Raw genomic sequence first — 115,343 nt, 5'->3', positions numbered from 1 at the left:
TCGCCCCGTCCGCGGCCCCGGACATGGGGAACGCCCTTGCCGCGGAAGCGGAACGACCGGCCGGTCTGCGTGCCCCGCGGGAGGGTGAGGGTCTCCGCGCCATCGAGGGTCTCGTACGACAGCTCGGCGCCGAGTGCCGCTTGCGTGAACGGCACGTGCAACTCCTCGTAGAGGTCGTCGCCCTCGCGCTGGAAGCGCTCGTGGGGCCGCACCCGCACGTGCACATAGAGGTCGCCGTGGCCGCCGCCGCGGGGGCCGACCGCACCCAGACCACCGAGCCGCAGCGTGGAGCCGGTGTCGACACCGGGCGGGATGTCAACCGTGTAGGTCTTGTCCTGGATCAGGCGACCTTCGCCCCGGCACTCCGGGCAAGGGCTCTCGATCGTCTGGCCAGCACCACCGCAGCGCGGGCACGGACCGGACGTGACCATCTGGCCGAGGATCGACTGGCGGACTCGCCGCACTTGGCCGCTGCCCTGACAGTCGGGGCAGGTCTCGGCGTGGGTGCCCGGGGCAGCGCCCGTGGCCTCGCACGCATCGCATGGCGCCGCAGTCCGCACGGTGACCGGAGCCTCGGTTCCGAACACGGCCTGCTCGAAGTCGATCTCGACGGCCTGCTCGATGTCGGCACCGGCCTGGGGCCCGGCCCGGCCGCCAGCGAAGCCGTCGCCACCGCCGAAGAACGCGTCGAAGATGTCGCTGAAGCCCCCGAACCCGAACGGCTCGCCCGCCGCCCCTGCACCGGCCCGGACGCCTTCGTGGCCGAACGTGTCGTAGCGCTGCCGGCGGGTCGGGTCCGAGAGCACCTCGTAGGCCTCGCCGAGCTCCTTGAAGCGCGCCTCGGCTTCGTCGTCACCTGGGTTTGCGTCGGGATGCAGCTCGCGGGCCCGCTGGCGGTACGCCTTCTTGATCTCCTCCGCCGATGCGTCGCGGCGCACGCCGAGGATCTCGTAGTAATCGGTCGGCACGGTCAACTTTCCGAGAGTCGATGGCTCAGCCGCCGGCTCACGAGGGCGACCGCGGCGAGGGCCTGGGGGTAGTTCATACGGGTGGGGCCGAGCACGCCGATCGAACCGGCCGGCTCGCCGTCGACCTCGTACGGAGCGACGACGAGCGAGCAGTCGGCGAGCGGTGCCATGCCGGTCTCGCTCCCGATCGCGACGCTCAACCCGCGGTCGAGCACGTCGCGCAACAAGGTGACGACCACGAGTTGCTGTTCGAGGATGCCGAGCACCCGCCGCACGGTCTCGACTGCATCGAAGGCCGCCGCCATACGGGCCGCGCCGCCGACGAACACGCTGTCGGAGTCGGCGCCCGGCTCGGCGACCATGGCCTCGAGGCAACAGCGGACGAGGTGGTCGACGTCCGGGTCCCCGGAGGGAACGACCGGCGGCAGGTCGCCCACGTTCCGCTCGGCGAGATGCGCCGCGAGGTGCACCTGCACACGGGCCAGCACCGCCTCGCTGATCGGCCCGTCGAACGCGATCGTGTGCTTGTCGATCTGGCCATTGGACAGCACCAGCACCAACACACCGACGTCGTCGGTGAGCGACACGAGCTGCACGGCCCGCACGCGGGCCGTCTCGTGGGTGGGCCCGACCACGACCGCTGCGTACTGGGTGAGGTCGGACAGCAGCCGCGACGTGTCGACCAGCATCTGCTCGAGCTCGCCGTGGCGGGTGTCGAAGAACTGACGGACCTGCATCGCGGCGAGGCGGTCGAGACGGGTCGGTCCACCGAGGTGGTCGACGAAGAAGCGGTAGCCCTTCTCGGTGGGCACCCGGCCGGCGCTGGTGTGGGGCTGGTGGAGGAAGCCCTCCTGCTCCAGCACCGTCATGTCGTTGCGGACGGTGGCCGACGACACCTTCACGCCGGGCGCGCGGGTCACGTGCCCGGACCCGACCGGCTGTGCGGTCTCGATGTACTCCTCGACCACCGCACGCAGGATGGCCGCTTTGCGTTCGTCGAGCATCGGTGCCCTCGTCGGCTGCGGACCCACGATCCCCACCGTGGGTTGGCACTCGATACTACCGAGTGCCAGGCGGAACGCCCGGCCTGGTCGGGGCCGAGCGGGCCGCGGTCACTCGTCGAGCTTCAAAGCCGAGATGAAGGCCTCCTGCGGCACTTCGACCCGCCCGATGGCCTTCATGCGCTTCTTGCCCTCTTTTTGGCGTTCGAGCAGTTTGCGCTTGCGGGTGATGTCGCCGCCGTAGCACTTGGACAGGACGTCTTTGCGCTTGGCCTTCACCGTCTGGCGGGAGATGATCCGCCCCCCGATCGCGGCTTGGATCGGCACGTCGAACATCTGGCGCGGGATCAGCTCACGCAGCTTCTCGGTCATGCGGCGGCCGTAGTCATCGGCCTTCTCGCGATGGACGATGGTCGAGAACGCGTCGACCGGCTCGCCGTTCAACAGCACGTCGACCTTGACGAGGTTCGACGCGGCATAGCCCGATGGCTCGTAGTCGAGGCTCGCGTAACCCTGGCTGCGCGACTTGAGCTGGTCGAAGAAGTCGGTCACCACCTCGGCCAACGGGAGCCGGTACACCAGCTCCATCCGTTCAGGCGACAGGTACTCGAGCTTTTGCAGCTCGCCGCGCCGAGCCTGGCACAGCTCCATGATCGTCCCCGTGTAGTCGGACGGCGTGAGCAGCGTGGCGTTCAGCCAGGGCTCCTCGATCTGTTCCACTTCCGCGGCTGGCGGCATGGCAGAGGGATTGTCGACCTCGACTTTGGAACCGTCGGTCTTGTGCACCACGTACTCGACCGATGGGGCGGTGGCGATCAGCGAGAGGTCGAACTCGCGCTCCAGGCGCTCGCGCACGATCTCCATGTGCAACAGGCCGAGGAACCCGCACCGGAAACCGAAGCCCAGCGCCCCGGAGGTCTCGGGCTCGTACGTGAAGCTCGAGTCGTTCAACCGCAGCTTCTCGAGGGCCTCGCGCAGGTCGCTGAACTCGTCGCCGTCGATCGGATACAGGCCGCAGAACACCATCGGCTTGGGGTCCTGGTAGCCCTCCAGCACCTCGCTGGCAGGCCGGGCTGCCTCGGTGACCGTCTCACCCGACCGGGCTTCGCCCACGTCCTTGATGCCCGCGATCAGGTAACCGGTCTCGCCAGGGCCGAGCTCGGCCACCGGTGTCGGCGCCGGGTTCCTCACCCCCACCTCGTCGGCCTCATGGCTGGTACCCGCCTGCATGAACCGGAGCCGCGCGCGGGTTCGCAACACGCCCTGCTTGACCCGCACCGACGACACGACGCCGCGGTACTGGTCGAAGTGCGAGTCGAAGATGAGCGCTTGGAGCGGCGCCGTCACGTCACCCACGGGAGGTGGGATCCGGTCGATGATCGCGTCGAGCAGCTCCGCCACGCCTTCGCCGGTCTTGGCGGAGATCCGCAAGATTTCCTCGGCCGGCAGGCCCAGGACCTGCTCGATCTCCTGGGCGCACCGATCGGGCTCCGCGGCCGGGAGGTCGACCTTGTTGAGGCAGGCGACGATCTCGAGGTCGTGCTCGAGCGCGAGATAGCAGTTGGCGAGCGTCTGGGCCTCGATGCCCTGCGACGCGTCAACCAGCAAGATCGCGCCCTCGCAGGCCGCCAACGACCGCGACACCTCGTAGCCGAAGTCGACGTGGCCGGGTGTGTCGATCAAGTTGAAGACGTGGCCCTTCCAGTCGAGCCGCACGGACTGGAGCTTGATCGTGATGCCGCGCTCGCGCTCCAGCTCCATCGTGTCGAGGTACTGGGCACGCATGTCGCGGGCATCCACGGCGCCACACAGCTCCAGCATGCGGTCCGACAACGTGGTCTTGCCGTGGTCGATGTGCGCCACGATGCAGAAGTCACGAAGCTTGTCGAGATCGTTCACAGGTCAGCTGCTTCAACGGTCGGCGCGGTTCGCGCGGCCAGCCGACGGTTCGGCCGGAGGTTCGATCGTAGTGCCGCCCACCCCGGCCCCGACTCCCCGGGCCTCACCCCTCGGTTGTGCCGGTGAGCACCTCGGCCGCTAACGTGATCCGGCTGTCCCGACCACCTACTTGTGAGCGACCGTGGCCAACATCCGTAGCCAGATCAAGCGAAACCGCCAGAACGAGGCCCGCCAGGCCCGCAACAAGGCCGTGCGCTCCGAGGTCAAGACCCGCACCAAGCGGGCGGTCGCTGCTGCCGACGAAGGCGCGGCCCAGGCCGCCGAGGCGCTGCGCCTGGCCGTCAAGCGCATCGACAAGGCCGCAGCCAAGGGCGTCATCCACAAGAACCAGGCCGCACGCCGCAAGAGCCGCCTGATGAAGCGGGTCAACACCGACTGACGCCGCCGAGGGCGCGGCCGTCCGAACGAACGGCGCCGCGCTCGAGTTCAGTTCGCTGTGGCGCCCGCCGCGGAATCCGCCGCCTCGAGTTCTGCGCGCTCGCGTGCTTGGGCCGCCCGCAACCGGTCGACCATCCCCCGCGACACCCAGTTGCGGCCGTCTTCGTCGGCCCACACCAGCATCGGCGGCAACACGACCAGCGCGGCCAGCAACGCCACGGCGACGTTCATGCCGACGACGATGCCGAACCCTCGCAACACGGGCATGGTCGATGTCGCCATCACCAACACGCCGGCGATCGCCGTCATGGCAGACACGAGGAAGGCCCGGCCGGTGCGAGCGGCCGTCACGTCGATGGCTGCCTTCGGCGCCAGCCCTCGTGCGCGCTCCTCCACGAACCGCAACAGGATCAGCGACGTGAACTCGGTGCACACGGCCACCACGAGCGGGCCGCCGACTGCCGTCATCGGGCTGAGCTTCAAGCTCAGCCCGAACGCGACGAGCGACGCGGTGCCGACCGCGATCAGTACCGGCACCAGCGACAGCAGTGACCGCACGATCGATCGCATCCGGACCGCGAGGAAGATGCCGACGAACGCGATCGACAGGTACGTCAACAGGATGCGGTTCGACTCGAGGTTTTCGAGCAGGCCGACGCCGACCACGGCCAGGCCAGAAGGCCGGGCTTCTGTCGCCGACGGCACCGCCAGCCTGGGGTCGTAGGGATGGCTCTTGGACAACGAGCGCACCTCGTCGACCGCACCTTTCACACGCTTGAGGTTCGGGGTCGAGGTGCGGAAGACGACATTGAGCGTGGCGAGATCGCTCGACACGAGCTGCCGCCGGAATTCCGGGGGCGTGACGCCATAGGCTGCCAGGACCGACGCGGCCTTCGGTGCCACATGCGAGGCGCCCGGGATGTCGTTGATGACGTCGGACACCACTTCGACGATCGAGTTCGCAGTGGCGAGCGTCTGGTCACGCGCCCCTGGGCCGTTGCGCTGGAGCTGGCTGGTGGTGAGATCGTCGATGTACTTCACGGTGGCGTCATTGAACGCCGACCCGCGGTCCACGTGCACGAACACGCCCATCTCGTTGCTGGAGCCCGTGCCGTCCTGCAAGGCGTGGATGTCCTTCACCACCTGTGAATGGGGGTTGACCCACTCGATCGGGTCGGTCTGCAGCACCAACCGGCCCTCCACGAGAATCCCACCGAAGAAGAGGAGCACGCTCACCACCGCGAACGGGATGGCGGCGCGGGCCGGCAGCTCGCCGAGCCAGACCACGATGCGTGACAGCCACTTGCCGCCGTACTCGTCGCGCTTGGTGGGCGACCGGTACTCGCGCATCCCCAGCGTCGCGAGCGGCATGACGATGCTGCACAGGCAGATCATGGCGATGCCGACGGCGAGCAAGAAGCCGAACTGGCGGATCATCGGCACTTTGGCGAACGTGAGCGCCGCGAACGCGAACACCGCGTCGAACGTGACCACCAGCAGCGCCGGGCACAAGTTCCGTGCGGTCTCCTGCACCGGTGTGCGATGCCGGGCGACCAGGACTTCCTCCTCGACGCGCGCGTGCATCTGGATCGCGTAGTCGATCCCGACACCCATCAAGGTGGGCAGACCGGCGATGGTGGCCAGCGTGAGCGGGATGTGCAGGTAGCCGGCGAGACCGAACGCCCACACGAGACCGACGAGGATCACGGCGAGGGGCAGCAGTCGCCATCGCACCCGGAACGCCACCAGCAACAGCACGACCATGATCGCCGCGGCCAGCGCGCCGAGCGTGAGCATGCCGCCCTTCAAGTAGTCGTTCAGGCTCTTCAGCAGCGACGGCGCGCCGGTCACCGTGGTCTCGACGCCTTGGAAATGCGCGTCGTGCACCGCCGCGGTCACGAACCGGACCGACTCGGATTGCTGGTCGATGGACTGATTCCCGTGCAAGCGCACGATCAGCAGCGCGTGGCTGCGATTCGGATAGAACGTGCGCTGCGCCAGCCGGACCTGGCCCTGGTTGTTGAACAACAAGAACTGCGCCCACGCCCGGTTGGTCAGCGGCGCGTGGAGGGTGGCCGGTGTCCAGGTCGACGCAGCCGGCAGGCGAGCCACCGTCTCTTGCGTGTCGGCGGCCCGGGCGGCCTGGCCTTTCGGGCTCGGGTCGGCGCTCTGCGCAGCCAGCAGGGCTGAACCCACCACCGACGTCGACACCGAGCCGAGATCGGGCGGGTGGTAGCCGTTGGTGGCGGCGGGCCCGCCGATGAGGGCGTTGGAGTACTCGAGGACTCTCGAGGGCGTGATGACGGTGAAGACGAGCCGCTTGCCGTCGGCAGAGGTCTGCAGGTGTTGTTCGAGGGAGTCGAACTTCGCGAGGTTCTCGGCCGTGAGCAACTCGCTCACGTCGTGGCCTTTCGGCATCGTGAACATGACTGCGACCGCTTGGCCGCCGAACAGGTCTTCGTAGCGGACGTCGTCCTTGTAGGCCTGATCGGACTTGTTCAAGTAGCTGTCGGTGCCGGTCTTGAAATGGAGTTGGGTGACGCCGAGACCCAACAGCAGCGTGACCAGCAACCCGCCGAGCGACACCAGCCCGGCGCGGCGACCCGACTGGTAGCCGAGCCAGGCCCAGAACTTCCGCACGGCAGCACCTCGGGGTCGGAGACGGGTCGCGGAGCCTATCGCCTCGCCGGCGAGCGCCTGGAGAGGCGCGCGAGCCGGGCGATGAGCACTTCGAGGACGAGCTCCGGGGGCCAGGCCTGCGCGCCGCGGAGGTCGAGATCTGCATCGGCCAGCAGCCCGATCGCGCGGGCCACGCCACCGTGCCCGAGCTGTTGCGTCTGGGCGAGCGCCTTCTTGGCGGGGAAGCTGGAGCCCTTCATCCCCAGCACGTCGGCGGCTTCCCGCTCGGTGCGGACGTCAGCACCGTCGAGGCGGAGCATGCGGCCGTAGTGGCCCTGCAGCGTGGCCATCAGTTGGAGTGAGTGGCGGTCCCCGGCGCCCAACATGCGGTGCAGCTTGTCGAGAGCCGTGGCGACGTCGCCCCGGTCGATGGCATCGGTCAGCTCCCATGGCGGTACCGCGCCTGCCTGGCCGAGGAGCGGTTCCACGTCGTCGACGCCGAGGTGTGCGCCCTCGCCGTGGACGGCGGCCAGCCGTTGCAGGAGGCCCGCCAGCTCGGACACGTCGTCGCCGAGCTGCTCGACCACGCGGGACTTGGCACGCGAGTCGAGCTCCACCGGCGCGCCCGCCAACTGCTCGTCGATCCAGTCGCTGCGGGCACGGCCGGCCGGTGCGTCGGTGGCGGTGACCGTGCCGCCCGCCGCCTTGAGCGCGTCGGCCAGGCGCTTGGGCACGGTCGCGAGCTGGGCTTGGTCGGGCCCCTTCTCCCAGACCAGCACGACGACCGAGGAGTCCAGCGGTGACTCCAGGTAGGCGACCAGCGGGGCGACGTCGTCGGCCTTCGAGAAGCGCGCCGCGTTGCGAGCCACGATCACCCGCCGCGCGGTCAGCAACGGCGGTGTGTTCGCCGCATCGACGACTTCGCCGAGCAGGTAGTCGGAGCCGGCAAGCTCCGTGACCGCCAGCGAACGATCGTCGCCGCCCACGAGCTCGTCGACGAGCGCGGTCACCGCAGCGGCCAACAAGACGGGGTCGGCGCCCCGCAGCACGTGGAGGGGCGGGGCGCTCAACGCGCGGCGCGGATGGCGTCGATCACCGCAGCCACCCGCCGCGCGGACCGCTCGGTGACCGGTTCCGCCACCACGAGCTCGGCCGCGCCCAACGCGGCCGCAGCCGCGACCTCGGGGACCGACCGCAATGCGTGTGGGCCGTCGCCCTCGGTCACTCCGGTCATGGCGGTGACGCTACACGGGCAGGTGCGACCCGGACCTCGAGGCGTGGAACCGCCTGCGTCGCGATCACGACGAGGCCACCGACCTGCCACCGATCACCGGCGGTCGCGCCGGTCGCGCCGCGGATCTCGTTGTCGCGAGGGGCCAGGACCGCTCCGATCGCCCACCGCGTTCGGAGCAGGGCGATGGTGCCAGCAGGACCGAGGCCGCCGGTGGGCGCGACCACGAGGTCGATCCGCCGGACACCGAGCCGATGCAGCGCATCGAACAGGTCGAGCGGGCGTGCGCCAGAGGTGAGGACCAGGACGGTCGCGCCAACTCGCCACACTTCGCCTCCGGCGATCCGCGACCGGGCCGGAGGGTGCGCGGTTCCCCACCACGGCACGGCGACGGCCACCAGCGCCAGCGCCGCCGCCACCGACCGAGCGGCGCCTCGCACACGCGTCCCCGCCCGACGCGCGACCGCCACGAGGACCGCTGCACCCGCGGCGAGTGCCACCTCGATCCGCCCGAAGTCGCCGAGCGGGAGCGCGGCGCACCAGCGAGCAATGACCGCGATCCACCCGACGAGCAGGCGGGTCGGGAACTGGAGCACCCCCGCGACCGGCCCACCGAGCAGCTGGGCCAGCAGGCCCGCCGGCAACCCCCAGACGAGGACGGCAGCCGCGGCAGGAGCGGCCAACACGTTCGCGGGTAGCGCCGCCACCGGCAGCCCACCGAACACGGACACCGCCAGCGGGGCCACCCCGATCTGTGCGGCCACCGTGGTGGCGGCGGCCAGCACCAGCGGGCGCGGGCCCGGCAGCACGTCGGCCAACGGTGGTCCGAGAAGGCAGATGCCGGCGGTGGCACCCACCGAGAGGCCGAATCCGACCTGGTGGACGAGGAACGGGTCGAGGAGCACCAGCCCTGCGACCGACAGCGCCAACAACCGCAGCGTGCTCGCACTCGTGCCCCGCGCCATCGCGACCGCGCCCAGGCCGGCCATCGCCACGGCCCGCAGCACCGACGGCTCGAAGCGGGTGAGGACGGCGAACGAGGACACCACTGCCCACACCGCGAGCCAGCGGTGCCGCAGGCCGACGCGCCGCAGCAACGGTCCGAGCAACGTCAGCAGGAACGCCACGTTCTCGCCCGAGACGACGAGCAGGTGGCCGAGGCCGGAGGCCCGCATGTCGGCGGCGACCTCGACCGGCTGCCCTCGGGCATCGCCGAGGAGGAACCCGCGATACAACGCCCGATCCCGCCCGGGCAGCCAGTCCGCCGCTCGTCCAACCGCGCGGTGGACCATGTTGGCGAGTCGCCACGGCAGCGCGGTCGAGCGCACACCGACCACCCGGTCGACCGACATCCGCCCCACCACGTGGCGGGCGTGCAGGTATGCGGAGGGCTTGGTCAGGGGCCGGATCCGACCCTCGACCATCAACCGGTCGCCAGCGAGATGACCCCGGACCGAGCCAGCGGCTGGGCCGCTCGCGGTGAGCGACAGGTGACGGCGACCTGCGCGGACCTCGACCTGGGCGCCGCCGGCCACGTCGATCGGATCGCCGACCAACGTGACCGTGCCGCGGTAGGCGGCCGGTGCGGGTGGTCGCATGCCGGCGACGGCACGGGCGCCGAGCGACGAGGCGAGGAACGCGGCCGCCAGCACCAAGAGCCACGGGCGGCGAAGCGCGAACGCGGCCCCGACACCGGCTGCGGACACGGCCAGTGGGAAGGGATGAGACCACCACGCGCCGACCGCCACCGCCGATGCCAACGCCACCGCCCCGAGATCCGACAGCGCGGCCCGCTCGACCACGCCGGGCAACCCGACTGGTGGCGGGCTCGGTGCACCGCCACCAGGCCGTTGCGCTCGGGTCCTAACATCGTCGGGTGCCATCATCGGGCCTCGAAGATCTCGATCGGGCCGTGCAGGCTCGGCGCCAGGCTCGCCGCCGCGGCGCCCGCGGCTCGGCGACGGCCGCTCCCCCGCCACCGTCGGTACCTGCACGCCCAGGCGCCCGCGTCACCCGCACGCCCTCCCCGGAAGCCCCGGCGGCGGGCGCGACCGGCCTCCGCCCTCAGGCCGCGCCGCGTATCGCGGGCCGCCGCCTGCCCCGCATCGAACCCAGTCAGATGCGCGTGTTCGGCGCGCCCCTCGCGCTCGCACCCGCGGCGTGCCTTGCGCTCATCGGGCTGCTGGTCTGGTCGGCGGCGCCAGCCGGCCACGCCGGGGCAACCCAAGATGCGGCGGCGTATCTGCTCGCCCTGTTCGCGCTTCCCACGCTGCTGTTGACCGGCTTGCCGTTCTACGGCGGCTCGGGTCGGGTGCTGCTCGCCGTGGTGACCAGCGCGATCGCCTGGCTCGCGCTGGGCGGCTGGGCCACTCGCCGCGCCCGCCGCGCGGCCGCACCGTCGTGGCGCGGTTACGCCGCCGAACTCGCCCCGATGGTGGCCGGCGTGTGGGCGGGGGTGATCGTGGGGCTGCTCGCGATGGTGTTGATCCTCAGCAGTTGAGCCACCCTCGGCTCGGCTGGCGAGCCGGGAACCTGCGCTCACCCGACCGTCACCAACGGTTGTAGCTGGGCGTACTTGGCGTCCCCGATGCCTCGGACGTCTTGTAGCTCGTCCACAGACCGGAACCCGCCGTGCTGGTCGCGGTACGCGATGATCGCCTGCGCCGTCGCAGGCCCCACGCCCGGCAGTTCCTCGAGGTCCTTCTCCGACGCTTGGTTCAAGTCGACTGGACCGCTGCTGGCCGACCCGTTGCCGCCCCCGCCCCCACTGCCGTCGCCGTCGGCCACCGGTGGTTCGGTCAGCTCGCCCCTGCGGGGCACCCATACCCGCTCGCCGTCGCGCAGCGGAGCCGCCAAGTTCAGGCGGTCGAGATCGGCGTCGGCGGTCGGACCGCCGGCGGCGGCCAAGGCGTCGGCCACGCGCGTTCCGTTGCCGAGGCGCCGCAAGCCGGGCAGGCGCACCGCGCCGGCGACGTGGACCACGACGCCGCCCTGCGGCACGGACGTGTTGCCCGCGGGAGCGACCGCCGCGGCGGAGCTGCCCGCAACCGAGGTCGACGCCCGCGGGAGCTGGGCCTCGACCGGAGCGGCGGGCGGCGCCGCCAGCATCCGCCATCCGACGACGGCTGCGACCACGAGGACCAGCCCCCCGATGGCCCACCGACCCCACCGCGCGGAACCGAGTGACGGCCAACGGACCTGGGACCAGCGGGCATCGGCAAGTCGCTCGAACACCGTGCGCAACGGCGGCGGGCGGCGTAGGTCGAGATCGTCGAGCACCTCATGCTCGGGGCGAGCGGGTGCAGGGGAGGTCGGCTGCTCCATGTCCCCTCCTCGGGGCGCGCGAAAGACGGCAAGAGGAGGGGAATCAGGTCATACGTTAGTGCGCCGGCCACCCGAACGGGCCGCGGCCACGAACGTGGTCAGGCCGGCAACGGTCAGAAGAGTTGCGAGGTGAGGCGCTTGCGCCAGACCGCGGTGCGCTCGTCGGCCGGACCCATCAACTCGAGGAGATCGACGAACTTCTGTCGGGCGTCATCGTCGGACCTCACCTGGGCCAGCAACGACTCGAGCTGCTGCTCGACGTCGGAAGGGATGTCGGCGATGCCCGCCCGGGCGAGCGCCGCCACGCGGCGGGTCTCGGAGTTCTCCGGGATCCGACCCAACAGCTCGAGCGCCTCCTCCGAGCGCCGCTCCTTCACGAGCAGCTCGGCGAGCCGCACGATGGCCTCTTCATGACCCGGATCGAGCTCGAGCACGTGACGCAACGACGACAGGTCGCCCGCCTCGAGCAACGCCTGGATCTCCGACTCGCTGGCCGTCGGCAGCAACCGCTCGACGAACTCGCGCACGGCCGGTTCGGGCTGCGCGCCGAGGAAGCCGTCGATCACCTTGCCGTCGCGGATCGCGTACACGGCCGGGATGCTCTGAACCTGGAACTGCTGGGAGATGCCCGGCGATTCGTCGACGTTGACCTTGACGAGGGCGACCTTGCCGCCAGTGGCCGCCACGACCGACTCGAGAATGGGGCCGAGCTGGCGGCACGGCCCGCACCACGGCGCCCACAGGTCGACCACGACCGGGGTGGTCATCGACCGCTGCAACACCTCCGCTTGGAAGGTGGCGTCGGTGACATCGATGGCGACGGTGTCCGTTGGCGTGTCCACGATCGTCAACGGTAGCGAGCAACCCGCCGAACGCCATGCCCTGCGACGAGGTGCCCGCTCTCGGGTCCGCTCTCGCCGGGCGGGGGCGGTAGGTTCCCGCCGATGAGCAACGAGCCGCACGAACCCTCCGATCCCGACGGCGTTCACGTCGACCGCGTCACCGCGTGGTTCGAGCAGCACGCGCAAGGGGTCGAGCCGCCGCTGACCTTCGATCTCGTCGCCGGCGGTCGCTCCAACATGACCTACAAGGTCACCGACGCGGCCGACCACGCCTGGGTGTTGCGGCGGCCGCCCCTCGGTCACGTCTTGGCCACCGCCCACGACATGGGCCGTGAGCACCGGATCATCTCGGCGCTCGGCCCGACCGACGTGCCGGTCCCGCCGGTGGTCGGGCTCTGCACCGACGAATCGGTCAACGACGCGCCGTTCTATGTGATGGAGTTCGTCGACGGCCTGGTGATCCGCAACCGTGCCGAGGCCGACGTGCTCACGGTCGCGGCGCGGGCTGCGGCAAGCCAGTCCATTGTCGAGGTCATGGCCCGCATCCACGCAGTCGACACCGACGCGGTGGGCCTCGGCGACCTCGGCCGCAAGGAGGCGTACATCGAGCGCCAACTCAAGCGCTGGCACTCCCAGTTCGAAGCATCGGCGGTGGCCGACCTGGAGCTCATCCACGATCTGCACGCTCGACTGTCGACCGACATCCCCACGCAGCAGGTGGCCGCGATCGTCCACGGCGACTACCGACTCGACAACTGCATGGTCGACACCTCCGGCCAGGTGATCGCGGTGCTCGACTGGGAGATCTGCACCCTCGGCGACCCGCTGGCCGACGTCGGGCTGTTGATGGTCTATTGGTCGGAGCAGGGCGACGCCTTCGCACCGTTGATGGACAGCGCCACGTCGACCGAAGGCTTCTGGTCCCGCCAGCAGATGCTCGACCGCTACGCGGAGGTGTCGAGCCTCGATCTCCGCCGCATCGACTACTACGTGGCGTTCGGCTACTGGAAGCTCGCGTGCATCCTCGCCGGCGTGTACACGAGGTGGGCAGGTGGCGCGATGGGCTCCGCCGGCGAAGGCGCCAGCCGCGACATCGAGGGGTTCAAGGGGCAGGTGCGGCTCCTGGCGGAAGCCTCGGCGAGCGCCCTCGACAAGAGTCGATGACCTCCCCGCGCCCGCTCCCCCTACCCTGGGGGGTGTTGTGAACCCGTTGTACGAACTGCACGACCGACCCGGTCTCGTGGAGCCACCGCTGCTGTTGGTGCTCGACGGTTGGATCGACGCGGGTGGTGCGGCGGCCGGCGCGCTGGCGACGGTGCTCAACGGGCTCGACACCCGCAGCATCGCCACCTTCGATACCGATGCACTGCTCGACTACCGGGCGCGGCGACCGACGCTCGAGCTGGTGGAGGGCGTCGCGCACGACTTGTCGTGGCAGCGGCTGGAGCTACGCCACGGGCTCGACCTCGATGGCCGCGACTTCCTGCTCCTGGTGGGCGCCGAGCCCGACCACGCCTGGAAGGCCTTCTGCGATCAGATGACCGACCTGGCGCTCGACCTCGACACCCGCATGGTGCTCGGCCTCGGCGCGTACCCGGCCCCTGCGCCGCACACCCGGCCGGTCGGATTGTCGTGCACCGCTTCGACACCGGGCCTCGTCGGCGCGTACCACTTCTTGCGCTACACGGTCGACGTCCCCGGGGGCGCGCAAGCGGCGGTCGAGCGGGCCTGCGCCGACGCCGGCATCCCCTCATGCGGGCTTTGGGCGCAAGTCCCCCACTACGTCGCGGGCATGCCGTACCCCGCCGCCAGCCTCGAGTTGATCGACGCGGTCCAGGCGGTGGCCGGCCTGCACCTCCCCAAAGGCGATCTCGCCCAGCAGTCGACTGAAGCCCGCGAGCGCATCGACGGGCTCGTCTCGGGCAACCCCCAGCACGAGGCCATGGTGCGGGCGCTCGAGCAGCAAGCCGAGCAGGCCGCCGCCGAAGGCAGCGACGGGACCCCGCTCAACCCGTCGGGCGGGCTGCCGTCCGGCGACGAGCTCGCGGCCGAGTTCGAGCGCTTCTTGCGTGAGCAGGGCGATTCCTGACCTCCCGACCTACTTGACCGACCGGTCAACTATGGTGCCGTCATGCGCGTAGACGGTGGTGTGGACCCAACGTTCGGTAAGGCCGGCCCGTCGGCCAAAGTGGCGGAAGAGCGTGGCTACGACGGCGTGTTCTCCGCCGAGACCAGCCACGACCCCTTCCTGTTGCTGATGGACGCGATCCGCGCCACCAGCACGATCGAGCTCGGCACCGGGATCGCTGTGGCCTTCTCCCGCAACCCGATGTCGATGGCCGTGTTGGCCAACGACCTCCAGCGCGAATCGCAGGGCCGCTTCATCCTCGGCCTCGGCTCGCAGGTGAAGGCCCACATCACCAAGCGCTTCTCGATGCCGTGGAGCCACCCGGCCGAGCGCATGCGCGAGTACATCCTCGCCATGCGAGCGATCTGGGACTGTTGGAACAACGACGTGAAGCTCGACTTCCGCGGCGACTTCTACACGCACACCCTGATGACGCCGTTCTTCAACCCGGGTCCCAATGAGTACGGACCCCCCAAGGTCTTCCTCGCCGGTGTCGGACAGCTCATGACCGAGGTGGCCGGAGAAGTGGCCGACGGCTTCTTGGCCCATGGCTTCACGACCGACTCGTACTTCAAGGCCGAGACCCTCCCGGCGCTGGAGCGAGGCCTCGCCAAGGCCGGCAGGCCGCTCGCCGACCTGGAGATCTCGATCCCCGCCTTCGTGGTCACCGGCACGACCGAAGAGGAGATGGCTGCCGCAGCTGTCGGCGTGCGGCGCCAGATCGCGTTCTACGGCTCGACGCCCAACTACCGACCCGTGCTGGAACACCACGGCTGGGGCGAGCTCCAGACCGAGCTCAACACCCTGTCGAAGAAGGGCGAGTGGGAGAAGATGGGCGAGCTGATCGACGACGACATCCTCCACGCCTTCGCCGTGGTGGCCGAGCCCGAGCAGCTCGCCGCGGGCATCGCGGAGCGCTACGCGGGCCTCGTCACCCGACTCAGCTTCTACGCGCCGTACAAGTCGGATCCCGAACGTTGGGCGGCCGTCACCAAGCAGCTCAAGGAGATCTGAGCAGCCACACCGGCGGCGTCGCCGCGACGGCTGCGGCTGGCCGCGGCCCTCGCTACGCGTGCACGAGCTCGAGCTCGCCGGCGAGCCAGCGGGTGCGGCACAGCGAGCGCTGCACCTTGCCGGAGCTGGTCTTCGGCAACGTGCCCGCACTCACCAGCACGACGTCCTTGGCCGACAGGCCGGCGGTGGCGCGCACTCGGGCGCTGATCGCCCGGCGGACCTCACGGGCGTCGGCCGCGTCGTCGAGCTTCACTTCGGCAACGACCACGATGTGCTGGCTGCCGCGGCCGCTGTCGGTGCCGAAAGCGATCACGTTGCCGGCGCGGACGGCCGGCACCTCACCTACCGCCCGCTCGATGTCCTGCGGGAACACGTTGCGGCCGCCCACGATGATCACGTCCTTGATGCGGCCGCAGATCACCAGCTCACCGTCGACGAGGTACGCGAGGTCGCCGGTTCGCATCCAGCCGTCGTGGAAGAGCTCGACGGTGGCGTCGGGTCGCTTGTAGTAGCCACTGGTCACCGAGGAGCCGCGGATCTCGAGCTCGCCCACCTCGCGCTCGCCGAGCGCCTGGCCGGATTCGGGATCGACGATGCGCATCTGGAGGCCCGGCACGGGCTGGCCGAGGCGTGCGAGCGGTCGAGCGGTCGGCGCAGCGGCTGCCACGGGCGCGGCGTAGCGCTCGGTCTCCAACACCCGCCCGTCGACGATGTCGACCCGCAGCCCACTCAGCGGCTCGGGGAACGCGCCGCCGATGCCGAGCTCTGCCATGCCGTAGGCCGGGAACACGCTGCCGGGCCGCAGACCGTGCCGCTCCCCCGCTGCCACCAGCGCGGCGACGTTGTCCGGATCGACCGGCTCTGCGCCGTTCAGGGCGATTCGAACGCAGGAGAGGTCGAGCGGTTCCATCCTGTTGAGCGCCCGGGCCGCGAGCACCCAGGAGAAGTTCGGCCCCGCCGTGACGGTGCCTCGATACGTGGCCAGCCACTCCATCCAGCGCCCCGGCGCAGCGGTGAAGTCCTGGGGTGCAGCGAGCACCAGCGGCGTGCCGGTGGTCATCGGGACGGTCAGCAGACCGACGAGACCCATGTCGTGGTAGAGGGGCAGCCAGGACACCAGCACGTCGTGGTCGGTGAGCTCGCCCGCCTGCACGATCGCGTCGAGGTTGGCGCACAAGGTGCGGTCGTGGATCATCACACCTTTCGGATCCGACGTGGAACCGCTGGTGAACTGCAGGATCACGAGACGCTCAGGGTCGTCGGCCACTGTCCGGTACGACGCTGCGTCGCCGCCGACCTCGTCGAGCCGCACCATCGGCGGGTCGCCTTCGACCGGTTCCACGAACGGCAGCAGCTGGTGGTCGATCAACAGCAGGTCGGTGTCGGCGCCCCGCATCCGGGCCCGGGTCTGGGCCACGAACTCCTCGATCGAAGCCATGCGCATCGGCAGCGGCAAGACGATCAACGTGGCGCCGGCCAGCCAGACGGCCTGGATGGCGGTGACCAGCTCCCGGCTGGTCGGCCCCAGGATCGCGACGTGGTCGTCGGGACGGATCCCGCGCGCTTGGAGCCCCGCCGCCGCAGCCTTGGCCTCCTCGTGCAGCTCCGCCCACGGCACCCGCTCCTCGGCACCCCCGGTCAACAAGACGATGTCGGCCGGACGGGTGGCGGCGTGGCGCAGGCGCGCGAGAAGAGAGGTCACGAGCGGTTCGACCGCTCGTCGGTCGAGCGTGTTACGGCCATGCGACGATTTTGACGAACTTTTCGTCCCTCCGCTGGCATGGTCGCGGTCAGATTCCGGCTTCGGGGCGTTCACGGCCGCCAAGTACCGTGAACCGCCATGGCCGAGCAGACGACTTCGTCCTCCAGCACACGCGACGACCATCCCGCACACCGCTACTCGGCCACGCTCGCCGCCACGATCGAGGCCAAGTGGCAGGACCGGTGGGAGGAGCGGGGCACGTTCGAGGCACCAAACCCTTCGGGCCTGCTCAGCGAGGGGATCGACCAGGTCCACGGCGCCGACAAGCTGTTCGTGCTCGACATGTTCCCGTACCCGTCCGGTGTCGGGCTCCACGTCGGGCACCCACTCGGCTACATCGGCACCGACGTGTACGCCCGCTACCAGCGCATGTGCGGCCGGAACGTGTTGCACGCGATGGGCTACGACGCGTTCGGGCTGCCGGCCGAGCAGTATGCCGTCCAGACCGGGACCCACCCGCGCGTCACCACCGAGCAGAACGTCGCCAACATGCGTCGCCAGATGCGGAGCCTCGGCCTGGGCCACGACCCCCGCCGGTCCGTGTTGACCACCGACCCCTCGTACTACCGGTGGACACAATGGATCTTCCTGCAGATCTTCAACAGCTGGTACGACACGGATGCCCACCGAGCGCGCCCGATCACCGAGCTGATCGCCGAGCTCGACGCGGGGAGCCGCCAACCGGGCCCCGGCACGAGCGCCGGGAACCGCCCGTGGGCCGAGCTCGACGAGAGCGAACGGCGTGCGGTCGTCAACGAGCACCGCTTGGCGTACTTGCACGAAGCGCCCGTCAACTGGTGCCCGGGTCTCGGCACGGTGCTCGCCAACGAGGAAGTCACCGCTGACGGGCGTTCCGAGCGCGGCAACTATCCCGTGTACCGGCGGCCGATGAAACAGTGGATGCTGCGGATCACGGCGTACGCCGACCGCCTGGTCGACGACCTCGACCTGCTCGACTGGAGCGAGTCGATCAAGCTGATGCAGCGCAACTGGATCGGTCGATCGACCGGCGCCCAGGTCGCCTTCCCCGTCGAGGTCGGGCCCCCGATCGAGGTCTTCACCACTCGACCCGACACGCTGTTCGGCGCCACGTACATGGTGCTCGCGCCCGAGCATTCTGCCATCGACTCGCTGATCGCCGCGGCCTGGGCCGACGACGTGGACCCACGCTGGACCGGCGGCGCTGCCGACCCGGCCGCCGCGGTGCGCGCCTATCAGGAGCAGACCAGCCGCCGGTCCGACCTCGACCGCCAGACCGAAGGGCGGGACAAGACCGGCGTGTTCACCGGGTCTCACGCCACCAACCCGGTCACGGGACAGCCGGTGCCGGTGTTCGTCGCCGACTACGTGCTGATGGGTTACGGCACCGGAGCCATCATGGCGGTGCCCGCCCACGACCAGCGCGACTTCGAGTTCGCCCAGGCGTTCGGCCTGCCCGTGGTCGAGGTGGTCACGCCGAGCAAGGCCTGGGTCGACCAGCACGGGATCGCGGCCGGCACCCCGGCCGGCCAGTGGCCCGAAGCGTTCGTCGGCGACGGCGTGGCAGTCAACTCCCACAACGACGACGTGTCGATCGACGGCCTGCGCGTCGAGGAAGCGAAAGCCCAGATCACCTCGTGGCTGGAGTCGGCGGGCATCGGCCACGGCACCGTGCAGTACAAGCTGCGCGACTGGCTGTTCAGCCGCCAGCGCTACTGGGGCGAGCCGTTCCCCATCGTGTACGGCGACGACGGTCTGCCGCAGGCGGTACCCGAAGCGGAGCTACCGGTGCTGCTGCCGGAGATCGACGACTTCAGCCCCCGCACGTCGGATCGGGAGGACTCCGAACCCGAGCCACCGTTGGGCCGCGTCGAAGGGTGGGCCACCGTGACGCTCGACTTGGGCGACGGGCCACGCCCGTACCGCCGCGAGCTGAACACGATGCCGCAGTGGGCCGGTTCGTGCTGGTACGAGCTGCGCTACCTCGACCCCACCAACGAGCAGGCGTTCGTCGACGCCGACGTCGAGCGCTACTGGATGGGCCCGCAGTCCGAAGGCGACTGCGGCGGGGTGGACCTGTACGTCGGTGGGGCCGAGCACGCCGTGCTCCACCTGCTCTACGCACGCTTCTGGCACAAGGTCCTCTTCGACCTCGGCCACGTGTCGTCGTGCGAGCCGTTCCGGCGCCTCTACAACCAGGGAATGGTGCAGGCGTGGGCGTTCACCGACGAGCGCGGCGTCTACGTCGAGGCGTCGGAGGTCACCGGGGCCGACGGCACCTGGACCCACGACGGCAAGCCGGTCACCCGCGAGTACGGGAAGATGGGCAAGTCGCTGAAGAACGCCGTCACGCCCGACGAGATGTTCGAACGGTACGGCGCCGACACACTCCGGCTGTACGAGATGTTCACCGGACCGCTCGACCAGAGCAGGCCATGGGACACGACGGCCGTCGTCGGCATGTACCGCCAGCTGCAGCGCATCTGGCGTCTGCTGGTCGACGAGGACACCGGCGAAGTCCACGTCTCCGACGACGAACCGGACGTCGAGACACAGCGGATCGTGCACCGCACGATCGCGGCGGTGCGCGACGGCATGGAGACCCTGCGGTTCAACACGTCGATCGCCCGCATCACCGAGCTGACCAACCATCTCACCGCCCGCGATCAGGGCGGACCGGTGGCGCGGGGCGCGGCGGAGCCGCTGGTGCTGTTGCTGGCTCCCCTGGCGCCACACATCGCCGAGGAACTGTGGGAACGGCTCGGCCACCCGGACTCGCTGGCGCGCACGCCGTTCCCCGTGGCCGACGCGGCGCTGCTGGTCGACGACACGATCGAGTTGCCCGTGCAAGTGAACGGCAAGGTGCGGGGGCACATCGAGGTGGCCACCGACGCCGACGAGCAGGCGCTCGAAGCGGCAGCTCGCGCCGACGCGAAAGTGGCCGCCGCGCTCGATGGCGCCACCGTGCGCAAGGTCATCGTCGTGCCCGGTCGGATGGTCAACTTCGTGGTCGGCTGACCGCCCGCGCAGGCGTCGCGTCGTTTCCGGACGCCAGCCCCGCGCTGCTACGATGACGTCTCCATCTCGGGGCTATAGCTCAGTTGGTAGAGCGCTTCCATGGCATGGAAGAGGTCAGGAGTTCGATTCTCCTTAGCTCCACAGCACCCCGTCGCCGGCGCCGGATCGCGGGTCACCCATCGGGCGGGCAGGCGGGCGCACCCAGGGCGCGAAGCGCTCGCTCCACGTCGACCGCGCCGCTCACCGCGACTTGCGGCATCGGGCCGAGTTCGGCGACGAGTTGGGTGAAACCGAGCAGCTCGGAGTGCATGACGCCGACATCGAGGCCGTCCATCTGAATCGCAGGGTCGTAAAGGAACTGCGGGGCCGCGATCACACCGACGGTCGGCAGCAAGTGCCGTTCGAACGGCGTTCCCTCGCCACCGAACGAGCAGTGGAGGGGGACGGTCGCGCCCGGTGCGTCGGAGCCTTGGAGCACGATCGTGCGGTTCATGCCGTACTTGCGGACCACTTGGTCGACGGCGCCCACGAGGTTGACGCTCGGCGTCACACCGATGAACTGCACCGAGCGCCGACCCGTGTCCTTCAGCTCGGCACCCGGCCCACCGTCGGTGCGGGGAACGGGCTCGAAGTCACGCGCCCCGAGGTGCTCGAGTACCACCACCGACGACACCGTGCCCTGGTCGTACTCCCGATCGAGTTGCTGGGCGAGCTGCTCGGCACCGCCGTCACGATCGGCCGGGTTGGCGACCCGCTGGTAGAAGTGCGCTGTTGAGAACGCGAACTGGATGGTGCGGGGACGGCACGCCATAGGGAGGGCGGCGAAGTAGCGGGCCATGGCGATCATGGCGATCGGGCCGTTGTCCTCGACCGCGTTGGTGCCGTCGGTGTGGCTGTCGACCACGATGCGCTGCGCGCTCCTGCCCGGCAGGACCGCCTCGATCGACGGGGTCGTGGCATCGTCGAACGACGCGACGTCGGAGATCTCGGCGGTCGCCGGCTTCCCGGACGCGATGGCGTCCCGCAGCTGCTTGCCCTGGTCCGAGCCGACGAAGACGCCCGGCACGCCCCACGCCTCACCCTCGTACGGCTCGTAGTGGCCGATGATCTGGCGCAGCGGACGGTCCTTCACAAAGATGATCCCGACGGCGCCGGCGGTCGCCGCCGCGCGCAGGTCGGTGACGCGCGGCGAGTAGTTGATGAAGTCGCCGTAGAAGTTCTGGGTCGGATCGATCGTGTGGCCCGGGTCGTAGGTCTCCCAGCTGACGATCGGCAACAGGAAGTCGTAGTTGGGCACGCTGCCGGCCGGTGCCGGACGCACGACGATCCGGCCCGACGCGTTGGCGTGGCTGATCGGTTGGCTGTCGTCGAGGTAGACGAGCGGGGCCGCGACCCCATCAGAGCCCGTGGGCTTCGAGTACGGGATCGCATCCGCGATCGGCACGCGCTGGTGCTGGCCGCCCACGTCGAGGGTGAGCGCGGCTGACTGCGAGGTCCAGCGGTGGATGCGGTAGTCGAGGTCGTGCACCCGCAAGCCGGGGATCGTGCGGAGCTGCTGGCGGATCCAGGCGATGTAGCGATCGTGCGCCGCGCTGCCCGTGGGTCGGGCGCCCAGCGAGGCCAGGAACTCCTCGCTGTGGCGAAGCTCGGCCACCGTGGGCAGCGCAGCGGGGTCCGGAACAACCGGGCAGCCGGCCGCCCGCACGGCCGCGGGCGTGGCCGACCGAGACCTGCGAGGCGCCGCTGCGGGTACCGTCACCGACACGAGCGCGACCAGCGCGACGGCGAGACGCCTCACGACGCAGCCGCAGCAGCGATTGGATGCCTCCCCCAGGCCACGGGCGATGTCTAGCGCGTGCCACCGGCGCGCGGGGAGCCCGACGAGTGGCCCCCGGCGCCATGCAAGAAGTCCTCGAAGCTGAACAGGCGACACGACTGCGTGCCGGTGCCGAGCAGACGACCGTCGCGCGACCACAGCCGCACGTGGCCATGGCCATAGCCACCGACCGCCTGTTCAGCATCGAGCTCGAGGAGCACCCAATCGGTGTCGATCGGCTCCCCCACCCGCAAGGAATTGTCGAGGCTGGTGCCCGCGCCTTCCACCCCACCAGCGCGACACACCGCGATCGGCACCATGTCGGCGAGGAACCCGAGCACGGCAGGTGTCATCGTCGTGCCGGCGAACTCGCCGGTGAGCCTCGCCCACAACGCCATGTGGCCCGGGCGATCAGCCGATGTGTCCATGATGTGGGCCTCGCGGTGCTCGCTGACGAGGTGGTGGCCGACGGCCGGTGGTGTGCCAAACACCGCCGCGTGCTCGCCGGCATCGTCCCGCCGGGCCGGCCCGCCCCACGGGCGCGACTCCTCCGGCGGCGCCACTCTCGGCATGGTCTGCCCTCTGGCCTCGATGCCGTCCGGCTGCGGTGTTGCCGTCGCACCCACCGCGCTGAACACGATCCGGCCGCCGGTCGTGGCGGTCACCTGTACCTGGTCGACGGATCGACCCGATGCCACCACCGACGCGTCGACGCGGATGCGCTCGTTCATCGCTGCGGCACCCACGAGCTGGGTGCACGACCACAGCGCCACCCGACCGGTCACCGCTTCGGACGCCGCCAGCGCGGCGGCGAGGGCGGCACCCCCGTAGAAGCGCCCGTCGGTGCGGCACAAGTGCGGGACGACCTCGAACGACAGGACCGCGGGGTCGTCGCCATCAGCCACGAGGCCGAGCAGGCGGCGATCGAGCGGACGCAGTTGGTCGACGAGTGCGGGAGCGCCTTGGGCCATGGATCCATCCTCGCAGCCCGGTGGCTGGCTCCCGCTACGCCCGGACGTGGAGCGGGTCGGCGGCACGCCGCCACGCGGCGCGCCGCGACGGTGCCGGCCCGTGTACCGTCCGCCATGCGTGAGGTCTGGCGAACCACGCACGGCCGGCGCAGGAAGGACACACCCATGGAACACCGCCGCCTCGGGACCACCGGCCTCCACGTCAGCTCGCTCTGCCTCGGCGCCATGATGTTCGGCGCGTGGGGCAACCCCGACCACGACGACTCGCTGCGGATCATCGACCAGGCGATCGACGCGGGCGTCAACTTCATCGACACCGCCGACGTGTACTCGGCCGGCGAGTCGGAAGAGATCGTCGGCAAGGCGATCGCGGGGCGCCGCGACGACCTCGTGATCGCGACGAAGGTCCACTTCCCGGCGAGCGCCAACCCCCTGCACGCCGGCAACTCGCGGCGCTGGATCATCCAGGAGTGCGAGAACAGCCTGCGGCGGCTCGGCACCGACTACATCGACCTGTACCAGATCCACCGCCCCGATCCCTCTACCGACGTCGACGAGACGTTGGGCGCGCTCTCCGACCTCGTTCACCAGGGAAAGGTCCGCTACCTGGGCTCGTCGACGTTCCCGCCCTCGGCCATCGTCGAGGCCCAGTGGACTGCGGAGCGACGGCACCGTGAGCGCTTCGTCTGCGAGCAGCCGCCGTACTCGATCCTCGTGCGCGGCATCGAGGCCGATGTCCTGCCGACGTGCGCGCGCTACGGCATGGGCGTCATCCCTTGGAGCCCGCTCGCCGGCGGCTGGCTGTCGGGCAAGTGGCGCAAGGGCGCGAGCGAGCTGACGAGTCGGCGGGCGCAGCGCCTACCGGGCCGTTACGACCTCTCGCTCCCTGCCAACCAGGCGAAGCTCGAGGCGGCCGACGCGCTGGCCACGCTCGCCGAGGAGTCGGGTATGACGCTCATCCACCTCGCGCTCGCGTTCGTTCTCCAGCATCCCGCGGTCACCGCCGCGATCATCGGGCCGCGCACCGCGGAGCACCTCGAGAGCCAGCTCGGCGCCGCCGACGTGACGCTCACCGCCGACATCCTCGACCGCATCGACGAGATCGTCCCGCCGGGCACCACGTTCAGCTGGGACGACGCCGGCTACCTGCCGCCGTCGCTTGCGTTCGCCGGCGCTCGCCGGCGCACCGCTCGCTGATGGCGCGGCTCCGCGCGCTGTCGCGCGACGTCACGGGTCGGGTCGCGATCATCACCGGTGCTGCGTCGGGCATGGGCCGTGCCACCGCCGAGCTGTTCGCCGACGAGGGCATGGCCGTGGCGGTGACCGACACGGCGGACCCCACCCCCGTCGTCGACGCGATCGTCGCCGCCGGTGGCACCGCGGCGGGCTGGCAACTCGACGTCAGTGACCCTGAAGCAATCGAGTCCGTGGTCGCGGAAGTGATCGGCCGCTTCGGGAAGCTCGACATCTTGGTGAACAACGCCGGCATCTCCGTGCCGGCGCCCATCGACCACGAGGGATGGGACGACGCATGGGATCGCACGATCGCGGTGAACCTCACCGGTGAAGCCCGCATGATCCGCGCCTGCCTGCCCCACCTCCGCGAGTCCGATGCCGGCCGCATCGTCAACATCGCGAGCACCGAAGGGCTCGGCGCGACCGCGTATCTGTCGCCTTACACCGCCGCGAAGCACGGCGTCGTCGGGCTCACCCGGAGCCTGGCGATGGAGCTCGGGCCGGCGGGCATCACCGTCAACTGCATCTGCCCCGGCCCGATCCGCACCGCCATGACCGCACCGATCCCCGACGAGGCGAAGGAGAAGTTCGCCCGCCGCCGCGTGCCCATGCGGCGCTACGGCGATCCGGAGGAAGTCGCGCAGATGACGTTGTCGCTGTGCCTGCCCGCAGCTTCGTACTGCCACGGCGCGATCATCCCGGTCGACGGCGGGCTGACGGTGCAGAACACCTGATCGCGGACGCCCGGCACGACCCGGCGGCCGTGTGCCGCAGGCACGGCGCCGAACGGGGTCAGCGGGTGGGGTCGAGCAGGACCTTCAGCACCCCGTCGCGACGCTGATCGAACAACTCGTAGGCGGCCGCCGCTTCGCTCAACCCCATGTGGTGGGTGAAGACCGATTCGGGGTGGAGGCGGCCCGTGGCCACCAGCGGGATCAACGCCTCCCACGTCGAGGGGATCGACGCCAGCGTCACCCGCACCGTGAGGCTGCGCATCAGCGCGATCGGCATAGGGATCGGGAGGGCGAAGTTCATGTTGGCCCCGATGATCGAGACGGTGCCGCCGGGCGCCGCACACCAGATCGCATCGGCGATGGTGGCGTCGGCGCCCACGGCCTCGATCACCGACGACGCGCCACGTCCGCCCGTGAGCTGCGCCACCTGGGCGATGGTGTCGCCGTTGGTCACGTCGACCGGTTCGGCGCCGAGCGCGGCGGCCCGCTCCAGGCGGTCCGGCACCCGGTCGATGGCCAGGATGCGGGCGGGCCCGTGGAGCTGCGCGCACTGAAGGGCAAAAACCCCCACCGGCCCCAAGCCGATGACGGCCACCGTCGAGCCCGGCGTGATGTCGGCCCGCAAGGCGCCCAGGTAGCCCGTCGGCAAGATGTCGGTGAGCAGCACCGACTGCTCGACCGAGATGCCGTCGGGGATCGGCAGCGCGAACGCGTCGGCGGCAGGGACGGCGGCGAACTCCGCCTGGCCCCCGTCGAGGTCGGTGCTCGTGCCGAAGATCCGGGGCGCGACCGCGCAGCGCACCGGGTCGCGACCCAGGCAGGCCGGGCAGCGCCCGCACCCCACCACGCCCGACACCAGCACCCTGTCGCCGGTCCGCAACCGGTACACCTCCGGCCCGGACTCCACCACCGTCCCGACGAACTCATGCCCGAGATGGACGTGCGCGCCGCCCATCGCGCCGTGGTAGAGGTGCAGGTCGGAGCCGCAGATGGCGGTGTGCTCGACTTGCACGATCACGCCGTCGGGTCCGGGCAGCACCGGATCCGGCACCTGCTCCACGTCGACCTGTCGCTCACCGGTCAGCACCACTGCACGCATGGGCGCAGTTCAGCAGATGAAGCGCCGCAATGGCTCCCTTCCCAACCCGTTCGTCACTCCGGGTCGTCAGGCGCGGACGAGCTTGTCGGTGAGCAGCCGCACCATGTCCGGCAGCGTGCCGCTCGCGGGGAACAACGGGTCGGCGATCCCCTGTTGGCGGGCGGCTTCGGCGCAGACCGAGCCCACGCACGCGGCGACCATGCCGGACGTGAAGCCGTAACGGAGCCGCTCGGCCTCCCCGAGCTCGCCGGCCAGCGCGAACAAGTTGTCGACCGCCGGCACGCTGGTGAAGGTCACGGCGTCGAGCTCGCCCGTGCATCCCTGGCGCACCAACTCATAGGCAGTGTCACGATCCGCTGGCAGCTCCCACCGGTACACCTCGAGCTCGACCACGGTCGCGCCCCGTGCCCGCAGCCAGTCGACCAGCGGCGCGTCCGTGGCGCCGCTGCGCTGGACGACGACACGGCGACCCTCGAGCGACCGGTCCGCCAGCACGGCGCGCAGCGACCCCAACCGACCGTCGGGAGAGGTGACGGACACCAACCCGGTCCGTCGCCGCAACGCCGATGCGGCCTTCGCCCCACGCGCCAGCGCGCCGGCGCCTTGGAGCGCGTCTCGGACCTGATCGGCGAGACCCCACTCCTGCGCCGCCTCGAACCAGGACGTGACGCCCACTCCCGTGTCCACGACCACGACGTCGGGCGGATCGCGGACGATGGATTCGGTGGCGGCGCGCAGCTCCGGTGCCTGGGTCAGCGAGCGGCTCGCCAGCGTGGGCCCTTCGACGACGGTGGCGCCTCGCGCCTCGAGCAGGCGCCGCTGCGTGTCGCGCCGGCGGTCCGCGGTGACGCCGACGCGCCGGCCGGCGAGCGGGCCGCTCATCGGCTCGGTTCCGCCGCGCCACGCCGCTCGTGGGAAGCACTGGCCATGTCGGCTCGTCCGCTCAGGTACCCGCGGCCCAGTCGAGCGTGGGCACATCGCGCCACAGTCGCTCCAGGTCGTAGTAGCGCCGGGCTTCCTCGAGGAACACGTGCACGACGAAGTCGCCGTAGTCCATCAGCACCCAGCGCAGGTCGTCGAGCCCTTCGACCCGCAGCGGGCGAGGACCACCTGCTCCCGCGACCTGCTGCTCGATCTCCTCGGCCAGCGTGCGCACCAGACGGTCGTTCGGCGCGGAGGTGATCACGAACCAGCCGGTGATCGACAGCACGTCGCCGACGTCGAGCACCACGATGTCCGCGCCCTTCTTCGCGTCGGCCGCGCGCGCGGCAACGCCGACCCAGTCACGGACCTCGTCGTGTTCGTGGATCGGCGTGGGCGGGCTCATGAGTTGCTTCCGGTGTCGCTGGTGAGGGCAGCCGGGGGCCGGTCGAGCAGATCGTGGCCGAGCACGATCGTGACCTCACCCGGGTCCGAGACGGTGTCGTCGATGACCAGCTTGCCAGCGCCGAGCGCCGCTCGGAGCACCTTGACCCTGTCGAGGAGCGACCGGTCGCCGTAACGGATCTCGGTGATCTCGAGCCCGCTGTTCGGTGAGGTGCCCTCGAGGCCCACCTGACCACCGCCGATCACGAGGCGCTGGACGATCGAACGCGGGATCCCACCGCTGTCGACACCGTTCAACAGCCGCACCATCAGGCGGTCGTCGGTCGACGCCTGCGGGAACGGCACCACGAGTGCCAGCCGCCGGCCCGCGGCCTGGCTGTCGACGCGGTACACGCGGGTCGATCCGCCGTCCAGGGGGTTCGGCGGGCTCATCTCGGCCTTCACCGGGAACGGCGCGAAGTCGACCGTGCCGCGGGCGAAGGCCGACAGGTAGCGACCGAGGCCGGCATCGGGCTCACCTGCGATCACCGCGTCACCCCGTTGGCGGACCAAGTCCGCCCATGCAGCCCAGAACGCTTGCTGGCGGGCGGCGACGTCTCCCGGCGCAGCGCTGCCTTCATCGAGGTAGGCCAGCGCCCGTGTCGCATCGAGCTGCGAGACGCCTTGGGGGAACGACACGCCGCCGGCGCTGAACGCCGCGGGGCTGGAGACGGCCAGGTTGCCCACCGGCTCGAAGTACTGCTGCATCGCCGCGGGATCGAGGACGATCGTGTCGCTGAAGGTGAGCCCTAGGATCTGGCTCGCCGACCGGACGAAGGCCGCCATGCCCTGTCGCACGAACGCAGTGCGCAGTCGGTCGATGCCATACGCCTGGCGCGGTACCAGCGTGTCGAGCGGCACGAACGTGACCGACCCGCCCGTCGTGCCGTGGTCGAGGGTGAACAGCGCCACGGAGGTCGGCGTCCCGCCCGCGTCGGTGGTCACGACCAGGGCGGTGGCGGTGTACGGCACGAGGTGGTCGCCGCCTCCGAGCAGACCCGAGCTGTTCGATCGCGTCACACCCGTGCGACTGTGCTGCACCCACTGCCAGCCGATCCAGGTGAGCGCGGGCACCGCAACGGTGAGCACCAGCACGGCGGCGGCGAACGCGGCAGCCCGCATCCCGAACCGCGACCGACGACGCGGCTTCGGCCACGCCGCGACAGCCGATTCGGCGACGTCGTCGCCAGTGGGCTCGGGGGCCTCGGCCGGTTCGTCGTCTTCGCCGGAAGAGCCGGCGGACCCGGCGCCGGAAGGGCCGGCGGACCCGGCGCCGACCACCGGGACGAAGTCAAAGGCAGGGATTCCCTCCTCCTCGGCGACCGTGCCGCCCGGGAACGTCTCCGGTTCGGCCACGTCATCGACCCACTCGGCCTCGTCGATCCATTCCTCGTCGCGCCAGGCGTCGGCTGTCCACGACGCGTCGACAGGGGCCGCTTCCCCGCCGTGCTCGGCGGTGTCTGGCGAGGGCCAGGCGATGGGCGCCGGAGCGGGGCTTTCCGCCGCCGTCGGCTCGGGCCGTTCCCGGCTGTCCACCCCCCGGGGCGTGACCCGGACCCGGAGGTGGGCCCGTGAGGAGGCCGACCCGACAGCGCCTGCGGCCACATCGTCGACCGAACCCGCTCCTCCCTCGGCTGGCGCCGACCCCGGCGGACGCCGACCGCGGGCGACCAACCGTCCTGACACCCGTCGGGGAGGTGGTTCGCCGTCAGGAGCCATCGGAACGACGATAGAGGCCGAGGCTGGCAATCGAAGCGATGACCGAGGGGGTGAGCAGGTAGTCGAGCGGGCGGCCGTCGCGCACCCGGGCTCGCAGGTCGGTGCTCGACACCTCGAGGCGAGGCACTTCGACCCTCGTCCATCGAAAGCCGTCCGGAAGCGACCGGGTGGGCGGTTCGCCCGGACGGTCGACGACCACCACCGACGACAACTCCGCCACTCGCTCGGCGCGCTCCCACGTGTGCAGCCCCGCGGCGGCATCGCTGCCGAGTATCACGAACAGCTCCCGCTCGGGGTCCTCGCGGTGCAGGGCTTCGAGCGTGTCGGCCGTGTAGGAGTCACCGCCCCGGTCGATCTCGATAGGTGACGCTTCGAGGCCGGCGACGTCACCGACGGCTGCCTCCACCATGGCGAGGCGAGCAGGTCCCGGCGTGATCTCGCGGGTCCCCGTCTTCTGCCAGGGCTCGTTGGCCACGACGAGCAGGACACGTTGGAGTTGCAGCTCGTGACGGACGTTGACGGCCGTCACCAAATGGCCCACGTGGGGCGGGTCGAACGTCCCCCCGAAGATCCCGAGGCGTTCCCCGGGTCGCGTCACTCGGTGCGGTAGACGCCGGTGGTCACCCCGACGTCGGCATAGGTCCAGTCGGTGCGCTTGAGCTCCCAGTGCTCGTCGATGTCGGCCACGCCACCCACGACGTCTTTCAGCTTGGGCACCGGGATGCCGCGGATCGCGACGTGTTGGGTGTCGACCGCGTCGAGGAAGTCCTGCGGGAAAGTTCGCAGCAGGCTCGAGATCACGATCTGCTCCTGTTGCGGCAAGAAGCACCGGTTGGAGTCCGTGACCCGCAGCAGCCGGCTGCCGATGGAGTCGATCGTGCGCATGCTTCCCTTGCCGTCGATGATCGACTCGATCATCTCGGTGATCGCCATCGTGCCGGTCTTGCAGGCGTTGCACTGACCGCACGACTCGACCGACAAGAAGCGGGAGCACAAGTGGGCCAGCTCCACCGCGCTGGTGGTGTCGTCGTAGATCATGAACCCGCACGATCCGATGCCCGAGCCAGCGGCACGGAACGAGTCGAACCCGAGCGGCACGTCGAGGAACTCCTCGGTCATCACCGGGTTCGAGATCCCCGACAACATCGCCTTGAAGTTGCGGCCGTTGGCCATGCCGCCGCACGGCCCGTCGAGCAGCTCGCGCAGGGTGGAGCCCATGTCGACTTCCTCGACGATCTGGCGGGTGGTGTCGCCCACGATCGTGATCACTGCATGGCCGGGCGTGTCGTCGGTGCCCATCGAACGGAACCAGTCGGCGCCTTCGCGCAGGATGTGGCAGGCCGTGGAGTACGTCTCGATGTTGTTGACGAGCGTCGGGCTCGCCAGCCCGGATCCAGCCGCCGGGAGCGAGTACACGTCGTCGGACAGGGCCTCGACGAGCTCCTCGGGTGGCAGCGCCGACCAGTCGAAGGTGGGCGTCGTGGCGAAGATGCCCTGGATGTACGGCGGCACGAGGCGCGGCGTGGGCGCCTCGCCCATGACGGCCTGGAGCAGGGCGGTTTCTTCGCCGAAGAGGTAGGCGTCGGGACCGGGCACGAGCTGCAGCCGCACCTCGCCCGCCAGACCGGCTGCCTCCATGTCCTGCAACGCCTGGAGCAACAGCTCCGTGTGCTCGGTGTAGCGGGCCTTCATTCCGATGAAGCCGGCCCGGGCGCCGAGCGCGAACGCTGCGATCGCCATGCCCTCGATCAGCTGATAGGGGTTGGCACGCAGCAGGGTCCGGTCCTTGAAGGTGCCCGGCTCTCCCTCCGAGCCGTTGCAGACGATGTAGCACTGGTCACCGTGCGCCGCCTCGCGCAACGAGCGCCACTTGATGCCGGTGGGGAACCCGGCCCCACCCCGGCCCCGGAGCTTGGCGTCGAGGATCTCCGAGATGGTGGCATCGGGACCGAGCTCATACGCTCTGGCCAGGCCTTTTCCGCCGCCGCGGGCCACCCAGTCGGTGACCGACGTCACCGGCGTTTCAGGAAGCAAATAGGGCTCGATCACGGTTGCACCCTAGCGATCCGGTAAGTCCCGCACGAAGCACGGCAGGTGTGCCGAGGCGGGAATGGTTCGAGACACGTCGCGGTTTGAGGGAGTGCAATGAGTGACTCAGTCGGCCAGTACCTCAACGAGATCGGCCTCGTGCCGCTGCTCACCGCTCAAGAGGAGCGCGAGCTCGCACAGGTGATCGAGGCCGGGCACGAAGCCCGTGAGAAGCTGGCATCGGGGGAGACGTCGGTGGAGCTGCGCCGCGCCGATCGGGCGGCGGCCAAGGCCAAAGACCGCTTCATCCGGTCGAATCTCCGCCTGGTGGTCAGCATCGCCCGCCGGTACCCGCTCCCGCCGGGCATGGAGCTGCTCGACCTCATCCAGGAGGGCAACATCGGCCTCGAGCACGCGGTCGACAAGTTCGACTGGCGCAAGGGCTTCAAGTTCTCGACGTACGCCACGTTCTGGATCCGCCAAGCGATCGGGCGTGCCCTCGACCAGAAGGCCAGCTTGGTGCGGCTCCCGGGCGACCGGTCGGCGGCGCTCCGCGCGGCCCTCCGTCAGGTCGCCGGCGACGGCGACGAGCTCGACGCCGAGAACGCGTGGCTGCACCGCCTGTCCACCCCCACCTCGCTCGACCGCACCATCGGTGACGACGACAGCAACGAGCTGGTCGACGTGATCGCCGACACGGCCGACGGTCCCGAAGCGCTCGTGATGGCCGCCGAGGAGACGCAGATGGTCACCGACCTGCTCGACGTCCTCGACGCCCGCGCCCGCTATGCAGTGGAGCAGCGCTTCGGCATCAACGACGGTCGCAAACGCAGCTACCGCGAGGTCGGTGAGGAGCTGGGCGTCACCGCCGAAGCGGCGCGACGCCTGGTCAAGCGTGCGGTCGGTACCGTGCGTTCCAAGGCCGCCGCGAACCCGGCCGCCTGACACCCCGTCGTCTTCCTCGTCCCCGGCGGCAGGCAACCTCTGGAATTGACTTTGCGCGTGCAGGCGGCGAGCGGTCAGGCTTTTCGGATGAGGAGCGCGGCGCGATGACCGAGACCTGGGAACCCGGGTCGTGGCGCCGTTACCCCGTGGCCCAGCAACCCGATTGGCCTGACGGCGTCGCGTTCGAGGGCGCCGTCAAGCACCTCAGCTCGCTGCCGCCGCTGGTCTTCGCTGGAGAGGCCCGCGGTCTCACCGAGCAACTCGCCGAGGTGGCCGAAGGTCGGGCCTTCCTCCTCCAAGCCGGCGACTGCGCGGAGTCGTTCGAGTCGTTCACCGCGAACTCGATCCGCGACAAGCTCAAGGTCATCTTGCAGATGGCCGTCGTGCTCACGTACTCCTCCGGCGTACCGGTGCTGAAGGTCGGCCGCATCGCGGGGCAGTTCGCCAAGCCTCGCTCGAGCACCACCGAGGTCGTCGACGGCGTCGAGCTCCCTTCGTTTCGGGGCCACATCGTCAACGACGTGGCCTTCACCGCGGCCGCTCGCACGCCCGACCCCGACCGGCTCGTCCAGGCGTACCACCAGTCGGCCGCCACGCTGAACTTGCTGCGCGCGTTCACCAAGGGTGGTTTCGCCGATCTCAACCGCGTCCATCAGTGGAACTTGGAGTTCATCGCGTCGAGCCCCGAGGGCCGCCACTACGACCAGGTGGCGGCGGAGATCGACCGGGCCCTGCGCTTCATGCGGGCGTGCGGGGTCAACACGGCCACGCAGCCCATGCTCCACGAGGTCGACTTCTACACGAGCCACGAGGCACTGATCCTCGGCTACGAGGAAGCGCTCACCCGCCGCGACTCGCTCACCGACGACTGGTACGACTGCTCGGCGCACATGTTGTGGGTCGGCGAGCGGACCCGACAGATCGACGGCGCGCACGTCGAGTTCCTGGCGGGCGTCGGCAATCCGATCGGCTGCAAGATCGGTCCGTCCACCACCCCGGCTGAAGTGCTCGCGCTGTGCGAACGTCTCAACCCCGACCGGGTGCCGGGCCGTCTGACGCTGATCACCCGGATGGGCGCCGCCACGGTCGCCAACGCGCTCCCGCCGCTCCTCGAGGCCGTGCGCGACGCGGGCCACCCGGTGGTCTGGGCGTGCGACCCGATGCACGGGAACACGTTCTCGACCGCTGACGGTCGCAAGACCCGGCGCTTCGACGACATCTTGGCCGAGGTCACGGGGTTCTTCGCCGCCCACGCCGAGGTCGGCACGTGGCCCGGCGGCCTCCACGTCGAGCTGACCGGCGAGGACGTCACCGAGTGCCTCGGCGGAGGCGACGACCTCACCGAGGCCAACCTGGACCACCGCTACGAAACGGTGTGTGACCCGCGGCTGAACGGCCGCCAGGGCCTCGACCTGGCCTTCCGGGTCGGCAACCTCTTGCGCTGAGCCCTCCGCGCAGGGCGCCCGAGCAGCACCTCCGCGCAACACCTGGCGGACCCTCCCGCGTGACAAATGTTGACTTGCGCGCTCAGGATTCATTGACGACAATGTCGATCGGATAAGTCGACTATTCGTTCGGCCGCGACGGCGGTCGACACCCGAGAGGCCTGCTCCATGTTGTTGGAACGCGACACGATCGATCCGGCCATCGCCGCCGACATCGCGAAGTTCGAGACCCTGCTCGATCAGTACCTCGCCGGGGACCTCGACGAGGACCAGTTCCGGATCTTCCGCCTGAACAACGGGATCTACGGCCAGCGCCAGAAGGGCCACAACCAGATGGTCCGGCTGAAGTTCCCGTACGGGAACGCCAGCGCCGAACAACTCGACATGCTCGGCCACATCGCCGAGGAGTACTCGCGGGGCTGGGGTCACTTCACCACCCGCCAGAACGTCCAGTTCCACTTCGTGCAGCTCGAGCGGGTGCCCGCACTGCTCCGCGAGGCCGCTCGCGTCGGGCTCACCAGCCGAGAGGCGTGCGGCGACACCGTCCGCAACGTGCAGGGCTGCCACTTGGCCGGTGCCTGCCCCAACGAGGTGCTCGACATCTCGGCGTGGGCCGAGGCCACGTTCCAGTACTTCCTGCACAACCCGATCTGCCAACGCATGCCGCGCAAGTTCAAGATCAACTTCTCAGGCTGCGACACCGACTGCGGCCAGGCCATGTTCAACGACGTGGGCGTGGTCGCCACCAACCACACCCACCCAGATGGCACGGTCGAGGCCGGGTTCCGTGTCTTCGTGGCAGGTGGTCTCGGCGCCAACCCGTTCCCGGCCCTCGCGCTCGAGGACTTCACGCCACGCGACCAGCTCCTGCCCACCATCGAAGCCGTCGTCCGCACCTTCGACCACTACGGCAACCGCGACAACAAGCTCCGCGCCCGCATGAAGTGGCTCGTCAAGACCATGGGCTGGGAGGAGCTGCAGCAGCGGATCCTCAAGGAGCGCAAGCTGCTCATCGCCTCGTCGACCTGGCCCGGCGGGGTCCCGGAGATCGTCGAGAAGTACGGCGACACCCCCGCCGGCGGATCCAGCCAGATCGAGGTCACGCCCATGGGGCAGGGCACGCCGGTCACCATCACAGCCCGCGACCCCCGCCAGCGGTGGGACGAGGCCAACGTGGTGCGTGGTCGGGCCAACGGCACCGTGTCCGCCTACGCCTGGTCGCGCCTCGGCGACGTGACCGCCGACCAGTTCCGCGGTCTCGCTGCGATCCAACGTGACTTCGCCGCCGAAGCCCGCATCACGAACCGCCAGAACCTCGTGTACCGCGGCCTCAGCGAAGGCCAGCTCCCGGACCTGTACGAGCGACTCGAAGCCATCGGCATGGCCGAACCCGGCGCCGAGCTCGCGCGCGACGTGGTCGCCTGCCCCGGCGCCGACACCTGCAACCTGGCCGAGACCCAGTCCCGCGGGCTCGCCGACGCGATCGGCGTGGCCCTCGAGGCTGCCGGCCTCGGCGAAGTCGGCGGGGTGCGCACCAACATCTCGGGCTGCACGAACTCGTGCGGCCAGCACCACACCGCCGACATCGGCTTCCACGGCGCCGAGCGTCGGGCCCACGGCCGCAGCGCCCCGGGCTACCAGCTGCTCCTCGGCGGCTACGTCGGCCAGACCAAGGCCGAGTTCGGCAAGCGCACCATGCGGCTCCCGGCCAAAGCGGCACCCGAGGCGGCCGTGCGCATCATCGGTCGCTTCGCCGGCGAGCGTGTGGCCGGTCAGACGTTTGCCGAGTGGCTGGCGAGCGTCGGCGGCCCGGAGGCCGTCAAAGAGGAGCTCGCCGACCTGGCCGAGTTCCCGACCCCCGATGAGAACCCCGACTTCTACGTCGATTACGCCGAGACGGGTCCCTATGTGCGCGAGGTCGGTGAAGGCGAGTGCGCCGGCGCGTGAGCCCGAGGGAGCCCAGGACATGGCGATGACCGAAACCCACCTCGACTTCGATCTGAACGACCGCGACCTCGCCGAGCTGAACAACGAGTTCGACCTGCTGCCCGCCTCGAAGATCGTCCAGTGGGCCGTCGACCGTTTCAGCCCTCATCTGTGTCTGTCTGCGTCGATGACCGACGCGGTGCTGATCGACTTGGCCACCCGGATCGATCCCGCGATCGAGGTCGTCTTCATCGACACCGGCTACCACTTCCCCGAGACGCTCGAGACGGTCGAGCTCGTGCGGCGCCGCTACGGGCTGAACTTGAAGATGATGACTGTCGCCCGCCACGACGAGCCGCTGTGGGAGAAGGACCCCGAGGGGTGCTGCTCGGCCGTCAAGGTGGGCCAGCTCGACCGTGCACTCGCCGGCAAGCTCGCCTGGTTGAGCGGCCTGCGGCGGATCGAGGCTCCCAGCCGGGCCTCGGCGCCGATCATCGCCCGCGACATCCGGGGCCTCGTCAAGATCAACCCGCTTGCCAACTGGTCAGACGACGACGTCGCGGGCTACATCGCCGAGCACGACGTGCCGGTCAACCCGCTCGTGCACCAGGGCTACCCGTCCATCGGCTGCCAGCCGTGCACGACCCCCGTGGCCCCCGGCGAAGACCCCCGGGCGGGTCGCTGGCGGGGCCAGGACAAGACGGAGTGCGGCCTGCACCTGGCATGACCGAGGTACTTCACACAGGCCGAGGTACTTCACACAGGCCTTCGTGCCGCACCAAGGCCGAGGTGCCTCACCAAGGCCGAGGTGTGAGCAGTTGACCACCTCCAGGGTGGTCAACTGCTCACAGCAGGAATGGGTTGGGTGAGTCAATGCGGTGACGACCTGGGGGTCGACCGGACGGTCTAGGGTCGAGGCGACCTCGTCGTCGACACCGCGGGCCGAAGTACATGAGCCGACGCATCCCGCACCGCCCTGGGGCCGTGGCCGTGGTGAGCGCCCTGCTGGTCCTCGTCGTGCTCGGCGGGTGCAGCAGCAGCTCGGGCGGAAACGCGAACGGGTCGACGTCGACCACGCCCGCGACCGCGACGGCACCCGGCGGCCAGCTCGTCCCAGGGTCCGCCTGGCGCCACATCGCTCCGGCGCAGGCTGGACTCGACGGCGCCGTCCTCGACGACATCGCCCGCACTGCGCAAGTCGGCAAGTCCCACTGCCTGGTGGTCGAGCGCGACGGAGCGATCGCCGGCGAATGGCAGTTCGCCGGCACGACCGCCACCCAGACCCAGGACATCTTCTCGGCCACCAAGTCGATCACCAGCCTGCTCGTCGGCATCGCACAAGACGAGGGCGACCTGCACATCGACGACTCCGCGTCGAAGTGGATCCCCGAGTGGCGCGGCACCGCGGCGACCCAAGTCACCGTCCGCGACCTCCTGAGCAACGACTCGGGTCGCGAATGGAGCCCCATCATCGACTATGTCCGGCTCATCCGGTCGAGCGACCGTACGGCGTTCGCGATCGGTCTGCCCCAGCAACACCCGCCGGGGCAGGTGTGGGCGTACAACAACTCCGCCATCCAGACCTTGCAACAGGTCCTGCAAGGCGCGACCGGTGAGGACGTGTCGACCTTCGCCGAGCAACGCTTGTTCCGTCCGCTCGGCATGGCGCACACCCGGATGACCACCGACCGCGCCGGCAACACGCAGACCTTCGAGGGCGTGCAGTCCAACTGCGAGGACTTGGCCCGGCTCGGGCTGATGGTGCAGCGCGACGGCAAGTGGGGCAGCCGCCAGATCGTGTCGTCGTCGTGGGTGGCCGAGTCGACCGGGAAGCCATCGACACCCCTCAACGCCGCGTACGGCTATCTGTGGTGGCTGAACCGCAAGGGGGTGCTCGCCGGGCCGCTGTCGGCGACGAACCTGGCTGCGGCGGCCAACCCGACCACCGCCCGCGGCCAGCTCGTGCCGGGTGCGCCCGACGACCTGTACTGGGCACTCGGCCTCGGCAACCAGCTCGTGCAAGTCGACCCGGGATCCCGGACCGTGGTGGTGCGGCTCGGCACTGCCGAAGCGCAGCCGAAACCTCCGACGTTCGGCCCGAGCGAGGCCAGCCAGGTCGTCACCCGCGCCGTGCGCCACTGACGCGGCCCGAGCGCCCCGCCCGGGGCGAGGTCCGACCAGGACGCAGGGACGATCAGGCGAGGTGGTCGACGAACGCTTCGAGCTGGCGCAGGTTGCGGCACTCGAACGTGCCGTCGCAGAAGTTGGCGTACTCCCCCACGATCGAGTCGCCCGTGTCCCAGTAGCTGCGAGGCTCGGGGTTCAGCCAGTAGACGTGGCGAGCCTTGTGCTGGATCTCCTTGACGACCCAGGACTGGCTCGCGTGGTAATTGTTCCGGGCGTCGCCGAGGAACAAGACCGTGGTCTTGGGGCTGACTTCCTTGCCCCACCGCTCCCAGAACGCCTCAAAGGCATGGCCGTAGTCGGAGTGGCCGTCGACCCACACGACGTCGGCTTCCGTGTTGACCCGGTGGACCGCCTCGGTGACGTCCTCGACGCCTTCGAAGAAGCTCGTGACCTCATCGATCCCGTCGATGAACACGAAGGAGCGGACCTTCGAGAACTGGCCGGAGATGGCGTACACCAACATCAGCGTGAAGCGGGCGAATGCGGCGACGGACCCGGAGATGTCGGCGACGACGAAGATCTCGGGTTTCGAGGGGCGCGGGTAGCGGAACTGCGGATCTGCGGGCACGCCGCCGTAGCTGAGCGAGTGACGGACCGTCGAGCGGAAGTCGAGCGGGCCTTTGCGACCGTGCCGCCGTTTGCGGGCCAGGCGCACAGCGAGACGCCGGGTGAGCGGGCCGAGCGCGCGGCGGAGGTTGCCCATCTCCTCGCGGCTGGCGTGCATGAAGTCGACGTCCTCGGGCAGCGGCTTGCGCAACGTGCGCGCCATCGCCTCCACACCCCGGTCTGCCACCAGCCGCCGGCGGATCTCGGCTTCGATCTCCTTCTTCAAGGCTTCGATCCGCGACTTGTACTCGTCGGCCTCGAGGCGGTCCTCGAGCGCGCTCAGCGGCGTGCCCGCGTCGTCGGCCTGGCGACGGGTCTGGTCCATCAGCTTGTCGAGCACGTTGTCGAGATCGAGGTTCCGCAGCGTGCGGTACAGGTAGTACGTGCCGCCCACGGGACGGCCCGGCTCCATGCCGGCGAAGCGCTTCACCGCTTGGCGAGCGATCGCCCGCATGAGCGCGTCGTCGCCCCTCATCAACGCCTGATAGAGCAGCTCGGCGAGTTGCTCGGGCGTCAGCGCGTCGCCGCCGCCCTGACCTTGGAAGCCCGACGAGCCCTGGTCGCCCTCGCCTTGGCCCTCCATGTCGTCGAGCAGCTCGTCGAGCGCGTGCGCTTCGTCGAGGTCGCCCACGCCCCAGGCCTTGCCCCGCAACGAGAAGTACACCTCGAACACGGTCTCGAAAGCGCGCCAGTGCGCGTTGTTCTTCACCAGGGTGGCGGCGAGGGCGTACTTGAACGCCGAACGGTCCTCGATCGGGATGTGCTTGACGGCCTCCATCGCGTCGAGGTTCTCGGTGAGGCTGACCGGCAGCCCGGCCTCGCGCAGCTCGCCGATGAACCCGGCGAGGAGGTCGAGAATCGGCTCGCCCACGGCGACCGCCGCCGTTGCGTGGTCGACGGTCACGCCATCGGCGGACGCGCCGTCGCCCGGCGTTTGCTGGTCGGTCACTTGGGCCCGGGGGCGAACGCCTTGGCGCCTTGCGCATCCTGCGCGAACTCGCGGGCCGCCTTGGCGATATCGCTCTGGTACTTGAGCAAGATGTTCGACGTGTTGGTGGCGGTCTCGGCGTCGATCTGGTCGATGCCGAGCAGCATCAACGTGCGGGCCCAGTCGAGCGTCTCGGACACCGATGGCGCCTTCTTCAGCTCGAGCTGACGGATCGACCGGACGATGCGCGCGACCTGGTCGGCCAACGACTCGGTGATGCCCTCGACCTTGGTCTCCACGATGAGCTTCTCGCGGTCCATGTCGGGATAGTCGATGTGCAAGAACAGGCAGCGCCGCTTGAGGGCTTCGGACAGCTCACGGGTGTTGTTGGAGGTGAGGAACACCAACGGGATCTGCTTCGCGGTGATGGTGCCGAGCTCGGGAATCGAGACCTGGTAGTCGGACAGGATCTCGAGCAGCAGCGCCTCGGTCTCGACTTCCACTCGGTCGACTTCGTCGATCAGCAGCACGACCGGCTCGTCGGCGCGGATGGCTTCCAGCAACGGCCGGGTGAGCAGGAACTCGTCGGAGAAGATGTCGGTCTCGATGTCGGTCCACGTGTGCGACTCGGTGCCGTCGTCGTCGCCGGACACCACGCGCTCAGCCTGGATCCGCAACAGCTGCTTCTTGTAGTTCCACTCGTACAGCGCTTTCGACTCATCGAGCCCCTCGTAGCACTGGAGGCGGATCAGACGGGCGCCGGTGATCTCGGCCACCGACTTCGCGAGCTGGGTCTTGCCCGTGCCTGCCGGGCCCTCGACCAGCACCGGCTTGCCGAGGCGGTCGGCGAGGTAAACGATCCCCGCGATGCTCTCATCGGCGAGGTAATCGACCTTGCGCAGGTCGTCCCGGACGGCGTCGACAGACTCGAAGCGTGGCATCCGCCGAGCGTATCGCCGCACTTGACCAGGCGGTCAATCCAGTTCGGTGCCACGAAGGTGTCGGCGGACCGCTTGGCCAAGTTGACCGTGAAGAGGGTCGGCAAGGCCTCGTCGGACGCATCACCGACACCGCCCGGCACCCGGACAGGGTGGAGATCCGGTTCCGGCGCTGGTGCGAACGTGCGGTTGCGGGCTCAGCCTCTGATCTGACCGTCGCCGCGCACGACGTACTTGGCGGTCGTGAGCTCGCGCAGGCCGAGCGGCCCACGGGCGTGCAACTTCTGGGTGCTGATGCCGATCTCGGCTCCGAAACCGAACTCACCACCATCGACGAACCGGGTCGACGCGTTCACCAGCACCGCCGCCGCGTCGACTTCCCGGCAGAACCGATCGGCCGCCCGGACGCTGTTGGTGACGATGGCCTCTGAGTGGCCGCTGCCGTAGCGACCGATGTGGCCGATCGCCTGGTCGAGGTCGTCGACCACCCGCACGGCGAGCCGCAGGTCGAGGAACTCTGTGGCCCAGTCGGCCTCGGAGGCCGCACCTGCGCCGGGCACCAGCCGGCGCGACTCGTCGTCGCCCACGATCTCGACGCGCTCGAGGCGGGCCGCGACCGCGGGCAGGAACTTCTCCGCCACCTCACGGTGCACGAGCAGCGTCTCCGCGGCGTTGCAGACCGACGGACGCTGGGTCTTGGCGTTGACCACGATCGCGGCAGCCATCTCGAGGTCGGCAGCCGCGTCGACGTAGACGTGGCAGTTGCCGTCGCCGTCGATCACGTAGGGCACGGTGGCGTGCTCGAGAACGGACTGGATCAGCGAAGGCCCGCCGCGAGGGATCAGGCAGTCGATCGACTCGCGCTGCTGCATGAACTCGACGGCCGCTTCCCGGCTCGTGTCGTCGACGAGCACCACCGCATCGGCGGGCAACCCCTTCGACTCGATGGCCTCTCGCAAGACGCCCGCGATGGCGAGGTTGGACGAGATCGCACCGGAACTGCCCCGAAGGAACGCGGCGTTGCCCGACTTGAGGCACAGACCGGCTGCGTCGCTGGTGACGTTGGGGCGGTTCTCGTAGATGATGCCGACGACGCCGAGCGGCACGCGCACGCGACTGATCTGCAGCCCGTTCGGGCGGGTCCAGCCGTCGACCACCTCACCGACGGGGTCGGCAAGCGACGCGACCTGCCGGAGGCCGTCGGCCATGCCGGCGACGCGGCCCTCGTCGAGCCGCAGCCGGTCGATCACGGTCGCGGACACGCCTTCAGCGCGTGCGCGCTCGATGTCGACCAGGTTGGCATCGAGAATCGGCCGGGTTCGGGCTTCGAGCAGTCCGGCGGCCGCCGACAAGGCCGCGTCCTTCTCGGCCGTCGACGCCACCGCCATACGCCGCGACGCAGCTTTGGCGCGGCGGCCCAGCTCGGCGATCGAAGATGGTGAGGTCACGTGGCCATGGTACCGGTAGGTCACCGGCTCCTCCGCCTGGACGATCTACCCTCGTCCCCACCGGCAGAGACCGCGAGCGCGCGATCCATTTCATTGGGCCCCGCGCGAACCCAGCCATGACCGATTCTCCGCCCACTCCCACCGTCGAGAACCCTGCAGCCGGCCGCGGCGCTGCTCCATCGACCGGCGCTCCTCACAGCTTGCTGCGCTCCAGCGCGATCGTCGGCGTGGGCACCATGTTGAGCCGGCTCACGGGCATGATCCGCACCCTCAGCGCCGCCTTCGTGCTCGGCGGCACGGTGCTGGCCGATGGCTACAACCTCGCCAACACCACGCCCAACATGGTGTACGACCTGCTGCTCGGTGGGGTGCTCGCGGCCACGCTGGTGCCGGTCTTCGTGGTGCACCGCGAGACCGACAACGACGCCGGCACCGACGCAGTGGTCAGCGTGCTCGTGACCGGGATGGTGGTACTCACTGCGGTGGCCCTGGTCGCCGCGCCCTGGATCTTCCGCATGTACACGTGGTCGGCACCCGGCAGCGACCGGGTTGAGCTCACGAGGGTCGGGGTCCCGCTGCTGCGGTGGTTCCTCCCTCAGATCCTCTTCTACGGCCTGACCGCCGTCGGGAACGCACTGTTGAACTCCCGGCGGCGCTACGCCGCTGCAGCGTTCGCGCCGGTGCTGAACAACGTGATGGTCATTTGCATGTTCGGGAGCTTTTGGATGCTGAAGGCCCGCCACCAGGTGCCGAGCGTCGGTGTGGTGGCGGGCGACCCGGCCCTGCTGGCCCTCCTCGGCGGTGGTACCACCGCGGGGATCGCGGCGATGGCCCTCGTGCTGTGGCCGGCGATCCGCCGGGCCGGCATCCACCTCCGCTGGAACTTCGACCTCCACAACCGGGCCGTTCGCAAAGTGTTCGGGCTGTCGGGTTGGACGCTCGCCTACGCGTTCGTCAACCAGGTCGCGCTGGCAGTGGTGCTGGCGCTTGCCAACCGGCGGCCCGGCGACCCCACCGCGTACACGTACGCGTTCATCTTCTTCCAGCTCCCCTACGGCCTGTTCGCCGTTTCCCTGATGACCACGATCGAGCCCGAACTGTCGAGCCACGTGGCGAGGGCCGACGCAGAGGGCTTCCGGCGACAGTTCTCGCTCGGCATGCGCATGTTGTTGCTCGTCATGGTGCCCGCGTCGATCGGCAGCGCCGTGCTCGCGCACCCGATCGTCAACGCCCTGATGGGCCACGGGAACTACCGCAAGGCGGCGCCGGTGACGGGCGACCTCCTGTTGCTGTTCGCCATCGGGATGGTCGGTTACACGATGTACCTGTACTCGCTGCGGATGTTCTACGCGCTGCGCGACACCCGGACACCGTTCTTGTTGAACGTGGTCGAGAACGCGGTGAACATCGTCCTCGCTGTGGTGTTCGTGTTCGTGTTCAAGTGGCACGCGCAGGGCCTGGCACTCGCCTACGCGATCGCTTACTCGATCGGTGCCGTGCTGGCGTTGAGCGCGGCGCGCCGGCGCATGGTGCGCTTCGACGGTCGGCGCACCGTGGCCGCGGCGTCGCGCATCATCGCCGCGGCGACCGCGATGGGACTGGCGGTGGCAGCCGTCGTGCGGGTGATCGGGCCCAAAGACGGGTTCGCCTCGCTCATCCCCACCGTCGTCGGCGCCGTGGTCGGCGTGGCCGTGTACGGATCGCTGGCGACAGCACTCGACGTCGAGGAGCTGCGCCTGGTGCTCGGCCGCGTCCGACGCCGCACCGCCCGCATCTGAGGGCGCTCAGCCTTCGGGCAGCACCACCAGGTCGTCGCGGTGAATCACCTCGTGCGGCGCGCCCGCCGGCAACAGCGAGGTGTGACGACCCGCCATCTCGGCCAGGTCGGTGGATCCGCAACGCACCAAGCCCTTGGCGAACACCGACCCGTCCGGCCCGCTGACCTCGACCGCTTCGTCGGCTCGGAAGATGCCTCGCACCTCGACCACACCGGCCGGTAGCAGCGAACGGTTGCCCTCGACGAGCGCCCGACGTGCGCCCTCGTCGACCACCACCGTCCCCGAGGAGCCGACCGCGAACGCGATCCACAGCTTGCGGGCCGGCAGCCGGCGGTCGAGGGGTCGCACGATCGTGCCGACGCCTGCCTCGCCTGCCACGGCGTCGGCCAAGACCCCGGGACGTGAGGCCGATGCGATCACGGCGCGGACGCCCGACCAGGCCGCGATCCGAGCCGCGGCCAGCTTCGACGCCATACCGCCGCTGCCGCGCTGCGTGCCCGCCCCCCCGACTTCGGCGCTCACCTCGGCATCGAGTGCCACGATCTCCTCGATCAACGACGCGCCTTCGTCGATGCGGGGATCGGCGGTGTACAGCCCGGCAGTGTCGGTCAACAACACGAGCACGTCGGCCCGCACGAGGTGCGCCACCAGCGCGGCGAGACGGTCGTTGTCGCCGAAGCGGATCTCGTCGTCGGCGGTGGCGTCGTTCTCGTTGACGACCGGGACGACGCCGAGCTCGAGCAGTCGCTCGAGCGTGCCGCGGGCATGGAGGTACTGCTGGCGCACCATGAAGTCGAGCGGCACCAACAGGACCTGCCCGCACACGAGGTCGTGGTGCGCCAACGCCTCCTCGTATACCTGGAGGAGCCGGGCCTGGCCCACGGCGGCCACCGCTTGGAGGGTGACCGCGTCGCGGGGTCGGTCGCCCGACCAACCGAGCGCCGGTAGGCCGGCCGAGATCGCGCCGGACGTGACGACCACGACCTGGTGGCCATCGTTGCGGAGCGCTGCGACACCGTCGCAGAACTTCTGGACGGCCGCGTGGTCGATGCGGCCCGCGCGGTCGGTCACCGAGGAAGTTCCGATCTTGGCGACAACCATCCCTCGCTTCGACGGCTTCGCGGGCGGGGTTGCGTCGGCCTTCGTCACGTCCACTCGTGTACCTGCTCGTCGGGCTCGAAGTCGAACTCGAAAGCGCCGATCGTGACGATGTCGCCGCCGCGCACTCCGGCCCGGGCCAGGGCGCGATCGACGCCCAGCCGACGAAGCCGTTGCTGGACGAACGCGAGCGTGTCGGGCCGGGTCAGGTCGTTGAGCGCCACGGCGCGCTCTGCCGGGCGACCGACCACCTGCCACGCCCGCTCACCGATGCGCTCGACCCGGATGCCATCGGGCTCAGGACGGTGCACCACGATCGCGTCGGACACCGGCTCGGCCTGTCGCGCGGTCTGGACCAGGTCTGCGAGCCGCCCACGCAGCCGGTCGACGCCTTGGCCGGTCACGGCAGCGACCTCGAGCTCGACTCCCGCAGGCAAGGGCGCGTCGGTGTCTTCCCGCAGGTCGGACCTCGAGCCCACGACCAGGCGCGGTCGGTCGAGCAGCTCGCGCCGGTGCGCGCCGAGCTCACGCAACAGGATCTCGTGCTGATCGGTGGGTGGATGCGTGGCGAACGGCGACAAGTCGAGCAGGAGGCACAGCACCCGGGCACGTTCGACGTGGCGCAGGAACTGGTGGCCCAGCCCGCGCCCTTCGCTGGCGCCCTCGATGAGCCCGGGCACGTCGGCCACGACGTACTCGATGCCGTCGTCCATCGACACGACGCCCAAGTTGGGCTCGAGCGTGGTGAACGGGTAGTCGGCGATCTTGGGCTTGGCGGCCGAGATGCGGGAGATCAACGTCGACTTGCCGACGTTCGGGAAGCCGACGAGCGCCACGTCGGCCATCAACTTCAGCTCCAACCCCAACCAGCGTTCCTCGCCGAGCTCACCCTGCTCGGCAAAGGCCGGTGCGCGCCGGTTGTTGGCGAGGAACCGGGCGTTGCCCTGCCCGCCCACCCCGCCGCGGGCAGCCAGCCACCGGTCGCCGTGTTGGACGAGATCCGCGAGCACCGATCCCTCGCGATCGGTCACGACCGTGCCTTCGGGGACGTGGACGTCGACATCGTCGCCGCCGCCGCCGTGACGCTTCTTACCCTGGCCGTGCGTCCCGTTGGTGGCCCGGCGGTGCGGGTGGTCGCGAAACGCCAACAGGGACGCCACGTTGCGATCGGCCACCAGCCAGACGTCGCCGCCCCTGCCACCGTCGCCGCCGTCCGGCCCGCCTCGGGCCACGTGCGCCTCCCGCCGGAACGACACACAGCCCGCGCCGCCGTCGCCTCCCCGCACGTTCAGTTGGGCGACGTCGACGAACCCGGACACCGCTCAAGGCTAGTGGCGTGTCGCGAAGTGGAGGTCGCCCACGATCGTCACACGCGGTTCGTAAGGTGAAGGCATGGAGTTCGACGCGCCGCGCCACTTGGCCGACGGCCCGATCCACTGGGCCCACGGGCCGAGCCGTGCCGCGTTCGTGGGCGGCGAGGTGCGGAGCCGCGCCCAGCGGGAGCCGGCCGGCGATCAGGGCCGCCTCGCGCCAGGTGCCACGGAGTCGTTGGGCGCCGGCAACCGGGCGGTGGCCGAGGAGCCGGACCCGTTCCGGACCTGTTTCGAGCGCGACCTCGATCGCATCCAGCACAGCCGGGCCTTCCGCCGCCTCGCCGGCAAGTGTCAGGTCTTCATCGCTCCCGACGACGACCACCTCCGCACCCGCCTCACCCACGCCATCGAGGTGGCGCAGGTCGCGGTGAGCATCGCCCGGCCGGTCGGCTGCAACGTGGCGCTGACGGCGGCCGCTGCCACCGGCCACGATTGCGGCCACGGTCCCGCGGGGCACGCGTCGGAAGGCGCGCTGTCGCCGTTCGTCGATGGCGGCTACCACCACGCGGTCTACGGGGCCGATGTCGTGCTGGCGCCCATGAACTTGTGCGCGGAGACGCTGGACGCGGTCCGCAACCACTCGTGGAACCGACCCGCCCCGATCACCCCCGAAGGCGAGATCGTGGCGTGGGCCGATCGCATCGCGTATGTCTGCCACGACTTCGAGGACGCGGCCACCGCGGGCATCGTCCACGCTCGGGACCTGCCCGACGACGTGGCGGGCGTGGTCGGTCGCGACCGCCGCGGGCAGCTCCACCGCTTCATCACCGCCATGGTCGAGACCATCGGCGAGACAGGAGTGGTGGCCATGCGGGCCACCGAAGCCGAGGCGCTGGCGGCATTCCGGGCGTTCAACTACGAGCGGATCTACCTCCGGCCCGAGTCGGTGGAGCAGGCCGACCGGGCGGCCCGCCTGATCAGTGATCTCACCGACTGGTACGCCGCCAACCCCGCGGCGCGCCAAGCCGAAGGAGGTGAGCCCAGCTCAGGTGCGCCGCCGGTGCCGCGCTCCGACGCGGCAGTAGCCGCGGCAGTGCAGCACGTGAGCGGGATGACGGATCGCTTCGCGCAGCGAGCCGCGCTCGAACATCTGGGGTGGGCGCCCAGCGCCTTGCCCCGAACTGCCTGACGGCTGGGTCAGGCGCCGCTGTCGGGCGTGTCGTGCGGTACGACGCTGACCAGCTTGCGGCCCTTGCGGGAACCGAACCGGACCACGCCCGGCGCCAGGGCGAACAGCGTGTCGTCGCCGCCGCGCCCGACGTTGTCGCCGGGGTGGAACTTGGTGCCGCGCTGGCGCACGATGATCGCGCCGGCCTTGATCTCGGTGCCGGCATAGACCTTCACGCCGAGGCGCTTGGCTTCTGAGTCACGGCCGTTCCGGGTGGAACCGCCGCCCTTGGTCTTCGACATGGTCTCTCAGCCTTTCGAGATGCCGGTGATCTCGATGGTGTGCAGCTTCTGGCGGTGGCCCCACCGCGTGCGCTGGTTGGTCTTGTTCTTGTACGTGAACCCGGTGATCTTCGGGCCTTTGGCGTCGCCGACCACGCGGGCGGTCACTTTGGCGGCGGACAGGGCCTCGCCCGACACCACCGCTTCGCCGTCGACCACCAGCAGCGGCGTGAACGTCACCTCGTCGACGTCGTCACCGAGGCGTTCGACCGCGAGCTGCTCGCCCTCGGTCACGCGGTACTGCTTTCCACCGGTCTTGATGACTGCGTACATGCTCGGATCTGCCTCGGATTCGGAACGGGCCCGTTTGGGCGCGATCGACGATTGTACGGGATCCGCGGACGCCGAGGCGAACCTGGCGTCAGCCCAACAGCGAGGCGTCGAGGATCATGCCCCGGCCGGCGCAGTGGGGGCATTCGTCGGCGAAGGACACCAACAGACCCTCCCCGATGCGCTTTCGGGTCATCTCGACCAACCCCAGGTCGGAGATCTCGAACACCTGGGTGCGGGTCTTGTCGCGGGCCAGCGCCTCTCGGAACACCCGAACGACCTCGTCGCGGTTCTTGCGGATCTCCATGTCGATGAAGTCGATCACGATGATGCCACCGATGTCGCGCAGACGGAGCTGCTTGGCGATCTCCTGCGCCGCTTCGAGGTTGTTCTTGAAGACCGTGTCCTCGAGGTTGGACTTGCCGACGTTCTTGCCGGTGTTCACGTCGATGACCGTCAGCGCCTCGGTGTGGTCGATGATGAGCGACCCGCCCGACGGCAGCCAGACCTTGCGGTCGAGCGCCTTCTGGAGCTGTTCGTACACGTGGTAGCGCTCGAACACCGGCAGCGGCTCACGCTCGGGGTCGTAGTACTCCACCCGGTCCGCCAGGGCGGGTGACACGCTGGCCACGTACTCGCGCACTTCTTCGTACAGCGCGCGGTCGTCGATGATGACCTTGCGATAGTCCTTGTTGAACTCCTCGCGGATCACGCGGACCGCCATGTCGGGCTCGCGGTACAGCAGCGTCGGTGCTCTGGACCCGTTCGCGAGCGCCTCGATCTGCTCCCACTGCGACAGCAGCCGGCGGACATCCCGCTCGATCTCTTCACCTGTGATCCCCTCCGCCGCGGTGCGGATGATCACCCCGTGCTGCTTGGGTTTCACCCGGTCGAGGATCGACCGGAGTCGCTTGCGTTCATTGTCCGACAGTCGCTTGGAGATCCCGAACGTCGTGGAGTTCGGGACGAGCACCACGAACCGGCCCGGCAGGGAGATCTCCTGGGTGAGACGGGCACCCTTCACGCCGATCGGGTTCTTGGTGACCTGGCACAGGATCGACTGCTTGGCCTTCAGCACGTCTTCGATCCGGGGCGCGTCGCCCTTGCTCTCGACGTCGTCGGGGTCGTAGTGGACGTCGCCTCGGTACAGCACCGCGTTCTTCGGGGTCCCGATGTCGACGAAGGCCGCTTCCATGCCGGGCAGCACATTCTGGACCCGGCCGAGGTAGATGTTGCCGTGGATCAAGTTGACGTCGTCGGTGGGGCGGGACACGTAGAACTCGAGCAGCGACCGTCCCTCGAGCACCGCGATCTGGGTGGCCTCCGCGTGCTGGTGCACGACCATCGAGTACCGACCCACCGGCTGGCCGTTGCGGGCCTTCCCGCGCCGCTGCTCGAGCGCGTCGTCGGAGAGCTCGACCGGCTCGTCGCTGGTGACGGCCTCGACCGGCTTGGGTTTCGGGGTCGCCTTGCCTCGGCGGCGGGCGGAGCGGTTGCCGCTCCTGGCGGAGGCCGGTTGGCCGCCGCTTTCCTTGCCCGTGGCTGTCGTCTCCTTGCCGGCCGCGGTCGGCGCCGACTTCTGGGTCGGACGCGGCGCGCCAGCAGCACCGTTGCCCGCCGTACCCCCTGCCGACTTGGCTCCGGCTGCGCCGCTGCCGCTGCCGCTGCGGCTGCGGTTGCGGCGACGCCGTCGTTTGGCGCTCGCCGACAGGCCATCGGACCGGGATCCTGCGCTGTCGTCGCCACCGGATGCCTTCGGGGCGGGGGGCGGGGCTGGTCTCGTGTCGCCGATCTGTGGCTTACGGGGTGCGGCGGTCGGGGCCGGAACGGCCCCGCTGCCGGTGTCGGAACCGGACGTTTCGTCGGGCTGACCGTGGTCGGCCATGGGTGTGTTCCCTTCTCATGACGCACGCGCCGTCGCGTGCGGAGCTTCGGGGCGGGCCGGTGCCGAGGGTGCGACTGCACCCACCTCGGCGGGCCGGGTGGCCACGAGTGGTTCCCGGCGCTCCCCGTCGTGCTCGATCCATTGGTGTGTGCGGGTGACCAGCCCCTCCGTGGGTGCCGGGTCGAGCGCAGCGAGGAGCTCGGCCGGGCGAAGCGCACGGGGCTGGGTGCCGAGCTCGGCGATGAGCTCGGTCCCGTGGTCGGTGGTACTGCCGACGTCGAGCGCAGCGATGCACGGCCGCACGTCGTCGGTGGTCTCGACACCCTTGCGGGTGCGGGTCACGAACAGCTCCGTCGCGGCGAGCGCTCGCTCGACCGTTGCCACGAGGTCGTCGCGACCGAGCCCGGGGACCGCCACTCGCCAGCCGCAGACAGTGACGGCTTGCTGGAGCGACGGAGCGCCAGGCTCGAGGGTCTCGGCCGCCGTGGCGGCCATCCCGATGGGGAGGGCCGTGGTGAGGCGGTCGGGGAAGGTGGTGATCTCGTCCACGCCGGCGGCGCCGGCGAGGTCTACGTCGAGGTACTCGGCATCCGACTCGTAGCCGGTCGGCAGCGCCAAGCCGAAGTGGAGCTTCGGGCGAGGCGAGAAACCTTCGGAGTAGGCGACCTCGATCGAGGCCTTCCGCAACGCCCGCTCCCAGATCCTGGCGGTGTCGCGGTGGCTCGTGAAGCGCACTTTGCCGTGCTTGGTGAACCGCACGCGCACCCGGGTCATCGGGCCGCCATCTCGGGCTTGCGGGGGAGCAGCGTGATCGGGACCTCGCCGCCGGACGCGAGCTCGACACCGGTGCCCTGACTCCCGCCGGCCGGCGGGGTTGCCGAGGCGACCACGTGCTCGATGCCGTAGCCGGTGCATGCACCGCAGTCGTAGCACGGGGTCCACCGGCAGTCGGGCAGGCCGACCTCGGCGAGTGCGTCGCGCCAGTCCTGCCACAGGAAGTCGCGGTGCAGGCCGGCCGAGAGGTGATCCCACGGGAGCGGCTCGTCCTCGGTGCGGTGGCGGTACGCGAACTGCTCGACCGTCAGGCCATGGGCCTCGAGCGCCGACGTCCACAGGTCGAGGTCGAAGAACTCCGACCACTCCTGGAACGTGCCGCCGTGTCGCCACACGTGTTCGATGACCGGCCCCAGGCGACGGTCACCCCGGCTGATGATGGCCTCGGCGACCGTCGCGCGGGGATCGTGCCACTTGAGGTCGATGCCGCGGTCGCGGCGAAGCTCGTCGCGCAGCAGGCCGATCTTGCGGCGCAGCTCGTCCTCGGTGTTGGCGCCGAACCACTGGAACGGCGTGAACGGCTTGGGCACGAACCCGCCGACCGAGATGGTGACCGACGGGCGCTGGTGGTACTCCCTGCCGATCGCCAGCACGTTGCGGGCCAGCTCCGCGATGCCGAGCGTGTCCTGGTCGGTCTCGGTCGGCAGGCCGGTGAGGAAGTACAGCTTCATGCGGCGCCAGCCCTGGCTGTACGCCGAGCGGACCGCCCCGTAGAGGTCTTCCTCGCGGATCAGCTTGTTGATCACCTGTCGCAGCCGCCAAGAACCGGCCTCGGGCGCGAAGGTCAGCCCGGTGCGACGGGCGCCTTGGATCGCGCCCGCGATGCCGACCCCGAACGCGTCGACCCGCAAGCTCGGCAACGACACGCTGACCTTGCCGCAGTTGACGGGATCGTCCATCACTTCGTCGAGCACGCCTTGGATGCCCGAGAAGTCGGCGGTCGACAGCGAGGTGAGCGCGACTTCGTCGTATCCGGTGCGCTGCAGACCAGCGGCCACCATCGTGCGGACCTGCTCGGCAGGGCGTTCACGCACCGGGCGGGTGATCATCCCGGCTTGGCAGAACCTGCAGCCGCGGGTGCAGCCACGGAAGACCTCGACGTTGAGGCGGTCGTGCACGACCTCGGTGAGCGGCACGAGCTGGCGCTTCGGATACGGCCAGTCGGCGAGATCGGCGATGGTGCGCTTTTCGACCACGTCGGGCGCGTCGGCCACCAGCGGCGTGAGGCCGCCGAAGAGGTCCCCGTCGAACGCCGCTTCGTACAGCGCGGGGACGTAGACCCCGTCGAGCGTCGCCAGGGCACGATGCACGGCCTCGCGCCCACCGGCACGCCCGTTCGCCTTCCAGTCGGCGACCACTTCGGTGATCTCGCCGACGGCTTCTTCGCCGTCGCCGAGCACCACGAAGTCGAGGAAGTCGGCGATGGGCTCGGGGTTGTAAGTGCAGTGGCCGCCCGCACCGATGAGGGGGTTCTCGACCGACCGGTCAGCGGTGCGCACCGGGACGCCCGCCAGGTCGACCATGTTGAGCAGGTTGGTGTACGTGAGCTCGGCCGACAGGTTGAACGCGAGCAGGTCGAAGTCCCCAGCCGCGCGGTGGGTCTCCACCGAGAAGAGCGGCAGGCCGTTGGCCCTGAGCAGGGCTTCGAGGTCGTGCCAAGGTGCGTACGCTCGCTCGGCCACCGCGTCGGCGCGCTCGTTGAGGATCTCGGCCAGCACCTGCAGGCCCTGGTTGGGCAGGCCGATCTCGTACGTGTCGGGGTAGGCGAGCAGCCAGGCCACCTTGTGCGGATCGTGGTCAGGGACCACCGCGCCGTCCTCGCAGCCGATGTAGCGAGCAGGTTTGGCGACCTGCATGAGGAGCGGCTCGAGCTGCGGCCAGAGCGAGGTCATGATCACTCGATGTTACCGACTCACCCTCAGTGGCCCCGCACCCGCGCCTCGCCCGGGTGCAGTCATGCACCCGGGCGATGGACACAGACGCAAGGTGGCCTCGATTGTCGGTGACGACGGGTCAGTCGCCGCTCACGCACTCGCGGGCAGCGGACTGCGCCTCGGTCACGAGGCTCGTGGGGTCGCTGAAGTCGAGCTTGTCGGCCACGCACTCGCACAACGACTTGCTGCCGCCGCTGCCCTCGCAGGAGTTCAAGAAGATGTCGCGGAGGCTGCCGCCCGAACTGCCGCTGTCGTCGCTCGAGAGGTCCGACAGCAAGTCGCTGTAGCTGGACGAGTCGGAGAAGTCGCCGGAGTCCGAGAAGCTCCCGGTGTCGGAGAAGCTCCCGGTGTCGGACGTGGCCTCCGTGGTCGGGCTCTTGGTGGTCGTGGTCTTCAGCACCTTGCTGGAGCCGCCCGAACAGGCGGCCGCTCCGAGCACCAGCACGGCCAGCAACGCGACCACGAGAGCGAGACTGCGACGGGACCGTTGACGGGCAGGCGACGGCATGGACGTGGGGGCAGAGCTGTGTGGCGGGGTCATGGGCGGTGGAGGTTATCGGAGATGACGGAGATGGGCGGACGTGAACGCCGATCGGCGTCACGGCCGAGCGCCGCGGAGGTGGACAGGGGCATGGTTCGGACTCCTCGCCATGAGAGACGGCTGCCGACGCAGCCGAGGAGCCGCCCTTCCCGACCCGGGCGACACGAAACCTGCCGTCGTCTCAGGAGAAGCGGCGCATGTGGACGTTGAGCACGAACCCGATGGCCAAGAAGTTCAACAGCGTCGACGAGCCGCCGTACGACATGAACGGCAGCGGGATGCCGGTGATCGGCATGATCCCCATGGTCATGCCGACGTTCTCGAACGTGTGGAACACGAGCATGGCCAGCACGCCGACGCAGATCAGGGTGCCGAACTCGTCGCGGGCCAGCAGCGCCGTTCGCCAGATGCGCCACACCATCAGGCAGAACAGCACCAGTAGCAGACCGGCGCCGAAGAACCCGAACTGCTCCCCCACTGCCGTGAAGATGAAGTCGGTGTGCTGCTCGGGCACGATGCTGAGGCGGGTCTGGCTGCCGCGGAACAGCCCCTGGCCGAACATCCCACCCCGACCGATGGCGATCTTCGCCCGGTTCAAGTTGTACGCCGCCCCTCCGGTGGCCGCCGCCGTGTCCTGATGGAGGAAGGTGGTCAGGCGGTCGCGCTGATACTGCTTGAGCACCCCTCCGCTCAGCGCGACCGTGGCGACGAGGATCCCCGCGAGTAGCAACACGGCGAGGTGCTTGGGTCGCGCGCCGCCGATCGCGAGCATGGTGGGCACGACCACGGCGAACACCAAGGTGGTGCCGAGGTCGCCTTGCACCAAGACCAGGGCCATCGGCACTGCGGCCATCCCGAGGACGATCCCGAGGCGCCGCAAGTCGATGTCGCCCTGGTAGTGCGTGAGCACGCCGGCGAGGCCGACGATCAAGGTGATCTTGTTGAGCTCCGAGGGCTGGAGCTGGAAGGGCCCGAGCGAGATCCACGACTGGTGGCCCTTGGCCGACGAACCGACCCCCGGGACCAGCACCAAGAACAGCAGGAACACGCCGGCGCCGTACACGAACAGCGCGTAGTCACGGAATCGCCGATAGTCGATCAGGCTCACGACCGACAGCGCCGCCACGCCGAGCACCACGAACACGGCCTGCTTGGTGAGGTAGCCGTAGCGGAACGGCGGGTTGGGGCCCCGGGTGGCGCTGAACACCATCAGCAGCCCGAGCGACTGGATGATCCCGACCACGCCGAGCAACACCAGATCGAGGTGCCGGACAGGGGCAGCCGTCATCGCACCCAGGCCCGAGCGACTCCGGCCGTGCGCACCGAACCGTGACAGCGACTGGTCGTACGTCGCCATCAGCCCCCGCTCCCGCTCGTCGCGGGCAACGACGTGCTGGTACGGGTGCCGTTGGGGTCAGACGATTGCAGCGGCGCGATGGTGTCGCCCGTCGTCTGGCCGCCGGAACCGGTCGTGGTCGTGTCGGCGCTGATCGACTGGGCCGCACCGCCCGCTTGGGCCGACGGCGCGGCCGCCGTGTCGGTGCTGTCGACCGGGGTGACTTCGGGGAAGGTTCCGTGCTGCGCGAGCGGCAAGAAGAAGTCAACGACGGCGGGTGCGGCGATCGCCGCGCCGTAGCCGGCTTGCTCGAACACCGCGGCGGCGACGTACTGCGCGTTCGACGACGGGCCGAAGCCGACGAACAGCGAGTTGTCCTGCTCGTTCTTCGCGGTGTTGTTCTGCGACGTACCGGTCTTGCCGGCCACGGGGAGGTTCGCCATCGGGTAGCCGGCGTTGGCGAACGCGCCGGTCGCCGTGCCTTCGCCCGACGTGGTGACGCCGTCGAACCCGGCGAGCATCGCGTCGCGCCACGGAGCCGGCAAGTCGACTTTGCCCGCCACTTTGGGTTGTTGGGTCATCACGACGCTGCCCGTGCGGAACTTGGTGACTTTGAGCAACAAGGTGGGCTGGTAGCGGGTGCCGTTGTTGGCGAACGTGGCGTACGCGTTGGCGAGTTGCAGCGGCGTGGCGTTGATGACGTCTTGGCCGATCGCCAAGTTGGCGTTGTTACCGGAGTACCACTGGTTGCCGTACGGATACGCCGCCGCGTACTTGTCGTGCAGCCGCTTCAAGAGCTCCGGCGTGCCCACCAGACCCGCCTGCTCGTCGGGCAGCTCGATGCCGGTCTTGGACCCGAAGCCGAACTCCCGGGCCACGTCTTGGATCGCTTCTTTGTGGTCGCTCGAGCGCCACAGCAGATCGCCGATCCGGTAGTAGTACGTGTCGCTCGACACGGTGAGCGCTCGCGTGAGGTTCACGTTGCCGTGCGCGGTCTTCTGGTCGCCGTACTTGATGCAGCCCTGGCTGTCGTTCTGGCAGCCGATGATCTTGTACTGGCCGGAGTCGCCGTACGTGAAGCTCGGGTCGATCACTCCGGCGCGCAGTCCGGCGATGCTGGTGACCAACTTGAAGGTGGAGCCCGGCGGGTACTGGCCGGCGATGGCGCGGTCGGTGAAGGGGTAGTGGCTGTCGGGCTCGGTGAGCTTCTGGTAGTCCCGGGTCGAGATGGCCGGCACGAACAGGCTCGGGTCGTACGTCGGGTTCGACGCCAGCGCCAGCACCTGCCCGTTGCGGGGGTCGAGCACCACCATCGACCCGGCGGGCGCCGGCGGGCAACCCACCCGGTTGCAGGTCTTGCGCGCGCTCTCGAGCCCGTTCGCCACACCCCGTTCGGCGACCGCCTGCGCGTTGGCGTCGATCGTGAGGTACACGTCGTCGCCCGGGATCGGTGGCGTCTCGCTCACGGTGCGCACCACCCGGCCGACACGGTCGACCTCGAACACCTTCCGGCCCGGGGTGCCCCGCAAGTACTTCTCGAACGTGGCTTCCACACCCGCCCGGCCGATGTCGTCGTCCTTTTGGTACGGCACCTTGTCGTGCTCGTGGGCTTTCCACTGCGAATCGGTGATCGGGCCCACGTAACCGAGCACTTGGGCAGCGAGCGTGCCGTACGGATACGTCCGCAAGGTCTCACGTTCGACCGACACAGACGGGAACTTGTCGGGGTGTTCGGAGAGGTAGATCTCGAGCTGTTGCGGCGCGTTGGTGGCCACCGGCACGGGTTTGTACGGGCTCACCTGCTTGTTGCGCAGCTTCTCCCGCAAGATGTCCGTGTTGTACGGCGTGGTGGGCGCCATGTACTGGTTGAGCAGATCGGCGAGGCGCGACAGCACCGTGTCGGGCGACTTGGCCTTGGCCAGCACCTGCGTGTCGACCGCCACCACAAGGTACGACTTGTTGTCGACCAGCACTTTGCCGTTGCGGTCCAGGATGCGACCCCGAGGCGCGGGAACGTTGATCTCCCGGTAGGCGGCGACGTCGGCCGCCTTGTCGTACGTGCCGGCGTTCATCACTTGGAGGAACCACAGGCGGGCGAACAGCGCCGCGAAGAGGCTGATGCAGACCAAGCCGACGGTGGCCACCCTGAGACGTGAGGAATCGCGGGTCATCGCATGCGGATGCGTTCGTTGCCAAAGCGGTTGCGCGCCGGGTCGGCGAGCGCGAGCTGGAACGCCCGCACCATCGGGAGGCACCAGAGCGCGGCCACCGCGGCGATCACGGCGACGATAGTCGGCAGGTCCCGCACCGAGGGCAGCGGCTCAGACAGCACGTTGCCGACGGTCCAGAACATCAGCGCCGAGGCCGCACCGCCGATCGCCGCAGTGGCCACCGGGATCCACCAGCGGACGCGCAGCACGGATTGCTGCGCCAGGCCGCAGCCGTAGCCGACCAGGCAGTAGCAGAGCGCGGACATCCCGACCGGCGTGGGCAACAACAGGTCGAACCCGAGCCCTGCCGCGAAGCCCACCAGCGCGCCGAGGTCGGGACCGCCCACGATGCCGGCCGCGATCGCCGCGACGACCACGATGTCCGCCCGCGCGCCGAACAGCGGCACGCGTGCGATGAACGAACACTGCACGACGATGAGAAAGGCGATCAGCAAGCCGCTCCGGAGCGTCCTCATGGCGCGCCCTGGTGTCCGCTGAGCGTCACGGGACCGGCGGTGGTCATGGAACCGGCTGCCACAGGACCACGGTGACGTAGCCGAGATGGTCCAAGTCGGCGCTCGGCTTCAGCTCGATGATCTTCTGGGTGCCGTCGTCGGAATCGCGAAACGTGGTGATCTTCCCAACCGGGATGGCGCCGGGGTAGATCGACGGGTCCACACCGCTGGTGGCCACCAGTTGCCCCTTCTTGACCGGCGTGCGGGGATCGATCCCGCTGTCGATCCGCAGCGGCTGGCCGAGGCCGTTCCCGTGGGCGATCCCCAGGGTGGGCGGCAAGCTGGCGTCGCTCGTCTCGAGGGTGATGTCGACCTTCGACTCGGGGCTGGTGACGAGCCGCACGATCGAGTGGCCGCCTTCGACGATCTCGACGGTCCCGACCAGCCCGTCGGGCGTCACCACCGGCATGCCGGGCTTGACGCCGGCGCCGGCACCCTGGTTGATCTCGATCGTCTGCGAGAAGCTGTTGAGCGGACCCGACGTGACACGGGCGATCTTGGTGTCGAGGTCGGGCAGGTACTGGATGTCGGCGGCGGCGCGGAGTTGGCGGTACTCGTTCTCGTCGATCTGCGCCCGGTACGACTTGCCCTTCAGGTCGGCGACCTGGCGCCGAAGCCGGTCGTTCTCCTTCTTCAGGCGGTCGTAGTGAAAGGCGCTGTTCCAGGCATTGCCGATGGGACGGAACACCGCGTCGCCGGCGGAGCGGAGCGGGCTGAACACGGTGGCGCCGACGTCACGCACCTTCTCGACGGGCCCGGAGTGGCGGAAGTCGAGCGTGAGGATGGTGAGTGACGTGAGGACGAGCAGCAGCAACGTCACACGTCGTCGGCGACCAGCGCGCCGGGGACCTACCACAAGGAGCGGATCAGGTGATGGGCTCAGAGGCGAACAGCACGCCCTTGAGCGCCTCGAACTCCTCCAACGACTGACCCGATCCGATCGCCACGCAGTTGAGCGGGTTGGGGGACACCACGATCGGCATGCCCGTCTCGTGCTGGAGGCGGGCGTCGAGGCCGTGCAGCAGCGCGCCGCCACCGGCGAGCACGATGCCCTTCTCCATGATGTCGGCCGCCAGCTCGGGCGGCGTCTTGTCGAGCGTGGTCTTCACGGCGTCCACTATGGCCGCGACCGGCTCTTCGAGGGCCTCGCGGATCTCCTCGGTGGAGGTGACGATGGTCTTGGGCAGGCCGGTGACGAGGTCGCGGCCGCGGATCTCGGCGTGCAGTTCCTCTTGCAGCGGCCAAGCCGAGCCGAGCGCGATCTTCACTTCCTCCGCCGTCCGCTCACCGAGGGCGAGGCTGTACTCCTTCTTGATGTACTGGATGATCGCGTCGTCGAGCTCGTCGCCGCCGACCCGAACCGACTGGCTGATCACGATGCCACCGAGCGAGATCACGGCGACCTCGGTGGTGCCGCCGCCGATGTCGACGATCATGTTGCCGGTGGGCTCCTGCACCGGCAGACCCGCCCCGATCGCGGCCGCCATCGGCTCCTCGATGATGTAGGCCTTGCGGGCGCCGGCGAACTGGGCGGCCTCCTGCACGGCCCGCTGCTCCACGCCGGTGATCCCCGACGGGACGCAGATCACGATGCGCGGCTTCGACCACCGGCGCTGGTGCACCTTGTGGATGAAGTAGCGCAGCATCTTCTCGCAGATCTCGAAGTCGGCGATCACGCCGTCCTTGAGGGGGCGCACGGCCTGGATGTGAGCGGGCGTCCGCCCGATCATGCGCTTGGCCTCGGTGCCGACCGCCAGCAGGCGCCCGTCACTCACGCTCACGGCGACGACGGACGGCTCGTTCAGCACGATGCCATGGCCGCGCACGTAGATGACCGTGTTGGCCGTGCCCAAGTCGACCGCCATGTCGCGGCCCATCAGAGTTGAGAACGGAAGGTCAGACATCGATTGGCCTCCGACGTGAGTGCGCCGAAGCCGACGGACTCGTAGGAGCGGAACTGGAGGCCACGGAGGGGACCCCTCCTCGGCCCGCGGAAGATCGCAGCTTAGCGGGCGTCACGCAATCGCAATAATCAGCATCCACCACTCTTGGTCCGTGGTGCGCTAAATGCCGCCGCGGAAGGTGGCGACCGGTGTCCGGCCGCGGTCTTCGTCGGCCGGCGCAGGGCTTGGCGCCGTCCCGAGATCACACGTCCGGGAAGAAGATTCCGATCTCGCGGGCCGCCGACTCGGGGCCGTCGCTGCCGTGCACCAGGTTCTCCTGCGTGGTGGTGGCGAAGTCGCCGCGGATCGAGCCGGGCTGCGCGTCGTCGACGTTGGTCTTGCCCATGAGCGTGCGGACGAGGTGCCACGTGTTGTCGTCGGGGCCTTCGACCACCATGGCCAGTACGGGGCCGCCGCAGATGAAGTCGACGAGCTCACCGAAAAAGGGCTTGTCCTGGTGCTCCTCGTAGTGACGTTCGGCCGTCGGGCGGTCGATGGTCCGCAGCTCGGCGGCCACGAGCGTGAGGCCTTTGCGCTCGAGGCGGCTGACGACTTCACCGACGAGTCCCCGTCGAACAGCGTCGGGCTTGCACATCACGAAGGTCCGGTTCACGAGTCGAGCACGCTACAAGCCGCCGTCGCCGCCCTGCGAACCGGAACGGCCGCCCACCGCACTTCTCGAAGGGGGGACAACCGGCCGCCCCGGCGACCACATCCCCACCCGCTACGAGGAAGCGGGTTGGCCGCCGTCGCCGGACCATTGGCCGTCGGCGCGGAGGGTCAGCAGCTCGACGCCGTCGTCGGTGACCAGGAGTGTGTGCTCGAACTGGGCGGAGCGCTTGCCGTCGACCGTGACGGCGGTCCAGTCGTCGTCCCACAAACGGTGCTGCCAGGCACCCACCGAGATCATCGGCTCGATCGTGAACACCATGCCGGGCTCGATCACCGTGTCGTTGCGCGGGTCGAAGTAGTGCAGGATCTGGAAGTCGGTGTGGAACTCCTCACCGATGCCGTGGCCGATGAACGCCCGCACCACGGAGAAGCCCTCGGCCTCCGCGTGGGTCTGGATCGCCCGGCCGATGTCGTACAGGCGCCGGCCCGGCCGCACTGCCTCGATCCCCCGCTCCAGACACTCACGCGTGACACGCACGAGGCGCCGCGACTGCGGATCGACGGTGCCGACGCACCAGGTGGCGTTGGTGTCGCCGTGCACGCCTTCTTTGAACACGGTGACGTCGAGGTTGACGATGTCGCCGTCGAGCAGGGGCCGATCGTCGGGGATCCCGTGGCAGATCACATCGTTGACCGATGTGCACAGCGACTTGGGGAAGCCTCCGTAGTTCAACGGGCTCGGGTACGCGCCCGCCTCGACGGTGAGGCGGTGGCACAGCGCATCGAGCTCATCGGTGGTGACACCCGGGGCGATGGCCGCGCCGACTCTCCCCAAGATGTCGCCGGCGAGACGGCCGGTGCGGCGCATCCGGTCGATGATCTCGGGTGCCTGCACCGGCGACCCGCCGCGGTGGGACCGCTCGCCCGTGCCCGCGTAGAACGGCCGCTCGATGCCCTCGGGCACCTCACGCGTCGGGCTCTGGCGACCGGCGCGGATGCGGTCGGTCGACGCACGGTGACAACGCTTGAACTTGAGGCCACTGCCACACCAGCACGGCTCGTTGGGCTTCAGCCGGAAGATGTCGACCTCGGCGCTTCGGCTGTCGTCCGGCCGCACCCTCACCCGGCCAGCTCCGCGGCCTGGTCGTGCAGGGATCGCCGGGCGGCACCGACGACGTAGAGGGAGCCAGTCACGACGATCACATCCTCGGCGGTGGCGAACGAGCGGGCGCGGGCAAGGGCGTGCGCGACGTCGGGCACGGCTTCGGCCACGACGCCGAGACGGTCGGCGGCTGCGGCCACCTCGGCCGCCGGGATCGCCCGCGGCGACGGCGGGCTGCACGCCACCACGTAACCGGCCTCGCGAGCGCCCATGGCGTCGAGCATTTCGACGGGGTCGCGGCCACGCAACATGCCGACCACCAGCACCAGCGACCCGGTCAGCGTGAACTCCTCGTGCAAGGTGGCGGCCTCGGCCGCGGCGCCGTCGAGGTTGTGCGCGCCGTCGAGGATCACCAGCGGCTCGTGGGCGAGGATCTCGAAGCGGCCCGGCACCTGCACGCCGGCGAACGCCGACCGAACGAGGTCGTCGGGCAACCGCCGACCGAAGAACGCCTCGGCGGCGGCGAGCGCCGCGGCGGCGTTGTCGCCCTGGAACGCCCCGTGCAGCGGGATCTGCACGTCGTCGAGCACACCTGACGGTGTACGCAAGTCGGCCACCCGGCCGCCGACCGCCAAGTCGTTGCGTTCGCAGCCGAACGTGTCGCCCCGCAGCCAGATCTCTGCGGCGGGCGTGGCGGTGAAGACGTCGCGCAGGGCCGGGTCGGCCTCGCCCAACACGAACGTGGCGCCCGGCTTCACGATCCCGGACTTCTCCTCGGCGATGCGACGCCGCCAGTCGCCCACCCCGTCGGTGTGGTCGTGACCAACGTTGGTGAGCACCGCGACTTGGCTCTCGACGACGTTGGTCGCATCCCACCGACCCAGGAGCCCGACTTCGACGACCGCGACGTCGACGCCCCGATCGGCGAACCACCGGAACGCCGCAGCAGTCAGCAGCTCGAAGTACGACGGCCGGTGCTCGAGGAGCGGCTCGACGGCAGCGAGGTCGGAGATCAACTCCGCCAGCTCGTCGTCGGCGATGGGCTCACCGTCGTACGCGATGCGCTCGTTGACGGTCTCGAGGTGCGGGCTGGTGTACGTGCCGACCGCCAGGCCCGACGCGCGGAGCAGCTCGGTGACCATCCGTGCGGTCGAGCCCTTGCCGTTCGTGCCGGTGATGTGGATGACACCGTACGCGAGGTGCGGGTCGCCGAGGACGTGGACCAGCGCGCGCATGCGCTCCAACGAGAGGCCCTCGACCCGTCCAGCCGTGGCCTCCAAGTTGACGTGTTCGTCGAGGTAGCGCAGCGCAGCGGTGAGGTCCATGGGCGCACGCAACGGTAGCGGTCCTGCACCTCGACTCCCCCAAACGTGCCCGCCGCTCCACCACTTTCCGCCACTATGGCGGGGTGCACCCCCATCTGAGCGTCGACCACCTCGTCCTGGCCGGCGCCGGCTTGCTGGCCGCGGGGGTGGTGATGAGCCGATTGGCGGACCGGATTCGAGTGCCGGGCCTGCTGCTGTTCCTCGGGCTCGGGATGGCGGTTGGCGACGACGGGCTCGCATGGGTGCACTTCGGCGACCCGCATCTCGCCCAGAACCTGTGCGTCGTCGCACTGATCCTCATCTTGTTCGACGGCGGCCTGTCGTCCTCGCCTCGGCTCCTGCGCCAAGTGGTTGCGCCGGCTTCGGTGCTTGCAACCGTGGGCGTGTTCGTGTCGGCCGTGATCACCGGCGTCGCCGCGATGTGGCTGCTGCACGTGTCGTTCAACACCGCCTTGCTGGTCGGTGCGGTCGTCGCGTCGACCGACGCGGCGGCGGTCTTCTCGGTGTTGCGAGGCGCTCCCATCCCCGAACGGCTCGACGCGCTGCTCGAGACCGAGTCGGGCGGCAACGACCCGGCCGCCGTGCTGCTCACCGTGGGTCTGCTGGCCACCTACAAAGGTGGTGTCACTGCCGGCGACTGGGTGATCTTCGGCGTGCAACAGCTCGCTGGCGGGCTGATCGTCGGGGTGGTGGTGGGCTACCTCGGCAGCCGCATCCTCGTGCGCACGAGCGGATCGTCGGCTGCGCCGCTCGTAGGGCTGGCCACCGCTGCGGGCTGCTACGGCGTCGCCGCGTGGCTGGGGGCGTCGGGCTTCCTGGCCGTCTTCGTGGGCGGCGTGTTGATGGGCGCCGTGGCGCCGTCGCACGGCAAGGCCAGCAACGCCTTCCACAGCGGCCTGGCCTCGCTGGCCCAGCTCGGACTGTTCTTCCTGCTCGGCATCTTGGTCTTCCCGTCACAGCTCGGTGGCGTCGCTTGGCGGGCGCTCGCGATCGCCGCCGTTCTCCTGTTCATCGCGCGACCTGTGGCCGTGGCCGCGTCGGTGGTGTGGTTCCGCATCCCGTGGCGGTCGGCCGCGTTCGTATCGTGGGCGGGACTGCGAGGGGCGGTGCCGATCGTGCTCGCGACGTTTCCGCTCACTGCCCACCATCCCGACGGCTCACTCGTGTTCGACGTCGTGTTCTTCGTGGTGCTGGTGTCGGCCACGGTGCAAGGAGCCACGGTGGTTCCAGTCGCGCGATGGCTCGGGTTGCGCCACGAGCCGGGACCCTGGGACCCGATCGTCGACGTGGTGCCGATGGACCAGTTCGGCGTCGAGCTGTTGGAACTGGAGCTCAACCCGACCAGCCCTGTGGTCGGCCGTGCCATCGCCGAGGTGCCGATGCCGGGCGACGCCCGGATCATCACGATCATCCGGGACGGGCGTGTGGTGCTCGCCACCGGAAGCACCGTGCTGGACGAAGGCGACCACCTCGCGGTCGCGGGTGGTCGCTCCCACAACCTGCGCGACGCGCTGTCGGCGTGGGCCGGCGGCGACGACGACTGACGGGATCAGGACGCGGCGCGGCGGGGGCGCGTGGGGCGCGCTTCACCACGTGGGACCAAGGTGGGGTTCACCTTGTCGGCCACGACGGTGCCGTCGATCACGCACTTTGCAATGTCGGTGCGACCGGGCAGGTCGTACATGACGTTGAGCAGCACCTCTTCGAGGATCGCCCGGAGGCCGCGGGCGCCCGTGCCACGCAGCAGCGCCTGATCGGCGATGCCTTCGAGCGCATCGGGGGTGAACTCGAGCTCCACGTTCTCGAACTCGAAGAACTTGCGGTACTGCTTGGCCAGCGCGTTGCGCGGCTCCACGAGGATCTTCACCAGCGCGTCGCGGTCGAGGTTCGAGACCGCACCGAGCACGGGCAGGCGACCGATGAACTCGGGGATGAGGCCGAACTTCATGAGGTCCTCGGGAAGGACCTGGTTGAACAGCTCGCCCATGTCCTTCTCTTCGGCCCGGCGGATGTCGGCCCCGAAGCCGACGCCTTTGGAGCCCACCCGCGACTCGATGATCTTGTCGAGCCCGGCGAACGCGCCACCGCAGATGAACAAAATGTTCGTGGTGTCGATCTGGATGAACTCCTGGTGGGGGTGCTTGCGCCCTCCCTGGGGCGGCACCGAGGCCACGGTGCCTTCCAGGATCTTGAGCAGGGCCTGCTGCACGCCCTCGCCCGACACATCGCGGGTGATCGACGGGTTCTCGCTCTTGCGAGCGACCTTGTCGATCTCGTCGATGTAGATGATCCCGGTCTCGGCCTTCTTGACGTCGTAGTCCGCAGCCTGGATCAGCTTGAGCAGGATGTTCTCGACGTCTTCGCCGACGTAGCCCGCCTCGGTCAGCGCGGTGGCGTCCGCGATCGCGAACGGCACGTTGAGCATGCGTGCCAGCGTCTGCGCCAACAGCGTCTTGCCGCAGCCGGTGGGCCCGATCAGCATGATGTTCGACTTGCTGAGCTCGACTTCGTCGACACCACCGTGGGCTGCCGCGTACTGGACGCGCTTGTAGTGGTTGTAGACGGCCACCGACAAGATGCGCTTGGCGGGTTCCTGACCGACGATGTACTCGTTCAGGAAGTCGAAGATCTCACGAGGCTTGGGCAGCTCATCGAAGTGCAGCTCGGAAGCTTCCGACAGCTCCTCTTCGATGATCTCGTTGCACAGGTCGATGCACTCGTCGCAGATGTACACGCCGGGGCCGGCGATGAGCTTCTTGACCTGCTTCTGGGACTTGCCGCAGAAGCTGCACTTGAGCAGCTCGCCGCCTTCTCCGAACTTCGCCACGATCGCTCCCCCGTCGCTACCCGGCAGCCCGGATGGCGCCGCTCTTGTCGGCGATCTCGCGGGTGGAGATCACCTCGTCGATGATGCCGTACTCCTTGGCTTCCTCCGCGGACAGGACGAAATCGCGGTCGGTGTCCTTGGCGATGCGCTCCTTGGGCTGACCGGTGTGCCGGGACAAGATGTCTTCCAGCAGGTCGCGCATCCGCATGATCTCGCGGGCTTGGATCTCGATGTCGGCTGCCTGGCCACTGCCGCTCCCCCATGGTTGGTGGAGCAGGACTCGGGAGTGCGGCAGGGCGAGGCGCTTGCCGGGGGTGCCGGCGGCCAGCAGCACTGCCGCCGCCGAAGCGGCCTGGCCATAACAGATCGTGCTGACCTCGGGCTTGATGTACTGCAGCGTGTCGTAGATCGCGAACAGCGCCGTGATGTCGCCACCGGGCGAGTTGATGTAGATGTTGATGTCGCGGTCGGGGTTCTCCGACTCCAGGTGGAGGAGCTGGGCACACACGAGGTTGGCGATCGCGTCGTCGATCGGGGTGCCCAGGAAGATGATGTTCTCCTTGAGCAGCCGGGAGTAGAGGTCATAGGCCCGCTCCCCTCGGTTCGTCTGCTCGACGACCGTGGGGACGAGGTAGTTGTACGCCCGGAAGCCGCTGGGCTCACTCACTGCTGGGTGCCTTTCGTGTCGGGCTCGGAGTCGGCCCCCTCGACGCTACCGGGGTCGGCGCCAGCAGCGACGGACGTTTCGTCCGTCACGTCGTCTACCTCGGCTTCTGCACCGTCGCCGTCGGCGGTCGGTTCGTCCTCGCCCTCGCCGTCGGCCTCGCCCTCACCGTCGGCCTCGTCGCCGTCGCCGGTCAGCGTGTCGAGCTCGAAGTCGGACCGTTGGAGCGGGTTGCCGTCGTCGTCGACGATCTCGACCTGCTCGACGATCTGTTCGAGCGCCTTGCGCTTGGCGAGATCGATGCGGATCTCGCGGAGCTGGCCGGCTTCCTCGAGCTGTGAGCGGACCTTGTCGAGCGGCTGGCCGAGGCGATCCGACAGCAACTGGAGCTCCTCTTCGAGCTCTTCGTCGCTCACCTCGATGCCGTCGGCCGTCACGACAGCCCGCAGCGCGAGGTCGACCTTCACGGCCTGCGCGGCGGTCTCGCGGAGGTCGTCTTGCAGCTGCTCGGGGGTGAGGCCCGAACCAACGAGGTACTGCTCGAGCCCCATCCCCTGCGCTTGGAGGCGCATGGCGAGGTCCTGGAGGCGCTGCTGCATCTCGCCGTTGACGAGCGCTTCGGGCAGTTCGTCGTCGACCAGATCGGCGAGCGCCTCGCCAGTCTTCTCCCGGATCGCCATCTGGCCTTGGATGCGACGGGTGAGCTTCTGGCGCTTGGTGAGGTCGGCGCGCAGCTCGTCGATCGTGTCGAACTCCGACGCTTCGGCCGCCCAGTCGTCGCTGGCGTCGGGAAGGACCTTCTCGCGGACTTCCTTCACGTGGATCGTGAACTCGACCGGTTCCTGGTCGGGTTGGGGGTGCTCGGCCGTGAACGTGAGCTCGTCGCCCGCCTTGGCGCCGACCAGGTTCTCGTCGAGCTCCGGAACGACCGTGCCCGAACCGACCGGGTACAGGTAGTCCTCCGCGGTGAGGCCGGACACGGGCTCGCCCTCTTGCGTGCCGGCCACGTCGATCAGCACGTGGTCGCCCTCGGCCGCGGGTCGGTCGACGGTCTGGAGGTCGGCGTACTGCTCACGGAGGTGGTCGATCTGGTGGTCGATGTCGTCGGGGGTCGGATCGGGCGAGGGCACCGTGATCCGCAACGAGTTGTACCCGCCGACCGTGACGACCGGCCGGATCTCGACGACCGCGTCGAACTGCACGGGGCCTTCGTCCTCCCCGCCGGTGATCTCGACCTCGGGCGCAGCGATGACGTCGACCTGTTCGTCACGGACCGCACGCGCGTAATAGTCGGGCACGGCGTGCCGCAGCGCTTCCTCGCGGGCCACCTCGCTGCCGAGCCGGGCCTCCAGGATGCGGCGCGGCGCCTTGCCGGGGCGGAAGCCAGGGATCCGCACCTCACGTGCGAGACGCCGGAACGCAGCGTCGATCTCCGACTCGAACTCCGTCTCGGGCACTTCGACCGAGACCTTGACCTTGTTCCCCTCGAGGGGTTCGACGCTCGTCTTCACAGGGCCAGCAGTGTACCGGCGCCCCACCGGCCCTCTTGACGGGCCGGGTCGGGCGCCATGTGAGCGGGTGAAGGGAATCGAACCCTCGTGACCAGGATGGAAGCCTGGGACTCTGCCATTGAGCTACACCCGCAGGGGTCGCTCCACGCTAGCGAACGCCGATCGCGCCGCCGACCCCATCGTGCTGTGAGCACGTAGCCACCGTGGAGGTGGTCAAGTGCTCACAGCAGGGTGGTTTGCGGATCGGTAACGTCGCAGACATGCGCTCGGCGGCGTGACCGCCGCCAGAAGGGGGGTCGGCGATGTCCACGACGATCGACGAGGTTGGTGACCGCATCTACCGCATCTCCACCTTTGTGGAGGCCGCCAACCTGCCGTTCAACCAGTACCTCATCGACGCGGACGAGCCGCTGCTGTTCCACACCGGTCTGCGGGCGCTGTTCCCCGACGTGCGCGCGGCCATCGACCGCGTGCTGCCCACCGACCGTCTGCGGTGGGTCAGCTTCGGGCACTTCGAAGCCGACGAGTGCGGCGCGCTCAACCAGTGGCTCACGTCGGCCCCTCGCGCAGAGGCCGTGCACGGCACCATCGGCGTGTTGGTGTCGCTCGGCGACCAGGCCGACCGCCCGCCACGTCCCCTCGCGGACGGCGAGACGCTCGAGCTCGGCGGGCGGCGGGTGCGGTGGATCGACACGCCCCAGGTACCCCACGGTTGGGACGCCGGTCTGATGTATGAGGAGGTCACGGGCACGCTGTTCGCCGGCGACTTGTTCACCACCGTCGGCGCGTGCCCCGCGCACTCGGATCAGTCGATCGTCGAGCCCGCGGCCGCCACCGAGGACCTCTTCCACGCCACCGCGCTCACCCCCGCGACGGCTCCGACCATCCGCCGGCTCGCCGAGCTGGATCCGTCGATGCTGGGCCTGATGCACGGGCCCGCCTACACCGGCGACGGCGCCGCGGCGCTCCGAGCCCTGGCCGACGACTACGAACGCCGGTTCGACGAGGCAGTCGAGGCCGCCGCCGGCTGACCCGGCCGAACCCGCCGTAAAGGGATTGTGGCGGGTCAGTAGTGGTGGTGGAGGAGGTCGACCACGGTGGAGGCCTGCTGGCCGAGGAGGACCTTGCCCACCACCTGCATGTGGTCGCGCCAGTGGTCCTCGGCGGCGTCGCCCTCCCCGCGCTCGATGAGGTCGAGCAGACGCAACTGCGAGCGGATGCCCCGGCTGCGAACCGATCGTGATCCCACCGAGTCGTCGCCGCTGCTCACCGCAGTGACGGCGCGGGTGACGATCTCGTCGAGCATCTCGGCGACGATCGCCAGCGTCTGGTTGCCGGCGAGGGCCACCAGACGCTCGTGGAACACCGCGTTGGCCACGCCGAACTCGGTGGGGTCCTCGATGGCCGCTTCCTCGGCGGCGACCAGCGACCGCAACTCCTTGACGGCCCCGCGGCGGGTGCGCTGGCCCGCGAGCGCGCGGGCCGCGGCCGGCTCGAGCACGCGGCGGGCCTCGTACACGTCGGCCAGCGGCACGTTGCGCGCTTGGAGCACCAGCGCGGCCGTGCGCGCCGTCATGCGCTCGTCGGGCTCGTGCACCACCACCCCACCGCGCACCCCACGCACGACCGTGATCAGCCCCTCGGCTTCGAGGATGCGCAACGCCTCTCGCAGGGACGGTCGTGACACCCCGAACCGCTCGACCAGCTCCGGCTCGTGACCCAGGGAGTCGCCTTCGACCAGCTCTCCCGCGACGATGAGCGCGCGGAGCTCGTCGGCGATCTGTTGGGGTTTCTCGCGCGGCCTTGCCGGTGGGCGTCTGGTGCGTGCCACTCGTGCTCCTCTCCTCAGGTCCCGCTGAAGTAGAACGCCTGCGCGTTGCCGTACAGCCAGGCGTCGCGCACGTCGTCGGGCAAGTCGAGCGCGGCGGCCTCGGCGAGACAGCGCGACACGGGCAGCACCGGATAGTCCGACGCGAACATCACGCGGTCGCCACCGCGGGTGCGCATGTAGTGCAGCAGCGACTCGGGCAGGTACTTGGGCGCCCAAGCCGAGGTCATCAGCCGCAGGTTCCGGTACTTGATCATCAAGCGGATGGCCACGTCCCACCAGGGGTCGGCGCCGTGGATCATGCACAGCTTCAGCTCCGGGAAGCGGAGGCAGACGCGGTCGAGGTGGATCGGGTGCTGCGGCTCGGCCGGCAGGGGCGGACCGGGAATCCCCATGTTCATGCTGAGCGGCAGGTCGAGCTCGCAGCACTTGGCGTACAGGGGGTAGTAGACCGCGTCGCTCGGCGGGTACCGGCCGTCGCCCCAGAAGCTCGGGCCGACCGTCGCGTACGAGACCGGGTGATCGGCCACGAACGACTCCAGCGCCCGCAGCGCCTTCATCGGCTTCAACAAGTTGAAGCCGCCGACGGCGAGCGAGAAACGATCGGGACGCTCGCGCGCGAAGCGAACGGCTCGGCCCTCGAGGTCGCGCACGTTGGCGATCAAGATGGCCCGCTCGACGCCGTTGGCGTCCATGTCGTCGACGAGCTCGCCGAGCTCGGGGCTCTTGAAGAACGATTCGCCGGCCTTGAAGTAGTCCTCTTTCACCCGGACCATCCAGTCGGGCATCTCGCGGTCGGCGAAGTCGACGTTCATCAGGCCGTCGATCACGCGGGTCATGGCGTGGTTCCCTTCTGCAGCAGCGACTGGAGCGCGGGCTTGTCGACTTTCGAGGTGGCGGTCAGCGGCACTGCGTCGGCGGTGGCCGCGACCACCCACTTGGTGGGCACTTTGAACGAGCTCAGCTGCTCGCGCGCTGCCGCGACGAGCTCGTCGAGGGCACGGCCGCTGACCACCAGCGCACCGACCTCGTGGCCCCCGCCGACCCCGTCGACGTCGGTGACATGTGCCTGCGCCACCCCCGGGATCCGTCGCAGGGCGGCCTCCACTTCGGATGGGTACACCGTCGCGCCTTTGACTTTGAACATGTCGTCGACCCGGCCGTGCGACCACACCCACCCGCCCGCGTCGACGGAGCCGAGATCGCCGGTGTGGTAGTAGCCGTCGGCGTCGAACGTGGCATCGCGGGTGCGCCCACAGATCCCCCGCATCACGTTGGGGCCGCGCACGCACACCTCGCCCGTGTCCCCGGTTGCGCACGCCTTGCCGCCGGGGTCGACCACTTCGACGTCGAAGCCGTCGAACGGTCGCCCGCAGCTTCCGTGCGCCGCCAGCGGGAGGTCGACGTCGAGCCGCGCGCCGAGGTAGGGACCGAACGTCTCGGTCATGCCGAACAAGTTGGCCCGCGCACCGGGCGCGGGCCGCTGGTCGGCGGGCAGCACGGCAGGGAGGCTGCCGGGGCCCAGGCTCGACAAGTCGGCCGCGCCGAAGCCGGGGTGGGCGGCGAGGCGGGCGGCCTGATCGGGCCAGCCCCGAAACAGCGTGACCCGCTCGCGCTCGAGCAGGCGAAGGGTCTGATCGGGCTGGGGAACGGCCTCGGTCAACAGGGTTGCGCCGGCCACGAGCACCGACAGCAGCCCCATCGCGAACCCGCCGGTCCAAAAGAACGGCATCGGGATGTAGAGCCGCTCGCCCGGCAACACCCGCCGGGCGTCGAGGCCGGCCGCGACCGCACCGAGCGCGCTCCCGTGGGTGTGGATCGCACCTTTGGGTGCCCCGCGGCTGCCGGATGTGAACAGCACGGCGAGGTCGTCGGCGGGACGCACCCGAGCCTCGAGCGCGTCGACGAGCTCGGGCCGCGCGGCATCGTCGGGGAGCTCGGCGTCGATCCAGATCCGGCGCAGGCTCGGAAGCGCGGGATGCAGCCCCGCCCCCGCCAGGCGATCGAGCAGCCCCGGTGCGATCGCGTCGAGGTCACCGGGATGGTCGCGGCCCCGGAACGACCGGGCGACCACGAGATGGGTCACACCGGCCGCGCGCAGTTGCGCCGCCAGCTCGGGTGGGCGCAACAACGTGCTCAGCGGCACCAGCACCCCGCCGACCCGCAGCACCGCAGCCGCCAGCACCGCCCACTCGACGCCGTTGGGCAGCACCACACCGACGCGCGCGCCCTTGCCCACTCCGGCGGCCACGAGCCGCGCCGCGAGCGCGCGACTGTCGACGGCCAGCTCGCCGTGGGTGATCGACCGGTCGGCGGTGACCACGACCGGTTCGTCGGGGCGCTCGGCGGCGTTGCGCGCCAGCAACTGCGGCAACGTGCAGGGCGCGTCAGGCATCGAACAGCGCCTCGAGGGCGGACGTGTCGAGCTTTCCGCTCGACAGCATCGGTACGTCGAGGTCGGCCAGTGCAAGGAACCGGCGCGGCACCTTGTACGCCGACAGCCGCCCCCGCAGCGCCACCCGGAGCTGGTCGAGATCGGGTGAGGCCTGTCCGGCAGGAACCCGGATGGCCGCCGCCACGATCTGCCCGCGCTCGGCATCGTCGAGGCCGACGACGTGGGCGGTCAGACCGGTCTCGGCGGCGATGGCCGCTTCGACTTCGCGCGGCGACACGTTGGCTCCAGCCGTCTTGATCATGTCGCCGCGCCGGCCCACGAAGTAGAAGAACCCCTCGTCGTCGACGTGGAACAGGTCGCCGGTGCGGAACCACCCGTCGGGCGTGAACGTGTCGTGGCGTTCCCGACCGTAGTAGCCCTCCATCAAGAAGGGCCCCCGGAACCAGAGCTCCCCCACTTCACCGGTGGCGCGCTCGACCCCGGTTTCGGGGTCCACGACCTTGGCGTCGAGGCCGGGCACCGGCCTGCCGCACGACCCGCGGCGGTGCTCGGGCTGGTCGGTCTCGTCGGGGCACGCCAAGCACACGCTGCCGGTCTCCGACATGCCGAACATGTTGTGGCGCAGGCCGGGGTCGGCCGGTCGGATGTCGGGCGGCAGGATCGGCCAGAGGTTGCCGCGCCGGATCGAGCTGAGGTCGCGGCTCGAAAACGACGGGTGCTCCGCGAGATGGGCGACGGCCGCAGCGAAGCCGTTCACCATGGTGGGGCGCTCGCGCTCGAGCAGGTCGAGCGTGTCGGACGGGTCGGTGGCGTTGGAGCACAGGAGCGTCGCGCCCGCGAGCAACGTGCCGATCAGGCCGTACGCGAAGCCGGCGATCCAAAAGAACGCCGAGTTGGCGAACAACACGTCGTCGGGCGCGTACTCGCGGAGCTCGTTGAGGTTGTCGAGGTGGCGGATCAGGGGGCCGTGCTGGTGGATGACCCCTTTGGGCGCGCTGGTGGACCCCGAGGTGTGGACGATGACCAGCCGGTCGGCCGGTGTCACCTCGGCCTCGGCTGCGGCCAGCGTGGCGTCGTCGATCGCAGTGCCGGCCGCCACGAGGTAGTCGGTCTCGAACACGACCCGACGCAGGGCGGGCACCGCGGGCAGCTGGAGCGGCTGCGCGGAGAGATCTGCGATGTCGAGCGCGGCGGCCAAGGTGGCGGTGTAGTCGCGGTTGCGATACCCCCGCGCCGCCAGCATCACTTCGACATCGGCGCCGTCGAGCAACGCCCGCAGCTCCGGCGCGGTCGACAGCGTCGCGAACGGCACGGCCACCGCGCCGATGCGGGCCGCGGCCAGCCAGCGCACGACGAACTCCGAGCCGTTGGGGTGCAACAGGCCCACGTGCGTGCCGCGACCCACCCCGGCGGCGAGAAGGCCCTTGGCCAGCGCGGCCGAGGCGGTGTCGGCTTCGCGGTACGTGAGCGCGTCGTCGTCGCAGACCACCCACCGGTGATCGGGGCGGTCCACAGCCCGGGCCGCGAGCAGCGCGGGGAGCGTGAGCGGCAGCCCGTCGCCAACATCGACGCGGGTGGCGGTCACGGCCGGCCGGTCCGGGATGCGATCATCGGCAAGCGGCTCCGGTCGCCGGCCACGGCCTCCATCGCGGCGGTGCAGCACAGGTCGCCGCCCGCCACGAGCCGTGCGGCAGACGTGATCCGCCGATCGTCGGCCGTGCGCTCGATCTCGAACGCGAGGTCGGTGCCGACCGGAGTCGGGCGCCGGTAGTCGAGCCGCAACGACGTCGTCTTGCCGGCCACGCCGACATCGCAGTTGTGGTGCTGGATCACGCAGTCGAAGAACGTGGCGAGCACGCCGCCGTGCACGACCCCGGGTGGGCCTTCGAACGCCAACGGGAACGTGACCGTGCCGCTCGCTCGGTCACCGGTCACGGCGATCTCGTACTCCGGGAAGCCCGCGTTGAAGCGGCCGACGTGTCGGGAGTGGTCGAGATACGGCCGCTGACTGGCAGGGGCGTCGAGACCGAGGCGGGGACGAGGATCGGGCGGCACGCGCTCGCGGAGCGCGGCGAGCGCGACCCGCAGCTGTTCGGCGAGGTCCGCCGCAGCCCCGTCATCCGCGTCGAGCGACAGCACCAGCCCGGTGAGCTCGCGGAGCAGCGGTGCCAGCTCGACGGCCTGCGGGAGCGGCTCGAGCCCGAAGGTCCACGGTGGCGCCGTGCCGGTCAACGCGACCTCGGCATGCCGAGGATGCGCTCGGCGATCAAGTTGCGCTGGATCTGCGAGGTGCCCGCCGCGATCGTGTACTGCAACGACCACAAGTACGCGCGGGCCGCTTCGGCGGCGTCGACGTCGGCGGTCCGCACGCCGCCGGTCGCCAGCCGACCGAGCACACGGATGGCCAGCTCGTTGATCTCCTGGTTGAGCTCGCTGTAGCGCAGCTTCACCGCAGACCCCGTCGGGGACGGGAGGCCGGTCGCCTCGGCTTCCGCGACGCCGCGCTGGGTCAGCCGCCACAGCGCTTCGACGTTGGCTTCGAGCCGGCCGACGTGCTCGCGCAACGATCGATCGTCCCAGGCCGTGGCCTCGCCGTGCGGCCCCGGAACCTTGCTGGCGATGTCGACCAAGCCGCGGACTTGGGAGCGCAACGTGATGATGTGCTGTGCGAAGGCCGTGCCGCGCTCGAAGCGCAACGTGACGTTCGTGACCCGCCACCCGTCGTTCTCGTCGCCAACCCGGTTGCTTGCAGGCACCCGTACGTCGTTCAGGAACACCTCGCAGAAGTGGCTCTCGCCGTCGATCGTGCGCATCGGGCGCACCTCGACGCCCGGCGAGTGCATGTCGAGGATCAGCCACGTGATGCCTTTGTGCTTGGCGGCATCGGGATCGGTGCGGACCAGCAGCTCGCAGTAGTCCGCGACGTGCGCCCGGGTGCTCCAGATCTTCTGCCCGTTGACGACGTAGCCGTCGCCGTCGCGCACGGCCCGTGTGCGCAACGACGCGAGGTCGGAGCCGGCGCTGGGCTCGGAGAAACCCTGGCACCACACGCTGTCGCCACGAAGGATCTTGGGCAGGTGGAACGACCGCTGCTCGTCGGACCCCTCGGCGATGAGCGTGGGACCTGCGTGCATCATCCCGACGAAGTTCACGCTGATGTACGGCGCGTTCGCCCGCGCGTACTCCTCGAGATACACGAGCTGCTGCGTGACGGGCAGACCCCGCCCGCCGAACGCCTCGGGCCAGGCGAGGCCCGCGTAGCCCGCGTCGAACAACTTGCGCTGCCAGGCGGTGTCGTACGCACGGCGGGCCGGCCAGTCGCCCGGCGGCGGCGGCGGCCCGTGCTCGGGCACCGCCTTGTCGAACCAGGTGCGCAGTTCGGTGCGGAACGCCTCGTCGGAGGGGCTGTACGTGAGATCCATCAGCCCTCCGCCGCGAACAGCTCGCGCACCGCGGCCAAGTCGACTTTGCCCGGCGGCGTGCGAGGCAGCGCCTCGACGACTCGCAACTCGACGGGCAGTTCGTAGCGAGCCAGCACGTTCGACGCCTCCGCCAGCAAGTCGTCGCCTGACACGGCTGGCGCGCCCGGCCGTAGCTCGACAGCGGCGACCGGCACCGCGCCGAGGCGCGCGTCGGCCCGGCCGACGACTGCGGCCGCGAGCACCCGCGGATCGCGCTCGAGCGCGGCGCGCACGTCGTCGGGAAGGACTTTGAACCCGCCCCGGTTGATGGCTTGGTCGGCCCGGCCGAGGATCCACACGAAACCGTCGGTGTCGATCCGCGCCAAGTCGGTGGTGCGGTTCCACGCGCCAGCGTCGTCGAGTTGACCGGCGCGCACTTCGAGGAGGCCTTCGTGTCCCGCCGCCAGCGGCTCCCCCGAGGACGGGTCGACCACCCGCAGCTCGCAGCCAGGGTGCGCCCGCCCGACGCTGCCGCGCTTGGCGGCCCAGTGGCGCTCGTGGTCGGCGAGGTTCCACCCCGCCACCCCGCCGCCGAACTCGGTGGCCGCATACGAGATCAGCACCGGCACGCCGTACCGCTCGCGGAACGCGTCGGCGTCGTCGGGCGACAGCGGCGCCGTGCCCGACACCACGGACTTCACGCTCGCCAAGTCGGCGGGATCGAGGTCGGCGTCGAGCACCATGCGCAAGGCCGCGGGCACGAGGCTCACGGTGCGCGGACGGTGGCGGCGGACCGCGTCGGCCCACCCGCCGACTTCGAACTTCTCCAGCAAGCAGAACGATCGACCGTCGTGCACGCACTGCAAGATGCGGAACAGCCCGCCGAGGTGCACGAGCGGCGAGTTGACGATCGTGACGCCGGACCGGAGACGGACCTCGACGTCGGCGTTGCGCTCGTAGTGCTTGGCGCCCACCAGCACCCGCAGCAACGCCTCGTAGCTGAGCGGCACGCGGTTGGGCGGGCCGGTGGTCCCGCTGGTGAGCATCTCGACCGCCACCCCGGGACGCCGTTCCGCCGTGTCGCCGGGATCGACCTCGCGACCGCGCACTGACACGTCGAGCCCGTCGACGACCAGCCATCTCCCCGGCGGGGCCAGCAACTCGAGGTCGGCGGCCTCACCTGCGAACGTGTCGACCCCGAGCGACGCCAGGTCGGATCGCACTCGCTGGGCGCCTCGGTCCGGGTTGGCGGTCACGACGCAGGCACCGGCACGCAGGAGACCGAGCACGATGGCGACGTGACCCGGTCGGTTGCGCAGCAGCACCGCCACGCGCTGGCCCGGCTCCACGTGCCCGGCAACGGCGCGGGTGGCGCGATCGAGCTCGCCCCACGTGTGCCAGGTGCCCTCGAACTCCATGGCGGGCACCGCAGGGTCGAGGCCGGCCACCTCCGCGATCCGCCGGCTGAGCACCGAGACGAGACCTGCGGTCATCGCGACCTCGGCTCCGGGCGATCGGCTCCGTGCTCGGCGACTTCGGCCATGCCGATCGGGTTACCGACGCGCGTGTAGATCAGCCCTTGCTGCATGGCGACGCGATACGGCTTGTCGAGCGACTCCCAGATAGCCCGTACCGTGCCTTGCGTGGCGGCGGTCGGCTTGCGGGCGATGCCGGCCGCGAGCTCGTGGGCGCGCTGCCACAGTTGCCCGCGCGCCACCACTTCGGTGACGAGGCTGATCCGCAACGCGGTCTGCGCCGTGACCCGTTCGTCGTTGCCCGACAGCGCCATGCGCAACGTCTCGGCCAAGCCGACGCGGCGCATCAGTCCGACCGGCTCGAGCGCCGAGACCATCCCGTACGTGACGTGCGAGTCGAAGAAGGTGGCGTCGTCGGAGCAGATCACGATGTCGGACTCGTTCACGAAGTACAGCGCCCCACCCGTGCACATGCCGTGGACCGCGCACACCACGGGCTTCCACACCTGTTGCCACTTCGGGCTGAGCAGCTCGCCCGGATCTTCGTGGTTCCAGATGTCGTCGGGTTGGCCGTACGGCTTGCTGGTGTCGAGGCCCGAACAGAACGCACGGTCACCGGCTGCGCGGAGCACCACGGCGTGCACCGACGGGTCGTCTTTGACCCGACGCCACGCGTGGCCCAGCTCCTCGCACATCTGGCGGTCGAAGGCGTTGAGGACCTCGGGCCGGTTGAGCGTGATCGTCGCGACGTGGTCGGGCGACGTCTCGTACAGGATCGTGCCGTAGTCGCTCACTGGCAGCGCCATTCGGGTGGCCGCTTCTCCATGAACGCGCGGGGCCCTTCCTTGGCGTCGTCGGTGCGCACGACGCGCTCGCGGAACGTCTCGGCCATCACCTCGGCCTCGTACATCGGGAGGTCGAGCCCGCGGCGGATCGCCAGCCGGGTGCCGCGCACGGCGAGCGGCGCGTTGCGGTTGACGGTGGCCGCCAGCTCCCGAGCCCGGTCCAGCAGGCGGTCGTGGTCGACCACTTCGGACACCAACCCGAGCTCGTAGGCCCGTGCCGCGGGCATCCGCTCGTGGCGGCCCATCAGCGCCATCCGCATGGCGACGTTGGTGGGCAACGCCCGAGCCAGCCGCACCACCTCGCGGCCCGACACGAGCCCGATGCTCACATGCGGGTCGAAGAACTCGGCGCGGTCCGACGCGATCACGATGTCGCCCGTGGTGACCCAGTCGAGCCCCGCGCCGCAGCACAAGCCGTTGACGGCCACGACGATCGGTTTGGTCATCGAGCGGAACGGCGGCGTGCCCTCCTGGGGGGCCTCCCATTGCGGGAACGTGCTCAGGTACGGCTCGTCGTAGATCACCCGGCCGTCGTCGGGGATCTCGCCGACGTCGGCGCCCGTGCAAAACGCCCGGCCGCTGCCGGTGACCAGCAGGATCCACACGTCGGGGTCGGCTTCGGCGAGCTCGTACGCGCGCCGCAGCTCGCCGACCATGTGCGGGCTCAGCGCGTTGAGCTGGTCGGGTCGGTCGAGGGTGATCTCCGCCACCCGATCCGCCACCTCGTAGCCGATGGTCTCGAACTCGATCGACGTGGTCATCCGCTACCGCCCCTCGAACTGTGCCGGGCGGTTCTCCCGGAACGCGGCCAGGCCTTCTCGGAAGTCGCCGGTGCGGGAGCTGAGCTCCAACGCGTTCGCCTCCCCTTCGAGCGCGTGCAACAGCGAGCTGTCGAGCGCGCGGTTGATGCAACGTTTGGTGAGCCCCACCGCCACCGTGGGCGCCGCCGCCAGCCGACCAACGAGCTCGTCCACCGCCTCGTCGAGATCGGCTTCCGGCACGGCTCGGTGGATGAGGCCCCACTCGGCCGCTTCCGCGCCGGACAGCTCCCTGCCGAGCAGGAGCAGTTCCTTGGCCCGGGCCACTCCGACCAGGCGTGGCAGCAGCCACGTGGCGCCGCTGTCGGGGGTGAAGCCGCGCGTGAGGAACGGCTCCCAGAAACGGCTCGTGCCGGCCGCGACGGTGAAGTCGGCCGCCAAGGCGAGCTGGCACCCCAGGCCGGCCGCCCAGCCACGCACGGCCGCCACCACGGGGAGCTGCAACTCGGTGATGAGGTGGATGAGGCGGTGCGCCTGGACGGGCGTGCGGCGCTGGATGCTCCCGGCGCGCGGCCGTGGGCCGTCTTTGGAGTTGGTGGCCACCCAGTCGGCGCCGGAGCAGAAGTCACGGTTCGCGCTCTCGAGCACGACCACCCGCAACGAGTCGGTGGTCGACGCCCCTTCGAGCGCGTCGATGATCGCCCGGATCGCGATCGGCGACAGGGCGTTCTTGCGCCGGGGGCGGTCGAGGCGCACCCGCAGCACCGTCTCGTCCTGCACCACTTCCACGCCCTCGACCGGAGCCGCGCTCACGAAGCCAGCACCTCCGCGCCCAGCGCCGTCCCGAGCGACTCGGCATGCGACGACGACGTGCCGAACGCGTGCTCCAGCGTCCACGCACGCTTGAGGAAGTAGTGCGGGAGCATGTCCCAGGTGAACCCCATGCCGCCGAGGACCTGCACCGCGGTGCGCGCGTTGGCGATCGCCGCCTCGCCCGCGAGCAGCTTGGCGGCGCTGGTCGCTCGGTCAGGGTCGTCGGCACCGCGACCGGCCACCAACGCCGCCGCGGCGTACGCCGCCGCCCGCGCCAGCTCGACGCGCACGTACATGTCGGCCAGCAAGTGCTTGATGGCCTGGAAGGAACCGATGGGGACGCCGAACTGTTCCCGCTCGAGCGCGTAGTCGCGCGCCACGGTCAGCGCGCCCTGCGCGCCGCCGACCAACATGGCGGCGTTCAGCACCCGGCCCGACCGTCGCAGCGCATGCGCCGCGGCGGCATCGCCGACGCGCTCGCCCACCGGCATCGCGTCGAGCACCGAGCACGGCGTGAGCGGATCGAGCGGCGCGTCGCTGGGCGCGGAGGCGAGGTCATCGGCCGCGCAGCGCTCCACCGCATCGGCGCGCAAGATCAGCACGGAGTCGGCTTCGGCGAGGTGCTCGACCACGATCGGCTGGCCTGGTGCGACCTGGTCGTCGGCCACGATCCCGGCAACGGGTGCCGACCCGGCAGCCCCGCCGGGCAAGGAGCCGGCGAGCGTGGACCACAGCACCGGGCCGGTCGCCAAGTGCGCGCCGAGCTCCTCGAAGACGACGGCGGCCTCGACGATGCCGACGCTCGATCCCTCGGCCAGCAGTTCGAAGACGCCCAAGTGGGCCAGCGCGTTCCAAGCTGCGGAGCCGGCCGGTCGGCCTTCACGTTGCGCCACGTTCGCCAGGTCGAGGTGGTCGTCGCAGACCGCGCGCGCGGCGTCGCGCATCGCCAGCTGATCGTCGTCGAGGCTGAACTGCATCGCCGCTTCCCCCTTCCGGCCGTGGTGGAAATATCTAGATGTAACAGGCTATGGTCGTCGCCGTGCAAGGTCGAGCGCGGGAGGCGGAGAGGTGAGCGACGGGCGGGTCACGCTGACCCGCGACCACGCCTGCGGCATCGCCACGATCACCATCGACAACGTCGAGCGGCGCAACTGCTACGACCCCGCGATGCGGCGCCAGATGGCGGCGTTCCTCGATGAAGCAGCCACCGACGACGGCATCAAAGTGGTGCACCTCCGAGGCGAGGGCGGCATCTTCTCGACCGGCGCGGACATGGGCAACGCGTACTCCTGGTACGGCGCGGGCACCGACAAGTCGGTCGGCACGAACGGCAAACGCCGACCCAGCCAACGGCGGCGCCTGACCGTCGACCGCGAGACGTTCACCTTCTATCACGAGGTGACGGGCTTCCCGAAGGTGATCGTGGCCGAGGTGCAGGGCTACGCGCTGGGTGGCGCGTTCGAGCTCGCGCTGATGGCCGACCTCACCGTGGTCGGGCGCGGCACGCAGCTCGGCACGCCGGCCACGCGCTTTCTCGGCCCGGCGCTCGGCTCGCTCCACGTGTTCTTCCACCGGCTCGGCCCGGTGCTCGCCCGGCGCTTGCTGCTGACCGGCGACGTGATCGACGCCGCCTCCATCGAGCACCTCGGCTTGTTCACCGAAGTGGTCGACGACGGCGACGTCGCCGCGCGCGCCCGCTGGTGGGCCGAGAAGGCTGCCCGCATGCCCGCCGACGGGATCGTGCTGGCGAAAGAAGCGTTCCGCCTCGTCGAGCAGCTGCAGGCGTACCAGGGCGAGGAAGTCGTCAGCTACCTGATCCATGCGTACGGCACCAACCTGCAGTTCGACGAAGGCGACTTCAACTTCGTGAAAGTACGTGCCGAGCACGGCACCAAGCGCGCGTTCGAGCTGCGCGACGAGCACTTCGAGGTCCCCGAGCCCCGCTGACCCGTGGCGGAGTCGGCGGGACCCTCCAGGAGGTCCGCCGTCAGCCCGTCGCGTCGACGGCGTCGAGCGCGGCGGCACGTGCCCACGTGTAATCGGCCTTGCCCGACGGGTGACGGCGGATGTGTTGGCACAACAAGACCGCGCGCGGCGCCTTGAACCGAGCCGCCTGGGTGGCCGCGAACGCACGGATGTCGGCGGGGGTCACCGTCGCGCCGGGGCGGGCCTGCACCAGAGCCACGACCTCTTGGCCGAAGCGCTCGCTCGGCCGCCCGACCACCAGCGCGTCGGCCACATCGGGGTGGCGGCAGATCGCCTGCTCGACTTCCTCTACGAACACCTTCTCGCCACCGGTGTTGACGACCATCGAGTCGCGACCGAGCACGGTCATCCGACCGTCGGCGTCGTAGCGGGCCCGGTCGCCGGGAACGGCGACCCGCTGGCCGTCGATGATCGGGAAGGTCCGCTCGGTTGCAGCTTGGTCGTCGAGGTAGCCGATCGGCACGCGGCCGGACCGCGCCGTCCACCCAACGGAGTCGTCGCCCGGCTCGAGGAAGTGCGTGCGGTCGTCGGACAAGATCCGCGCCCCGGCCGCCAGGTCGAACCGCCGGGTCTCGTCACCCTTGCGGGAAGCGCCAAACGCCATGCCGCCGGTCTCCGATGCGCCGTACCCGTCGTTGATCGTCACGTGCGGCAACAGCTCGAGCAGTTCGTGCTTGACCTCGGCGCTGGTGAAGGCACCGCCGGTGGCCAGCACCCGCAGCGCGGACAGGTCGTAACGGTGGCGCCGCAGCTCCTCGACGAGCGGGCGACCGTACGCGTCGCCGACGATCGTCAACAACGTGACCCGTTCTCGCTCGGCGGCGGCCAAGATCGCGGCCGGATCGAACGTGGCCGTGTCGTCATGGAGGACCACGGTGCCGCCCATGTGCAACGAGGAGAACACCGTCCACTGCGCCGCGGCGTGCATGAGCGGTGGCGACGCGAACCACACCCCCGCACCGCGACCGGCGATCGCAGCGATCCGCTCCTCCGTCGCGTCCTCCACCCCGCTCATGGCGCCGATGTACACGTCGGCCTGGCGCCACAGCACCCCTTTGGGCTTTCCGGTGGTGCCGCCGGTGCAGACCAGGTAACGGTCGTCGGGGCTCGGCTCGGGGAGGCCGGCGACCGATCCCGCGGCGATGGCGTCCTCGAACGGGACGCTCCCCGGCAGCGGCTCAGTTCCGGATCCGTCGTCGACGTGGATCCGCAGCCGGCCGTCGAGGTCGGCGCCGGCCAGCAGTGGGCCCAGCCGCGGGTGGTACACCACCGCGTCGGTGCCGATCTGGCGCAACAGCGCCGCCAGCTCGTGAGGTTGGTAGTGGTGGTTGACGTTGAACGGCACGGCTCGCGCCCGGTAGGCCCCGATCATCGCTTCCACGTACTCGGGGCAGTTCGCCAGCACCAGCGCCACTTTCGGTTGGCCGCACTCCCACCGATCGAGCCCGTCGAGGCGGGCCGTCGTCGACACCCCTCGCGCTTGCAGGAACCCGGCGAGGCGGCGGGTACGGTCCTGCACCTCGGCATACGTCCGGCGAGCGGGCCCGCGCACGAGCATGTCGCGATCGGGTGCAACGCCGGTGACCACGTCGAGCACCGCAGGGATGGACCATTCAGCTCCCGGCATCGCGGAAAAGTCTAGATGATTCGACGAGGGAGCAGTACGCTGGACACGGCAGTGCACGGCATCACCGACGGGGGCGACCACGCCATGGACCTCGACTTCGCGCCGATCGACGCGGACAACCACTACTACGAGCCGCTCGACGCGTTCACCCGCCACCTCGACCGGGCCATTGCCCACCGCGGCGTGCAGGTGCTGACCGACGATCGGGGCCATCAGCAAGTGCTGATGGGCGGCCGGGTCAACCGCTTCATCCCCAACCCCACGTTCGACCCGATCATCGTACCGGGCTGCATCGATCCGCTGTTCCGAGGCCAGATCCCCGAAGGCGTCGACCCCCGCACCCTCATGAAAGTCGAGCCGCTCGACGGTCGGCCCGAGTACCAAGACCGCGACGCCCGCCTCCGGGTGCTCGACGAGCAGGGCCTCGACGCGGTGCTGCTGTTCCCAACCTTCGGGTGCGGCGTGGAGGAAGCGCTGAAGGACGACGTCGGCGCCACCATGGCGAGCCTCACGGCGTTCAACCGGTGGCTCGAGGAGGACTGGGGCTACGGCGCCGACCACCGACTGGTCGCCGCGCCGATGATCTCACTGGCCGACCCGGCCGCGGCCGGGGCCGAGATCGACCGGGTGCTCGCCGCGGGAGCCCGCCTCGTGCACATCCGTCCCGCGCCGGTGCCCGGCGAGCACGGCAAGTCGTACTCGCTCGGCCACAAGCGCCACGACCCGGTGTGGGCGCGCCTGGCCGAGGCGTCGATCCCGGCTGCCTTCCACTTGGGCGACAGCGGCTACAACGCGTTCACCACCATGTGGGGCGGGTCGGCTTCCTTCGAGGCCTTCGGGAAGATGAACATCTTGAGCCGGATCCTCGTGTCGGACCGCGCCATCCACGACACGATGGCCTCGCTGATCGTCGACGGCGTGTTCGAACGGCACCCTGCGCTGCGGGTGGCCAGCATCGAGAACGGCTCCGACTGGGTCGCACTGCTCGCCAAGCGACTCGAGAAGCAGGCCAACCAGACCCCGTGGGTGTTCCCGCACGACCCGCTCGACGTGATCCGGGAGCACGTGTGGGTCACGCCGTACTACGAAGAGGACATCCGGACGCTCGCCGACCTCATCGGTACCGAGCGGGTGCTGTTCGGCAGCGACTGGCCCCACGGCGAGGGATTGGCCGAGCCCTTGCAGTTCACCAAGGAACTGCACGCGTTCGATGCGGACGAGACCCGCAAGATCATGCGGACCAACACCCTCGACCTGCTCGGCGTCGAGGCGCTCTGATGGCTGCGCCGCCGCACGAGGGGTCGACCAGCGCGCCTGCCGGCGGGCGCGACGCCTTGCGGGCCGAAGTGCATGCGTGGCTCGATGAGAACTGGGACCCGGGTCTGTCGGTCGACGACTGGTGGCGCCTGGTCGCCAAGGCCGGCTGGACCGCGCCGCACCTGCCGCCGGAGCAGGGCGGCCGCGGCCTGCCCCGCAACGCGGCCACCACCGTGCGATCGGAGTTCGTGCGCCACGGGGCGCTGCGCCCGCCAGGCGGGCTGGGGTTGCTGATGGCCGCGCCGACGATCCTCACGCACGGCTCCGCCGACCAGATCGCCCGTCACGTGCCCCCGATCCTCGACGGGCAGACCAACTGGTGCCAGCTGTTCAGCGAGCCTGGCGCCGGGTCCGACTTGGCCGGGCTCACCACACGGGCCGAGCGCGACGGCGACCGCTGGGTCATCAACGGCCAGAAGGTGTGGAGCAGCATGGCCCGCGACTGCGACCACGGGATGCTGCTCGCCCGCACCGACTTCTCCGCGCGCAAGCACGCCGGGATCTCGTGGTTCGCGTTCTCGCTCGACCAGCCGGGCGTCACCGTGCGGCCGTTGCGTGAGATGACCGGTGAGTCCGTGTTCAACGAGGTGTTCTTCGACGACGCGGTCTGCGACGACGCCGACCTGGTCGGCGGTGAGGGCAACGGCTGGAAGCTGGCGCAGACCACGTTGTTCTTCGAGCGCTCGGGCATCGGCGCCGGCGGGTCGCACGCCGGGTTCCCGCCCCCCGGTCCCAAAGGCGGCTTCCTCGGCCGCAACGCGGGCGAGGCCGCGCAGGAGCCCGCGCCCGACGGCAACTTGATCGTGAAGCTGCCCGAGCTGATCGACCTCGCCGCCGCGCAGGGCCGCACGGCCGATCCGCACGTCCGCCAGGACCTCGCCCGCCTCCACACCCACACGGTGCTCGGCATGTGGAACGCGCAGCGCGCCAAAGCCGAGGCGGCGCGAGGCGGCGGGAAGGGCATCGCGAACCTCGGCAAGATCCTGCAGACCCGGATCACCAAGGACGCAGCCAACTTGGCGATCCACATCTTGGGTGCTGACGGCATGTTGGCCGAGCCCGACGGCGTCGAAGGCGGCCGCTTCGCCACGTCGATGGTCTTTTCGCCCGCGTCGGGCATCTACGGCGGAGCCGACGAGATCCAGCGCAACGTGATCGCGGAGCAGGGACTCGGCCTCCCCCGCGACAACGTGCCCGGAAGAGAAGGGCCCTACGGCGAGTTCCTCCGGACGCTGCGACCCCGCGACTGACGCGACGCTGCGACCCCGCGGCTGACGCCAGAACCGATCAGGCGGGCCAGGCCACCGACTTGGTCTCGGTGAAGATCTCGAGGCCCTCGAGGCCGCACTGGCGACCGACGCCGGACTGCTTGTAGCCGCCGAACGGCGAGTCCGCGCCGTACCAGAGGCCGCCGTTGATCGCGAGCGTGCCCGTGCGGATGCGCCGGGCAATGCCCTTGGCTCGCTCGAGATCGCCGGAAGTGACCATGCCGGACAAGCCGTACTCGGAGTCGTTCGCGATGCGGACTGCGTCGTCATCGTCGTCGAACCCGATCACCACCAGCACCGGCCCGAAGATCTCCTCTTGCGCGATGGTCATGCCCGACTCCACGTCGGCGAACAACGTCGGCTCCACGAAGAAGCCTTTGGGCTGATCCTTCGGGATGCCACCGCCGACCACGACGCGGGCGCCCTCTTGCTTGCCCTTCTCGATGTAGCCGAGCACGCGGTCCTGCTGCTTCTTGGAGACTTGGGGGCCCTGCAGCACCGACGGGTCGGTGGGGTCGCCGTACGCCACGCCCGCGAAGCCCGCCTTCGCAAGCTCGATCGCCTCGTCGTAGCGGGAGTTCGGCACCAGGAGACGGGTGGGCATCGCACAGCCCTGACCGGCGTGCATGCACACCATCGAGGCCATGGGGATCGTCGATTCGAAGTCGGCGTCTTCGAGCACCAAGTTCACGGACTTGCCGCCGAGCTCGAGGAACGTGGGCTTCACGGTGGCCGACGCCGCTTGCATGATGCGGCGGCCCGTCGCGGTGGAGCCGGTGAAGGCCACCATGTCGACCTTCGGCGAGGTGGACAGCACTTCGCCCACCAGGTGGTCCGACGAGGTCACGATGTTGATCACGCCCGGCGGGATGTCGGTCTTTTCGGCGATCAGCCGCCCGAGACGGGTTGCGTTCCAAGGAGTGTCGGGCGCCGGCTTCAGCACGCACGTGTTGCCCATGGCCAAGATCGGCCCGAGCTTGTTGAGTGTGATCTCGATCGGGAAGTTCCACGGGACGATGACACCGACGACCCCGACCGGCTCCTTCCAGACCTCACGCTCGGAGTCGTGGCCCATGCCGAAGGCGTCCTTGGGCCCGAGCGAGCGCGACCACGGGAACTGGTCGATCATGTCGGCCGGCCACCGCAACGCCTCGCGCAAGGGTGCGTCGAGCTGCGGGCCGTACGTGCTGAGCACCGGGCAGCCGACCTCGGCCACCAGTTCGGCACGCAGATCTTCGACCTCGCTCTCGATCGCTTCTTGCAGCTGCAAGATCGCCGCCTTGCGGGCCGCGCGGTTCGTGCCCCAGTCGGTGGTGTCGAACGCGTTGCGGGCCGCGTCGACCGCTCGCTCCATGTCGGCCCGAGAACCGTCGGCCACCGTCCCGAGCACGTCCTCGGTGGCGGGGTTGATGTTCTCGAAGGTACGTCCGCCTTCGGCCTCGACGAGCTTGCCGTCGATCAGCATGCGTTCTTCGTGCATCAGCTCTCCTCGTGAGCTCTGACGGCCCGGATCCACGGTCTGCCCCCGATCCGGCCCCCTTTGGAGAGCGACACTATCGCATCGCGGAGGCGGGATTTCCGCGCACCGACCCCCTCCGTTCTGGGCTGCTTTCGACGCGTTGGGACGCGTAATTTCCAGCCCAGAACGGTCATCGTCAGACGGGAGCTCGCACCATGCCAGGACCGCTCGAAGGAATCCGGGTCGTCGAGCTCGGAATGTGGGTCGCGGGGCCGGCGGCCGCCGGGATCCTGTGCGATTGGGACGCCGAGGTGGTGAAGATCGAGCCGCCGTCCGGCGACCCTGCCCGCGGGTTCACGAAGATCCTCGGCGGCGACCTGCCGACCAACCCGCCGTTCGAGCTCGACAACCGGGGCAAGCGCAGCGTCGTCCTCGACTTGGCATCAGACGAAGGCCGCGCGGCGGCGTTGGCGCTGATCGACGAAGCCGACGTGTTCGTGACCAACGTCCGCAAAGCCGGGCTCGAGCGTGCGGGCCTCGGCCCCGACGCCCTGCTGGCCCGCAACGACCGCCTCGTGTACGCGCTGATGACCGGCTACGGAACCGAAGGGCCCGATGCCGACGCCGCGGGCTACGACATCGCCGCGTGGTGGGCGCGTTCGGGCATCGCCTGGCTGTTGAGCCGACCCGGCGAGGACCCGCCCTTCCAACGTGGCGGCATGGGCGACCACAGCGTGGCCATGACCGGCGCCGCCATGATCAACGCCGCCCTGGTGTCGCGCGGGCGCACCGGCAAAGGACAGCTCATCACCACGTCGCTGTTCCGCCAGGGTGCGTACACGATCGGGTTCGACTTGAACGTGTACCTGATGTGGGGCCTGCAAGTGCAAGGCGGGCAGCGAACGAAGATGGGCAGCCCGACCGTGAACAACTACGTCGCCGGTGACGGTCGGCGATTTTGGATCGTGGGGCTCGAAGGCGACCGCCACTGGCCTCCCCTCGCGCGTGTGGTCGGCCACCCCGAGTGGCTCGACGACGAGCGGTTCGCCACGGGCCGCGGCAGGTTCGAGCACGCCAAAGAGCTCATCGCGGAGCTCGACGCGGTGTTCGCGACCAAGCCGCTCGATGAGTGGGCCGCACGCTTCGCCGAGGAGCCCGACTTCTTCTGGGCACCGGTCAACAGCCTCGAGGATCTCGTGGCCGACCCGCAGTTCGCCGCCGCCGGCAGCGCCGTCGAGGTGCCGGACGGGTCGACGACCACGACGATGGTGGCGACGCCCGCCGACTTCCACGGCACGCCGAACCGGCCGACGTCGATCGCGCCCGAGCTGGGCCAGCACACCGACGAGGTGCTCGCGGAGCTCGCCGAGCGCGACCCGCGTTGACGGCGACGGTCAGGGGCGCGGCAGCCCGCACGCCTGCCGGGCGATGATGTTGCGCTGGATCTCGCTGGTCCCCGCGTAGATGGTGCTTCCCGGCGAGAAGCGCACGGCGTGCTCCACGTGGCCGCCGCCGATGGCGGTCGGGTCGAGCCGGCGGCGCAGTGCGTCGGGCCCGACCATGGCGTGCAGGTCCTCGGCGCCGCCCACGATCGCTTCGGTGCTGAACAGCTTCGACATCGGTCCTTCGGCCACCGGCACCTGCCCGTTGGCCTCCATCCACGCGGTGCGCAGCTCGAGGAGCTGGGCGACTTCGAGCTCGGTGGCCCACTTGCCGAGGCGCGCTTGCACGTCGGGGTCATCAAGTCGATCCGTGTCCTGCGCCCACTGCGCCGCGTGGCGCAAGAACCGGCCGAGGTGCGGGCTGAACGCGGCAGAGTGCTCGTCCTGCAGCGCCAGCATCAACGCCCGCCAACCGCCGTTGGCCGGACCGACCCGCCAACGGTCGTCGATGGTGACGTCGTTCAAGAACACGATGTTGGTGCGTTCGCCCGACAACGTGAACACGGCCTGCACCTCGACGCCGGGGTGGTCGAGCGGCACGAGGAACAACGTGAGACCGGCGTGCTTGGGTGCGTCGGGGTCGCTGCGGGTGAGCAGGAAGATGTAGTCCGCCACGTGCGCATTGGTGGTGAACATCTTCTGGCCGTTGATGACCCAGCGGTCGCCGTCGCGGCGGGCGCGGGTGCGCACCGAGCCGACGTCGGATCCCACTTCGGGCTCGGTCTGCCCGAGCGCGATCAGCACGTCACCGCGGAGAAACCGCGGGATGATCTCCGCCTTGAGGTCGTCGGAGCCCACCGTGCGGATCACGGCCGCCACCATGCCGGTGGTGGTGATCAGGTACGTGGGGGCCTCGGCCTCGGTCATCACCTGGTCGAGGACGTAGATCTCGTACGGGCCGAGCGGTGGTCGCCCGTCGTCGCGGGGCCAGTCGGGACCGACCCAACGTTGCTCGGCCAACCGGCGGACGAAGCCGTCGTCGTGTGACACACCGCTGCGGTGGACTTGTTCGGCCAGCTCTGGCGGCAGCGCGTCGGCGAGGAATGCCTCGACTTCCGCGCGGAAGGCATCGAGCGCGGGGTCCCATTCGAAGTCCACGTCAGGTCCTCGCTCCCACGCCGTAGCGCGCTCGGGACACCCGCTGGTGCGCCTTGCGCGCGTCACCCCAGATCCGAGGCCAGCCGCGGGCGCGCGTGTAGTACAGCGGCGCATCGTGCTCCACCATGAAGCCGTAACCGCCGTGGAAGTGGATGGCGTCGTACGTGACCCGCGCCGAGGTCTCCGACGCGAAGCCGAACGCCATCGCGGCCAGCTCGCGCCCGCGGGGCGTGCCGTGGTCGAGCTCCCAAGCCGCTTTGCGGGCCAGGATCCGAGCGCCGTCGAGCGCGGTGGCGTCGTTCGCCAGCGGGTGCGCGACGCCCTGATACGTCCCGATCGGGACACCCCAGGCGATCCGCTCACGGGCGTACTCGCAGGTCTGTTCGTGGGCGGTGGCCGCGAGCCCGACCAGCGCGGCCGCGATCAACACCAGCCACTCGTCGAGCGCCCGCTCGAACAGCTCGTGGGCCGACGCACCCGGCGCGAGCACGACGGCGCCGTCGCCCACGCGCACGTCGGCGAGCGGCGCATCGGCGAGGTTGTCGACCGCCGAGACCGCGCCGTCGAGCGGCAACAGGACCAGGTCGTCGCCTCGCAACAGCACCGCCGCGTCGGCCACAGCGGCGCCGGGCACCAGCGAAGGTACCTCGGGCTCGACCGGCCGCGGCGACCAGGTCACCATGGTGGAGCCAGCGAGCACCCGCCCGAGCGCGTCGGCGGCCGGTGAGCCTCCCGATGCGGACGCGGCGATCGCCGCCAGCAGCCGCGCGGCTACCTGGGTCTCGATGACCGGGGCCGGCGCCACGAACGCGCCCACTTGTTCGGCGATCAGCGCCAGTTCGAGCAGCCCCGCTCCCCAACCCCCGGCAGCTTCGGGCACGGCCATCGCCACGACCCCGAACTCACCGAGCGCGTCCCACAACGCCGGGTCGAACCCCCGCGGCCCAGCGGCACGAACCTGATCGGGCGACGAGTGCTTCGACAGCACACCTCGGACCGACGCGACCAACGCCTCCTGTTCCGGACTCGGCGCCAGATCCATCAGCGCGACCCGATCCGGATGGCTCGCTTTTGCACCTTGCCCATCGGGCTGCGGGGCAGCTCCTCGACGACCTCGAGCTGCTCGGGGCACTTGAAGCGGGCCAGCCCGTGGTCGAGGCAGTGGGCGACCAGCCCGTCGAGCGACGGCTCGGCATCCGGGGCAGGGACCACGACGGCACACACCCGCTCGCCCGTCCGCTCGTCGGGCACGCCGAGCACAGCAACGTCGGCCACCGACTCGTGCAACAACAGCGCTTCCTCCACTTCGAGCGCCGAGATGTTCTCGGCGTTGCGAATGATGATGTCCTTCAGGCGACCCTCGACACGAACCCGGCCTTCCGCGGTGACCGAGCCCAGGTCACCGGTGCGGAACCATCCCTCGCCGTCGAACGCGGCAGCGTCGAGCGACGCGTCGACGTAGCCGACGAAGCACTGGGGCCCCTTCAAGCGCAGCTCTCCGTCGACCACTCGCGCGTCGACGCCGGTGACCGGACGGCCGACGGTGGTGCCGGGGTTCGGATCGCGCGGCGACTCGCTGGTGGCGACGGGGAACTCGGTGAGACCCCAGGCGTCGAGCACACCGTCGACGCCGAGCACCTCGGCGACCTCGCGGTTGACCGCCGCAGGGGTTGGCGCGCCACCGGCCACGCACGCCCGCAAGCGCGGGAACAGCGGCTCGGCCCCGTGACGGCGCTGGGCCGCGAGGTACGCGTTGAAGAACGGGGTGGCCGAGCCGAGGATCGTCGGTTGGTGCGCGGCCATCCGCTCGCCGACGGTGGCGGGGTCGAACACGTCGAACAACACGAGCGTTCCGCCGGCACGCAACACGGCGGACAGCATGGCGATCCCGCCGATGTGGGCGAAAGGCCATGCGATCGGGTACACATCGCCCTCCGCCAGCTCCAGCCCGTCGACCATCCCATTCGACGAAGCGATCAGCCCGGCATCGTGGTGGCAGACGCCCTTCGGGTCTGCGGTGGTGCCGGAGGAGTAGTACACCCAGCGCCGCTCCGTGGCCGATTGCGGCGGATCTGTCAGGTGGGCCGGGTCACCTTCGGGCAGCCGCAGCTCGGATCCGGGCTCGCCGTCGAGATCGAGCGCCAGCACGCGACGACCCGTCGCCCTGGCCATCGCGCCATGGTCGAACCCACGCCACGTCTCGGGCACCACCAGCAGCGCCGTGTCGACCTGCTCCACGATGAACGCGATCTCGCGCTCGCGAAACACCGGGATGATCGGGTTCTGCACCGCGCCGAGCCCGGCGAGCGCCGCCATGAGCACGGCTGCTTCGAGTGTGGTGGGGAGTTGCCACGACACGACCGTTCCCGGCCCGACGCCGTGGCCGGCGAGGCCGGCCGCCGCGCGCATCGCCGCATCGCGGTACCCCGCCGTGGTGAGCGAGCGACCGTGGTCGTCGGACAGGATGACCGAATCCGGACGGTCGACGGCCGCCGCTTCCACCAGGGCCCAGAACGTGCCGGCGCTCCCGCCGGCATCGATCGCCGTCAACGTCCGTCCGTCGATGTCGAGGACCAATGCGCGACGAGATCGGCGGTGGTGGTGATGGTGGCGAGCAGCGCCAGCGTGTTGTCGATCACGGCGTCGGCGTAGGCCGATGGCACGCCGGCCACTGCGTCGCGCGGTACCACCACCTGGTAGCCGGCGTTGACCGCGTCCATCACCAAGTTGGTGATGGCGACGTTCACGGACACGCCGGTGGCCACGATCGTGGCGACGCCCAAGTTGCGCAACACGGCATCGAGGTCGGTGCCGCCCATCGGGCCCACGCCGTGGAACCTCGTGAGCACGAGGTCGGACGGGTCGGGGCCGAGCTCGGGCACGAGCGACCCGCCCGGGCTCCCCGGTGTCATGTCGAGATCCAACCCGGCCGTGGCGGCGAACAGCCGCGCGTTGTGGTTGCCCCCGCGACCGTCTGACCGTCGGTGGAACAAGCAGTGGACCACGGCGACACCGGCAGCTCGGGCGACCGGCAGCAGCCGCGCGAGGTTCGGCAGGCACTCCCGTTCGGCTTCGTCCGCGAGCTGGCGGAGCCCCGCGTCGGGGCCGACAACCGCACCTTGGCACTCTTGGGTGACGATCGCCGTGTGGGCCGGATCGAGCAGTTGGCGCAGGTCTGGTGCCGGCACTCAGCCGCCTCCGGTCTTCGGCGAGGTCGCCATCACGGCCGGAAGCTACCAAACAAACATCTAGATCTCTCCACCCACCCGGTTGACCCTTCGGGGCTACGGTGGCGACGCGCCCGCCGGCGCGGTGCGAAGGAGGCTGAGGTGCTGCGCGACATCCGAGAGCTGTCCGACACGCAGGAAGCGTACGCCGCCGAGTTGCGCCGCCGATGGGGTGGGTTGCTCAGCTACCGCTACCTCGGTCGACGCTACGCATCGATGGACGTCGGACCGATCGATGACACCGTCGTCGTGCGGCGCGACATGCGCAATGCGACCGGCGGCCTGCTGCTCGCCGTCATCGGGATCTGCTCACCCGAGGGCGGTGGCATGTCCGACCTCGAGGCAGTGCCGAACCCTGTCGTCCACTCCTGTCAGGTGATCGACCCCGGCCATGACGTCGCGCGGATAGAAGTCCGGAGTGAGGTGCTGAAGCAGGGACGCCAGATGGGTTACAGCCGCTCGCGCATCGTCGACGCCGACCGCCCCGAACGGATCCTCGCCCTCACCGAGGGCCAAGGGATCAGCATCGGCGTCCCCCCGGCGGGTCTGCAGAAGATGGACACGTCGCCGATCGAGGTGCAGGACTCCCCCGACCTGCCGCCGCTGTGGAACGTGTTCGGCGTCGCGCAGCGACATGACGGGCGTTGGGAGCTGGGCCCCCTGCGCGAGGACCTCGCGTCGCCCGACGCGGCGCTCCACCTCGGGCCGCAGTTCGTGTTGATGGAGACCGCTGCCCTCGACGCCGCCCACGCCGTGGCGGACACCGACCAGCTGCAAGGGCTCTCCTCTCACGTCATGTTCTTGGCACGCGGCAAGACCGGTCCGTTCCGGGCCGAGGTCGAACCGATCCCGCGAGTCGGCGACCTGGTGGGTTGCCGCGTGACCGTCCACGACGAAGGCGCCGGCGACCGGCCCATCACCAGCGCCTCCTACCAGTTCTGCGCCGTCGCCTGACCGTCACCGACGGATCCCGTCAGCGCCCGTCGATCCTTCCGTCCAATCCACCGCTGGAGGTGCCACGATGGCCACGTCCCTCGCTCCCCGCCTGCCCGACAAGCGCGCGCTGATCACCGGTGGTGCGTCCGGTATCGGGCTCGCCACCGCGCGACGCTTCGTCGCCGAGGGCGCCCGCGTGGTCATCGGCGACCTCGACGCGGACCGTCTGGATGCCGTGGCCACCGAGTTGGGATCGGCCGTGGTCACCCGCCGCTGCGACGTGCGGGTCGAGGGCGACGTCGAAGCGCTGACCCAGACCGCCGTCGACGAGCTCGGCGGCCTCGACATCGCCTTCGCCAACGCGGGGATCGGGTCCTTCGCCCCGATCCTGGCCGTCGACGCGGCCGAGTGGATGAACGTGATCGAGGTCAACCTGCTCGGTCCGTTGCTGACGGTGAAGCACGCCGGCCAACGCCTCACCGACGGCGGCTCGATCATCGTCACCGCCAGCCTGAACGCCGTGCAGGCGGCCGGTGGCATGAGCGCGTACTGCTGCTCCAAGGCCGCGCTGGCCATGCTCGCGGAGGTGGCGGCGATGGAGCTGGGACCCCGCCGCATCCGGGTGAACAGCATCGGTCCCGGGCTGGTCCGCACGCCGCTGACCGAAGCGATGTGGCTCTTGCCCCAGCTCGTCACCGAGTTCGACGAGAACGCGCCGGTCGCGACCCACACCAGCCCCGACGACGTGGCGAACCTGGTGACGTTCCTGGCGTCCGACGAGTCGGCGTCGATCTCGGGGCAGCTCCACCTGGTCGACCGCGCCGCGCACACCAAGCGCTACCCCGACATGCTCGGTTTGCTGTCCTGACCCCGGCCCGCCGGGCGGGCGTCGGCACGCTCAGGGGTTGATGCCCACCCGGGCTTTCGGTTCGGGGGCGGCTTGGCGGCTGTACAACGCCCGCTCCAGCGAGTGCAGCAACACGTTGCGGATCTCGCGCGGGTCGATGAGCTCGTCGAACCCGAGCGTCTTGGCCGAGCGGAACGACGCTTCGACTTCCATCGCTCGCAACCACGCAGCTTCGTCGGCGTCGGACCCCTTGGCCCGGCTCATGGCCGCCGCGCCCATCGCGCCCATCGTCGCCCCCGGGAACGCGAAGACGCCGGACTGCCCGTCGAACGGGATCATGCCCATCACCATCGACCCGAAGCCGTACGCCTTGCGCACCGTGACCTCGAACTTCGGGCAGGTCGCGAGCGTCTGGGCGGCGTACATGCGTGCGCCGCTGCGCAAGATCCCGGCCCGCTCGGACTGGCTGCCGGGCAGGACTCCCGGGTTGTCCGACAAGAAGATCAACGGTACGTGGAACGAGTCGGCCACGGTGATGAAGTGCGCCGCCTTGTCGGCGCCGGCGGCGTCGATGGAGCCGGCGAGCACCTGGGGTTGGTTGGCCACCACTGCCACCGGGTGCCCGCCCAGGCGGCACAGCGCGCACAGCACGGATCGCCCGAAGTCGGGTTGCACTTCGAACACCGAGTCCTCGTCGAACACGACGTCGACGACGTCGTGCATGTCATAGATGCGCCGACCGTTGCGCGGGACGATCTCGAGGATCTCGTCGACCGACCTCGGCGCGTCGTCGCCACCTTCGAGCGACGGCGGGTACGACCACGCGGACGACGGGAAGTAGCGCAAGTACGCACGGACGAGGTCGAGCGCGGCGGCGTCGTCGGCCGCGCCGTTGTGCACCAGACCGCTGGTCAGTGCCACCGACGGCCCGCCCAAGTCCTCCTTGGAGATGGTCTCGCGCAGGGATTCGTACACCACCGGTGGGCCGGCCGTGAAGATCGATGCGTGGGCCGACATCACCGTGAAATCCGACATTGGCGCGACCAGTGCGCCGTGGCCGGCCGAGGCACCGAGCACGGCGGTGACCAGCGGGACCTGGCCGGAACAGCGCGCTTGCGCGAGCAGGTCGGTGGGCGTTCGGGCGTGCGGCTTGCCGTCGGCCCGAAATCCCGCCCCCTCCAGCATCATCACCAACGGCACCCGGTCGCGGGCGGCGATCTCGGCCACGCGATAGCGCTTGGAGTTGGCCGCTTGGCTGATCGTGCCCGCCTTCACGGTGAAGTCCTCGGCCGCGACCATGACCGGCCGGCCGTCGATGCGGCCCGAGCCCATCACCACCGCGTCGGCCGGGTTGTCCTCGCCGCCGACCAGGGTCCCCAACTCGAGGAACGAACCGGGGTCGAGAAGGTGGTCGACCCGCGCGCGAGCGTCGAGCTTGCCGGCCTCGCGGTGCTTTCGCAGGCGCTCCGCTCCGCCCATCGCCCTCGACACCTCGCGGCGCCGCGCGAGCTCGCCGAGGACCCCGTCCCAACCCTCGGACTCGTCGGGTTGCAGGTCGGCGCCGCTCATCGACCCGTGAACTTCGGCTCGCGACGCTCGGCATAGGCGGTGAACGCCTCTCGCATGTCGTCGCTGCGGATGTTGATGCTCTGCGACAGCGACTCGACCTCGAGCGCTTCAGCGAGCGTCGACGCGCCGGCGCCGTCGAGCTCGCGCTTGGTCAACGACAAGGCCATGGGCGGGCCTGCGGCGATCTGATCGACCACCTCTTGCACCGCGCGGTCGAGGTCGTCGAACGGCACGGCTGCGTTGACGAGCCCGAGCTCGAAGGCCTCGGTGCCCGACAACATCCGGGACGTGAACGCCAGCTCCTTCGCCTTGTGCACGCCGATGCGCTGACGCAGCAACCAGGACGTGCCGAAGTCCATGCTCAGGCCGCGCTTGGCGAAGATGGCGCAAAAGCGCGCCCGATCCGAGGACCAGGTGAGGTCGGCGGCCAGCGCGAGACCGAGGCCGGCGCCGACGCACAGACCGTCGACTTTCGCCACGACAGGCACCGGGCAGCGATGGACCGCCAGCACCACGTCGGCCAGCACGCGCATGCCGTCGAGGTTGTTGGCGGTGGCCGATCCCCCACCTCGCCCACCAGCGCCTCCGCTGGGGGCCGTCGAGGGGGTCAAGTCGGCCCCGCTGCAGAAGTTGCCACCCGCACCGGTGAGGACCACCACCCTGGCACCGGACGTGCCGAGCTGCTGGAACGTGGCGCCCAACGCAACCCACATGTCGCCGTTGCAGGCGTTGCGCGACGCGGGCCGGTCGAGCGTGACGGTCGTGAGGTGCCCCTCGCGCTCGACGTGGATGTCGGGATGAAACGACGCGAGCCCCTCGGCGGTCATGGGAGACATCTATACGTTTTGCTCGGACATCGTCAAGGCGCTGCCGCGCCCCAGGCGCCACTGCGAGGCCTCGGGGAGCCGTACGCTCGCCGGGTCCGTCCGATCGAGGAGCACGCGCATGGACATCTGGGAGCTCACGGCGCGGGAGCTGATCCGCGACACGCTCGCCCGCTACACGTGGGCGGGCGACGCATTCCGGCTCGACGAGCTCGCCGCCGCGTTCTGCCCCGATGGCGTGCTCGAAGTGCGCGACACCCCACCCCATGAAGGCCGTGATGCGATCGTGGCGTTCCTCTCCGGCGTCGGCACCCGTTCGGGAGTCGACATCGGCGACGGCGAGCGCGCTCCCGCCGACGACGACGCCCGCCGGGCGCGTCGCCGGGCCGCTGCGGCCGCGTCCGGCGTGCGAAGGATCGTGCGCCACAACGTGGCGAACATCCGGTTCCTCGAGCTGACACCGACCCAGGCGCTGGTCGCGTCGTACTTCACCGTGGTGACCGAGATCGGCCTCGACCACTGCGGCCGCTACCGCGACACGCTGGTCCCGTCGGGCGGCGAGTGGCTGATCCGGCATCGCTTCGTGTCGACCGACTGGCGTTCACCCGACTCCACCATGGCAGCACCGGCAAAGGAGCCCTGATGTTCTTGATGCGCTTCGACATGCGCGCGCCCGACCAAGGTCCCCAGCAGCGGGCCGCGCTGTACCGAGCTGCGATCGACATGGCCGCGTGGGCAGAGGACAAGGGCTGCCTCGCCGCGGTCGTGTGCGAACACCACATGTCCGACGACGGCTACCTGCCGGCGCCGCTGTTGCTGGCGTCGGCCATGGCGGCGGTCACGACCACGTTGCCCCTGTCGGTCGCCGCCTCGATCTTCCCGCTGCACGACCCCGTCCGCCTGGCGGAGGAGATCATCGTGCTCGACCACCTGAGCCAGGGCCGGGTGAGTCACACGCTCGCGATCGGCTACCGGCCCGAGGAGTACGACGTCTTCGGCGTGGACTTCCACCGCCGCGGCGCACTGGCCGACGAGCAGCTCCCGATCCTGCTCGGACACTTGCGCGCCACGGCGGCGACACCGGTGACGCCCGCCCCGTTCACCGACGGCGGGCCGATGGTGTCGTGGGGCGGCGGGTCCGTGGCCGCGGCGCGACGGGCAGGACGGCTCGGGTTGGATTTCATCGCCCAGACCGACAGACCCGAGCTGCGCGACGCATACGTCGCCGCCGCGGAAGCGGCCGGCCAGCAACCCGGGATGTGCCTGCTGCCCTCGGTCGAGGCGCCGAACTCGGTGTTCGTGAACGACGACGTCGACCAGGGCTGGGCCGAGGTGGGCGACGCGCTGCTCGCCGATGCCCGTTCGTACGCCGCTTGGAACGAAGCCGCCGGCATGGCCGACTTCACCGCGTCGATCTCTCGCGGTGCCACCGTCGACGAGCTGCGCGCCGAGCACGGCTCGCACCGGGTGGTCACCGTCGGAGAAGCGGCCGACTTGGTCGACCAGTACGGCTACCTCGGCCTCCAACCGTTGTGCGGGGGGCTCGACCCCGACATCGCCTGGACGTACCTCCGGCGCGTCACCGACGACGTGCTCCCAACCGTGGCGCGACGCCACGCCGACGCATGACGGTCGGCCACGGCAGGCCGCACCGAGGCCCTCCGGTGTCGGTCAGCGCGACAGGATCGTGACCGCGGCGGTGCCGGGGGCGCCGTACACCTGGGCGTAGCCCGCCTTCGGGTTGCCCGCCACCTGGCGCTCGCCGGCCTGCCCCCGAAGCTGCAGCGTGAGCTCGTAGACCTGGCGCAGGCCCGACGCGCCGATCGGCTCGCCGTTGGCGATCAATCCACCGTCGGTGTTGACGGGCAAGCGGCCGGTGATCTCGGTCTCACCGTCGGCCAGCATGCGGGTCTGGTCGCCGTCGGCGCAGAACCCGTTCTCGGCCATGTGGATCACTTCGGACCCGGCGTCGGTGTCCTGGAGCTGCACCACGTCGATGTCCTCGGGGCCCATCCCGGCTTGCTCGTACGCGGCCCGCGACGCGTACACCGTCGGCGCGACGTCTTCGTCGACCGGTGCCCAGGTGGTGTTCACCTCGTACGCGCCGTAGCGCCGGGTGCGGATCTGCGTGGCGCGCACGAACACCGGCTTGTCGGTGTAGCGGTGGGCAATGTCGGCGTTGCACATCACCACGGCCGCGGCCCCTTCGTCGGGCGCGCAGAACATGTAGGAGGTGAGCGGGTGGTTGAGCACCGGCGACGCCAGGATCTCCTCCTCCGAGATCGGCTTGCGGCGGAACGCGTTGGGGTTCAGCTCGCCGTTTCGGAAGTTCTTGGCCGCCACTTTGGCGAGCGTCTCCACTGGGATGTCGTGGTCGTGCAAGTAGCGGTTGATCTTCATGCCGAAGAACTTGGTGGTGACGAACTGACCGTTCTCGGCGTACCAAGCGGGCATGTTCACCCCGGTCGGGTCGGCCGTGAACGCACCACGGGGATGCTTGTCCATGCCAACGGCGACACCGAGGTCGTACTTGCCGAGGCGGATGGCGTCGGCCGTCGCGTCGATGGCGCTCGCAGCAGTGGCGCAGGCGTTGAACACATTGGTGAACGGGATGCCGGTGAGCCCGAGCAGGCTGGTGAGCGGATCGGTCTGGGCCATCTCCCAGCTGCCGCCCACCGCGAACCGGACGTCTCGCCATTGCACGCCGGCGTCGGCGACGGCCGCCTCGATCGCCTCGGCGCCCATCTGGAAGCCGGTCTTGTCGCCGAAGCGACCGAACGGGTGGATGCCGATGCCGATGATTGCGACGTCGCTCACGTCACGCACCTCCTGTCGCGGCGGCGCCGGCCGCGACCGGCGCGAACGCGAACGTCATGATCTCGTCACCGTCGTCGTCGACGTAGAAGGGCACGATCTGCAGCTCGACGTCCATCCCGAACTCGAGCTTCGCCGGGTCGTTCTCGGTGAGCCGAGCCTCGACTCGCACCACCTCGCCGAGCTGGACGAGCCCGACGCCGAAAGGGGTAAAGCTCTCGGCGGTCTCGCCGCCCGCGTAGGGCAGCTTCGGCACGAACCCTTGCGTGGTCCATGACACGAGCGTGCCCCGACGGGGCAGCCGGAGGTCGGCCATGTCCGCGCTGCTGCAGCGTGGGCAGCGCGTTTGGGTGGGGAACGTGGTCGCCCCGCACGCACCGCATTGGCTGCCGATCAGCTGCGGATCGGGGTCGGGCCACGTCGACAAGTTGGGCGCCAACGGCTTTTGCATCACGCCATGTTACCAGAGAGATCTAGATATTTTGAGGCCGCGCGACCCGCGCGACAGGTCCCACTCCCGCGCGTCCTCAGTGGCTGAAGTGGACGTGCGGGAGGGCTCGGTCGAGCCAGCGCGGCAAGTACCAGTTGCGTTCGCCGATGAGCGCCATGACCGCCGGCACGAGCAGCACGCGGACGACGGTTGCGTCGATCAGCACGGCCATCGCCAGGGTGATGCCGAGCTCGGTGGGCGGGATCGGGCCGGTGACGCCGAACGCGATGAACACGACGATCATCACCAGGGCCGCGTTGGTGATGGGCCGGCCGGTGCGCGCGATGCCTTCCTGTATCGCGATGCGGGTGTTGCCCGTGGCTTCGTAGCGTTCGCGGATGGCCGCGAGCAGGAAGAGCTGGTAGTCCATCGACAGGCCGAACAGCAGCGCGAAGAAGAACAGCGGCGCCCAGGCGTCGATGAACTGCTGATGCTCGATGCCGAGCAGTCCGGCGCCGATCCCGTGCTGGAACACGAGCGTGGCGAACCCGAAGGCGCCGATCACGGTCAGCACGTTGAGCAGGATCGACGCGACCGCGATGGCGAGGCTGCGGAACACGACCAGCAGCAGCACGAAGGCCACGATCAGGATGAGGCCGATCGCATAGGGCGCGCGTCCGGTGAGCGCGGTCGTGAGGTCGTGGTTCTGCGCGGCGGGTCCACCGACGCGTGCGCCCGGCGCCGCGCGGTGCAAATCGTTGCGGAGCGCGCCCACCAGCGCGCCGGTGCGGGCGTTGTCCACGGGGGTCGAGCCGATGACGCGGACCACGACGCGACCGGTCGATGCCGGGGCGGTCACGACCCGGGCGTCGACGACGCCCGCGTGCTGCCGTGCGATGTCGACCACCTGCTTGGCATCCGCGGTGGGCGTGGTGATGAACACCGGCGCAGCGGCACCAGGGCCGAACGCGTGGACCAGCAAGTCGTAGCCGTCGCGGCTGCCGTGGCCGGTGTCGACAACGTGAGCGCTCGGCATTCCGAGGCGCATCCCGATCGCGGGCGCAGCGAGACCGCCGAGCAGCACGAGGCCGAGTACGAGAACGGTGCCCGGCCGCTCGAGCGACTGCGCGGTCCACCGCCGCCAGCGCGACTCGGCCGTGATGTCGGGGTCCGCGGCGTTCTTCTTGACGAGCACGCGGTCACCGAGGGCGACCAAGACAGCCGGCAGCAGCGTGAGCGCGGCAACTGCGACCGCGACGACGGAGAGGATCATGCCGAGCGCCATCGACCGGAACACCATCACCGGCACGAGGTACACCGCAGCGAGCGAGAGCACGACGGTCAGCGCGGAGAGGAACACCGCTTTGCCGGCGGTCGACAAGGTGTTCTCGATCGCCGCGATCGCGTCCTTGCCCTCGGCACGTTCCTCGCGATAGCGGCTGACGATGAACAGGCTGTAGTCGATCCCGACGGCCAGGCCGATCATCATCGAGAAGTTCATCGACCACACCGACAGCGGTGTCACCGCCGTCAGCAGGTGCAGGCCGGCGAACCCGACGGCGATGCCGGCGACGGCCAGCAGCAGCGGGAGCCCGGCGGCCAGGAGCATGCCAAACGCCACGAACAGCAGGATCAGGCTCGGCAGCCCCGACAGCACCTCCGCCTTGTGCAGGGCTTGCTCGTTGATGTGGTTGAAGTCGCTCCACACCGGCCACTCGCCGGTGACCTTCGCCTGTGCGCCGGCCGGCAACCGCAGACCGCTGACGTAGTGCCCGAGCTCGCCGGCCGCGACGGGGCGCTGCGCATCGTTGGACACGGCTTGCGCAACGGGAATGATGGCCGTGCGACCGTCGCGCGCGATCAGTCCTGCGGTCGAAGGCAGCGCGAGCGGGTCGGCGACCGACGTCGCGCGGGGGGCGTGCGTGAGATCGGCGACCAGCGCCCGCAGCCCTGAGGGGTGGGTGCGGATCGGGGTCCGCTGCTGGTAGACGACCACAGGGTTCTCGGCACCGAGGGCAGGGAAATCGTGGCGCAACTCGTCCCGCACCCGTTGCGCGGTCGAACCCTGGGCTTCCCACCCCGCGCCCGACAACGCTCCGTTCAAGGTGATGGCGAGCGGGGCAGCAGCGAGTGTCACGACCAGCCACAGGCCGATCACCAACCGCCGCCGTCGCGCCGAGAACGCCGCGAGCCGAGAGAACCAGGCCTTGGGGTCGGGCGGCGAGGACGGCTCATGGCTCGAGGCAGCTGCGGTGGGAGTTGTGACAGCCATGTGATCCTCCATCCGATATACTCCTCAGGGTATGCCGAAGATACCCATGGGGGTATACTGTCGACAACCCCGAACCTGGAGGTCGAGATGCAAATGCCCGAAGAGGTCGTCGACGACGTGCGCAAGCGTTTGCGGCGCGCCGCCGGCCAGGTGCAGGCCGTCGAGCGCATGCTGGCCGACGGCAAGGAGTGTCGCGACGTGGTGACGCAGCTGTCGGCCGCGACCAAGGCCCTCGAGCAGGCGGGCTTCAAACTGGTCGCCGCCGGGCTCACGTACTGCCTCGAGAACCCCGAAGACGCCGCCGCGGACGGCTATCCACTCGAGACCGTCGAGCGGATGTTCCTGAAGCTGGCATGACGATGGAGCCCACCTTGCACTTCACCCAACGCGTGGTGACGAGCCTCGGTTACGAGGCGGCCATCGACGCCATCAAGGACGCGCTCCAGGGTCAGGGCTTCGGGACCCTCACCGAGATCGACGTCCGCTCGACCCTGAAGGCCAAGCTCGACGTCGACACCGCGCCGCAACTGATCATCGGCGCGTGCAACCCGCACCTCGCCCACCGCGCGCTCACCGCCGACCCGCGGGTCGCGACCCTGCTCCCGTGCAACGTCGTCGTGCGGGTCGAAGGTGACCAGACCGTCGTCGAAGCGCTCGATCCACAAGTGATGGCAGAGGTCAGCGGCGACCCCCAGCTACGCCAAGTCGCGGAGGAGGCGGCCCGCCGCATCGCCACCGCCCTCGACACGTTGCCGAGGCACTGATGGCTCCGGTCGTCGCGTGCCGATCGTGCGGGAACGAGAACCAGGTTCGCCCCTGAATCTGGGCAACCAGCCGGCGCAGCGGCGGGCGGCCCCGCCAGCTCGGCGTGCGCCCCCCGGGATTCGAACCCGGAACCTGCGGATTAAGAGTCCGTTGCTCTGCCATTGAGCTAGAGGCGCGGCGCGAATGTAGCAGACCCCTCCTCGCGCTCAGACCGGCGCGAGAACCACCGTCCGGCCCGAAAATGGGAACGCCCCCGGACCGGGCCGGGGGCGCTTTGGGGTGACCGAGGGGACTCGAACCCCCGACCCCCGCGACCACAACGCGGTGCTCTAACCACCTGAGCTACGGTCACCAAGAGTCGACCAGCATAGAGCAGGTCGCCGTGACGACCGAACCGGTAACCGCGCCGGGCGTGCCGGCAGGCGAGCTTCGACCGCCTCTCGCGCTACCGTTCGCGGTCCGCCCCCGTAGCTCAGCCGGACAGAGCAGGGGACTTCTAATCCCAAGGTCGCAGGTTCGAATCCTGCCGGGGGCGCGCTCTCGTTCAGCGACCGCCGGCCGCCGCCGCGGAGAATGAACCGAGGCGACACGCGGGTGCGCTCCTAGCATCGTGTGCATGCCGATCCGCCGCACCAAGATCGTCGCCACCATCGGGCCGGCCTCCGACTCCCCCGCCATGCTGCGCGCGCTCGCCGACGCCGGCATGAACATGGCGCGCATCTCGTTGTCGCACGGATCGCTCGAGGAAGCCGTCGCCCGCATGCACCGCGTGCGCGACGTGGCCCACGACCTCGGCCGTCCGATAGGGGCGATGGCCGATCTGCCCGGGCCGAAAGTGCGCACCAGCGAATTCGCAGGCACGGGCGTGATGCTCGAAGCCGGCTCCACCGTCGAGCTCGTCGACGCTGCGGAAGCGGCCACGAGCACCAGCCACCGGATCGCCATCGACCACCTCGGCGCGGTCGCGGCGCTGCGAGCGGGCGACAGCGTGGTGCTCGGCGACGGGGCGATCCAACTCGTGGTCACTCGCAGCGACGGCGAGCGCGCCGTGGCCGAGATCAGCACCGGCGGCAAGGTGCAGGGTCGCCCCGGCGTCAGCCTCCCCTCCGGGCGGCTCGACCTCCAGGCACCCACCGACGAGGACCTCGAGCTGCTCGAAGCGCTCTCCAAAGAAGGTGTCGATGCGGTCGCGATCTCCTTCGTGAACGCTGCGGCTGACGTGTTGCGCGCCCAACAGGTGCTCGGCGCCGACCCGCCGATGCTGGTGGCGAAAGTGGAGACGCCGGAGGCCGTCTCCAACCTCGACGAGATCGTGGCGGTGGCGGACGCGGTCATGGTCGCCCGCGGCGACCTCGGCATCCACTGCGCGATCGAGGACGTGCCGCACTTCCAGAAGCGGGTCATCCACTCGGGCGTCGCCTACGGGCGCCCCGTGATCACGGCCACGCAGATGCTCGAGTCGATGGTGCGGGCGCCCGTTCCCACCCGCGCCGAGGTCACCGACGTGACCAACGCGGTGTACGACGGCACCAGCGCCGTCATGCTGTCCGGTGAGACCGCGGTCGGCGCCTACCCGGTCGAAGCGGTGCGAATGATGGCCCGCATCACCGAACGGGCCGAGCGCGACTTCCCGTATGAGGCGTGGGGCAAGGACCTCGGGCGCCAGCAGTCCGCCGATCCGAGTGGCGTCGGGCCGGCCGTGCGCATCACCAACGCCATCTCGGCCGCCGCGTCACGCGCGGTCGTCGATGCCGAGGTGTCGGTGATCATCGCCTGCACCGACTCCGGCGCGACCGCCCGCTCGATCTCGCGCTACCGACCCGCCGCGCCCATCGTGGCGGCCACGCCGAACGAGCGCACAATGCGTCACCTCACGATGAGCTGGGGCGTGACACCGGTGCTGGTCGAGACGCGACCCACGACCGACGAGACGGTCTGGGTGTCGGTGGAGGCGGCTGCCAAGCGCGGGCTGGTGCGCCCGGGCGACCTCGTGGCGGTGCTGGCCGGTTCGCCCGCCGACCCTCGTCCCACGACCGACACGCTCCGCCTCGTGCGTGTGGACTGACGGCTGACCCACCGCCGTCGGTCGTCAGCCGCCTTGGTCGACCAGCACCCGCTTGAGGACCTTGCCGGCGGGGTTGCGAGGCAACACGTCGACGAAGATGACCTCGCGGGGCACCTTGTAGCGAGCGAGGTTCTCGCGCACGTATGCCTTCACGGTCGCCGCCGTCAGCTTCTTGCCGGGGGTGCGCACGAGGTACGCCTGCAAGCGCTGGCCGAACTCGTCGTCAGGCACGCCGACGACGGCAGCCTCGACGACGGCGGGATGCCCGGCGAGCAGCGCTTCGACCTCGTGCGGGAACACGTTCTCGCCGCCGGACACGATCATCTCGTCATCGCGCCCGTCGATCCACAAGCGGCCCCCTGAGTCGAAGTGGCCGACGTCGCCTGTCGCCATCAACCCGTCGACCATCGCCTTGCCGCCACCGCCCGTGTAACCACTGAACTGGTCCTCGTTGGCGACGAAGATCCGTCCGATCTGGCCGACCGGCAGCTCGACGTCGTCGTCGCCGAGCACTTTCACCGTGACACCGAACGGTGGTCGACCCGCGGAACCAGGCGCGGCGCGGAGGTCGTCCGGTGTGGCAATGGTGGCGTATGCGACCTCGGTGGACCCGTAGAGGTTGTGCAACACCGGCCCGAAGCGGTCGAGCGCCCGCGTTGCCAGCGGAGCTTCGAGTTGCGAGCCGCTGACGGCCACGACGCGCAAATCGGGCAGCACGGGATTCCCCGCGGCGTCGTCGTTGCCGAGGAGGCGGTTGAGCATCACGGGAACAGCCACCAAGCCGGTGCAGTGGTTCGCTGCCAGGTCGGCCCACACCTGTACGGGGTCGAAACGGCGACGGGTCACGACCGTGCCGCCCAGGGCGAGCGCCATGGCGGCGTTCGCCAACCCCCACGCGTGGAACATCGGTGGCGCGACGTACACGACGTCGCCGGCACGGAACGGGATCTTCGACAGCAGTGCGCCGGGGCCGCTGAGCGAGCGGACCGATGCCCGGTTGGCGCCCTTCGGTGTGCCGGTGGTTCCGCTCGTCAAGATGACGATCGAGAAGTCATGGTCGGGCCGCAGGGTCGTCAACGGCTCGCCACCCGCGATGAGGTCGTCGATCCGACCGTCGCCTTCGGGTCCACTGCCGGGAACGGATGGATCGACCCAGGCCACGTAACGACCCCGGGGCGCATCCACGCCCGCCACGATGTCGAACAGGTCGGCATCGGCCACCACCGCGTCGGCGCCTTCGCGGGCGCACACCTCGATCGCTTGGGGCGCGGCGAAGTCAGTGTTCAACAGGAGCGCGCGTGCGCCGAGCTTGGTGCAGGCGAACACCGCGCCGAGCAAGCCGCGGCCGTTCCGGCACAAGATGCCCACGCCGTCGCCAGCCCGCAGCCCGCGCGCCTGCCACGCGCCCGCCAACGCCTCGGCCCGCTGGTCGATCTGGGCGTACGTCAGCGAGCCCAGATCGTCGACCAGCGCCGCGCGCTCCCCGTGCCGGATCGCCAACAGCGACGGCGCCGCCGCCATCGGCCCCCGCTCCAGCAGCACCCGCCCGATCTCGGCGAGGCGCCAAGGCGGCTCGGGCCCCACCACGCCCGCCCGCAGCAACGTGGCCACCGCGTGCGCTTCCACCGCGGTCCGCCCCGCCAGGCGCGTGGTCGTGCCGATGGGGTCGCGCAGGAGGCTCGCGAACAGCTCCGCCGGCGCGCGCAGGATGCGCGCCACTTCGTCGACCGGATTCGCCACCTCTGCCTCCCCCAACGCTCGGCTGTCTGGCGAACGAGGATACGCGGCTGGTCAACCGCGCCCGCACGGGCAGTAGTGTGTCCGGCGAACGAGCCCCCTGGCCACGCGCCACCGACGAGCCGAAGGGAGGTGCCGGCCGTGCAAAGCGAACCCCCTAGTCATAGATCCGGCCTTCCTTCCACCGCTGCGCGGCCGGGAGGGTCGCCCGCGCCAGGCTGACCCGGCGCGCCGGCGGCACCACCGAGCAGCGAGTCCGTCCTGTCCGTCTGGTCTGCCGGAGGTGCGCCATGGCCCGCCGCCCCTCGTTTCCCGCCGCGACGCTGCGACCAGCGTCGATGCGCTCGCGGGCGGACCAACGGCACGCGCGCCTGCTCACCCACCGATCGGTCGCCGACGCGCTCATCTCGCTCGCCGGCCTGATCGGCCGCACCGTCACCAACCAGCAAGGGGCCGAGGTCGGGCGCATCAAAGACGTCGTGGCGCGCTGGGACGGCGGGCCGTATCCACCCGTCACGGGGCTGGTCGTGCGGGTCGGTCGCAGGTTGTCGTTCCTCAGCATCAACCAGGTGCGCGAGATGACGCACACCGGCGTGCAGCTCGCGTCGGCGCGGCTCGACCTGCGCGACTTCGAGCGCCGACCGGGCGAAGTGGTGCTCGCCGGCGACGTGCTCGATCGCCAGCTCGTCGACGTCGACGGTGTACGGGTGGTGCGGGCCTCCGATCTCTACCTGGCCCGCGTCGGTCTGGCCTGGCGCCTCGTGGGGGTCGACGTCGGGATGCAGAGCCTGATGCGCCGGCTCGGCCCTGCCCGGTTCCGCACCCGGCCCACACCCGATCGGGTGCTCGACTGGGGCTCGATCCAGCCGTTCGGGTCCCGACCTGGCGAAGTCCGTCTCTCGCGATCCAACCAGGCGCTGCGACGCCTGCGGCCCGCCGAGATGGCCGACCTGCTCGAAGAGCTCGGACGCGACGAGCGCCAAGAGCTGTTGAACGCGCTCGACAAGCGTGACGCCGCGGACGCCCTCGAGGAGATGGAGCCAGAGCGCCTGGAGCAGCTGCTGCGCGACGCGCCCGTCGACCAGGCCGCCGGCCTGCTCGCCGAGATGGAGCCTGACGAAGCGGTCGACGCCTTGCGCGACTTGGAGCCCGACGAGCGCGACGAGATCCTCGACGCCATGGACAGTGAGGTCGCGGGCGAGCTCGCTGCCTTGTTGACGTTCCCGGAGCAGACGGCGGGCGGCCTCATGACCACGTACCTCGTGCTGATCGAGGCCGGCACCGACGTGGCCAGCGTGCGCCGGCGTCTGCGCGAGGAAGAAGGCCACCGTGCCGACATCGACTCGGTGCTGGTCGTCGACAACGACGGCAGCCTGGTCGACGACCTGAGCTTGTACGAGCTGCTGATCGCCGAGCCTTCCGATCTGGTCGACGACCTCGTCCGGCCCCCTTGGCCCGTCACGGTCACGGTCGATGCGGAGCTGAGCGAGGTGGTCGCCCGCCTGACCGACAGCCGCGCGGCGTCGGTGATCGTGGTCGACGAGGACGACACGCCGATCGGACGCATCCTCGCCGACGACGTGATCGACGCACTGGTGCCCGAACAGGCGCGGCAGCGGTTCCCGAGGATCCTCGGATGACACCGCCCAAGGTCGACAGCGGCGACCAGCCGGCCGCCGCCGTCGAGCTCTCACCTGCCGAGGAACGGCACCGGCGGTGGCGGAGGATCATCGGCGTGGCCGCCATCCTCGGCCCGGGGCTGGTGGCCGCCAACGCCGGCAACGACGCCGGCGGCATCGCCACGTACGCGTCGGCCGGCGCGCAGTACGGCTACCAGACGTTGTTCATCATGGTCATCGTGGCGATCGCCCTCGCCGTCGTGCAGGAGATGGCGGCACGCCTCGGGGCGTTCACCGGCGAAGGGCTCGTCTCGCTGATCCGTGAGCAGTTCCCCCTGCGTGCAGCCACGTTCGCGGTGGTCGCGCTGGTCGTGGCCAACATCGGCCTGGTCGTGTCGGAGTTCGCCGGCATCGGTGCCGCTTTCGAGCTGTTCGGCGTGAGCCGTTACCTCACCGTGCCGGTCGCAGCCGTGGTGATCTGGGCGCTGGTCGTGTTCGGCTCGTACCGCTACGCGGAACGGCTCTTCTTGTTGCTGTCGCTGGCGTTCGTCGCGTACCTCGTGGCGCCGTTCCTGGCCCACCCCCAATGGGGGGCGGTGGCGCGCCACGCCGCCTGGCCGCACTTCACCGGTTCGAAGGACTTCATGTTGCTGGCGATCGCCCTCGTCGGCACCAGCATCACGCCGTACATGCAGCTGTACCAAGCGGCTGCGGTGGCCGACCGTGGGATCGGGCCCGACAACTACCCGATGGAGCGGATCGACTCCGTGGTGGGTGCGATCTTCGCTTCGATCGTGGCCATGGCGATCATCGTGGCGACCGCCGCGGCGATCGGGGGCACCGGGCCGCTGGCTTCGGCCAAGGATGCGGCCGCCGCGCTGAAGCCGGTGGCCGGGTCAGCAGCGACCACGCTGTTCGGCATCGGCTTGCTGGGTGCGTCGGCCCTGGCCGCCGCCGTCGTGCCGCTGTCGACCGCGTACGCCGTGTCCGAAGCGGTCGGCGTCGAACGCTCGGTGTCGCGGAGTTTTCGCGAAGCGCCGTTCTTCGTCGGCTTCTTCACACTCCAAGTGGTGATCGGCGCCGGCGTGGCCCTGGCACCCGGCAACCTGATCCGCTTGCTGATCAACACCCAGATCCTCAACGGCTTCATCGCGCCGATCATCTTGGTGTTCCTGTTGATCCTCACGAATCGCACCAGCGTCCTCGGCGACGCCGCCAACGGGCGGGCCATCCGCGTCGTGGCCACCGTCGTCACGGTCCTCGTCGCCGGGCTGGCGGCAGTGGTGGCCGTGCGGAGCGTGTTGGGCTGGTTCGGCGTCGCGGCATAGTGGACGCCATGCGCTGCTCGGTCTCAGTCCACAACGCAGGCCTCGATCCGATCGGGACGGCGAACCAGGTGCTCGGTTGGGTGGTCGTCGAATGGCCGTTGCCGTGGCCGCCGAAAGTCGAGGCGGTCGCCGAGCTCGCGACAGTCCGCGACCGCGCGGCCGACCTCGGATACCGCCTGCAACTGGCCCACCACCTCGACGCCAGAGTCGCCCCGCACCGGGTGCTGGTGGCGCACCGCGACCGCGGGCCGTTCCGAGCGTTCGACGTGCAGGCCTGGTCGCTCGGTGACCGCGGCGGCCTCGACTCGGCCGAACGCCGCGACGCGCTGGCTGCGCTCACGCTCGACGCGCTCACCGGTGCGGTGCCGTCGGATCCATCCGTCGACCTGCCGCGCCTGCTCGTTTGCTCGCACGGCGCCCGCGACGTGTGCTGCGGCAGCTTCGGCACGCACTTGGCCAGCGACCTCGCCGCGGCGCGGCCCGGCCTCGAGATCTGGCGCACCTCACACCTCGGCGGGCATCGTTTCGCTCCCACCGCGTTGAGCCTCCCCGACGGCAACCTGTGGGCCCACCTCGACGTCGAGACGGCTGCGGGGGTCGCCGACCGCAGCCTCGACCCGGCGGTCGCCGCCACCCACTACCGGGGCTGCTCGGCCACCCGGCCCGAAGCGCAGCTCGCCGAACGGGCCGCGCTCATGGCCGAGGGCTGGTCCGTGTTCGACGCGGAGCGCGAGACGGGCGCCGAGCCTGACGCCGAGGCGAGCGATGGCACCGGGCGCCTCGCCTGGTGCGTGGTACGACGGCGTGATGGCACCGCGACGCGCTACGAGGGGCGGGTGTCGGTGAACCGTGAGATCCACCTGCCGCCGTGCGGTGGCATCGACGCCACCGAGCTTCGGCACGATCTGCGCATCGACGACGCGCGGGTCACGTCCGTCGCGTAGCTGCGACGTCGCCTCCGGCCGCTACTTGTTCTGGCGGCGACGGAGCCGGCTGCCCAGCTTGGCGCCGGTGGTGATCAACCGCTGGTACGACGACGGCATCAGCCGCGCCATCTCGTCGATGACGTACGCGTCGGGTCCGATCAGCACGCGTCGCTTGTTGCGCTCGACACCCTTCAAGATCACCTTGGCCGCCTTCTCCGGCGTGGTGATGAACGCCTTTTCGAACTCCGCACTCGAGTCCGACGCGTCGAGCCCGAGCCGCTCGACACCGGGGTCCATCCGCGCGTCGCGGGCGATGTTGGTCTTGATCCCGCCGGGGTGGACGCTGGTGGCCGACACGCCGATATCCATGAGGTCGAGCTCCTGGCGCAGCGCCTCGGTGAACCCGCGCACCGCGAACTTGGCGGCGTTGTACGCCGACTGCGACGGCACACCCACGAAACCGAACACGCTCGACGTGTTGACGATGTGGCCCTCGCCGGTCGCCTCGAGGTGCGGCAGGAAGGCCTTGGTGCCGTGGACCACGCCCCAGAAGTTGATGTTGAAGAGCCACTCGAAGTCGTCGTAGCTCATCGTCGCGATGGGGCTGCCGAGCGCGACCCCGGCGTTGTTGAAGATCAAGTTGACCTTGCCGTGGTCCTCGACCACCTGGTCGGCCCACGCGAACATCTCGTCGCGCACGGCCACGTCGACCCGCTGGTGACGGGCCTCACCGCCGAGCGCTTTGACCTCGTCGACCGTCTCGGCCAACCCGGGCTCGTTCACATCGCTCAACGAGACGCGGGCGCCGCGCCGGACGAGCTCCTTGGCCAGCTCGCGCCCGATGCCCGAGCCGGCCCCGGTGACGGCCGCGACCTTCCCTGTGAAGTCCTTCATGTCACTGGTCTAGCGCGGCCGGGAACCCCGATGCTACCGGCGGTAACACTCTTGCCGGGTCAGGCCGACGCCGCACCCGTCTCGATCTCGTCGACCTGCAGCGCCTCGTACTCGGTGCCGGTGTCCTCCCAGTCTTCGAACTGGATGACGCCGAGCTCGCCGAACTTCTGGCGCAGCCACCCGTCGCCTGCGTCGAGCAGGCCGAGCTTCTTGCAGTTCGGCACGATCTTGGTGAACAGCATCTGCTGGAAGACCTGGCGCTCGGGCGCCTGCATGACCAGCTTGATGGTCTCCTTGACGGGCAGGCCCATGCGGTCCCACACCTCTTGCTGCAAGAAGCGATCGCGCATGCGGACCGCGGCCTCGAACGCGAACTCCTGCCGGCGGCGGATGTCGGCGGCGCTCATCTCGGCGTAGACCTCTTTGAGGCTGAGCACGCCGAACGCGACGTGGCGCGCTTCGTCGGCCATGACGTAGCGCAGCAGCTGCTTCAGCAACGGCTCGGTCGTGAGCTGGTGGATGAAGCCGAACGCAGCCAACGCCAGTCCCTCGACCATGATCTGCATGCCGAGGTACGTCATGTCCCACTCGCTGTCGTTGACGATGTCGTCGAGCAGCAGGCCGAGGTGGGCGTTGATGGGGTAGTGGCCCGAGAGCTTCTCGTCGAGGTACTTGGCGAAGACCTCGACGTGGCGGGCCTCGTCCATCACCTGCGTGGCCGCGTAGTACTTGGCGTCGATCCACGGCACGGTCTCGACGATCTTGGCCGTGCAGACCAGGGCTCCCTGCTCACCGTGCATGAACTGGCTGAGGGTCCAGTTCTGGCTCTGGATGCCGAGCTCGATCCACTGCTTGTCGTCCCACTTCTCGAACGGCGTGCCGGCGAGGTCGAGGGTGGATCCCCCGAGCCCGGTCATGGCGCCCTGTGCGGCGGCGTTGGCCAGCACCACGGCCTCCTGGTCGACCTCGGTCTCCCACGGCAGGTCGGTCTCGCCGTTCCACTGGTTCTTCTTGGCCTTCTCGTAGAGCTTGTTCAGCGCCGGCCGTGCACCCTTCTCGTAGTCCCACGTGAAGATCGCGTCGGCGTTGTCGGCCACGGAGTGGAGCGTGGCATCGACGTCAGTGTTGGTGACCGACAGGATCGCCTCGAGGTCGTTGATATCGGCTCGGCCGATGAGGTCTTCGGTGGACGACATTTCGCTTGGCTCCTTGGAACGGGAAGGACGTGGTCGGTTCGAAACGGGTGGAGCGGGTCAGGCCGGCACGGGCACTCGAGGTGCGAGGGCCGGGAGCAGGAACCGCCGCACGAGCAGGCGTGCGTTGGCGGGTCGGGTGAGATCGAGCTCGTCGGACGGGTTGAACAGGTAGCTGAGCAGGATGCGGGCACACCACTCAGCGGTCCAGCCGGCCTGCTCGCCGAGGTGCGGTTCGAGGTGCGGACCGATGACGGTGCGAACGAGCCCGAAGAGACGACCCTGCTCGGCGAACCCGAGGAACGGCAAGAGCACGTCGTGCTCGTGGTGGAGGAGGAACTGGAACGCTGCGTCGTCGGCGAGCTCGCGGGCCGCCGTGGACAACAGCCCTACCAGCACGTCTTCGCCCGACGCGGCTCGGTCGGCAACCGCGGCCATGTCGGCCAGGAACTCCTCGAGGCGTGCCGCGCCGGCCGCGAGCAACACTTGGCGCTTGCCATCGGGAAACACCCGGTACACGGTGGCGCGGCTGCAACCGGCCCGCTGCGCGATGTCGGCGATGGTGGTCTTGCGTACGCCCCAACGGCCGACGAGCTCGATCGCGGCGAGACCGATACGCCGGGACACCTCCGAGTCGAGGCGGGCAGCCGCGGCGAACTGATCCAATCCCCGGCGGGCCAGCGCGCCGGCCAGCCGAACCCCGAGCGCAGTCCCCTCGCCCATACGATGAGACATTAGGAGTGTCGCTGTCTCAGCGTCAACGAGACGCTTGTCACCCCTACGGGTCGTCGACCAGCACGCCTGCCAACAAGTGTCCCCGGACGAGTTGGCGGACAGCTGCCGGGTCGTCGAGATCCCAACCCCCGGGCGACACGATGAACGACAGCAGCATCCGGCTGAGCCAGTCAGCCGCATCCTCGGCGTCGAGGCCCGGCCGTAGCGCCTGATCGGCGAGCAGCAGGAGCAGGCGCTGGCGCAACGTGGCCAACATGATCGGGCCAGCATCGCTCAGGTGCGGGAGCAGGCGTTCGGGTTCGGTCTCGAGCACGCGTTGGAGCACCTCGTGGGCAGCCAGGGTCGACTGCGCGTACTGCAGCGTCCGCTCCAGCCGTTCCGCCAGATCGTCGACCCCCATCAACGTCTCGGTCAGCCCGTCGAAGAACTTTCCGACCTCGAACGCGATGGCCTCGGCCACCAGCTGCTCACGCCCGCCCGGGAACCAGCGGTAGACGCTGGCCCGTGCCACGCCAGCGGCGCTCGCGACGTCCTCGACCGTCGACTTGGCGATCCCCACTCGCCCGAAGGCGGCAACCGCGGCCTCCAGCACCCGTTGGCGTGCGTCGTCGGTCACGCACCAGATGTTACGAACTCGGGGTCAGCTCCTCGCCGACTCCACCGCTCGCGTCGGCCGCGGCGGTGTCCCCTGAGTCGGTGTCGCCCGCCGCGCCGCCGGTCTCGTCGATGACCTCCTCGCGGCGCGAGGAGCGGTCCGGGTCGCGGGCCTTGCGCATGAGGAGGAGCGGATAGCCGACCAGACCCACCAGCGTGAAGCCGAACCACTGGATCGCGTAGCCGAGGTGTGGGCCGTTGGTGAGCACCGGCGGCGGCACGGGCGTGAGGTGCAGGCCGGGGTCGGCGGGGTGCTGGCCGGTCAGGAGCACCCAGTACGGCAGCGTCGGGAGCCTGAGCGCGCCGCGGATCCGGTCGACGTCGATGCGTTGGTACAAGTGCTGCCACGTGGCCGGGTCCCGGTGCTCGAAGACGCCGGGCGTCTCGGTGGGCTGCACCGAACCGTCCACCGTGACCAAGCCCTTCGGAGGCGCCGTGCTGGCCGGCGGCGAGTCGACCCCGCCGTTGCTCGGGTAGAAGCCCCGGTTGACCAACACGACGGGGCCTTCGGTCGTCTTCAGCGGCGTGACGATCCACACGCCGGGCTGGCTGTCGATGCTCTGGCTGTCGATCACGACCGAGCGGTCCGCGACGTACGTCCCCCGCAAGCGCAGCGGCCGGCCTTGGTCCGCCTTGGCGTGGCCGGTGCCCTGGTCGGTGCGGATGTGCAGGTCGTCGATCGTGGCCACCGGCAGGTCCTCGTTGGCCTTGGCCAGGCGGTTGAAGGCCTTGCGCTGGTCGAGGCGCCGCAGCTGCCAGAACCCGCACCAGATGAACGTCGCGAGGAGCGCCACCACGAGGATGTGACCGAAGATCCACTTGGGACGCAGCACGAAGCGGAACCGATCCACCACCTCAGGGTACGGTGCCCACCCGGCGGGACACCAAGCGGGCAGCGCCTCGACGCCCCTTGCGTCCGCTGGTGGGCCACGATTGTCAGAGGTAGTCCCAACGGATGCAGACTGGCGGCGACGAGAGGGGATCCGGGATGTCCGAGGCCGACGGCGGACGGTCACCGAGCGCGGGCGATCCCACCGGGCCCGGCGACCCGGCCGGGGACGAGCGGGCCGGGAACGACGCGGGGCCGAGCGGCCCGGCACCACGCGGGCCGGCCGCAGGCGATGACCTGGCCACGCGCATCGTCGACCTGCTGGCCGAGCACCTGCCCTCGGCCCACGATGTGGCCGACATCATCGCCCCGCTGATCCCGACCCCGGCCGACGTGGCCGATGTCGTGACCCACCGCCTGGCCGGCGACCTGGGGGCGCTCCCGGCCTTGCCGGCCACCACCTCAGGCCACGACCCCACGTTGCCCGCTCCGGTGCGCGCCACCGTCACCCACCTCGAGTTCGAGCTCAGCGGCATGTTGCAGGAGCTCCACGCATCGCAGCGGCGCCACTTGTCACTCGCCGAGGACATCGCGTCGTCGGTCCGCCGTTACCAGGACCGGACCGACCAGTCGATGAGCGACGTGGGCGAGCAACTGTCACGCCTCAGCCGCCAGCTCGACGGCCGCACGCCCACGCCCGGGACGGCGAACAACGCGCGTGCCGATGCCCTGGCCTCCGAGCTGGGTTCGCTCCAACACGAGCTGCGCTCCGGCCTGGCCGACCTGGCCGCCACGGTCGAACGGCTGGAGCACTCGGTACGCCGCCTGGAGAGGGCGACCAGCCCGCAGACCTTGCGGCGCCTCACGCGCACCCTCGAAGTCCTCGTCGCAGCCCTCGGCACAGAGGATCTGGTGGGCACCGAAGATCTGGTGGGCACCGAAGATCCGGTGGGCCACGAACCCCCGGGCGACCAGCCTCCACCTCCCCCACCGCCAGGCGACCAGCCTCCACCTCCCCCACCGCCAGGCGACCAGCCTCCACCTCCCCCACCGCCAGGCGACCAGCCTCCACCTCCCCCACCGCGCGACCACCCGCTGCGAAACCTCGGCGAGTGAACCGTGCTGTGAGCAGCTGACCACCTGGGA

The 115,343-nt window shown here is 70.0% G+C and carries 100 protein-coding genes and 5 tRNA genes (1 of these 105 running past the window's edge); 34 read left to right on the top strand and 71 right to left on the bottom strand.

Features of this window, described 5'->3' with window-relative positions:
• The 3 genes from dnaJ to lepA all read right to left on the bottom strand — a co-directional run.
• Window positions 1–968, bottom strand: partial view of a molecular chaperone DnaJ gene (gene dnaJ, locus VHA73_15295; protein HVX19390.1) — the 5' portion only. It extends 148 nt beyond the left edge of the window; 968 of the gene's 1,116 nt are visible here — the first part of the coding sequence; the start codon lies at window positions 966–968; its stop codon lies off the left edge, out of view.
• A gap of 2 nt (window positions 969–970) precedes the next feature.
• Window positions 971–1,972: a heat-inducible transcriptional repressor HrcA gene (gene hrcA / locus VHA73_15290; protein HVX19389.1), complete on the bottom strand. Its 1,002-nt coding sequence runs from the start codon at window positions 1,970–1,972 to the stop codon at window positions 971–973.
• 108 nt (window positions 1,973–2,080) lie between these two features.
• A complete protein-coding gene (gene lepA, locus VHA73_15285; protein HVX19388.1) occupies window positions 2,081–3,868 on the bottom strand; it encodes a translation elongation factor 4 in 1,788 nt (595 codons plus the stop codon).
• A 181-nt stretch (window positions 3,869–4,049) separates the two neighbouring features.
• Here lepA and rpsT point away from each other — a divergent pair, with 181 nt between their 5' ends.
• A complete protein-coding gene (rpsT, locus tag VHA73_15280) occupies window positions 4,050–4,307 on the top strand; it encodes a 30S ribosomal protein S20 (GenBank protein ID HVX19387.1) in 258 nt (85 codons plus the stop codon).
• A gap of 47 nt (window positions 4,308–4,354) precedes the next feature.
• Here the strand turns inward: rpsT and VHA73_15275 are convergent, their stop codons facing one another.
• Genes VHA73_15275 through VHA73_15260 form a run of 4 tightly spaced genes read right to left on the bottom strand, consistent with a single transcriptional unit; the run spans window position 4,355 to window position 9,958 of the window.
• Complete coding sequence (locus tag VHA73_15275) at window positions 4,355–6,946, bottom strand: MMPL family transporter (GenBank protein ID HVX19386.1); 2,592 nt, start codon at window positions 6,944–6,946, stop codon at window positions 4,355–4,357.
• A gap of 35 nt (window positions 6,947–6,981) precedes the next feature.
• Window positions 6,982–7,995, bottom strand: coding sequence for a DNA polymerase III subunit delta (gene holA / locus VHA73_15270; GenBank protein ID HVX19385.1), 1,014 nt, complete (start codon window positions 7,993–7,995; stop codon window positions 6,982–6,984).
• Window positions 7,992–8,159, bottom strand: a complete 168-nt coding sequence (locus VHA73_15265; GenBank protein HVX19384.1) for a hypothetical protein — start codon at window positions 8,157–8,159, stop codon at window positions 7,992–7,994. The genes holA and VHA73_15265 overlap by 4 nt, the downstream gene beginning before the upstream one ends.
• The gene (locus VHA73_15260) at window positions 8,156–9,958 is read right to left on the bottom strand and encodes a ComEC/Rec2 family competence protein (protein ID HVX19383.1); all 1,803 of its coding nucleotides are present in this window, start codon (window positions 9,956–9,958) and stop codon (window positions 8,156–8,158) included. Before VHA73_15260 ends, VHA73_15265 begins: the two co-directional genes overlap by 4 nt.
• 74 nt (window positions 9,959–10,032) lie before the next feature.
• Between VHA73_15260 and VHA73_15255 the strand changes: the two genes are divergently transcribed.
• Entirely contained in the window at window positions 10,033–10,656 is a 624-nt protein-coding gene (locus tag VHA73_15255; protein HVX19382.1) for a hypothetical protein, read from the top strand.
• 38 nt (window positions 10,657–10,694) lie between these two features.
• On the opposite strand, the gene VHA73_15250 is transcribed toward VHA73_15255, so the two are convergent.
• A complete protein-coding gene (locus VHA73_15250; GenBank protein ID HVX19381.1) occupies window positions 10,695–11,480 on the bottom strand; it encodes a helix-hairpin-helix domain-containing protein in 786 nt (261 codons plus the stop codon).
• A gap of 113 nt (window positions 11,481–11,593) precedes the next feature.
• Window positions 11,594–12,322: a tetratricopeptide repeat protein gene (locus VHA73_15245; GenBank protein ID HVX19380.1), complete on the bottom strand. Its 729-nt coding sequence runs from the start codon at window positions 12,320–12,322 to the stop codon at window positions 11,594–11,596.
• Between the two features lie 102 nt (window positions 12,323–12,424).
• Between VHA73_15245 and VHA73_15240 the strand changes: the two genes are divergently transcribed.
• From VHA73_15240 to VHA73_15230, 3 genes are read left to right on the top strand one after another with little or no spacing between them, the layout of a single operon-like run.
• Complete coding sequence (locus VHA73_15240; protein HVX19379.1) at window positions 12,425–13,486, top strand: phosphotransferase family protein; 1,062 nt, start codon at window positions 12,425–12,427, stop codon at window positions 13,484–13,486.
• A gap of 37 nt (window positions 13,487–13,523) precedes the next feature.
• A complete protein-coding gene (locus VHA73_15235; protein HVX19378.1) occupies window positions 13,524–14,411 on the top strand; it encodes a PAC2 family protein in 888 nt (295 codons plus the stop codon).
• 42 nt (window positions 14,412–14,453) lie between these two features.
• Window positions 14,454–15,464, top strand: a complete 1,011-nt coding sequence (locus VHA73_15230; protein HVX19377.1) for an LLM class F420-dependent oxidoreductase — start codon at window positions 14,454–14,456, stop codon at window positions 15,462–15,464.
• Window positions 15,465–15,516: 52 nt separating this feature from the next.
• On the opposite strand, the gene VHA73_15225 is transcribed toward VHA73_15230, so the two are convergent.
• A complete protein-coding gene (locus VHA73_15225) occupies window positions 15,517–17,166 on the bottom strand; it encodes a fatty acyl-AMP ligase (GenBank protein HVX19376.1) in 1,650 nt (549 codons plus the stop codon).
• A 138-nt stretch (window positions 17,167–17,304) separates the two neighbouring features.
• On the opposite strand from VHA73_15225, the gene leuS reads away from it, so the two are divergent.
• Window positions 17,305–20,223, top strand: coding sequence for a leucine--tRNA ligase (gene leuS, locus VHA73_15220; protein ID HVX19375.1), 2,919 nt, complete (start codon window positions 17,305–17,307; stop codon window positions 20,221–20,223).
• A 68-nt stretch (window positions 20,224–20,291) separates the two neighbouring features.
• A tRNA-Ala gene (locus VHA73_15215) sits at window positions 20,292–20,364 on the top strand.
• A 31-nt stretch (window positions 20,365–20,395) separates the two neighbouring features.
• Here the strand turns inward: VHA73_15215 and VHA73_15210 are convergent.
• A complete protein-coding gene (locus tag VHA73_15210; GenBank protein ID HVX19374.1) occupies window positions 20,396–21,877 on the bottom strand; it encodes a hypothetical protein in 1,482 nt (493 codons plus the stop codon).
• A 194-nt stretch (window positions 21,878–22,071) separates the two neighbouring features.
• Window positions 22,072–23,010, bottom strand: a complete 939-nt coding sequence (locus VHA73_15205; protein HVX19373.1) for a thioesterase family protein — start codon at window positions 23,008–23,010, stop codon at window positions 22,072–22,074.
• Window positions 23,011–23,175: 165 nt separating this feature from the next.
• On the opposite strand from VHA73_15205, the gene VHA73_15200 reads away from it, so the two are divergent.
• Entirely contained in the window at window positions 23,176–24,207 is a 1,032-nt protein-coding gene (locus VHA73_15200; protein ID HVX19372.1) for an aldo/keto reductase, read from the top strand.
• Window positions 24,207–24,980: an SDR family oxidoreductase gene (locus tag VHA73_15195; protein ID HVX19371.1), complete on the top strand. Its 774-nt coding sequence runs from the start codon at window positions 24,207–24,209 to the stop codon at window positions 24,978–24,980. The genes VHA73_15200 and VHA73_15195 overlap by 1 nt, the downstream gene beginning before the upstream one ends.
• Window positions 24,981–25,038: 58 nt before the next feature.
• On the opposite strand, the gene VHA73_15190 is transcribed toward VHA73_15195, so the two are convergent.
• The 6 genes from VHA73_15190 to VHA73_15165 form a co-directional block, all read right to left on the bottom strand.
• Window positions 25,039–26,079 carry an alcohol dehydrogenase catalytic domain-containing protein gene (locus VHA73_15190; GenBank protein ID HVX19370.1) on the bottom strand — a complete coding sequence of 347 codons (1,041 nt, stop codon included), beginning with the start codon at window positions 26,077–26,079 and terminating at the stop codon, window positions 25,039–25,041.
• 66 nt (window positions 26,080–26,145) lie between these two features.
• Window positions 26,146–26,961, bottom strand: a complete 816-nt coding sequence (locus VHA73_15185; protein HVX19369.1) for a uroporphyrinogen-III synthase — start codon at window positions 26,959–26,961, stop codon at window positions 26,146–26,148.
• Between the two features lie 61 nt (window positions 26,962–27,022).
• Window positions 27,023–27,406 carry a ribosome silencing factor gene (rsfS, locus tag VHA73_15180; GenBank protein HVX19368.1) on the bottom strand — a complete coding sequence of 128 codons (384 nt, stop codon included), beginning with the start codon at window positions 27,404–27,406 and terminating at the stop codon, window positions 27,023–27,025.
• Window positions 27,403–28,980: an LCP family protein gene (locus VHA73_15175; protein HVX19367.1), complete on the bottom strand. Its 1,578-nt coding sequence runs from the start codon at window positions 28,978–28,980 to the stop codon at window positions 27,403–27,405. The genes rsfS and VHA73_15175 overlap by 4 nt, the downstream gene beginning before the upstream one ends.
• A gap of 172 nt (window positions 28,981–29,152) precedes the next feature.
• Window positions 29,153–29,761, bottom strand: a complete 609-nt coding sequence (gene nadD / locus VHA73_15170) for a nicotinate-nucleotide adenylyltransferase (protein ID HVX19366.1) — start codon at window positions 29,759–29,761, stop codon at window positions 29,153–29,155.
• The gene (locus tag VHA73_15165) at window positions 29,758–31,212 is read right to left on the bottom strand and encodes an NADH-ubiquinone oxidoreductase-F iron-sulfur binding region domain-containing protein (protein ID HVX19365.1); all 1,455 of its coding nucleotides are present in this window, start codon (window positions 31,210–31,212) and stop codon (window positions 29,758–29,760) included. The genes nadD and VHA73_15165 overlap by 4 nt, the downstream gene beginning before the upstream one ends.
• A gap of 96 nt (window positions 31,213–31,308) precedes the next feature.
• Between VHA73_15165 and VHA73_15160 the strand changes: the two genes are divergently transcribed.
• The 5 genes from VHA73_15160 (at window position 31,309) to VHA73_15140 (ending at window position 37,649) form a co-directional block, all read left to right on the top strand.
• A complete protein-coding gene (locus tag VHA73_15160) occupies window positions 31,309–32,136 on the top strand; it encodes a sigma-70 family RNA polymerase sigma factor (GenBank protein ID HVX19364.1) in 828 nt (275 codons plus the stop codon).
• A gap of 104 nt (window positions 32,137–32,240) precedes the next feature.
• Window positions 32,241–33,581: a 3-deoxy-7-phosphoheptulonate synthase class II gene (locus VHA73_15155; protein ID HVX19363.1), complete on the top strand. Its 1,341-nt coding sequence runs from the start codon at window positions 32,241–32,243 to the stop codon at window positions 33,579–33,581.
• 168 nt (window positions 33,582–33,749) lie between these two features.
• Window positions 33,750–35,528, top strand: a complete 1,779-nt coding sequence (locus VHA73_15150; GenBank protein HVX19362.1) for a nitrite/sulfite reductase — start codon at window positions 33,750–33,752, stop codon at window positions 35,526–35,528.
• A 19-nt stretch (window positions 35,529–35,547) separates the two neighbouring features.
• Entirely contained in the window at window positions 35,548–36,234 is a 687-nt protein-coding gene (locus tag VHA73_15145) for a phosphoadenylyl-sulfate reductase (protein HVX19361.1), read from the top strand.
• Between the two features lie 224 nt (window positions 36,235–36,458).
• The gene (locus tag VHA73_15140) at window positions 36,459–37,649 is read left to right on the top strand and encodes a serine hydrolase (protein ID HVX19360.1); all 1,191 of its coding nucleotides are present in this window, start codon (window positions 36,459–36,461) and stop codon (window positions 37,647–37,649) included.
• A gap of 52 nt (window positions 37,650–37,701) precedes the next feature.
• Here the strand turns inward: VHA73_15140 and VHA73_15135 are convergent, their stop codons facing one another.
• From VHA73_15135 to VHA73_15125, 3 genes are all read right to left on the bottom strand, one after another.
• Window positions 37,702–39,249 (bottom strand): VWA domain-containing protein, encoded by a 1,548-nt coding sequence (locus VHA73_15135; GenBank protein HVX19359.1) that lies wholly within the window; start codon window positions 39,247–39,249, stop codon window positions 37,702–37,704.
• The gene (locus VHA73_15130; GenBank protein HVX19358.1) at window positions 39,246–40,169 is read right to left on the bottom strand and encodes a MoxR family ATPase; all 924 of its coding nucleotides are present in this window, start codon (window positions 40,167–40,169) and stop codon (window positions 39,246–39,248) included. The genes VHA73_15135 and VHA73_15130 overlap by 4 nt, the downstream gene beginning before the upstream one ends.
• Window positions 40,170–40,363: 194 nt before the next feature.
• Window positions 40,364–41,614, bottom strand: a complete 1,251-nt coding sequence (locus VHA73_15125; GenBank protein HVX19357.1) for a glutamate-5-semialdehyde dehydrogenase — start codon at window positions 41,612–41,614, stop codon at window positions 40,364–40,366.
• 116 nt (window positions 41,615–41,730) lie between these two features.
• Here VHA73_15125 and murJ point away from each other — a divergent pair, with 116 nt between their 5' ends.
• The gene (gene murJ, locus VHA73_15120) at window positions 41,731–43,392 is read left to right on the top strand and encodes a murein biosynthesis integral membrane protein MurJ (protein ID HVX19356.1); all 1,662 of its coding nucleotides are present in this window, start codon (window positions 41,731–41,733) and stop codon (window positions 43,390–43,392) included.
• A 6-nt stretch (window positions 43,393–43,398) separates the two neighbouring features.
• On the opposite strand, the gene proB is transcribed toward murJ, so the two are convergent.
• Together proB and obgE are read right to left on the bottom strand one after the other, a co-directional pair.
• Window positions 43,399–44,541, bottom strand: coding sequence for a glutamate 5-kinase (gene proB / locus VHA73_15115; protein ID HVX19355.1), 1,143 nt, complete (start codon window positions 44,539–44,541; stop codon window positions 43,399–43,401).
• Complete coding sequence (obgE, locus tag VHA73_15110) at window positions 44,538–45,809, bottom strand: GTPase ObgE (protein HVX19354.1); 1,272 nt, start codon at window positions 45,807–45,809, stop codon at window positions 44,538–44,540. Before obgE ends, proB begins: the two co-directional genes overlap by 4 nt.
• 73 nt (window positions 45,810–45,882) lie before the next feature.
• Between obgE and VHA73_15105 the strand changes: the two genes are divergently transcribed.
• Window positions 45,883–46,992 (top strand): HD domain-containing protein, encoded by a 1,110-nt coding sequence (locus VHA73_15105; GenBank protein HVX19353.1) that lies wholly within the window; start codon window positions 45,883–45,885, stop codon window positions 46,990–46,992.
• Between the two features lie 8 nt (window positions 46,993–47,000).
• On the opposite strand, the gene rpmA is transcribed toward VHA73_15105, so the two are convergent.
• From rpmA to VHA73_15035, 14 genes are all read right to left on the bottom strand, one after another.
• Entirely contained in the window at window positions 47,001–47,273 is a 273-nt protein-coding gene (gene rpmA / locus VHA73_15100) for a 50S ribosomal protein L27 (protein ID HVX19352.1), read from the bottom strand.
• 6 nt (window positions 47,274–47,279) lie between these two features.
• Window positions 47,280–47,585: a 50S ribosomal protein L21 gene (gene rplU, locus VHA73_15095; protein ID HVX19351.1), complete on the bottom strand. Its 306-nt coding sequence runs from the start codon at window positions 47,583–47,585 to the stop codon at window positions 47,280–47,282.
• 88 nt (window positions 47,586–47,673) lie between these two features.
• Entirely contained in the window at window positions 47,674–49,467 is a 1,794-nt protein-coding gene (locus VHA73_15090) for an Rne/Rng family ribonuclease (GenBank protein ID HVX19350.1), read from the bottom strand.
• Window positions 49,468–49,482: 15 nt separating this feature from the next.
• Entirely contained in the window at window positions 49,483–50,241 is a 759-nt protein-coding gene (locus VHA73_15085; GenBank protein ID HVX19349.1) for a TIGR03936 family radical SAM-associated protein, read from the bottom strand.
• A complete protein-coding gene (locus tag VHA73_15080; GenBank protein ID HVX19348.1) occupies window positions 50,238–52,193 on the bottom strand; it encodes a TIGR03960 family B12-binding radical SAM protein in 1,956 nt (651 codons plus the stop codon). Before VHA73_15080 ends, VHA73_15085 begins: the two co-directional genes overlap by 4 nt.
• Window positions 52,194–52,314: 121 nt before the next feature.
• Window positions 52,315–52,698, bottom strand: coding sequence for a hypothetical protein (locus VHA73_15075; GenBank protein ID HVX19347.1), 384 nt, complete (start codon window positions 52,696–52,698; stop codon window positions 52,315–52,317).
• Between the two features lie 259 nt (window positions 52,699–52,957).
• Window positions 52,958–54,133, bottom strand: a complete 1,176-nt coding sequence (rodA, locus tag VHA73_15070; protein HVX19346.1) for a rod shape-determining protein RodA — start codon at window positions 54,131–54,133, stop codon at window positions 52,958–52,960.
• Window positions 54,133–56,256: a penicillin-binding protein 2 gene (gene mrdA / locus VHA73_15065; protein HVX19345.1), complete on the bottom strand. Its 2,124-nt coding sequence runs from the start codon at window positions 56,254–56,256 to the stop codon at window positions 54,133–54,135. Before mrdA ends, rodA begins: the two co-directional genes overlap by 1 nt.
• 23 nt (window positions 56,257–56,279) lie before the next feature.
• The gene (mreD, locus tag VHA73_15060; protein HVX19344.1) at window positions 56,280–56,798 is read right to left on the bottom strand and encodes a rod shape-determining protein MreD; all 519 of its coding nucleotides are present in this window, start codon (window positions 56,796–56,798) and stop codon (window positions 56,280–56,282) included.
• A gap of 43 nt (window positions 56,799–56,841) precedes the next feature.
• The gene (mreC, locus tag VHA73_15055; GenBank protein ID HVX19343.1) at window positions 56,842–57,657 is read right to left on the bottom strand and encodes a rod shape-determining protein MreC; all 816 of its coding nucleotides are present in this window, start codon (window positions 57,655–57,657) and stop codon (window positions 56,842–56,844) included.
• 46 nt (window positions 57,658–57,703) lie between these two features.
• Entirely contained in the window at window positions 57,704–58,741 is a 1,038-nt protein-coding gene (locus tag VHA73_15050; GenBank protein ID HVX19342.1) for a rod shape-determining protein, read from the bottom strand.
• Window positions 58,742–58,982: 241 nt separating this feature from the next.
• Window positions 58,983–59,393, bottom strand: a complete 411-nt coding sequence (gene ndk / locus VHA73_15045) for a nucleoside-diphosphate kinase (GenBank protein ID HVX19341.1) — start codon at window positions 59,391–59,393, stop codon at window positions 58,983–58,985.
• 111 nt (window positions 59,394–59,504) lie between these two features.
• Complete coding sequence (gene map, locus VHA73_15040; protein HVX19340.1) at window positions 59,505–60,515, bottom strand: type I methionyl aminopeptidase; 1,011 nt, start codon at window positions 60,513–60,515, stop codon at window positions 59,505–59,507.
• A complete protein-coding gene (locus VHA73_15035) occupies window positions 60,512–61,819 on the bottom strand; it encodes a Mur ligase family protein (protein ID HVX19339.1) in 1,308 nt (435 codons plus the stop codon). Before VHA73_15035 ends, map begins: the two co-directional genes overlap by 4 nt.
• Before the next feature lie 83 nt (window positions 61,820–61,902).
• Between VHA73_15035 and VHA73_15030 the strand changes: the two genes are divergently transcribed.
• Window positions 61,903–63,363: a potassium/proton antiporter gene (locus tag VHA73_15030; GenBank protein ID HVX19338.1), complete on the top strand. Its 1,461-nt coding sequence runs from the start codon at window positions 61,903–61,905 to the stop codon at window positions 63,361–63,363.
• 5 nt (window positions 63,364–63,368) lie between these two features.
• Here the strand turns inward: VHA73_15030 and clpX are convergent, their stop codons facing one another.
• The 4 genes from clpX to VHA73_15010 all read right to left on the bottom strand — a co-directional run bounded on the left by clpX (window position 63,369) and on the right by VHA73_15010 (window position 66,954).
• Complete coding sequence (clpX, locus tag VHA73_15025) at window positions 63,369–64,646, bottom strand: ATP-dependent Clp protease ATP-binding subunit ClpX (protein ID HVX19337.1); 1,278 nt, start codon at window positions 64,644–64,646, stop codon at window positions 63,369–63,371.
• 16 nt (window positions 64,647–64,662) lie between these two features.
• A complete protein-coding gene (locus VHA73_15020; GenBank protein HVX19336.1) occupies window positions 64,663–65,313 on the bottom strand; it encodes an ATP-dependent Clp protease proteolytic subunit in 651 nt (216 codons plus the stop codon).
• Entirely contained in the window at window positions 65,310–66,821 is a 1,512-nt protein-coding gene (gene tig / locus VHA73_15015; GenBank protein ID HVX19335.1) for a trigger factor, read from the bottom strand. The genes VHA73_15020 and tig overlap by 4 nt, the downstream gene beginning before the upstream one ends.
• A gap of 62 nt (window positions 66,822–66,883) precedes the next feature.
• Window positions 66,884–66,954 (bottom strand) — tRNA-Gly (locus VHA73_15010).
• A 169-nt stretch (window positions 66,955–67,123) separates the two neighbouring features.
• Between VHA73_15010 and VHA73_15005 the strand changes: the two genes are divergently transcribed.
• The gene (locus VHA73_15005; protein ID HVX19334.1) at window positions 67,124–67,852 is read left to right on the top strand and encodes an MBL fold metallo-hydrolase; all 729 of its coding nucleotides are present in this window, start codon (window positions 67,124–67,126) and stop codon (window positions 67,850–67,852) included.
• A 35-nt stretch (window positions 67,853–67,887) separates the two neighbouring features.
• Here the strand turns inward: VHA73_15005 and VHA73_15000 are convergent, their stop codons facing one another.
• From VHA73_15000 to VHA73_14950, 11 genes are read right to left on the bottom strand one after another with little or no spacing between them, the layout of a single operon-like run.
• Window positions 67,888–68,652 (bottom strand): FCD domain-containing protein, encoded by a 765-nt coding sequence (locus VHA73_15000; GenBank protein HVX19333.1) that lies wholly within the window; start codon window positions 68,650–68,652, stop codon window positions 67,888–67,890.
• 14 nt (window positions 68,653–68,666) lie between these two features.
• Window positions 68,667–69,488, bottom strand: coding sequence for an amidohydrolase family protein (locus tag VHA73_14995; protein HVX19332.1), 822 nt, complete (start codon window positions 69,486–69,488; stop codon window positions 68,667–68,669).
• On the bottom strand, window positions 69,485–71,044 hold the full coding sequence (locus VHA73_14990; protein HVX19331.1) for a class I adenylate-forming enzyme family protein: 1,560 nt from the start codon (window positions 71,042–71,044) through the stop codon (window positions 69,485–69,487). Before VHA73_14990 ends, VHA73_14995 begins: the two co-directional genes overlap by 4 nt.
• The gene (locus tag VHA73_14985) at window positions 71,037–72,629 is read right to left on the bottom strand and encodes a class I adenylate-forming enzyme family protein (GenBank protein ID HVX19330.1); all 1,593 of its coding nucleotides are present in this window, start codon (window positions 72,627–72,629) and stop codon (window positions 71,037–71,039) included. The genes VHA73_14990 and VHA73_14985 overlap by 8 nt, the downstream gene beginning before the upstream one ends.
• Window positions 72,626–73,276 (bottom strand): hypothetical protein, encoded by a 651-nt coding sequence (locus VHA73_14980; protein ID HVX19329.1) that lies wholly within the window; start codon window positions 73,274–73,276, stop codon window positions 72,626–72,628. The genes VHA73_14985 and VHA73_14980 overlap by 4 nt, the downstream gene beginning before the upstream one ends.
• Window positions 73,273–74,466: an acyl-CoA dehydrogenase family protein gene (locus VHA73_14975; GenBank protein HVX19328.1), complete on the bottom strand. Its 1,194-nt coding sequence runs from the start codon at window positions 74,464–74,466 to the stop codon at window positions 73,273–73,275. Before VHA73_14975 ends, VHA73_14980 begins: the two co-directional genes overlap by 4 nt.
• Entirely contained in the window at window positions 74,466–75,938 is a 1,473-nt protein-coding gene (locus VHA73_14970; protein ID HVX19327.1) for a class I adenylate-forming enzyme family protein, read from the bottom strand. The genes VHA73_14975 and VHA73_14970 overlap by 1 nt, the downstream gene beginning before the upstream one ends.
• Window positions 75,935–76,726 carry an enoyl-CoA hydratase/isomerase family protein gene (locus tag VHA73_14965; protein ID HVX19326.1) on the bottom strand — a complete coding sequence of 264 codons (792 nt, stop codon included), beginning with the start codon at window positions 76,724–76,726 and terminating at the stop codon, window positions 75,935–75,937. Before VHA73_14965 ends, VHA73_14970 begins: the two co-directional genes overlap by 4 nt.
• Complete coding sequence (locus VHA73_14960; protein ID HVX19325.1) at window positions 76,711–77,526, bottom strand: enoyl-CoA hydratase/isomerase family protein; 816 nt, start codon at window positions 77,524–77,526, stop codon at window positions 76,711–76,713. Before VHA73_14960 ends, VHA73_14965 begins: the two co-directional genes overlap by 16 nt.
• Before the next feature lie 3 nt (window positions 77,527–77,529).
• On the bottom strand, window positions 77,530–78,336 hold the full coding sequence (locus tag VHA73_14955; GenBank protein HVX19324.1) for an enoyl-CoA hydratase-related protein: 807 nt from the start codon (window positions 78,334–78,336) through the stop codon (window positions 77,530–77,532).
• Window positions 78,333–79,313, bottom strand: a complete 981-nt coding sequence (locus tag VHA73_14950) for an acyl-CoA dehydrogenase family protein (protein HVX19323.1) — start codon at window positions 79,311–79,313, stop codon at window positions 78,333–78,335. The genes VHA73_14955 and VHA73_14950 overlap by 4 nt, the downstream gene beginning before the upstream one ends.
• Before the next feature lie 91 nt (window positions 79,314–79,404).
• Here VHA73_14950 and VHA73_14945 point away from each other — a divergent pair, with 91 nt between their 5' ends.
• Window positions 79,405–80,283, top strand: a complete 879-nt coding sequence (locus VHA73_14945; protein ID HVX19322.1) for an enoyl-CoA hydratase/isomerase family protein — start codon at window positions 79,405–79,407, stop codon at window positions 80,281–80,283.
• Between the two features lie 40 nt (window positions 80,284–80,323).
• On the opposite strand, the gene VHA73_14940 is transcribed toward VHA73_14945, so the two are convergent.
• Complete coding sequence (locus VHA73_14940; protein HVX19321.1) at window positions 80,324–81,949, bottom strand: AMP-binding protein; 1,626 nt, start codon at window positions 81,947–81,949, stop codon at window positions 80,324–80,326.
• Window positions 81,950–82,000: 51 nt separating this feature from the next.
• Between VHA73_14940 and VHA73_14935 the strand changes: the two genes are divergently transcribed.
• Window positions 82,001–83,227, top strand: coding sequence for an amidohydrolase family protein (locus VHA73_14935; protein ID HVX19320.1), 1,227 nt, complete (start codon window positions 82,001–82,003; stop codon window positions 83,225–83,227).
• Window positions 83,227–84,516, top strand: coding sequence for an acyl-CoA dehydrogenase family protein (locus VHA73_14930; GenBank protein ID HVX19319.1), 1,290 nt, complete (start codon window positions 83,227–83,229; stop codon window positions 84,514–84,516). The genes VHA73_14935 and VHA73_14930 overlap by 1 nt, the downstream gene beginning before the upstream one ends.
• A 37-nt stretch (window positions 84,517–84,553) precedes the next feature.
• Here VHA73_14930 and VHA73_14925 read toward each other — a convergent pair whose 3' ends face one another.
• A complete protein-coding gene (locus tag VHA73_14925) occupies window positions 84,554–86,014 on the bottom strand; it encodes an aldehyde dehydrogenase family protein (GenBank protein ID HVX19318.1) in 1,461 nt (486 codons plus the stop codon).
• A 194-nt stretch (window positions 86,015–86,208) separates the two neighbouring features.
• On the opposite strand from VHA73_14925, the gene VHA73_14920 reads away from it, so the two are divergent.
• Window positions 86,209–87,378: a CoA transferase gene (locus VHA73_14920; protein ID HVX19317.1), complete on the top strand. Its 1,170-nt coding sequence runs from the start codon at window positions 86,209–86,211 to the stop codon at window positions 87,376–87,378.
• A 9-nt stretch (window positions 87,379–87,387) separates the two neighbouring features.
• Here the strand turns inward: VHA73_14920 and VHA73_14915 are convergent, their stop codons facing one another.
• Genes VHA73_14915 through VHA73_14900 form a run of 4 tightly spaced genes read right to left on the bottom strand, consistent with a single transcriptional unit; the run spans window position 87,388 to window position 91,721 of the window.
• Window positions 87,388–88,533, bottom strand: a complete 1,146-nt coding sequence (locus VHA73_14915) for an acyl-CoA dehydrogenase family protein (GenBank protein HVX19316.1) — start codon at window positions 88,531–88,533, stop codon at window positions 87,388–87,390.
• Window position 88,534: 1 nt separating this feature from the next.
• A complete protein-coding gene (locus VHA73_14910) occupies window positions 88,535–89,575 on the bottom strand; it encodes an acyl-CoA dehydrogenase family protein (GenBank protein ID HVX19315.1) in 1,041 nt (346 codons plus the stop codon).
• Entirely contained in the window at window positions 89,575–91,083 is a 1,509-nt protein-coding gene (locus VHA73_14905; protein ID HVX19314.1) for an AMP-binding protein, read from the bottom strand. Before VHA73_14905 ends, VHA73_14910 begins: the two co-directional genes overlap by 1 nt.
• Window positions 91,080–91,721 carry a cysteine hydrolase gene (locus VHA73_14900; protein ID HVX19313.1) on the bottom strand — a complete coding sequence of 214 codons (642 nt, stop codon included), beginning with the start codon at window positions 91,719–91,721 and terminating at the stop codon, window positions 91,080–91,082. Before VHA73_14900 ends, VHA73_14905 begins: the two co-directional genes overlap by 4 nt.
• A gap of 141 nt (window positions 91,722–91,862) precedes the next feature.
• Between VHA73_14900 and VHA73_14895 the strand changes: the two genes are divergently transcribed.
• Together VHA73_14895 and VHA73_14890 are read left to right on the top strand one after the other, a co-directional pair.
• Window positions 91,863–92,714: a hypothetical protein gene (locus tag VHA73_14895; GenBank protein HVX19312.1), complete on the top strand. Its 852-nt coding sequence runs from the start codon at window positions 91,863–91,865 to the stop codon at window positions 92,712–92,714.
• Window positions 92,715–92,781: 67 nt separating this feature from the next.
• A complete protein-coding gene (locus VHA73_14890) occupies window positions 92,782–93,564 on the top strand; it encodes an SDR family oxidoreductase (protein ID HVX19311.1) in 783 nt (260 codons plus the stop codon).
• Between the two features lie 30 nt (window positions 93,565–93,594).
• Here the strand turns inward: VHA73_14890 and VHA73_14885 are convergent, their stop codons facing one another.
• Entirely contained in the window at window positions 93,595–95,112 is a 1,518-nt protein-coding gene (locus tag VHA73_14885) for a carboxyl transferase domain-containing protein (protein ID HVX19310.1), read from the bottom strand.
• Window positions 95,109–95,939, bottom strand: coding sequence for an enoyl-CoA hydratase-related protein (locus VHA73_14880; GenBank protein ID HVX19309.1), 831 nt, complete (start codon window positions 95,937–95,939; stop codon window positions 95,109–95,111). Before VHA73_14880 ends, VHA73_14885 begins: the two co-directional genes overlap by 4 nt.
• Before the next feature lie 118 nt (window positions 95,940–96,057).
• Between VHA73_14880 and VHA73_14875 the strand changes: the two genes are divergently transcribed.
• Both VHA73_14875 and VHA73_14870 read left to right on the top strand, forming a co-directional pair.
• Window positions 96,058–96,579 carry a nuclear transport factor 2 family protein gene (locus VHA73_14875; GenBank protein HVX19308.1) on the top strand — a complete coding sequence of 174 codons (522 nt, stop codon included), beginning with the start codon at window positions 96,058–96,060 and terminating at the stop codon, window positions 96,577–96,579.
• Entirely contained in the window at window positions 96,579–97,565 is a 987-nt protein-coding gene (locus tag VHA73_14870) for an LLM class flavin-dependent oxidoreductase (protein ID HVX19307.1), read from the top strand. Before VHA73_14875 ends, VHA73_14870 begins: the two co-directional genes overlap by 1 nt.
• A gap of 42 nt (window positions 97,566–97,607) precedes the next feature.
• On the opposite strand, the gene VHA73_14865 is transcribed toward VHA73_14870, so the two are convergent.
• The 3 genes from VHA73_14865 to VHA73_14855 form a co-directional block, all read right to left on the bottom strand.
• Window positions 97,608–98,753, bottom strand: a complete 1,146-nt coding sequence (locus tag VHA73_14865; GenBank protein ID HVX19306.1) for a thiolase family protein — start codon at window positions 98,751–98,753, stop codon at window positions 97,608–97,610.
• Between the two features lies 1 nt (window position 98,754).
• Entirely contained in the window at window positions 98,755–99,201 is a 447-nt protein-coding gene (locus VHA73_14860) for an OB-fold domain-containing protein (protein ID HVX19305.1), read from the bottom strand.
• A gap of 76 nt (window positions 99,202–99,277) precedes the next feature.
• Window positions 99,278–101,452 (bottom strand): MMPL family transporter, encoded by a 2,175-nt coding sequence (locus tag VHA73_14855; GenBank protein ID HVX19304.1) that lies wholly within the window; start codon window positions 101,450–101,452, stop codon window positions 99,278–99,280.
• Window positions 101,453–101,545: 93 nt separating this feature from the next.
• Here VHA73_14855 and VHA73_14850 point away from each other — a divergent pair, with 93 nt between their 5' ends.
• The gene (locus tag VHA73_14850) at window positions 101,546–101,809 is read left to right on the top strand and encodes a metal-sensitive transcriptional regulator (GenBank protein ID HVX19303.1); all 264 of its coding nucleotides are present in this window, start codon (window positions 101,546–101,548) and stop codon (window positions 101,807–101,809) included.
• 2 nt (window positions 101,810–101,811) lie between these two features.
• Window positions 101,812–102,216: a DUF302 domain-containing protein gene (locus tag VHA73_14845; GenBank protein ID HVX19302.1), complete on the top strand. Its 405-nt coding sequence runs from the start codon at window positions 101,812–101,814 to the stop codon at window positions 102,214–102,216.
• Window positions 102,217–102,321: 105 nt separating this feature from the next.
• Here VHA73_14845 and VHA73_14840 read toward each other — a convergent pair.
• Together VHA73_14840 and VHA73_14835 are read right to left on the bottom strand one after the other, a co-directional pair.
• A tRNA-Lys gene (locus VHA73_14840) sits at window positions 102,322–102,393 on the bottom strand.
• Window positions 102,394–102,492: 99 nt separating this feature from the next.
• Window positions 102,493–102,569 (bottom strand) — tRNA-His (locus VHA73_14835).
• Window positions 102,570–102,678: 109 nt separating this feature from the next.
• Between VHA73_14835 and VHA73_14830 the strand changes: the two genes are divergently transcribed.
• Together VHA73_14830 and pyk are read left to right on the top strand one after the other, a co-directional pair.
• A tRNA-Arg gene (locus VHA73_14830) sits at window positions 102,679–102,752 on the top strand.
• A gap of 81 nt (window positions 102,753–102,833) precedes the next feature.
• Window positions 102,834–104,282, top strand: coding sequence for a pyruvate kinase (gene pyk, locus VHA73_14825; GenBank protein ID HVX19301.1), 1,449 nt, complete (start codon window positions 102,834–102,836; stop codon window positions 104,280–104,282).
• A gap of 24 nt (window positions 104,283–104,306) precedes the next feature.
• Here the strand turns inward: pyk and VHA73_14820 are convergent, their stop codons facing one another.
• Window positions 104,307–106,022 (bottom strand): AMP-binding protein, encoded by a 1,716-nt coding sequence (locus tag VHA73_14820; GenBank protein ID HVX19300.1) that lies wholly within the window; start codon window positions 106,020–106,022, stop codon window positions 104,307–104,309.
• A gap of 287 nt (window positions 106,023–106,309) precedes the next feature.
• Between VHA73_14820 and VHA73_14815 the strand changes: the two genes are divergently transcribed.
• The 3 genes from VHA73_14815 to VHA73_14805 are packed head-to-tail and all read left to right on the top strand — an operon-like array spanning window position 106,310 to window position 109,910.
• Window positions 106,310–107,659: a CBS domain-containing protein gene (locus VHA73_14815; GenBank protein ID HVX19299.1), complete on the top strand. Its 1,350-nt coding sequence runs from the start codon at window positions 106,310–106,312 to the stop codon at window positions 107,657–107,659.
• The gene (locus VHA73_14810; protein ID HVX19298.1) at window positions 107,656–108,966 is read left to right on the top strand and encodes an Nramp family divalent metal transporter; all 1,311 of its coding nucleotides are present in this window, start codon (window positions 107,656–107,658) and stop codon (window positions 108,964–108,966) included. The genes VHA73_14815 and VHA73_14810 overlap by 4 nt, the downstream gene beginning before the upstream one ends.
• Window positions 108,967–108,974: 8 nt before the next feature.
• Window positions 108,975–109,910: a sucrase ferredoxin gene (locus tag VHA73_14805; GenBank protein ID HVX19297.1), complete on the top strand. Its 936-nt coding sequence runs from the start codon at window positions 108,975–108,977 to the stop codon at window positions 109,908–109,910.
• A 21-nt stretch (window positions 109,911–109,931) separates the two neighbouring features.
• Here the strand turns inward: VHA73_14805 and VHA73_14800 are convergent, their stop codons facing one another.
• Genes VHA73_14800 through VHA73_14780 form a run of 5 tightly spaced genes read right to left on the bottom strand, consistent with a single transcriptional unit; the run spans window position 109,932 to window position 114,219 of the window.
• Window positions 109,932–110,786: an SDR family NAD(P)-dependent oxidoreductase gene (locus VHA73_14800; GenBank protein ID HVX19296.1), complete on the bottom strand. Its 855-nt coding sequence runs from the start codon at window positions 110,784–110,786 to the stop codon at window positions 109,932–109,934.
• Between the two features lie 59 nt (window positions 110,787–110,845).
• Entirely contained in the window at window positions 110,846–111,982 is a 1,137-nt protein-coding gene (locus tag VHA73_14795; protein HVX19295.1) for a ferritin-like domain-containing protein, read from the bottom strand.
• A 57-nt stretch (window positions 111,983–112,039) separates the two neighbouring features.
• Window positions 112,040–112,702, bottom strand: a complete 663-nt coding sequence (locus tag VHA73_14790; protein ID HVX19294.1) for a TetR/AcrR family transcriptional regulator — start codon at window positions 112,700–112,702, stop codon at window positions 112,040–112,042.
• A gap of 55 nt (window positions 112,703–112,757) precedes the next feature.
• A complete protein-coding gene (locus VHA73_14785; protein ID HVX19293.1) occupies window positions 112,758–113,330 on the bottom strand; it encodes a TetR/AcrR family transcriptional regulator in 573 nt (190 codons plus the stop codon).
• Between the two features lie 10 nt (window positions 113,331–113,340).
• On the bottom strand, window positions 113,341–114,219 hold the full coding sequence (locus tag VHA73_14780) for an SURF1 family protein (protein HVX19292.1): 879 nt from the start codon (window positions 114,217–114,219) through the stop codon (window positions 113,341–113,343).
• Between the two features lie 137 nt (window positions 114,220–114,356).
• Here VHA73_14780 and VHA73_14775 point away from each other — a divergent pair, with 137 nt between their 5' ends.
• Entirely contained in the window at window positions 114,357–115,313 is a 957-nt protein-coding gene (locus VHA73_14775; protein HVX19291.1) for a hypothetical protein, read from the top strand.
• Window positions 115,314–115,343: the final 30 nt, after the last annotated feature.

This window comes from Acidimicrobiales bacterium (genome assembly GCA_035547835.1).
Lineage (GTDB): Bacteria > Actinomycetota > Acidimicrobiia > Acidimicrobiales > Iamiaceae > DASZTW01.
This window is presented reverse-complemented; position numbering and strand designations above follow the sequence as displayed.

Bases quoted from the DNA above. Each gene is read 5' to 3' on its own strand.
- rpmA (HVX19352.1), bottom strand. From the start codon at position 47,273: ATGTCGAAGACCAAGGGCGGCGGTTCCACCCGGAACGGCCGTGACTCA.
- VHA73_15160 (HVX19364.1), top strand. From the start codon at position 31,309: ATGAGTGACTCAGTCGGCCAGTACCTCAACGAGATCGGCCTCGTGCCG.
- VHA73_15190 (HVX19370.1), bottom strand. From the start codon at position 26,079: ATGCGTGCAGTGGTGCTGACCGGTGAGCGACAGGTCGACGTGGAGCAG.
- VHA73_15185 (HVX19369.1), bottom strand. From the start codon at position 26,961: ATGAGCGGCCCGCTCGCCGGCCGGCGCGTCGGCGTCACCGCGGACCGC.
- VHA73_14790 (HVX19294.1), bottom strand. From the start codon at position 112,702: ATGGGCGAGGGGACTGCGCTCGGGGTTCGGCTGGCCGGCGCGCTGGCC.
- VHA73_15205 (HVX19373.1), bottom strand. From the start codon at position 23,010: ATGGCCCAAGGCGCTCCCGCACTCGTCGACCAACTGCGTCCGCTCGAT.
- VHA73_15140 (HVX19360.1), top strand. From the start codon at position 36,459: ATGAGCCGACGCATCCCGCACCGCCCTGGGGCCGTGGCCGTGGTGAGC.
- VHA73_15145 (HVX19361.1), top strand. From the start codon at position 35,548: ATGGCGATGACCGAAACCCACCTCGACTTCGATCTGAACGACCGCGAC.
- VHA73_14845 (HVX19302.1), top strand. From the start codon at position 101,812: ATGGAGCCCACCTTGCACTTCACCCAACGCGTGGTGACGAGCCTCGGT.
- VHA73_14795 (HVX19295.1), bottom strand. From the start codon at position 111,982: ATGTCGTCCACCGAAGACCTCATCGGCCGAGCCGATATCAACGACCTC.
- VHA73_15200 (HVX19372.1), top strand. From the start codon at position 23,176: ATGGAACACCGCCGCCTCGGGACCACCGGCCTCCACGTCAGCTCGCTC.
- VHA73_14920 (HVX19317.1), top strand. From the start codon at position 86,209: ATGCCAGGACCGCTCGAAGGAATCCGGGTCGTCGAGCTCGGAATGTGG.
- hrcA (HVX19389.1), bottom strand. From the start codon at position 1,972: ATGCTCGACGAACGCAAAGCGGCCATCCTGCGTGCGGTGGTCGAGGAG.
- VHA73_14815 (HVX19299.1), top strand. From the start codon at position 106,310: ATGGCCCGCCGCCCCTCGTTTCCCGCCGCGACGCTGCGACCAGCGTCG.
- VHA73_14975 (HVX19328.1), bottom strand. From the start codon at position 74,466: ATGGATCTCACGTACAGCCCCTCCGACGAGGCGTTCCGCACCGAACTG.
- VHA73_14890 (HVX19311.1), top strand. From the start codon at position 92,782: ATGGCCACGTCCCTCGCTCCCCGCCTGCCCGACAAGCGCGCGCTGATC.
- mreD (HVX19344.1), bottom strand. From the start codon at position 56,798: ATGAGGACGCTCCGGAGCGGCTTGCTGATCGCCTTTCTCATCGTCGTG.
- VHA73_15155 (HVX19363.1), top strand. From the start codon at position 32,241: ATGACCGAGACCTGGGAACCCGGGTCGTGGCGCCGTTACCCCGTGGCC.
- VHA73_14965 (HVX19326.1), bottom strand. From the start codon at position 76,726: ATGGCGCTGCCAGTGAGCGACTACGGCACGATCCTGTACGAGACGTCG.
- VHA73_14950 (HVX19323.1), bottom strand. From the start codon at position 79,313: ATGCAGTTCAGCCTCGACGACGATCAGCTGGCGATGCGCGACGCCGCG.
- VHA73_15265 (HVX19384.1), bottom strand. From the start codon at position 8,159: ATGACCGGAGTGACCGAGGGCGACGGCCCACACGCATTGCGGTCGGTC.
- murJ (HVX19356.1), top strand. From the start codon at position 41,731: ATGACCGATTCTCCGCCCACTCCCACCGTCGAGAACCCTGCAGCCGGC.
- VHA73_14805 (HVX19297.1), top strand. From the start codon at position 108,975: ATGCGCTGCTCGGTCTCAGTCCACAACGCAGGCCTCGATCCGATCGGG.
- VHA73_14850 (HVX19303.1), top strand. From the start codon at position 101,546: ATGCCCGAAGAGGTCGTCGACGACGTGCGCAAGCGTTTGCGGCGCGCC.
- VHA73_15085 (HVX19349.1), bottom strand. From the start codon at position 50,241: ATGACCCGGGTGCGCGTGCGGTTCACCAAGCACGGCAAAGTGCGCTTC.
- VHA73_14910 (HVX19315.1), bottom strand. From the start codon at position 89,575: ATGGATCTGGCGCCGAGTCCGGAACAGGAGGCGTTGGTCGCGTCGGTC.
- VHA73_14930 (HVX19319.1), top strand. From the start codon at position 83,227: ATGGCTGCGCCGCCGCACGAGGGGTCGACCAGCGCGCCTGCCGGCGGG.
- VHA73_14925 (HVX19318.1), bottom strand. From the start codon at position 86,014: ATGCACGAAGAACGCATGCTGATCGACGGCAAGCTCGTCGAGGCCGAA.
- rodA (HVX19346.1), bottom strand. From the start codon at position 54,133: ATGGCGACGTACGACCAGTCGCTGTCACGGTTCGGTGCGCACGGCCGG.
- VHA73_14960 (HVX19325.1), bottom strand. From the start codon at position 77,526: ATGACCACGTCGATCGAGTTCGAGACCATCGGCTACGAGGTGGCGGAT.
- VHA73_15130 (HVX19358.1), bottom strand. From the start codon at position 40,169: ATGCCACGCTTCGAGTCTGTCGACGCCGTCCGGGACGACCTGCGCAAG.
- VHA73_14860 (HVX19305.1), bottom strand. From the start codon at position 99,201: ATGCAAAAGCCGTTGGCGCCCAACTTGTCGACGTGGCCCGACCCCGAT.
- VHA73_15195 (HVX19371.1), top strand. From the start codon at position 24,207: ATGGCGCGGCTCCGCGCGCTGTCGCGCGACGTCACGGGTCGGGTCGCG.
- VHA73_15105 (HVX19353.1), top strand. From the start codon at position 45,883: ATGGAGTTCGACGCGCCGCGCCACTTGGCCGACGGCCCGATCCACTGG.
- VHA73_15090 (HVX19350.1), bottom strand. From the start codon at position 49,467: ATGGCCGACCACGGTCAGCCCGACGAAACGTCCGGTTCCGACACCGGC.
- VHA73_15050 (HVX19342.1), bottom strand. From the start codon at position 58,741: ATGTCTGACCTTCCGTTCTCAACTCTGATGGGCCGCGACATGGCGGTC.
- VHA73_15005 (HVX19334.1), top strand. From the start codon at position 67,124: ATGTCCACGACGATCGACGAGGTTGGTGACCGCATCTACCGCATCTCC.
- VHA73_15240 (HVX19379.1), top strand. From the start codon at position 12,425: ATGAGCAACGAGCCGCACGAACCCTCCGATCCCGACGGCGTTCACGTC.
- VHA73_14775 (HVX19291.1), top strand. From the start codon at position 114,357: ATGTCCGAGGCCGACGGCGGACGGTCACCGAGCGCGGGCGATCCCACC.
- VHA73_14810 (HVX19298.1), top strand. From the start codon at position 107,656: ATGACACCGCCCAAGGTCGACAGCGGCGACCAGCCGGCCGCCGCCGTC.
- VHA73_14885 (HVX19310.1), bottom strand. From the start codon at position 95,112: ATGAGCGGCGCCGACCTGCAACCCGACGAGTCCGAGGGTTGGGACGGG.
- VHA73_14870 (HVX19307.1), top strand. From the start codon at position 96,579: ATGTTCTTGATGCGCTTCGACATGCGCGCGCCCGACCAAGGTCCCCAG.
- leuS (HVX19375.1), top strand. From the start codon at position 17,305: ATGGCCGAGCAGACGACTTCGTCCTCCAGCACACGCGACGACCATCCC.
- rsfS (HVX19368.1), bottom strand. From the start codon at position 27,406: ATGAGCCCGCCCACGCCGATCCACGAACACGACGAGGTCCGTGACTGG.
- VHA73_15080 (HVX19348.1), bottom strand. From the start codon at position 52,193: ATGACCTCGCTCTGGCCGCAGCTCGAGCCGCTCCTCATGCAGGTCGCC.
- VHA73_14990 (HVX19331.1), bottom strand. From the start codon at position 71,044: ATGCCTGACGCGCCCTGCACGTTGCCGCAGTTGCTGGCGCGCAACGCC.
- VHA73_14800 (HVX19296.1), bottom strand. From the start codon at position 110,786: ATGAAGGACTTCACAGGGAAGGTCGCGGCCGTCACCGGGGCCGGCTCG.
- VHA73_15035 (HVX19339.1), bottom strand. From the start codon at position 61,819: ATGGACCTCACCGCTGCGCTGCGCTACCTCGACGAACACGTCAACTTG.
- VHA73_14875 (HVX19308.1), top strand. From the start codon at position 96,058: ATGGACATCTGGGAGCTCACGGCGCGGGAGCTGATCCGCGACACGCTC.
- VHA73_14855 (HVX19304.1), bottom strand. From the start codon at position 101,452: ATGGCTGTCACAACTCCCACCGCAGCTGCCTCGAGCCATGAGCCGTCC.
- VHA73_15250 (HVX19381.1), bottom strand. From the start codon at position 11,480: ATGGAGCAGCCGACCTCCCCTGCACCCGCTCGCCCCGAGCATGAGGTG.
- pyk (HVX19301.1), top strand. From the start codon at position 102,834: ATGCCGATCCGCCGCACCAAGATCGTCGCCACCATCGGGCCGGCCTCC.
- VHA73_14880 (HVX19309.1), bottom strand. From the start codon at position 95,939: ATGACCGCCGAGGGGCTCGCGTCGTTTCATCCCGACATCCACGTCGAG.
- VHA73_14940 (HVX19321.1), bottom strand. From the start codon at position 81,949: ATGCCGGGAGCTGAATGGTCCATCCCTGCGGTGCTCGACGTGGTCACC.
- VHA73_15150 (HVX19362.1), top strand. From the start codon at position 33,750: ATGTTGTTGGAACGCGACACGATCGATCCGGCCATCGCCGCCGACATC.
- rplU (HVX19351.1), bottom strand. From the start codon at position 47,585: ATGTACGCAGTCATCAAGACCGGTGGAAAGCAGTACCGCGTGACCGAG.
- VHA73_14995 (HVX19332.1), bottom strand. From the start codon at position 69,488: ATGACCCGCGTGATCGACGGCCTGATGAACGTCGACTTCGCCGACCGC.
- VHA73_14970 (HVX19327.1), bottom strand. From the start codon at position 75,938: ATGACCGCAGGTCTCGTCTCGGTGCTCAGCCGGCGGATCGCGGAGGTG.
- VHA73_15230 (HVX19377.1), top strand. From the start codon at position 14,454: ATGCGCGTAGACGGTGGTGTGGACCCAACGTTCGGTAAGGCCGGCCCG.